Here is a 107,399-nt window from a genome sequence, read left to right on the forward strand (position 1 = left end):
CGAGGAGACGTTCGAGTTCGACTACGGCTTCGAGTTGGACGTCGCGCCGGTGGCCGAGACGATGGCGACCGGCGAAGTGGTCGGCACTCAGGGCCGCGTGCTGGTGCTCGAACGCGCCGGGACGAACTACGCCGTGGACATGCGCGACCTGGTCGGGTACGAACTTCGAGACGGCGAGAGCGGCCGGGAACTGCAGTCCAGTCTCGGTGCTTTCTAGGCTAGAGGATCGAGTGCTGTCGCTTTGCTGTAGTTGGGGTCTTCGAAATCAGTGACCGCCCTGTTCAACTTCACAGCGCCTCGCACCTTCCGATCGAAACTCACCGCGACTGCAACCGCTACTTACACGATGACTATGAGTACCCGCACCGCCACCGCGACCGCAACCCACATGCCTCCCCAGCCGATTCGCTCACTCCCTACGGTCGTTCGCTCATCCCTCGCACGGAGATGGCGCGGCACGAGGCCGCGCCAGCGCGCGCCAGTGCCATAGCGAAGACGCGAAGCGCCTCCAATTGGTCGCACTCGCCGCCAAACCTTCAAATACGAAGACGGGGTCAACTCCCGTCGTGTCGACGCACCCCCGAACGTCGCCGAAAGACCGGCGCTCTCAGGCCAGTTCCAGCCCTCGAATCGCCACTTCGTCGCCCTCCTCGACCTCGCCGATGACGCGACCGTCGGTTTCGGCGGCCAGCGACTCGGCCTCGTCTTCGGGGAGCGCGACCACGAACCCGGTACCCATGTTTAACGTCCGGTGCATCTCCTCGTCGTCGACGTTCCCTTCGGACTGGACGAACTCGAACACCGGTTGGGGGTCGAACGGGTCGGTGACCTTGTACCGGTACGCGCCCATCCGCGAGAGGTTCGTCCATCCGCCGCCGGTGACGTGGGCCGCGGCGCGGACCTCGCGCTCCCGGAGGTGGTCGAGCAGGTAGGTGTAGAGCCGGGTCGGTTCGAGCAGGACCTCGCCGACGGTTCGCGCCTCGGCGTCCCCCGCGTCGAGCGGGAACGGGTCGTCGTAGTCGTGGTTGCGCGTCGCGGCTTCCCGGGCCAGCGTCAGACCGTTCGAGTGGATGCCGCTGGAGGGGAAGCCGACGAGCGCGTCGCCGACCTCGGCCTCGCCGGGGAAGATGGCGTCCTTCGGGGCGAGTCCGGCGCACGCGCCCGCAAGGTCGAGGCCCCTGATGACGTCGGGCATCACGGCCGTCTCGCCGCCGACCAGCGCGACGCCCGCCTCCTCCGCCCCCGCCGCGAGGCCGTCGCCGACCTGCTGGGAGAACTCCTCGGAGGGTTCGTCGACCGCAAGGTAGTCGACGAACGCGACCGGTTCGACCCCGCTGGCCACGAGGTCGTTGGCGTTCATGGCAATGCAGTCGATGCCGACCGTCGAGTAATCGCCCAGCGCCTCGGCCACGAGGAGCTTCGTACCGACGCCGTCGGTCGCCAGCGCCAAGTAGCGGTCGCCGATGTCGAGCAGGCCCGCGTACTCGCTCTCGTCGATGTCGCCGACCGCGCCGACCAGCGCCGCGGTCGCCGCCTCGCTGGCCTTGATGTCCACGCCCGCGTCAGCGTAGGTGAGTTCCTCGTCGTCTCCGTCGCTCATGCGTGAACAGGTGCGAGCGGTCGGTAAAGTCCCACCGCTTTCCCGCGTCGGCGCTCGCGACCGCCCGGCGACGTCGTATCAGCGCACGCCCATAGCACTCTTGGCTCGCGGGGTCGCCGAACGTCGCATGGACCAGCCACTGACCGAGGACGACGAGGGCAAACAGGTAGTCACCCGGGACGGCGAGACGGTCGGCACGGTGCGGAAGGTCGACCAGGGCGTGCTCCACGTCGAACCGAACGCCGACCTCTCCGAGCGGGTCCGCGAGCGCCTCGACTGGGGCGACCGGCAGAGCGACGACTACACGCTCCAGGAGACCGAGGTCGAGGAGACGACCGACAGGGAAGTTCGACTGGCGGAGTAGCGAGATTCGGAGCGAGCGCCAGCGAGCGAGAATCTCGGAGAGGACGAGCGGGGAGGAGCGAAGCGACGACTCGCGAGTAGCGAGATTCAGAACGAGCATCGGCGACCGAGAATCTCGAAGAAAGCGCGAGCCTCGAAAACGAGCAAATTTCCGAAAAGGAGAACCGAGGCGGCTCAGAGAACCGAGAGGCCGCCGCCGAACACCATCCACGCCGCCAGCCCGAAACAGGGGACGCCCGCGGCGACGAACGCCGTCAGGCTCCAGTCCTTGACGGTGTTGCCGTCGAGCGGGCCGAACGGAATCATGTTGAATCCCGCCAGTAGGAAGTTGATGTAGACGCCGAAGTCGCCGGCGGTTCCGAGCAGGCCCCCGAACAGGACCGCGACCGGGAGGAAGAGGATTCCGAGCGCGACGTTCGTGAGCGGGCCGGCCAGCGCGATGAGGCCGTTCTCTCTGGGGGTGGCGCGACCCCGGTGGTAGACCGCGCCGGGCGCCGCGAACAGGAAGCCCGCCATCGCGCCCACGACCGCGAGGAACAGCATCCCGTAGTCGGCGCGGAACTCCGCGACCTGACCGAACTTTATCGCGGTGACCTTGTGGGCGAGTTCGTGGAGCAGGAAGCCGAGTCCGGCGGTGACCATGCTCATCGGGAGGACGGTGACGAGACTCGACGGCCGGTAGAGGAGCCGCTGGCCGCCGCCGAGCAGGATGCCGAAGGCGAGTCCGAGTGCGCCCCACGCGACCGCGAGGTCCCGAATCTCTCGGCCGCTGAATCGGATGTTCGCACTCATGTGAGCGAACTCACGATGAGGTCGACGCTGTTTCGCGCGCCCTCTATCATCAGTCGGGTTATCTCGTCGACGCCGCCGATTTGGGGACCGAGTAGCGGGAGCACCACGAACGGAAAGAGCAGGCTGGCTATCATGCTCCCGACGTTGGTCATCGCCACGATGGCGATGAGCCTGAAGAGGGGGACGTCGAGCATCCGGGAGAGGAGGTCCTGAATCGGGCTCTCCTCGTCGCTGAGTATCTCGTTCAGTTTGGCGATGTCGCCGACGTTGACCGTCGTGTGCTTGAGTTCGACGTAGCCGGCAAACCAGCCGGGCGCCAAGAGCGGATTGACGCTGGTCAGCCACGCGACCAGGCCGCCGACGCTCGCGCTACTCCAGCGCGCGCCGGCGAGTTTCGCCAGGCCGAACGCGAAGATACCGTTGAACAGGAACCACGCGGCGAACACCTGGAAGAGGAACTGCTGGCGAACGCCGGCCATGAACAGTAGGACGAAGAACGCGAGGAAGCCGAGCGTGATGGTGTAGCCGAACAGTTTGAACAGCGAGAACCGACTCCCCGACTCCGTGCCCACGAGGTCCTCCATCGGCGGGAGCGTCTGGGGGTTCCGGAGGTACTCCTCGATACCGGCCCGGTGGCCCGCGCCGACGACCGCGACCACGTCGTGGCCGGCGTCGCGCAGGGCGACCAGGCGGTGGGCGATGAACGCGTCTCGCTCGTCGATGAGCGCCTCCGCGCCGCCGGGCGAGAACTGCCGGAACTCCTCCATCATCGCGGTCACCACGTCGCCGTCGGTGAGTTCCTCGATGTCGAACTCCTCGTCCTCGCCGCCCCCGCCGATGCCCACCATGGCGAGACAGAGCTCCCAGACCATCCGGAGCTTCTCGAAGAAGCTCATCCGGGCCCAGAAGCGCTGGATGGTCGTCTGGATGTCGCGGTCGACCAGCGCCACGTCGCTCCCGACGCGCTGGGCGACGTCGATGGCGGCCTTCATGTCGGCGCCGGGTTGGATGTCGAAGCGGTCGCCCATCCGGGTCTGCACGTACGATAACATCCAGTAGGCGAGAAACTGGAAGACGGTGTTACCGTCGAGCAGGTCCGAGGGTTCGAGGTCCTCGGCCACCTCGCCCTGCATCTGCCGGTAGCGGCCCTCGTCGAGTTCGACGGCGACGACGTCCGGCCGCTCTTCGTCAATCGCTTCCTCGACGCGCTCAACGCTCTCCGCGGAGACGTGCGCAGTGCCGACGACACGGACGCTCCCTCGCCCCCCAGCGTCCAAGTCGGCTGTGTCGGTCATCACTCGGGTTACACGCCGTCCCTTTTTACCGTTGTCGGTACTCGGAGATTTATCGGCCGGCCGGAGCCCTGTACGAAAACTGTCGGGAACCGAGCGATTACGAGGGGTAAGGCCCGCAATAACAAACTGCTCGTGGTCCTTCGTTCCCTTCGACGCGTCGAGTCATCATGAACCGCCGACGATTCCTCCAAGCAGTAGGGGTCGGTGCAGTAACCGCGCTCGCCGGGTGTCCGAACAACGGGATGGACGACCCGCCGGCGTCGGACCGCGCCGACCCGCCGATAGCCAGAGCGGACTTCGACCGCGTGGTGAACGTCGTCCAAGCGGGCGCCGACGCCACCGGGAAGAAGCCCATCGACAGCGTGCTGAACCGGGAACTACGGGACGGTACGCTGTTCGTCTTTCCCGACGGCCGCTACGCGATAGACGGCTTCGACGTCTCGGGGTCGCCGCGCGTCGGGATGGTCGCCGCGGAGGGCGCGACGCCGATGCTGGTCCCGACCACGTCCGCACCCAACACAGAGCACACGCTCCTGGAGGCCACGTCGGTGAAGGCGTTCCTGTTCGACGGGTTCGTGCTCGATTTCCGGCGGAAGGGGTACGGCGGTCGCGTGTTCGCGATGACCGACGGGCCGCTGACGGTCAGGAACGTCCGGACGCTCGGGAAGTACCCGCGCAAGTCCATCGGCTTCCACTTCGCGGTCCGGGACCGGGGGAGCGACGGACTGATCCAGAACGTCGTCGCGCCCCAGGGCGGCCGACCGGGCGGCGAGTCGGTCGGGATGTTCGTCGACCGCCGCCACGCCGGCGACCTGCTGGTCCGGAACTGCCACCTGGAGCGGTTCCCCAACAACGGCCTGTACGCCTCCGCACCCGGCGGCGACGGCGGCCTGCCCATCGGGCGCGGCCGGGTCCGGGTTCACGGCGGCTACTACCGGAACAACAACATCTCGAACGTGAGACTCGGCGGCGAGGGCTCGGAGGCCCGCGGCGTGACGGTCGCCGTCGACGAGGTGCCCCCGCACAACGAACTCAACGCGCGCGGCGTCCTGCTCCAGAACGGTCGGAACCTCCTGGTCGAGGACTGCAAGATCGTCATCGGCAAGAAGGCCGGCTACAGCCTCGGAGCGGTCGTCTTCCACGAAGACGCCGCGACGGCAACGATACGAAACACCCAGATCGTGATGGACCGCGACGACCTGCCGGCCATCAACGCGCGCAAACCCGCCCGGAACCTCTCGGGGGCGACCGGTGCGAACTTCCAGAACGTCTCGATAACCGGAACGGCCAGCGGCGGCCGGACCGTCGTGGTCGAGAACCGCGACGGCACCCGGGTTCGGGACTGCAAGTTCGTCCAGTCGGGGGACGACCGGTCGGGCATCGTCTTCAGTCGCTCGGACGACTGCGTCGTCGCCCGCTCGACCATCGACGTGACCGGCGACGCCATCGCGACGCCGAACTCGACCATCCGCCGCCGGAAGCTCATCATCAGATAACGACGCGAGGAGTCACGAACTATGTCAGACACCGAGATTCGAACGCGAGAGACGGACGCCGAGACGACGGGGAGCGACGGGAGACGGAACGACGAGCGGCGACGCGACGGCGGGCGGAGCGACGAGCGACCCGCCGACCGCGAGCGACCGACGCTCTCGGTCGTCGTCATCACCCGCAACGAGGAGGCGCAGGTCGGCCGGTGCCTGTCGTCGGTCCTCGACGCGACCGCCGACTTCGAGCGCGAGGTCATCCTGGTCGACTCCAACTCCGAGGACCGGACCGTCGACCGCGCGACCGACTTCCCCGTCTCGGTCCTCCGAATCCCGACCGACGACCTCTCGACGCCCTCGGCCGGCCGGTACGTCGGCGGGACGTTCGCGACCGGCGACCAGGTGTTGTTCGTCGACGGCGACGTGGTCGTCGAAGACGACTGGCTCGACGTCGCCTCGCACCTCCTCGTCGGCGAGGACGACGTGGCGGGCGTCGGCGGCTACCTCGGCGAAACCGACGCGACCGAGGTCACCGAGTCGGAGTGGCTGGCCGGCGTCGCGCTCTACGACGCCGCCGCGCTCGCGCAGGTCGGCGGCTTCGACCCCTACCTCCGGGCGCTCGAAGACCTCCATCTGAGCTTCGAGTTGCGCGAATCGGGGTACCGACTCGTGCGACTCCCCACCGTCGTCGGCGAGCAGGTGCGGGAGTCGGCGGGCTACCTCGAACCGTTCCGACGCTGGCGGCGCGGCTACCACCACGGCGTCTACGACGCGCTCTTCCGGTCGGCGACCTCGCCTGGTGTCCTGTACAAGCACGCCCACTCGCTCCGTTACTCGCTCGCGGGCACCGCGTGGCTGGCGCTCGGCGCGGCGACCGTCGTCGCCCCGCCGGTGTTCGCGCTCTGGCTGGGCGCGTCGCTCGCTGGCGTGGCGTGGATCGTGCGGACCCAGGGCCGCGACCGCGCCTACAGTCTGGTCGCGATGTGGACGCTGACGAGCGTCGCGCTCCTCGACCACGAGTGGTGCCGACCGCCCGACCCCGAGGAGTACCCCCTCGACCGAATCGAGCGGGTGCAGGTCGAGGGGCGGTTGACCGACGGCGGAGGCGGTGAGGGAACGGGAAACAATCCGGAGGACCGGGAACCGGACGTGAGTGAGTCTGGGCAGCGCGCTGGCGAAACGGGCCGCGTCGCGGCCGACGCCGGACGGGCCGGCGACGGAGCGGGCGATGGTCCCGGCGAGCGAGAGCGAAGCGCGGCCGACGGCGGTCGAACCACCCACGACCAGACCACCGCCGAGCGGGCGACCGACGACCGACAGACCGACGACCGGACGACCGAATCGGAGGCGGAGTGACGACGTCGTGGGCCGGAGCCTCTCCAAGGCGTTTCTCTCGATATTCAGCGCGCGGATGGTGACGTCGGTCGTCGCCATCGTCACGCTCCCGATAATCGTCCGAATCCTGGGTCCGGGCGGTTACGGCGACTACGCCTTCCTCATCTCGACGTTCGACCTGCTGATGATCTTCGTCAGTTCGGGGGTGACCGAGGGCGCCCAGAAGTTCGTCGGCGAGGACCGCGACGGCCTGTGGCGCGAGCGCGTCGTCGGCTTCTACGGGCGACTCGCGGTTTCCCTGGCGGTCCTCGGTGCCCTGGGCGTCGCGGCGTTCGCGCGCTTCGGCCCGGTCGAGAAGTGGCTCGGCCCGGAGTTCCGCGCCTACTTCTACCTCCTCGCGGCGTTCGTCGTCGCCGCCCAGTTCCGCGCCTACGTGCGGCGCGTCCTGCTTGGCCTGAACCTCGAACGCTACTCCGAACCCCTGCGCGTGGTCAACTCCGTGGGGTGGGTCGCGGTCGGCCTCGCGCTGGCGCAGTTCGGCTGGGGCGTCGAGGGGTTCGTCCTCGGCCACGTGCTCGCCGCCGGGACCGCCGCCGTCGTCGGGGGCTTCTTCGTCGCGCGAGAGCTATCGCTGTCGGACGTGTTCTCGCCGCTCCCCTCGGAGTTCCCGCGCCGGAAACTGCTCTCGTTCAACGTCATGAACATCCTGCTCGTGTTGCTGGTGATGTCGCTATACCACGTCGACGTGGTCATGCTCCGGACCTTGGTCGGCGACGAGGCGACGGGGTACTACAAGTCGGCGCTCGCGGTGGCGGAGTACCTCTGGTTCGTCCCGCTGTCGCTGCAGTCGGTGCTGTTGCACTCGACGTCGGACCTCTGGGCCGACGGTCGACACGAGCGAATCGAGGAGATTTCCGCCCGGACGACGCGCTACTCGCTGCTGTTGACGGTGCTGCTGGCACTTGGCATCGGCACGCTTGCCGCGCGGTTCGTTCCGCTGTACTACGGCCAGGACTTCCGGGGCGCGATAACCCCGCTGCGCGTGCTGTTGCCCGGCGCGGTGGCGTTCGCGGTCGTCAGGCCGGTGTACGCCATCGCGCAAGCCAACGGGAACCTGAAACCGCTCGTGGCGGCGACCGGCATGTCGGCACTGCTGAACCTCGTCCTGAACGCCCTGCTCATCCCGCGCTTCCAGATGGTCGGGGCCGCCGTCGCCACCGGCGTCGGCTACGGGTCGATGCTGGCCTTCCACGTCGCGAGCGCCCGGCGGCTCGGTTTCGACCCGCTGGTCGACCTCCGAATCGGTCGCGTCGCGCTGACCGCGGCGGTGGCCGCCGTCCCCATCTTCGGGGCGAACGCGCTGATAGACCGGCCCCTGGTGGCGCTGGCGGTCGTGCCGCCGCTCGGCTTCCTGGTCTACGTCGCGGCCGCGGTTCGGACCAGCGCAATCGACGCCGCCGAACTGTCGGAACTGGGGACCGCGCTCCCGATTCCGGTCCCCGCCGCGGTGACCTCGTTCGCCGCCGACGTCTCGCCCGGCGAGGAGCGTGGTGGCGAGTGACCCGGACCGAGTTCGACGACGAGCGGGGCCGTAATTCGACGTTGGTGTCGCTCCGGCGAGGACTATCCCGAGGTAACGGGCGGATAACAAAAACCCCTCTCGGCGTATTCGGGCGTGAGAGAGACGTACGCCGTAATTGTACGGCGGACTTTCGCGACGGGGGACTCACAATGACACACGGAGGGATTCATGGGCAGTAGTAGCGAGAGCGGAGCGTTGCGCAACCGACTGACCGACACACGCCTCGACGTGCTGGCGGCTGTCGCCGGACTGCTGGTGGCGGCGCTGCTGTTTCCGATGCGGTTCCTGGCGTCCCAGATATACGTCGAGACGATTCCGCTGGTGGTCGGCGGAGCCTGCGTGCTCTACCTCGCCACCACCCGGACCGTCAACGCGCTGGGCGACGAAACCGAGACGACGGCGAGCGCACCGGGTGAGTTGGGCCTGCCGACGCTCTCGGCGAACTTCGCGCGGGTCGCGCCCGGCATCGTCTTCGCCGGCGTCGGCGTGCTGGCCGCGCTCGCCGCCCAGCAGGGCGGCCGGACGCCGGCGTTCCTGGTCGGGTCGGGCGTCGTCGGCACCGTCCTGTTGCTCGAAATCGCGCTCGCGCCGGAGGAGGACCTCGACGCGCACATCGTGTTCGCCCAGATACTCGCGCTGGCGTTCGTCGTCCGGTTCACGGCGTTGTACCTGACCCCGGGACTCGTCGGCATCGACAGTTGGTCGCACCTCTACCAGTACGTCGACGCCATCCTCGACCAGCGGTCGCTTGCGGCCATCTCCGAGTACAAGTACTACGCCGCACCGCTGTACCACCTCCTGGTCGCGACCACCGTCGCGGTGCTCGACGTGTCGCTCCGTCAGGGGCTGTTCCTCTCGCTCGGCGTGCTGGTCCCGCTGTCGACGCTGTTCGTCTACGCGACCGCCCGGTTCCTCGTGCCGGTCCGGTGGGCGCTGTTCGGTGCGGCGTTCTTCGCCATCTCCGACCAGTTCGTGCGCTGGAGCATCCACATCATCCCGACGAGCATGGGGCTGTTCTTCTTCGCCGCCATCGTCTACTGCGTGACCCGGATGTTCTACACCGACTCGCGCCGGGCCAACCTCGCCCTGCTCCTGGCGTTCAGCGCCGCGTCCATCCTCACCCACCAGGTGTCGTCGTTCATCATGCTGGTGTTCATCGGCGCGGGCGTGCTCGCCCAATTTTTCGTCCGACTGTCGGCCGCCACCGAACGGGACCTGTTCAGGGCGCGGGACGCCGAGCGGGTCGACCTGCTCGGAGTGCTCGCGTTCGACCTGGGCTTCCTCGTGATCATGTGGTCGGTAACGCCCTACGGCAACACCTCGTTCCTCCGGACCATCCTCGCGTGGCTCTGGGAGAACCTGCAGAGTTCGGCGGGCTTCATGAACCTCGCCGGGCCGTCCTCCGGCGGCGGTGGCGGGGGCGGCGCCGCCGCGGCCGGCGCGACGTTCCTCGGCCAGGTCGCGAACTACCTCGACGCGGGGGGTATCCTCCTGCTGATGTTCGTCACGGTCGTCGGGAGCCTCGTCGCGCTCCGTCAGAGCGAGGCCCGCCAGCGCGCCTACACCTTCGTCGGCGCCATCGTGTTCATGCTGTTCTTCTCGTTCGGCCTGCCGCTGTTCGGCATCCGGACGTTCCTGCCCGGTCGGTGGTTCGCGTTCCTCTACGTGCTGATGGCCGTGGTCGGCGCCGTCGGACTCGGCTACCTGGCCCGGAGCCTCCCCCGGGAGGCGGCGGTCGCCGTCGTCGTCATCTTCGCGCTCGTGTTCCCGACCGTGATGATGACCTCCATCAACGGGACCCGCGACAACCCGGTCATCGAGAGCGAGCGGACCCGCTACGCCTACGACCAGTCGGAACTGGCGGCGGTCTACTCCATCGCCCAGATCAGGCCGACGCCCGAGGAACCGCTCCGCACCGACCACCCCTATAGGACGGTGTTCAACCGGACGAACGCCCATCCCTCTCGGATGCTCCAGATGAACGAGCAGGGGGTCCCGACCGGGTCGGCCGACGTGGCCGTCTACCGGCGCTACCAGTCCTACGGCGGCGCGCGCTTCGAGATGCCGAGCGGCTACAGCCCCATCAAGCATCTGAAACCGTCGCAGGTGTGCGGCCCGCAGACGAGTCGGGTCTACACCAACGGCGACGTGCGGATGTGCGTCTCGCCCGACGAGACGGGCAGGTCGGGCTAACGGCGGTCGGTCGGTCCGACCGACGGCCTCCGGTCGGAACTCGATACCCGGAGGGCGCTCGATTCCGACGACTCGACGCCTCGGATTCCGACGCGAGGGACCGTCTTCACTTCCGACGCTGAAACCGCCATCACTCCCGGCGCCGGGGACCGTCTCGCGTGCACCACGGCGCCTGCCCCGAGCGCCCCCACCGCGCTCCCCGCAAGAAACGGAGCCGTCCACCCCGGCATCGTCCGCGGGGCCAGGCCGCCGCCTTCGGACGCGGACGCCGAAGCCCCGGTGGGATGCGGTGGCGGTCCGCCCGTCAGTCCTCGCTTCGGTCGACGGTGACGACCGACCGGAGGCGCTCCGGGCGCCGCTCGAACTGCCAGTCGCGTTCGGCTTCGGCGGCGTCGTCGCCGCCCGCGGCGACGGCGGCCTTCACTCCGTAGTTGGCGGCTCCCTCCGCGTGACCGTCCACGTGGGCGGTCGCGGCGGCGTGCCCCGCGGCGCGGGCGGCCTCCCGGGCCGCGGTTCGGTCGGTTTCGCGGGCCGCCGCGTGGGCGGCGAGAGCCGCCTCGCGCGCTTCGCCCATCGTCACCTCGCCTCGCGCCCAGGCGCGCGCCGCCTCGACGGCCTTCCGAGGCCGGTCGTCGTCCGGGCGCGCCTCCTCGAAGTGCGCCAGGACGTGCTCGGCGCAGTCGGCGGCCCAGCGCGCCAGGGACCGGTGAGTCTCCTCGTCGACGCTGTTGTGTCCGTCCCACCCGGGTCCCATCTCCCAGCGTACTGCCGAAGCCATACTCGGAGGTAGGGCGCCGAAAATATAAGAACCGTGACTGATGGTGTTACGAGCGTACCGCGGTACGTCTCTCGCACGCGAATGGATTACCGAGTGCACACGGCGGCGGTCGGAAACGTCCGGCGAGCGGACTCCGACGGTACCGGACGGTTCAGAACCTCGGCTCCGGAAGGCGCGCCCGTCGACGCTATCCGCTCGAATTCGTCGCGGTCACGTTCGGCGCGGTTCCGTTCGAACTCGAAGCCGTCGTCGTTCCGCTCGTCGTCGCGTTCGCGCCGCCGAACTGGAGTTCCGTCATCCGGTAGGCCGACGCCGCGTTCGGATTTTCGGGGAGCGACCCGCGGTAGAGGAGCACGCGGAGTCGGAGGTTCTCCGTGCTCGCGTTCGTCGGCGGGACCCGAACCCGGACGCGCTCGTTCCCTCCGGGTTCGAGCGTCGCCGAGAACCGCTTCACCCGGCGCTGTTCGACCACCCGGTTCCCGTCGACGCGCTGGAGTTCGACCACGCCGACGTAGTCGGTCGGCCGACTCTCTCGGTTCTCGAAGCCGACGACGAACGGCGTCGGCTCCGACGCCGAGAGCGCCGGGTAGTCGTCGGCGACGTAGGTTCCGTTCTGGTTCTGGCTGAGGACGTACAGTTCCGTGAACTGCGCGCCGGGCTTGGGCACCGTGACGGCGTAACCGACGCCGACCGCCGCGACCAGCACGCCGAGCACGAGCGCGACGGTGGCGAGACGGTGGTCGCCCGACCTGCCCAGCAGCGGCGAGGCGGCGGGTCGGAGCGAGGGGTCGAAGCGCTCGTCGGCCGGCAGTCGCAGGCGCCGGACAGCCGCGACGACCGCCGCGACGACCGTGAACCCGCCGACCGCCGCGACCAGCGGTGCGGCCCGAACGCCGAACGGCGTGAAGTTCAGGACGAGCGCGAGCATCGGCGTGACGATGGCGCTCACACCGAACGCGAGCGTCACCCGTTCGAGCGTGTCCACGCCCTTCCGGTCTCGGAACCGGAACCGCGGCGCGATCGGTTCGCCCTCCTCGTCGACCGACTCGACGGCCGGTTCGTCGTTCGGGAACAGCGCGGAGACGACCGCGTAGCCCGGCAGGAACAGCAGGAAGGCGAGTCCGAGTGCCAGGACCGCGAGCCGACCCGCGACGGCGACCGGCGACGCGCCGGACGGGGTCGTCAGCACCGACCCGGGTTGCGTGCCGAGCACCGCCACGCCCGCCAGCGCGGTCAGCGCGACCACCGCGACGAGGTCTCTCGGGACGCGGCTCATGGTCGCGCCCGTAAGTTCGTCGGCGGCGCAGTCGTCCGGCGTCGGCTTCGACTCCGCGGTCGAGTTCGGCTTCGGGGTCGGCGCCGCTCGCACCGCCTTCGTTCGCGTCCGCTACCGGTCGTGTCGTTCGGGGAGCCCATTGTCGGACGGACGAACGTCGCCGTCGCCCTTTGTTATGAGCGGATTTCCGGCGTGCGGTGCCGAACCGCCGCCGAGTCGCGGTCGTGGCCGCGTTGGAACCGGTCGGTCGGTAAGCACGGGCTAACCCCGCTGCGTTCGGAGGTAGCACGCCCGCTGGCTCGATATCCGAAGAGCGAAGGCCCGGGCGAGCCACGTTCCGGACGATGTCGGAATCCGCGACGCTGATGGACTCCTACACGGAGATGACGGAGCTACTGCTTCCCAACGACACCAACAACCTCGGGCGGGCGCTCGGGGGTGCGGTGCTCCACTGGATGGACATCTGCGGCGCCATCGCCGCGATGCGCTTTTCGAACCAGCAGTGCGTCACGGCGTCGATGGACCACGTCGACTTCATCAGCCCCATCGACCTCGGCGAGGTCGCCGTCGTCGAGGCGTTCGTCTTCGACACCGGCCGGACTAGCATCGAGGTGAAGGTCGACGTGCGCGCCGAGGATCCCCGGGAGGGCGAGGAGCGCAAGACCACCACCTCCTTCTTCACGTTCGTCGCGCTGGACGACGAAGGAAAGCCCACGCCGGTTCCGGACCTGACCTGCCCGACCGACAACCAGCAGGCGCTCCGGGAGGCCGCACGAAACCAGCGCCGCGAACAGTTGTCGGCGGTGGCCGAGAAGATCGAGCGAAACGAGGACTGACCGAACTGGGCGCAGAGCGCGTCTCGACGCCGTCGTCAGGCCGCAGTCGTCGTCTCGTTCGCTTCGGCCTCGGTCGTGGCCTCGACGGCGCGGGCGGTCGTCTCGGCCGTCGTCTCCGGCGCGAGTTCGGGGTTGCTCGTCGCGTCTACCGCGGTGATGACTCTGAACGACTCGTTGGCGGGCGCGTTCTCGGGCGAGACGTACCCCGCGGCGAACGCCGTGTAGGCCGTCCGATTCTCGAACGAGACCTTCACGGTTTCGACGACGGTGCCGTTGTCGCCCTGGGTCGCCCGCCGGACGTCGAGCGTGTAGACGCCCGCGGGGACGGTCACGTAGTCGGTGACGTTCCCGAAGGTGGCGTTGTCGTACAGCACCCGACCGGTCCGGTTGACCGTCACGTCGACCGGGCCGGCGTCGGGCGACAGGTGGACGAGTCGGACAGAGGCGTTACCGCCGCCGGGAATCTGCGGGTCCTCGGTGAGCGCGATGGGCCGGAACCGCTCGGTGGCGTTCTGGGCTATCTCGCCCGCCGCCGCGATGGTGTAGTTGGTTCCCGCTTCGAGGTTGAGTTCCTCTTGGAAGACGACCCGACTCGTATCGTTGGCCACCCGAATCGTGATCCGTCGCTCGCCCGCCGGGAACGCCCGGTACTCGGTCACGTCCCCGAGTTCGAGGTCCCGCTCGACGGTCCGGTTGTCGACCAGCACGTCGACCGCGGGGGCGTCGGGCGACAGGTGCGCGAACCGGACGCGGGCCTGACCGCCCTCCTGGACCTGCGCGGTGGTGGTTTCCTGGGCCGTCGTGGTTCCCTGGACTGCCGTGGTCCCCTGGACCGCCGTGGCGGCCGGGTTCTGCGCGACCGTCGGCGACGACCCGCCGAGGGCGAGGCCGGCGGCGACGACCGCGACGAGGCTCACGGACGCCACGCGTGCGAGTGTCTGACGTTCGACCATGCGCCGCGTGATGCGAGCGACGAATCGATAAAGCGCACGGACTCTTCAGGACGGTAATCGCAGTTTCGGGTCGGCAGTCGAGGGTTACCGCCCGCCGCCGGTCAGCCTCATCTCGGGGGCGCACGCTTCGAACTTGCCATCACACTCTTTCTCGTCCGTGCGCTAGTGGCCCCGATATCTGAGAGTAAGGGTGTCGTCATCGCGGCCCTGTTCGCCAACGGCACTATCGCGGTGCTGAAGTTCGTCGCGTTTCTGCTGACGGGGAGCGCGGCGATGCTCTCGGAAGCCTACCACTCGGTGTCGGACACCGGCAACTAGGTATTCCTGCTCGTCGGCATCTGGTACGGCAACAAGGAGGCCGACCGGAGCCACCCGTTCGGACACGGCAAGGCCCAGTTCTTCTACAGTTTCCTCGTGAGCGTGCTGCTGTTCGGCATCGCGGGGTACGCGAGCGTCAGAGAGGGGTACAACGGCAGTCGCTGACAGAAAGGTGCCGCCGAGTCCGCACGCCGCGAGGTCCTAACTCCTCGCACCTCTCGACGAGCGGCGACGCCTCGCCCGGGTCCGGCGGTCCGGGAACGCTTATCGGGCCTCCGGTCGTAGCGTGGCGACATGGCGCTCGACGTTGCGGTTCCGGACCCGCCGGAGTTGAACCCCGGCATCGACGCACAGGACTACGACGACGTCGAAGTGGCGGGCGACACCGACTACCGCCGCGAGGAGTTGGAGGAGTTCCTCCGGGACGGCGCGTGGGACGAGGCGTTCGGCCAGTGGGCCGAGCACACCGACCTCGACGAGCGGGAGTTCGAAACCGCCGTCGACCTCGGGTTGTTCCGGGAGTACGACTTCTTCTGGGACGACTTCGCGGACCGCGTGGGCTACCACGCTCCGGGCATCCCCGAGGACTGGAAGGAGCGCGACTACCACGAGAATCTGGACTCCTGGAACGCGGTTTCGTCGATAAACGCCTCGATGACCGAACTCGGTCAGGTCGTCTGCGACGTGCTCGAAACCGACTACGTCGACTGGGAGGCCGAGTACGAGGCGCCCGACGACCTGCCGAACTTCGAGGACCGGGTGCCCGAGGACACCGACCCGGACTCGTGAGTCGGCGAATCGGGGCGCCGAGCATCTCCCCCCGCACACGATTTTTGCGGTAGTCCGCCGGACGAGGGTCGGTCCCGCGGGCGGAAGTCAGCTTCCGCGGATGGACGCCGCATTCTATAGTTCGAGGGCCTTCGGATACGCCTCGGGGACGCCGAACCCGGCCTCCCGCAGGGTCGCCCCGGCGTTCGCCAGGTTCTCCACCCAGCGCTCGCCGCGGTCGGTCGGACCGACCGCGGCGTAGCGAATCGGCGCGCCCCTGACGGTGCGCTCGGGGAGTTCGACGCTCGCGGCGGCGTAGCGGTCCTCGAACGCGGGGTTCGAGAAGTCGATTTCGTCCGGGAGTTCGAGGTACGGCAGGTCGTGTTCGACCGCCATGTTCCGGTAGGCGAACGCGGCGTCGATGCCGCCGGCTTCGAGCGTCCGGAGGAGCGCAGTCTCGGGGAACAGCTTCGTCCGCGCGAGCGCCGCCGCGGCGTCGACGCCGTCGGCGAGGCGGAGCGCCATCACCGTCCGGTAGCCCAGCGGGTCGCGGGCCGGGTCGGTCCGGCCCACCGCGAGCGAGTCGTCGCCGACCACCGCCCGCCAGTCGGCCTTCTCCGAGACGGGCGAGTCGCGGCGATGGGCGACCACGAGCGCGTTCGTGGCGAAGCAGGTCGCTCGCTCGGCGAGACCCTCGAACAGCCGAGGGTCCGCGAGCGCGACGGCGTCGGGGTCGCGCAGGCCGTCTTCGAGCAGGCGGCGGCAGGCGACGCTCCCGTGGGCCTCGACGGTCGCGGTTCCGACCTTTTTGGCGACCGACTGGAGGCTCCCGGCGACGAGGACCGACGCCGGTTCGGCGGCGGAGTCGCCCGACTCGCGCCGCTCGGAGCGGCGCGAACCGGCGAGAAGGGACCCGAACCCGCCGACGGCGACGACGCCGGCGGTGCGGCGGAGGAGCGAGCGACGCGTTGGCACGACCGTAACGATAACAGTATTCGTGAAAACGGTATCGTAACTGGTTTCAGTTACATTTCGGGAATCGGCGGTCGGCGGTTCGACTCATCCGACGGCGGCGATTCGACTCCTCGGTCGTCTCTCGCGCGGTCCGGCGGCTCTCCGCGGACCGTCGCCGTCGAGCGAGACGACGCCCGCCCGATTTCGCTTCCTCCGTCTACTCGTCCAGTTCGTCCAACTGGACCGATTCCTCGACGATGAGCGTCGGACCCTCGTCCATGTTCACGAACTTCGCGGCGTCGGCCTGGACCTCCCGGCCGATCTCGGACTCGAAGGCCTCGCCGATGGCCGCGGTGTCGTCGAAGTACAGTTCGAGCATCCCGTCGTAGCCCGCCTTCTCGGGGTCCTTCGGCACCGAGGTGACGTACTTCCGCAGGCCGGGCAACTGCTCGGCGAGTTCGGCGTGGTCGCCCTGCCAGTACTCGACGAACTCCTCGTGGGTCCAGTCGTCCTTCCGGACGAGTAAGTCGACCAGTTTGACCGCCATGCGGAAAGCCGCGACCGGAGCCGACTTCGCTCTGTCGGTCCTGACGTCGGTCGCGGGCTATTCGGTGGTTTCGGTCGTCCCGGTCGTCGTCGCGCCGGTCGTCTCCCCAGTCGTCCCAGTCGTCGTCTCGGCGGGTCGCTCGTACTGGCCGACGTAGCGCGCCCTCGCGATGGCGTTCGAGACGGCGGCGTCGACGACCCGCCGGTACTCCGCGCCGGGTTCGAGGTCCAGCGGCGATTCGAGCGCGTACAGCGTGAAGAGGTACGTGTGGCGGTCGTCGCCCTGCGGCGGACACGGCCCGATGTAGCCGAGTTCGCCCGCCCCGTTCGACCCCTGGACCGCACCGCCGAGGTCGTCTATCGTCTCGGTCTTCGGGACGTTCGCCGGAATCTCGCGGACGTCGGCCGGAACGTTCCACAGGAGCCAGTGGACGAACGGGGGGCCCGGCGCGTCCGGGTCGGCCATCACCAGCGCGTACGCCCGGGTCCCCTCCGGCGGGTTCGAGATGGTAAGCCGCGGCGAGACGTTCCGCCCCTCGCAGGTGAACCGGGTCGGAATCCGTCGCCCGTTCTCCCACGCCGGCGCGGTTATCGAGAACTCCCCGCCCGCGGCCGTCGTCGTTTGCTCGCCGCCCGCGGTGGTCGTCGTCTGTCCTTCGGTCGTGGTTTCTTGCCCGTCGCGGCTCCCACTCGCCGCCGTCGCCGCCGTCCCCCCTATCGTCGCCGTCGCCGCGGCCGAGCGCAGAAGCGTGCGTCTGCGCATCGCACACAGATTCGCCGGGGATTCCCAAAAGGGTAGGCATCCGACACGAACTCGACACGTCCGGACGAGCGCGGCGAGTCCGAGGGCCGACCGCGCGACGACACTCGGCAAACGATGAGTCGGTAGTCCAGTTTAAGTACTCGCGTGCCCTCGGTTCGCACGATGGCCGAACTGACGCCTCCGGAGGAGCGACAGTGTCTGCGATGCGGTCGAACGGACGTCTGGGACGACGACGCGACCAACTGGACGATAGCGGACGACGCCGGCGACCCCCACTGCATCCACGAGTGGGACATCAACGGCACCTACGTCCCGATTCGGGACTGACCGCCGTCCGGACTCCGGGACCGGAGTTCCGGAACTTTCACCGCGCCGAGCGACTGCCGAAAGCCCCGCCTTTACCTGCGGGCAACCCCTCTGTCGACCCATGACCGACCCGACCGCGCGAAATCGGCTCGACGAGGAGGAGAGCCCGTACCTCCGCCAGCACGCGGACAACCCAGTCGACTGGCAGCCGTGGGACGACGAGGCGCTCGCGGCGGCCGAGGAGCGCGACGTCCCCATCTTCCTGTCGGTGGGCTACTCGGCGTGCCACTGGTGTCACGTCATGGAAGAGGAGAGCTTCGAGGCCGAGGACGTCGCCGCGACGCTGAACGAGAACTTCGTCCCCGTCAAGGTCGACCGTGAGGAGCGCCCGGACCTCGACAGCATCTACCAGACTATCTGCCAGGCCGTGACCGGTCGGGGCGGGTGGCCGCTGTCGGTCTGGCTCACGCCCGACGGCCGACCGTTCTACGTCGGGACGTACTTCCCCAGGGAGGCCAGGCGCAACATGCCCGGATTCCTGGACCTGATCGAGAACATCGCCGAGTCGTGGGCGAGCGAGGAGGACCGCCGGGAGATGGAGCGGCGGGCCGACCAGTGGACCGACGCCATCGAGGGCGAACTCGAATCGGTGCCCGACCCCGGCGAGACGCCGGGCGACGACCTCGTCGAGTCGGCCGCCGACGCGGCGCTCCGGAGCGCCGACCGCGAGCACGGCGGCTTCGGCACCGGCCAGAAGTTCCCGCAGGCCGGCCGCGTCCACCTCCTCCTGCGCGCGTACGACCGGTCGGGTCGCGAGGAGTACCGCGATGTCGCCGTCGAAGCCCTCTCGGCGATGGCCGAGGGCGGCCTGTTCGACCACGTCGGCGGCGGATTCCACCGTTACACGGTCGACCGCGAGTGGGTCGTCCCCCACTTCGAGAAGATGCTGTACGACAACGCCGAGATTCCGCGCGCGATGCTCGCGGGCTATCAGGTCGCGGGCGACGAGCGCTTCGCCGAGGCCGCCCGCCGGACATTCGAGTTCGTCGAGCGCGAGATGACCCACCCCGACGGGGGATTCTACAGCACGCTCGACGCCCAGAGCGAGGGCGAGGAGGGCAAGTTCTACGTCTGGACGCCCGCGGAAATCCGCGAGGCGGTCGACGACGAACGCGCGGCCGACCTCTTCTGCGACCGCTTCGGGGTCACCGAGTCGGGCAACTTCGAGGGCAAGACCGTCCTCACCATCGCCGAGTCGGTCGAATCGCTCGCCGAGGAGTACGACCTGAGCGAATCGGACGTGCGCGAACAAATCGAGGCGGCCCGCAAGCAGGTGTTCGAGGCTCACGCCGAGCGCGTGCGCCCACGGCGCGACGAGAAGGTGCTCGCCGGGTGGAACGGCCTGATGATCTCGGCGCTCGCGGAGGGCGCGCTGGTACTCGACGACGACCGCTACGCCGAGGCGGCGACTGACGCGCTCGAATTCGTCCGGGAGAGACTCTGGAACGACTCCGAGGAGCGACTGTTCCGGCGGTTCAAGGACGACGACGTCGCCATCGAGGGCTACCTCGAAGACTACGCCTTCCTCGCGCGCGGCGCGCTGAACTGCTACGAGGCGACCGGCGACGTCTCCCACCTCGCGTTCGCGCTTGACCTCGCCCGGGCCGTCGAAGCGCAGTTCTGGGACGCCGAGGACGCGACCATCTACTTCACGCCCGGGCGCGGCGAGGAACTGGTCGCCCGCCCGCAGGAACCCCACGACCAGTCGACCCCGTCGAGTCTGGGGGTGGCGGTCGACGCGCTGCTCGAACTCGACTACTTCACCGACCACGACCGCTTCGAGGAGATAGCCGAACAGGTGCTCCGGACCCGCGGCCAGCAGATAGAGTCGAACCCACTCCAGCACGCCTCGCTCGCGCTCGCGGCCGACCGCTACGCGGAGGGGTCACTGGAGATCACCGCGGTCGCGGACGAACTCCCCGACTCGTGGCGCGCGGAACTCGCCACGCGCTACCTGCCGACGCGTCTGCTGGCGCGTCGGCCGCCCGCCGAGGACGAACTGGCGGCGTGGCTGGACGAACTCGAACTCGACGAGGCGCCGCCGATATGGGCCGACCGCGACCAGCGAGACGGCGAACCGACCGCCTACGTCTGCCGGAACTTCGCCTGTTCGCCGCCGAACGCCGACCTCGCCGACGCGCTCGATTGGGCCGACGAGTCGGCCTGACTACGCCCTCTCGTCGTCTCTCCGGTCGTCGCCTTTCTCTCCGGATTCGCCGGTCAACTGCCCGACGAGCGACCGGAGTCGCTCCAGCGGGAGTCGGGTGAGGAAGTCCAGCGTGCGCTCGCCCCGGTCGTACATCCGCTTCAGTCGCCGGACGCGGCGCAGGTCGCGCCGCGCCCGGTCGGTGTCCGGAGCGGCTTCCAGCAGGTCCTCGGCCTCCGTCAGCGCCCGACCCATGATCTGGAGTTCGCGCCTGGCCTGCTGGCGCAGGAGTTCCTGGAAGATCCGCCAGAAGTCGCGCTCGGCCTCGAAGAAGACGCGCTTGCCCTCGCCGGGTTTCGTCCGGCGGTGGACCACGTGGAGGCGTTCGAGCGTCCCCATCGCGTTGCTCACGGTCGACTTGGCGTAGCCACTCTCCTCGACCAGTTCGTCGAGCGACAGCGCGCCGTCGGCGAAGTAGAGCACGCCGTACAGTCGGCCGTAGCTCCGATTCAGTCCGTACACTTCCGCCGACCGCTCCATCGCCTCGACGACTCGCTCTCTCGCCTCGTCGGACGTGCTCGTCGTTTCGTCGGCGACTTCCGTCCCGCCGTCGTTCGCACTCTCGGCCGAACCGTCCTCGCTCACGCTCGACCCTCCGTCTTCGTTCGGGGTCGTTCCATACGAATTCTCGGCGGGGAAAGCATTAAATCGTTGTGTTCAGAATATTCGGTAAATGCAGAATTTAGGAAATCGTCGGCGGCAGACCGAGGCGAACACCGCGTCCCCGAACGACGCGACACTGCCGGACGGCGTCGTCCTGCGCGCCGCAGGTGTCGAGAAACGCTACGGCTCCCGACTGCCGTTTCGGCGGTCGGTCGAGGTGCTGACGGGGGCCAACCTCACGCTCGTGGCGGGCGAGATCGTCGGCGTCGTCGGAGAGAACGGGAGCGGAAAGTCCACGCTGATGAAGATTCTCGTCGGCGCACTCGACGCCGATTCGGGGAGCGTGACCCGCCGCGGAACGGTCGGCTGGTGCCCGCAGGACCCGTTGCTGTACGACCGACTCACCGTGGACGAGACGTTCCGACTGTTCGGGTCGGCGTACGGACTTCCGCCCGACGAAATCGAGCGCGCGGCGTCCCGCCTCGCCGACCGACTCGACTTCGAGTCCTACCGGGACTACCGAGTCGAGAACCTGAGCGGCGGCAACCGCCAGAAGGTGAACCTCGGCGTCTCGCTGCTCCACGACCCCGACGTACTCTTCCTGGACGAACCGTACACCGGCTTCGACTGGGAGACGTACCTCTCGTTCTGGGACCTGACCGAGGAACTGGTCGAGCGCGGCACCGGTATCTGCGTCATCTCCCACCTCATCAACGAGCGCGAGCGCTTCGACCGCATCTGCGAACTCCGCGACGGGAAACTGTACGAACAGCGCGCGGACCAAGTGGGAGACGACGGTGGGGATGTCGCGGTGGCGGACCCGGCGGACGGGGAGGGAGTCGATGGAAGCGCGTAAGCTCTCGACCGGCGTGCGGGCGGGAACGCGGTCGTTCTTGCGGGAACCGCTGAACGTCGTCCTGCTCGTCGTGCTCCCGCTGGTCGCCATCGAAGTGTACGGGCAAGCGATGGCGTCGTTTCCGCAGATGCCATTCATGGAGGCGACGGCCGCGACGACCGGGCGAATCAGCGGCGCGCTGTTCGCCACCGCGTTCCTCGCGGGGTTGCTGGGGCTGTTCCAGGTCATCAGCGCCCGCGAGGCCGACCGGCGACTCCTCGTCTGTGGCTTCTCGCGACCGACTCTGCTAGCGAGCAGGCTCGTGACCATCCTCGCGGTGGTCGCGGTGGTCGCCGGCCTCGCCGCCGTCGCGCTGACGGCCAGCGTCCAGACGGCGCGACCGCTCGTCGCCTTCGGCGTCCTCGCGGCCGCCGGCGTGACCTACAGCCTGGTCGGCGTGCTGATGGGTTCGCTCGTCCCGCGCGAACTCGAAGGCTCACTCGTCCTCGTCTTCCTCGCCGACGTGGACGACTTCCTCTCCAGCGGGATGCTCGACGCCGACGTGGCGCTCGCGAAGGCCTTCCCGCTCTACCACCCGCACCATCTGCTCCGGTCGGCGGTGCTCGACGGGTCGGTGTCCGCGGACCACGCGCTCTGGACGGGCGTCTACGTCGCCACGCTACTCGTCCTCGCACTGGTCGCGTACCTGCGGGCGACCGGAGGCGTGGCGGGCGGGGCGACGAGTTCGACGGGAGGGTCGGACCGATGAATCGCGGCGCGAACGCGGCGAGTCGGCGGCCGAGGGCCTCCCGCGTCGCCACCGCACTGACGATGGGCGTCCGCGAATACGTCCGCACGCCCGTACTCGTGGTGTTGCTCGCGGTGCTCCCCGTCTACTTCATCGGCGTCGTCGGTTACGTTACGCCGGACGTCGCGGTCCCGATAGCGGTCGCCGACCGGACGGTCCGAGTCGGCATGGCCGAGATGTACGCGACGCTGGCCGCGCCGCTGACGGGTGCGCTCGTCGGCGGCATCGCGGGCCTGTTCGTGATGCAGGCGACCCGGCAGGCCGACGCCCGTCTCGTGCTCGCGGGCTACCGGCCGACCGAGGTCGTGACCGCCAGGGTCGGCGTCCTCGCCGGGGTCTGTCTGGCGCTCACCGGCGTCTCTCTCGGCGTCCTGTCGTGGACCGCCGCGCCGGACCGACTCGCGTGGTTCGGGGCCGCGACGCTGCTCGCGGCGCTCACCTACGCGTTGGTCGGCGCGCTGGTCGGGACGCTCCTCGGGCGACTCGCGGGCGTCTACGCGATGCTGTTCGCCCCGACGCTCGACGTGTTCCTCTTCCAGAACCCGACCGCGACGGACGCGTCGGCCCGGGCGGCGTGGCTGCCTGCCCACTACGCCGTCGCCGCCGCGATGGACGCCGCCTTCGGTTCGGGGTTCGACGCGACCCCGCTCCTGGAGGGACTAGGATACCTCGGAATCGTCGCCGCGATAGCCGCGGCGGCGTTCTACCGCTCCGTGAAGGCGTAGGACGCGTCTGAACCGGAGCGTCCGTCGAGAACCGACAGAACTACCGGTGTAGCTTCCGTGCGGACGGGGCTTTCGAGGTGGTTCTCCTCACGCTCGTTGCACTGTTCCCCTACGGGTAGGCTACAGAACCTGCGGTTCAGAACAAATGGACGGACACTCCCCGAAACGTCATGCGAACAGAGGAAAATTCTCTCTGCCGTCTCAGGCCATCACGTCGGCTTCGAGCAACTTCGCGGCCACGTATTCGGCGGCCGGTTGGTCCTCGCTCTCCTCGAAGCGGAACATCTCCTCGCCGGATTCCTCGCGTTCGACCACGATGGTCGGGATGAGCGTCACGTCGTACTCGTCGGTGAGTTCGCCCTCCTTGTTCTCGTCGACCTCGTAGACCTTCATCTCCTCGTCGGGGACGCCCGCGGCGTCGAGCGCCGCGAAGAAGTCGGGCAGCACGTCGTGGCAGTCGCCGCACCAGTCGGCGCCCCAGACGCGGTAGGTGACCTCGCCGACGGCCGACTCGATTACCTCGACCGTCTCGCTGTGCGCGCCGGCGTCCCACTCGGGACTCGGTTCGGTCGTTTCCATGCGCGGGGTTTGTCGCCGGACGGATAAAGTCTCGCGGGTCCCGGCGACGTTCGCCCGCCGGGACGACGGGGGCGTCGATTTCCGGACGTCGGTCGGCCGACCCGCCCCGGTAGCGACACCTTTTGCCGCAGGCCGGTATTCGTTTAAACGCGCATTGCATACCGAGAACCAATGGAAGACTCCATCCTCGACGCCGTGGGGTCGCCGCTGGTCCGGGTCTCCTCCCCCGAAGGCGCGACCGTCGCGGCGAAGGTCGAGGCGTTCAACCCCGGCGGGTCGGCCAAGGACCGCCCGGCGATGGAGATGATAGCCGCGGCCGAGCGCGAGGGGACCGTCGAACCCGGCGACCACTTGGTCGAACCGACCAGCGGGAACACCGGCATCGGCCTCGCGGTGGCCGCCGCCGCGCGGGGGTACGACCTCACCATCGTGATGCCCGCCTCGAAGTCGCCCGAGCGCCGCCAACTGCTGAAGGCCTACGGCGCGGACGTCGAACTCGTCGACGGCGACATGACCGACGCCCGCGAGCGCGCCGACGAACTCGCCGCGGAGACGGGCGCGGTCCAGATGGGCCAGTTCGAGAACTCCGCCAACGCCCAGGCTCACTACCGGACGACCGCCGAGGAGATCCTCGAACAGGTCGAGGGTCGGGAGATCGACGCGTTCGTCGCGGGCGTCGGCACCGGCGGCACCATCACCGGCACCGCCGCGCGCCTGCTGGAGGAGTTCCCCGACATGGAGGTCGTGGCGATCGAACCCGAGCGAAACGCGGTGCTCTCGACCGGCGAGGCCGGCGAGGACGACTATCAGGGCATGGGTCCGGGCTTCGTCAGCGACCTGCTCGACACCGACCTCATCACCAGCGTCGAGACGGTGGCGCTGGAGGACGCCGAGGCGGAGGCCCGGCGACTCGCCCGCGAGGAGGGCATCCTCGTCGGCCAGTCCAGCGGCGCGGCGTCGGTCGCCGCCCGACGAGTCGCCGAGCGACTCGCCCGCCCCGACCTCGACTGCCCCGAGGTGCCCGACGAGTTGGGGAAACTCGCGGCCTCGGACGGGGGGAGCCTGGACGGCTACGACGACTGCCCGCTCGTGGTGACGGTGTTCCCCGACAGCGGCGAGCGCTACCTCTCGACCGGGATGTTCGACTGAGCGCGCGCTACCGACCGTTTTTCTCTCGCTACCGAACCTTCTATCCCGTCGTAAAAAGCGAACGTTGAGTCCTTCTCACGGACCTACGACTGCAACCGCTTGCTCTCGGGGTCGAGGTCGCTCCACGAGACGCTTCTGGCGTCGACGATACCCTCGGGGTCGAGCGCCGCGTCCGCCAGCACCGTCGCGGCGGTCTGGAATGGCGGACGCGGTTCGCCGTGTTTCGGCGGGTCGGTCGAAACCGGTTCGGCGCCGGGGCCGGTGGCCTCGCCGACGACGGCGCGGAACGCCATCCCGAACGGCTCGTGGGGCGCACAGTAGAGGTCGTAGACGCCCGGGGCGTCGAAGCGGTAGAGCCAGTAGGTGCCGCCGCCGAGGACCGGCGACGAGACGGCCGGCACCCCGTCGGGGACGCGCTGGGTCCGTCCCAACTGCGGGTGGTAGGCGGTGACGGTGTGGTCGGGCGTCGCCATCGTGAACTGCACCACGTCTTCGGGTTCCACGAAGAGGCCGGCGGGTTCGAAGTAGAACTCCGGCGTCGGCGCTCCTTCCCGGGGACCGATGAGCAGTTGGACCTCGTGGTCGGGTTCGACGGGCGGGGTCGCGTCGGCCGACCGACCCACGAATCCGAACTGCGGGTCGAGCGCCGCCGAGGAGTCGGTCGTCACTCCCTGGGCCTCGGTCGTCTCGGTCCCGGTCGTCCCTGCGCCGGTCGTCGTCGCGTCTTCGTTCTCGGGGGTGTCGGCCCGGCCAGTACACCCGGCGAGCGAGGCGGCCGTCCCCGCGCCGACGGCGGCCAGCATCGCGCGGCGCGAGACGGGGGAGTCGGAAGCGGGGTCGGAGGGTCCGTCGTGTGTCCTCGGAGACATGCGGCCAGTATCGCGGAGGCCGAGATATACGTTAGTATTGCTGACTCCGATTTCCGGCACCGCCGCCGTGATACCACTGCTCACGGCAGATTTCGGCGTCGTCACCCGGCGAGGAACGTCTCGACCGAAGCGAGGAACGCCTCGGGACGCTCCCGGGGCGGCAGGTGACCGCAGTTCTCCAGCACTTCGACCTCCGCGTCGGGCGCCTCCGCGCCGGCACTCACCGCCCACGAGACGGGCACGAGTCTGTCCGCCTCGCCGTGGACGAACAGCGTCGGCACGGCGAGTTCCGCGAGGCGGTCGGCGTAGTTCGTCTCGAGGCCGTCGAAACCGACCTCCGCGCGCTGGAACGCCGTCCACGCGCTCCCGGCGTTCGGTCGTCGGACTTCGGTCCACGCGTCGTCGACGAGTTCGTCCGTCAGGTTCCCGTTCGCGACGAGGTTGCGGAGTGCGAGTTCCGTGAGGTCGCGGCTGTGAGCCATCGAGTCCCAGATTCCGCCCGCGAACACCGGCATTCGGACGAACATCGCGCCCAGCGACCCGCCGGGCGAGGACCCGCCGAGGCCGTAACTGGCGACGAGGACGAGTCGCTCGACGCGCTCCGGGAAATCGAGCGCGAACCCCAGCGCCGCGCCGCCGCCCATCGAGATGCCGACGAGGCGGACCGAATCGAGTTCGAGCGCGTCGAGGAACCGCCGGAGGACCGAGACGTAGTACCGAATCGTGGGCGTCTCCTCCGGCGGGTCGCTGGCGCCGTACCCCGGCCAGTCGAGCGCGTACACCGCGAAGTCGTCCGCGAGCGCCGGAATCGTCTCGCGCCACGAGAGGGTCGCCGCGTCGAGTCCGCCGCCGTGGAGCAGGACGACCGGCGGGTCGGCCGGGTCCCCGGCGAGGCGATAGCGAACTGCCAATCCATCGAGTTCGACTTCGCGTTCCGTTCCGAGCACAACCGTACCACGGGCCCGTCCGACTTGACTACACGGGCGAGCGCCCGACGGCGTCTCACGAGTTTCCGACCACCGGAAGCTTCTTGTACTCGCTCGATTCGTGGTAGTCGGTGTCTCCCCCACGATGATAGTCTGGCAGACCGCCAAGCGGTGGAAGTACAAGGGACGGACCTGCGAGATACAGCGGTCGAGCGTCGGCGACGCCCAGTTCCGCGGCCTCGTCCGGGTCGAGACGGGGATTCCCGACCGGGCGCTGTCGGCCTCGCCGGTCGACGGTGTCCGGTCGAAGCGCCGGCCGAAACGCCACGCGCCGGGCGAGTACCGGACGTGGGTCTACTTCGCGTGGTCGGGCGCCGAGTCGGAGCGGTCCGACGACGGGGTCCCGACGCTCCGGAGTCGGGTGAACAACCTCGCCGAGCACATGGCGAAAGCGGAACTCTGAGCCGACCGGGTGCTGTCGGCGTTCTGCGGCACACGGGGTGGCGCGCGCTCGCCCGGTGGACCGACAGAGAAGCGTAGGAAGGAAATCAGCCGCCGAACTCGGACTCGGTCACGCGCACGACGACGGTGTCCGCGACGTCCCGGAGGTCGTACTCCGGAATCTCGCCGTCGCGGCGGGTCAGGTACATCGGTTCGACAAGGTGGCCGAGGCCCCGGACCTCGTCGGGTTCGGTCAGACCGTACACCTTCAGGTACTCGTCGGTTTCCTCGGGGGCTATCTCGCCGTCGCGCACCTCTCTGGCGAGCTTTCGGGAGAGCCACTCGGTTTCGCTGACGCTGGGTTCCAACACGAGCGCGTCGTCGACGAACCGCACGAGGTACCAGTTCAGGTCGTTCAACAGCGCCACCGCCGAGCCGAGGCTGATGGTGTCGACGGCGAGGCAGTTTTCGAACGGCTCGCCGAGTTCGTAGGTCGAGAGCGCCTCGCGGGCGGTCTCCCGCGAGAGCAGTTCGGTCCGGAGTTCGACCTCTTCGGAGCCGACGAGACAGACCCGGGTCACGTCGAAACGAAGGGACGGTCGCCGTAAAGCGATTTCGCTTCGGAACGCTCTCAGCCGTCGGCTCGGCCCCCGAGCGGGCCAATCTGCCCCCGAATCTCGCCCGTCGGGTGGGCGGTCGTGTGGACGTTGACGTAGACGTTCGCCGCCCGCATCTGCTCGCGGAGGTCCGACACGTCGGTCAGCGGCCAGATCATCTCCTCGTCGGTCAGCGCGCCGGACGCGAGCAGTCCGGTCTTCGTCACCGGCTCTTCCGCGGGACCGAACAGGTAGGCGACGACGTTGCCGTTCAGGTCCGGCGGTCCCTTGTGGACGTGCGACTCCTGGACGTTCTCGATGTCCGCGACGAACAGCCAGTACTCGACTTCGCGCAGGTCCGGCGCGACGCGGAACGCCGCGACGCCGGCGGCGTCGGTTTCGACGGGCGGAAGTTGGTTCTCCCCCGAGAGTCGGGCGACGAACAGTTCACCCGGCGCTTCGAGGTCGATTCCGTCGAACTCCCCTGCCGCTGTAAGGCCAAGTTCGGCTTCTCGCGCCGCGGTCGGGTCGGCCGCCGCCGACCCGACCGCGGCGCTTCCGAGCAGTGCGAGGACGCGCCGCCGCGAGACGTACTTCATCGCCATTCCCCCGAACAGAGGGGCGACAAGCACCGGGATAACCGTTTCGCCGGTCGGGGCGCTCCGGGGCGTCGCGTCGTCAGATTTCGACGAACTCGGCGTTCTCGGCCGCTTCCCGGGCCAACTCGAAGAGGTCGTCGGGTTCGGCGCGTTCGACCAGTTCGAGCGTGGCGTTCGTTTCGGGGTAGTCGGGCGCGATGCGGTTACAGCCGGCGGGAATCGTCGAGTCGTGGAAGGTGTCGATTCGCCGAGCGCGCTCGACGATGTCGTGTTTGTCCATCGTCAACAGCGGGCGGTGGATAGGGAGGTCGGTCGCCCGACTCGTCACCCCGAGGTTCCGTGCGGTCTGGGAGGACTTCTGGCCGATGGCCTCGCCGGTGACGATGCCGTGGGCGTCGTTCGCCTCGGCGACGTGCTCGGCGACGCGGTACATGAATCGGCGGTAGGCGAGCATCCGCGCGGGACCGACCTCGTCGGCGAGGCGTTCCATCGCCTCGCCGGCCGGCACCCGCCAGACGCCCATCTCGTAGTTCGGCGCGTAGTCGGCGAGTCGGCGGACCGTCTCCATCGCGCGCGCCTCGTGGTCGGGGCCGCCGTAGTCGCCCAATTCGAGGTAGACGGGGACGACCGGCGCGCCGCGTTTCATGACCTCCCAGGCCGCGACCGGCGAGTCGATGCCGCCGCTGACCAGCGCGACGACCGCCGTCTGGGTGCCGAGCGGCAGGCCGCCAGGCCCGTCGCGCTTCTCGGTGAAGACGAACGCGTCCGACTCGCGGCACTCGACGGAGAAGGTCGTGTCGGGGTCCGAGAGGTCCACCTCGGGGTCTTCGAGTTCGTCGTAGACGGCCGCGCCGCCCTCGCGTTCGAGGTCCTCGCTCGTGAACGGGTGAACGTCGGCCGTGCCCGCCCGGCGCGCCCGCACCGCGAAGGTGTCGCCGACTTCGGCGTCGGACTCCGGGGACTGGAGGTGGCGGGCGGTCCGCGCCAGCGCGTCCACGATGGGTTCCTTCTCGGCGGGGACGACGACCGCGGGGCTGGCCGACCGGACGCCGAAGGCGTCCGCGGCGGCGTCGGTCGCTTCGTCGACGGTGTCGGCGTCGGCGTGGATCAGGATGCGCGACCAGCGCCGCTCGACCCCGGCGCCGATTCCCCGGTCCTCCAGCAGGGCCTCGACGTTCCGCCGAAGCCGGCGCTCCATCTCGGCCTGCACCTTGCCGCTCTTGACGCCCACGTCGGCGTGCCGGACGAGGACGGTGTCGGCTTCGGGCGGTATCATGGGCGGGAGTAGCGGGTATGCGGATAAACGGGCTTCGGTTGCGAGACGCGCCGAGCGAAAGCGAGGCGCGTCTCGAAGAAGCGAGCGGGGAGGAGCGAAGCGACGACCCGCGAACAGTGAGTAGGGAGACGCGCACGAGGGCGAAGCCCGAGTGCGGGCCTCCAAAAATCGACCGACGAAGCCGAACCGCCGAAAACGGACGGGCGCCGAGAAGACCGCTTAGAACGTCGCGAGTTCGCCGTCGATGACGCGCGAGGTGATGGAGGTCACGTCGGCGAGTTCGCGGTCGACGATGGCGACGATGTCGTCTTCTATCTCCGACAGCAGGACGCCGTCCTCGGTGACGACCGCGACGTCGGCGACGTGGGGTTCGTCGATGGGGCGGCCGATCTGAGAAAGGATTCGGACCCGCAGGTCGCGGATGCCGTCGACCTCGTCGACGACCGTCTCGGCGATGTGGGTGCCCAGCAGGTTGTAGATCTTGCCGATGTGGTTGACGGGGTTCTTGCCGGAACTCGCCTCCATCGACATCGAGCGGTTCGGCGTGATGAGGCCGTTCGAGCGGTTGCCCCGGCCGACAGAGCCGTCGTCGCCCATCTCGGCGCTGGTGCCGGTCGTCGTGAGGTAGATGTCCGCCTCGCTGTCGCCCTCGCCGTCGGCGGTGTTGACGTAGACGGTGACCTCGCGGTCGGTGTACTCCTCGGCGACGCCGCGGACGAACTCCCGGACGGCCTCGACCTCCGAGTCGTAGGCGTCGCGGTCGACGATGAACCGGTCGATCATGGCGGCCGCGACGGTGATGTCTATCCGGTCGCCCTCGCGCTTGCCCATGATCTTCACGTCGGGACCGAGCGCGGGGTGGTCCTCGGCGAACTCGGTGTTCAATCGGCGTTCGGTCTCGTAGACGATGCGCTCGGTTTCGGTCAGCGGGGCGTGGCCCACGCCGAAACTGGTGTCGTTAGCCTTCGGGACGGTCTTGCCCTCCTCGCCGAAGACCTCCTTCAGGTCGCCGCTCCCTTCCCCGAGTTTTGCGTCGACCACCACGTCGGTCCCGAACTCCAGTTCGGGAATCTCCTCGGCGAGGTACTCGCGGGCGGCTTCGAGCGCGATGGTGTCGGTCGGGATGGAGACGCCCTCGTACTCCTTGGTGGCGCGGCCGACGATGAGGATGTAGATGGGTTCGATGACCTCGCCGCCGCCGAACTGCGGGTCGGCGCGGCCGGCGACCAGTTGCGTCTCGTCGGTGTTGAAGTGGAGGACCTTCCCGACGCGGTCGAGGTACGCGCGAGCCAGCGCCCGCGCGACGCTCTCGGCGACGCCGTCGCATATCGAGTCGGGGTGGCCGACCCCCTTTCGCTCGACGATCTCGATCTCCTGGTCCTCGACCGCGTGTCGGTCGATGGGTTCGACTTCGATGTTCCGCTCGGTCATTAGTCATTCGTCTGGGGGCTGTATTTCTATAACTTGCGGAAACGACGGGACCCCTTCGCGATAACCTTCGGTTATCGCGAGAGGTGGCAACGTTTGCCAATGCGGAGTCGATTACGGGCCTTTGGAGTCGCTATCGCCGACATCGCTGGCGTCGGCGTCGATTCCGGAGTCGGCCGCGAGGAGGAGTCCGAGATAGGAGGTCCGGACCTGGTCGTCGGGGTCGAGGTCGAGGTCGCGCAGGACCGCGAACGCCCCCCGGCGCGCGGCGTCGATCTCCCCTTCCTCGGCGTCGACTTCGACCTCCACGAACTCCCCCAGTCCGTCTACTGCGTCGAGCGTGACCACGTAGCCGTCGAGCGCGAACCGCTCGCGCTCCTTGCGGACCGTCGCTGCCGCCTCGAACCCCAGGGCGGCGAGGATGTCGCGGGTCGCCTCGGCGTCGCCGACCGCGGTTTCTATCTCCCGGCGGGTCTTCGACTCGGCTTCGACCAGCGGCCCCTTGTAGGTGAGTTCGGTCGTCGGCTCGCCGCCTTCGGTCGTCTCCCGGCGGACGCGCAGCGCCTCGTCGGAGGCCGCGAAGTCGCGGTGGGGCGCGTCGTAGTAGGTGTCCTCCTGGGTCACGCGGTCGACGGGGTCGGCGCCGCGGTCGGCGAGGCGGTCGCGGACGGCGCCGTGGTCGGCGGGAACCTTCACTTCGACCTCGTACATGTTCGTTTGCGGGGTTGGTCGGCCCGGGTTTTCGCGGTTGCGCTTTCGCGACGAGTTCGGCGACCGTTGTAATCGTAATGAACTCCGCGCCCGCGCGTAAGCGGGGTGCGTCGAACCCCGGCTTTCTCGGGGACGGCGGCCGGGTCGAGCGGTCCTTTCGGTCACCGGGCACATCCGGCAGTTTTTATTACCCGGACGCGTAAACCCTGCATAGACCGATACCTCGCGGGTTCGTGGCCTCGCCATCGCCGGCCCCCGCCGACGGCCGCAAGACGCCGCGGTCGGGGTCCGACGCCGCGAGGAGGTTTGCGTGCATACAGTGCCACGGAAGTGGCTTTGCATACGGTGAAACTATGGAAATCGAAATTGCAACCATCGGCGGTTACGAAGAAGTCGGACGGCAGTGTACTGCCGTTCGCGCGGGCGAGGACGTTGTCATATTCGACATGGGGCTGAACCTCTCGAAGGTACTGCTCCACGACAACGTCGAGACCGAGAAACTGCACAGTCTGGACCTCATCGACATGGGGGCGATTCCGGACGACCGCGTAATGAGCGACCTCGAAGGCGACGTGCAGGCCATCGTCCCGACTCACGGTCACCTCGACCACATCGGCGCCATCTCGAAACTGGCCCACCGGTACAACGCGCCGGTCGTCGCCACGCCCTTCACCATCGAACTGGTCAAACAGCAGATACAGGGCGAGCAGAAGTTCGGCGTCGAGAACGACCTGATAAAGATGGACCCCGGCGAGACGATGTCCATCGGCGACTCCGGCCAGGTCGAACTGGAGTTCGTCAACGTCACCCACTCCATCATCGACGCCATCAACCCGGTGCTCCACACGCCCGAGGGCGCGGTCGTCTACGGCCTCGACAAGCGCATGGACCACACGCCCGTGCTGGGCGACCCCATCGACATGAAGCGGTTCCGCGAGATCGGCCGCGAGGGCGAGGGCGTCCTGGCGTACATCGAAGACTGCACCAACGCGGGCCGGAAGGGCCGCACCCCCAGCGAGGCGGTGGCTCGGCGCCACCTCAAGGACGTGATGACCTCCATCGAGGACTACGACGGCGGCATCGTGGCGACGACGTTCTCCAGCCACATCGCCCGCGTCAAGAGCCTCGTCGAGTTCGCCCACGACATCGGGCGCGAACCGGTGTTGCTCGGCCGGTCGATGGAGAAGTACTCCGGCACCGCCGAGCGACTGAACTTCGTCGACTTCCCCGAGAACATGGGGATGTTCGGCCACCGCAAGTCGGTCGACCGGACCTTCAAGCGCATCATGAAGGAGGGCAAGGAGAACTACCTGCCCATCGTCACCGGCCATCAGGGCGAACCCCGCGCGATGCTCACCCGGATGGGCCGCGGCGAGACGCCGTACGAACTCGACAACGGCGACAAGGTCCTCTTCTCGGCGCGGGTGATTCCGGAGCCGACCAACGAGGGCCAGCGCTACCAGTCCGAGCGCCTCCTCAAGATGCAGGGCGCCCGCATCTACGACGACATCCACGTCTCGGGCCACCTCCGCGAGGAGGGCCACTACCAGATGCTCGACGCGCTCCAGCCCCAGAACGTCATCCCGGCTCACCAGGACATGAAGGGCTTCGCGCCCTACGTCGACCTGTGTGAGAACATGGGCTACCAACTGGGTCGGGATCTGCACGTGACCCGAAACGGCAATCTCATCCAACTCGTCGAGTAACATGACCGACGCGAGCGCCGAGACACTGGAAGAACGGGTGTTAGGGGCGGTCGAACAGCGACGCGAACTCGTCAACGACGCCATCGAAGACGACCTCCCGGTGGTCGAACCCGAACGGCTCTACGAGGCCGCGCGCTACATCCTCGACGCCGGCGGGAAGCGACTCCGCCCGACCGTGCTGTTGCTCGTCGCCGAGGCGCTCGCGGAGGAGGAGTTCGACTCGGCCGACTATCGCGAATTTCCCGACCTCTCGGGAAACGCCGTCGACGTGATGGCCGCCGCGGTCAGCATCGAGGTCATCCAGTCGTTCACGCTCATCCACGACGACATCATGGACGACGACGACCTGCGCCGCGGGGTCCCGGCGGTCCACCGGGCCTACGACACCGAGACGGCCATCCTGGCGGGTGACACCCTCTACTCGAAGGCGTTCGAGATCATGGTCGAAACCGAGGCCCCCGCCGACCGCGTGGTCGAGGCGATGGACGTGCTGGCGACGACCTGCACCAACATCTGCGAGGGTCAGGCGCTCGACGTCGCCTTCGAGGAGCGCGAGGGCGTGCTCCCCGACGAGTACCTCGAGATGATAGAGCACAAGACTGCGGTGCTGTACGGCGCGTCGGCGACCATCCCGGCCATCCTGTTGGGCGCCGACGACGAAACCGTCGAACAGCTCTACCAGTACGGCATCGATGTGGGTCGCGCCTTCCAGATTCAGGACGACGTGCTCGACCTGACGGTGCCCAGCGAGCAACTCGGCAAGCAGCGCGGCAGCGACCTCGTCGAGAACAAACAGACCATCATCACGCTCCACGCCCGCGAACAGGGCGTGGACGTCGATTCGCTGGTCGAAACCGACGACGTCGACGCCGTCACCGAGGCCGAAATCGAGGAGGCCCTGGAGGCGCTCGAAGCGGCCGGGAGCATCGACTACGCCAAGGAGAAGGCCCAGGAACTGGTCACGCGCGGCAAGGACCGCCTGACAGTGCTGCCGGACAACCAGGCCCGGGACCTCCTCGAAGGCATCGCCGACTACCTCGTCGAGCGCGGCCACTGAACGACTGCCGGCCGAATCTTCGCCGCGGCGTTCCTTGATGAAGCGGCGTTTTCTCGCGATCGGCGACGCTTCGCGTCGCGAGGCGTCGTCGGTCGATTTACGAAAAGAAAGAGCGTCAGCGGGGCTATACGTCGGACAGTTCCTTGTAGTGGGTGTGTTCGAGGTACTCCTCTAGCGTCGGCTGTCGCCAGTAGCGGACGGTACCGCTCCGTTCGTCGTAGTCGACGATGTCGGCCGCGGCGATCCGCGGAAGGTGGGTTTCGCGGAGCGAGTCCGCGACGTCGGCGTGGAAGGCCTCGGTCAGTTTCGCATCGTCGGCCTGGGCCTCCATCATCGCCACCTTGTCCGCCAGCGTCTCGACGTCGGCGAGACCGTCTTCGGCGCTCGTGAGCGCGTACAGCGCGTAGCGCCGTCGCTTCTCGGAGAGGAGGTCGAACAGCACGTCGAACGAGGGGGTAGTCACGGCTCTACCGCATTGGAGGGCGTGTCGCCCCTCGCTCGAACCCTTTCGGACCGGATCGTCGCTCATTGTTGCCGGTGACCTCCATCGTCTTTTTTCGCTACCAGGGTCAACAAACCTATACCTTAATAGCTAGGTACCCTCGGTAGAGAGTGTCATGCTACCAATAACAAGCGTCTCAGCGGTCGCGTCGACGGCACTTTCGTTCGTTGTTCCCAGGCGGGCATAAAGGGTCGGCGCCCGGCGCGGCCGGTTCGGACCGCGGTGACAGACTCGTGACCGTCACCGCGCTCGGACGACCCGCGTCGCGGGTCGTCCGAGTGCGGAGCTCACCGGTCGAACAGCGTGCCGAGGAGTTTGCGCTGGGCGGCCCGCAGGTGCTGGTGGAGCGTCGGCGAACTGATGTCGAGCGAGTCGGCGATCTCCTCGGCCGTGCTCCCGCGCGGGTAGCCGTAGTAGCCGGCGTAGTACGCCGCCCGGAGCGCGGTCTGTTGCTTCTCGGTCAACTCCTCGGTCATCGACCGGTCGTAGTCCTGCGCGGTTCGGTCGAGGCTCTCGACCACGCGCTTGCCGACCAGTTCCGCGGTGGGGTACGCCGCCCGGAAGTTCTCCACGATGGCCCGGACGTCGGCGTCGGGCGGCGCTTTCGCGACGATTCGGGTCACGCCCTCGTCGACGACCGCGGTTTCGACGATGGTACCGAGGTCGACCAGCCGGTTGACCCCGGAGTCGGCGAACACCACTTCGATGAGTCCCGAATCGCCGTCGCTCTCGACCACGCGGTGTTCCTCGATGTCGGGGTCGTCGCCGACGAGGCTCACCATCGCCTCCGGCGGAGCCCCTTCGATGGAGATGTAGTGGAGCAGTCGGTCCTCCGAAACCGGGACGGTGCCGTCGAGTTCGAGCCGACACTCCAGTTCCTCACTCACCGTCCTGGTGAGCGTCTCGGCTCCCTCGTCGCGAAACTCCAGCTCTATCGACGTGTCGGAGAACAGCAGTTGGCGGTTCTTCACCGCGTTGATGGCGAACGCGACGATCTCCCCGAGCGTCTCCAGCGCGACGCGCTCGCGGCCGTCGAAGGCGTCGGGGCGCATCCCGCTGACGCCGAGCACGCCGTAGTTCGTCTGGCCGTACGTGAGCGGGACCACCACCGCCGAAACCATCCCCACGTCGACCAGTAGCTCGCGCTCGTGTTCGGAGAGGAACGAACACGTCCGCACGTCGGAGATGACCAGCGACTCGTTCGTGCGGATGACGCGGTCGATGGACTCGTTCGCGCCGTCCTTGTCGGTGGTCACGTCGACGATGTGCTCGAAGCGCTCGCGCTCGACGCCGGCGACGGCGTCGACGCGGAGTCCCTCCTCGTCGGACCACGGCGTGCCGGCCCACGCGAAGTTGTAGAACTCGGAGTTGGCCAGCCCCTCACAGACCGTCCGCTCTATCTCCTCGCGGGTGGCTGACTCGACGAGCGACTGGAGGATGTCGTTGACGAGTCCGTTGACGCGGTTGAGCGTCTCCAGTTGCTCGTGGCTCGCCGCGAGTTCGCGCTCGTTCTCGCGGCGCTCGGTCACGTCGCGGGCGACCCAGACCACGGCACCGCGGCCGTCTATCGGTTCGCTCAGCGGCGCGGTCCGACTCTCGAACCACCGCGAACCGGACTCCGTCTCCAGTTGATACTCCATCGTCTCGACGCGGCCGGTCGCGAGCGTCCGCCGGAGGAGGGCGAGGAACTCGTCGGCCTGGTCGTCGTCGAACGCGTCGTGGAGGGTCCGGCCGACCAACTGCTCCTGTCCGACCGTCTCGAGGTCGTCGGTTCCGGGACCCGACAGCACCTCCAGGTAGCGGCCGGTTTCGTCGATGATGAACGCCGGGTCCGGGAACGCGTTGGTCAGTTCGCGCATCTGCTCGCCGGGCAGTCCCGCCTCGGTTTCGACGCTGGCGGTCGCGGCGACCCGGGAGACTCGCCGGCGGAACTCCTCGTCGTCGGCCCCCTTGGTGAGGTAGTCGTCGACGCCGCGCCTGACGGCCTCGCTCGCGACCTCCTCGTTCCCCTCGCTCGTGTAGACGACGAACGGGAGGTTCGGGTGGTCCTCCCGCACCGATTCCAGCAGCGCGATGCCGTCGGAGTCGGCGAGCGCGTACTCGCTGACGACGCAGTCGACCGACCGGTCGACCGCGTCGAGGTACTCGCGCGCGGCCGCCGCGGTTCGAACCGTCTCGACCGCGAAGCCGTGGTGGTTGGCCAGCGCCGACGGCGGGGAGTCGTCGACGTAGAGGACCCGAACCGAGGTGGTGTCGGCGGTGTGGCTGTGCACGTTCTCGGACGAGTTATTCGCACGAACGCACGTAATTCTCTCGGTCGTCTCGTCGGACGAACCGGGCACCCCGCCGAGCGAATCCGGTTTAGTTTTCCCGAGGAGCGCCGAACGACCCGGTAATGGACGACCAACTGCGCGAGCGAATCGAGACGGAGGCCGAGATTCACGCCCTCGTGAACGCGGTCAAACACGAGAGCGACGCCGACGTGGGCGCGGTGATGGGGCCGCTGATGGGCGAGAACCCCAACTTCCGCCAGCACGGCGACGAGATCCCGGGCATCATCGGGCCGGTCGTCGCGCGGGTCAACGACCTCGACGTCGAGGAGCGCCGCGAGCGACTGATCGAACTCGACCCCGAGTGGGTCGAGGAACTCGAGAGCGAGGACGAGGAGGACGACACGGTGCTGCCCGACCTGCCGAACGCCGAGGAGTACGACGAGATTCGGATGCGCTGTGCGCCCAACCCCAACGGGCCGTGGCACATGGGCCACGCCCGAATGCCCGCGGTCATCGGCACCTACGCCGAGGAGTACGACGGCGAGTTCATCGTCCGGTTCGACGACACCGACCCCGAGACGAAGCGACCCCTGCTGTGGGCCTACGACGAGATTCTGGAGGAGGTCGAGTACCTCGGCTTCGAACCCGCCGAGGTGCTCCGGGCCAGCGACCGCCTCGATGTCTACTACGACCACGCCCGGGACCTCGTCGAGAAGGGAGGAGCCTACACCTGCTCGTGTTCCGGCGAGGCGTTCTCCGAACTGAAGAACTCCGGGGAGGCCTGCCCGCACCGCGACAAGGACCCCGAAACCACGATGGCGGAGTTCGAGGCCATGATCGACGGCGAGTACGAGTCGGGCGAGATGGTGCTCCGGGTCAAGACCGACATCGAGCACAAGAACCCCGCCCTGCGCGACTGGGTGGGCTTTCGCATCATCGACACGCCCCATCCCCGCGAGGAGGCCGAGGACTACCGGTGCTGGCCGATGCTCGACTTCCAGTCGGGCGTCGACGACCACCTCACCGGCGTCACCCACATCATCCGCGGCATCGACCTCCAGGACTCGGCGAAGCGCCAGCAGTTCGTCTACGACTACTTCGGCTGGGAGTACCCCGAGGTCATCCACTGGGGCCACGTCCAGGTCGACGAGTACGACGTGAAGATGTCGACCTCGACCATCCGCGAACTCATCGAGGCGGGCGACCTCGACGGCTGGGACGACCCGCGAGCGCCCACCCTGCCGAGCGTCCAGCGCCGGGGCATCCGCGGGGAGGCCATCGTCGACGCGATGGTCGAACTCGGCACCTCGACCAGCAACGTCGACCTGGCGATGAGTTCGGTCTACTCGAACAACCGCGAACTGATCGACGACGAGGCCAACCGGTACTTCCTCGTGCGCGAACCTCACGAGGACTTCACCGTCACCGGCGACGCCCCCGAGTCCGGTCACCCGCCGCTCCACCCCGAACACGAGGACCGCGGCACCCGCGACATCGACGCGGGCAACCGCGTCCGCCTCGAAGACGACGACGTCCCACCGGAGGGCGAGCGTGTCTGGCTCAAGGGATACGGCTGTTTCCGCAGAGAGGACGACGAACTCGAATACGTCGGCGACGACATCGCCGCGGTCCGCGAGGAGGGCGTCGACGTGGTCCAGTGGGTGCCCGCCGACACCGCCGTCCTCACCCGGATGCGGACGGTCGGCGGCGACGTGATGGGCTACGCCGAACCCGGCTTCGCCGACCTCGACCCGGACACGATGGTCCAGTTCGAGCGCGTCGGCTTCGCGCGGGTGGACCGTCACGAGGACGACGAGAGCGTGGCCTACTTCGCCCACGAGTAATTTCGGTTCCGGGTTCGGAAAGCGAAAAATACTCGTCGCCGACGCGAGGAGTCGGCGACGATGTCCGCGCGAATCGCCCGGCCGGGTCCCCTCGTCCTCGCTCTCCTCGCCGCGCTCGCCGTCCTCGCCGGCTGTTCCGCGTTCGCGCCCCCGGACGACGCCGACGCGTCGGCGTCGTCCGGAAGTCCGGTCCTGCGGGACGTTCGCGTCGACAACTACGATAACGCCTCCCACACCGTCAGCGTCCTGGTCGTGCGAAACGACAGCGTGGTCTTCTGGACCACCCGACGAATCGGGAGCAAGCGCCAGAACGCCTCGGTCGGGACGGTGGTCGACGGGGCGACGGTCGACCCGCCGGAAATCGCCAAGTCCACCGAGCGGTTCACCGTATTCGTCCAACTCGACGACCGAACGAGCGGCGTCAGGTACTCGACGAGGGGGAAATCGCTCTCGTCGTGCTACAGCGTCCGGTTCGCGATTCGGGACGGGCGACTCTCGCCGGGAATCGGCCACTGGAACGACGCCGGCGAGCACTGCGCCGACTCGGCGTGACCACGGTCGGAGCGACCCCGTCCTGACGCCGCTACTCCTGCCCGCTCAGGAACGCCTCTACCTCGGGAACCATCTCGGGACCCCGCTCTTCCTGGACGAAGTGTCCTGCCTCGGGGAACTCGACCGTCTCCGCGTCCGGGAACAGCGCCTGCCACCGTCCGAGCGCCTCCCGCCCGAACAGCGGGCGCTTCATCCCCCAGCAGAGCAGGGCCGGTTTGCCCGCGACCCGACGCCGGCGGTCCCAGAGGTCGGCGAGCCACGACGTCGAACCCACGAGTTCCCTGGGGAACACCCACGCCCCGGTCCTGTCGTCGGGGTCCCGGAGCGGTTCGCGGTAGTGGCGGTGTATCTCGGGCGTCAGCCGCGACCGGTCGCCGAAGCCCAGCGGCATCACCCGGTCGACGATGAGATTGTAGCGCCGGTCGAGGTGCCGCGCGGGCCGACTGCCCGCCAGGCCGCTGAACAACCGGACGTGCATCGCGTCGTCGAGCGGCCACATCGCGGTGTTCATCACGACGAACGACCGGACGTTCTCGGGGTGCTTCGTGGCGTAGTCCATCCCCGTCGGGCCGCCCCAGTCCTGGGCGAACAGCGTCAGGTCCTCGAGGCCGAGTTCCTCGACGAACCGTTCGACCACCCTCGCGTGGTCGGCCGGTCGGTACGACCAGAGCCGAGGTTTGTCCGAGAGGCCGAACCCCAGGAAGTCGGGTGCGATACACCGGTAGTCGTCCGAGAGGCCGCGTATCAGGTGTCGGTAGACGAACGACCACGTCGGATTGCCGTGGAGCATGAGCAGCGGACGACCCTCTCCCTCGTCGACGTAGTGGACGCGCCCGGGTTCGAGGTCGACGTACCTGGACTCGAACGGGTACTTCTCGCGGTCTATCCAGTCGGGCGCGCCACCCGGCCCGTCCCGCGTTTGCGACGCTCTCTCGCTCGTCTGGTTGTCGTTCAACTGTATTCCCCCACTCCCCCCGGGTTCGAGACGGACGCGAATAAAGACTCGCGTGGTCGCCGACCGCCCCGCGCTCGGTCCGTCTCACCGCCGTCAGGGCCACTCGGCGTCGGCGTCCTCCAGCGGATCGGCCACCACGCCGTCCCGCCGGGCGAGCGTCCGGGCGTGGGCGGGGCACACATCGCGATTGTCGGCCCACGGGACGTGGAGTCTGACGGCGGCGACGGCCGAACAGCCCTCCTCGGCGCACTCCATGGCCGACCGTACGGGACGACCCGACAAATACTGTCGGCCGCAGTCCAAGGTCGGTCGAGTTTTGTCGGGTCCGTTCAGGTCCAATCCGAGGCTCCGAAACATGGGTAAGAAGTCGAACGAAGTCCGGAATTCTCGGATTCGTTCGAGTCACTTAAACAGCAGACATAATCAGGCCCGCAACTGACGGCGTCGGAACGTCTACGTCCCGTATGGGCGAGGACGGCGACTTCCTCGACGACGACTCGACGTTCACGTACGATGTCGGCGACGGGGAACCGGTAGACGTCGGAGTCGTCCGGGCCGTCGCCAGTATCCGCGACTGCAAACCCACAGAACTCCCGCCGTTACACGACAGCGTCGACCCCGACGCGCTCGACGCGCTGTTTCCTTCTTGGCGGAGCAACCGGTCCACCGCCGAGAGCTACGTCACCTTCGACTACTGCGGGTACAGGGTCACCGCCACGACCGCGGGTCGAATCTACGTCGAGGAGTGACGCCACGCCGAGCGACTCGGCGCCCTTTCCCCGGGCGATTTCGACCCCCTAACTGAAACCCCTGACCGATAAGCCCGAGCGACGAGGGAGGTGGATGAACAATCGTCCACAAATGAGGGACCCGGAAATCGCGCTCTCCGAGAGGGTAGACCGGAGGTACGACGTTTCGGACGAGGAGCCGTTGAGTTGCGCCATCGCCACCGCCGTGGGAAACGCGAGCGACCAGGACCCGACCGACCTCGAACCGCTCGGCGACTACGTGAACGTGAACGCCCTGAACCAACTCTTCGACGGCGCTGCGGAGTCGAACCGCCGAACCGGCGGTCACGTCGCGTTTCGATACGGCGACCGGGAGGTCCTCGTCACCGACGACGGCGTGGTGCTGGTCGCGGGTTCGGAGTAGTTCGAGAGGACAATCGGAGGAAACTCACTCGTAGCGGCGCTTCTCGGCCGCGGCCGCTTCGTCGCCGTAGCGGTCAACCAGCGGCTTCAGCGCGTCGCCGAGCGCCCGCATGCACTGGCCCGGCGAGTGGAATCCGAGTTCGTCAGCCACCTCCCGCCACTCGCGGGCCTGCAACACCTTCCGGACGAGCAAACGCTCCTCGCGGGCCGAGAGCGCGTCCCTCGGGTCCGTCGCGGCCGCCGAGTCCGACGCCGCGGCGTCGGACTCGGCAACTGGCGTCTCTTCGGATTCGCTGGCCGGCGTTTCCTCGGATTCGGCCGACCCGACCGGGTCCACGAAGTGCTTCAGCACGACCCGCCGGAAGGGCCGGGGCGTGGCGTCGAACAGCCCCGGGCCGTAGGCGCTGGCGGCGACCGCCCGCCAGTCCCACGCCGAGAGGTCGAGGGCGACCGGCGCGTCCACCGTCCGGAGGAGCGCCCGGACCACGTCGGGGTTGGCGTCGTCGAGCGGGTCGGTGAGCATCGAAACGACCCGGGAGGCGAACCACTCGGCGTGGCGCTCGCGCAGGTCCCGGCCCGCCTCGCTCAGGGGGTCGAGCATGAGCGCGGAGTACTCGCCGCTGGCTTCGTTGCGCGTGGTCGATAGCTGGACCGACCGGTAGCCGTTCCGGTGCCAGAACCGCAGGAGGTCGGGCGTCGCTCCGAACCCGGTGCCGAGCCAGTCGAGGTCGTCTTCGAACTCCGCGCGGATCTCGGCGAGCAGTCGCGAGCCGAGTCCCCGCGAGCGCACTGCGTGGTGGACCGCGATGCGCATCACCCGCAGGCCGGCGGGGACGCCGGCCGCCTCGTCGCGGAGCTGGGAGACGAGCACGTCCGGGAGCATGTTGCCCCGGATGCGGCCGCCGTCGTAGGTTTCCCGGCGGAGTTCCTCGGAGAGGTTCCCCTCGTGGGCCAACAGCGCGACGGCGACGACGTGTCCGCCGCTGTCGGGTGAGTCGCCGTCGCCACCGTCGTCGACCAGCGCCCGGACTTCGAGGTTCGGCGCGTCGAGCAGGCGCGCGAGGTCGTCGGGTTCGGTCCGGTAGTGGGCGAGCACGAGCAGGCCGAACGCCTCCCGGAGGCGGGTTTCGTCGGCCAGCAACGCCTCGGGGGAGAGCGCCCGGTACGTCGCGGTTTCGGGGTCGGCGTCGCGAATCGCGGCCTCGACGGGGGGACGGGCGTCGAGGAGCAGGGCCCGGAAGGCCCACACCTCGACGGGGTCGCCCGCGGCGTAGCGTATGGGTTCGTCGAGACGAGTTTCGGTCACCTCGTGGCCGCTCTCGGCGAGGCGGTCGCGGAACCGCACCGAGAACCCGCGGCCCGCGCCTTCGTAGCCGTGGACCGTGGTCGCGAACGCGACGCGGTCGGCCGCGAGGAACCGTTCGAGCAGGCCGACCGAGAGCGCCGCGGCCTCGTCGACCAGGACTACGTCGGGGGCGTCCGGCGAGGAAGCGTCCCCCACGCCCGTGCTCGCATTCGCACTCGCGGCGACCGACCCGTCGACCGCCTCGGCGGCCGCGGTCGGCTTGGCGTAGCGGATTCGGCCGCCGCGGGCGGCCGAATCCGCGTCGTTGCGTCGAGGTCCGGAAACCCGAATCTCGCGCGGCGGGTCGCGGTCGGTTTCGAACTCCCGCCCCAGCGATTCGAGGAGCGCGGCCGCCCGGACGAACACCTCGCGGGCGCTCCGGTACTCGGGCGCGGTCACCAGCACGTCGGCGCCCTCCGCCGTGAGCGCGCCAGCGGCGATGCCGGCGGCCGAGGACTTCCCCCGCCCGCGGTCGGCCTCGGCGACCACGGCGCGTTTTTCGTCTGTCCCGCGCTCGTCGCTCGCCCGGAGCGCTTCGAGCGCCCGCACGACCGACATCTGGTCGGCGGTGAGACAGGCGTCGTAGGCGGCGTCGGGGAACCCGTGGTCGGCGGGCGATTCCGGCGGTTCGGTCGCCAGTCGCGGCGCGGGGTGGGTCAGTCCGTCGCGCTCGATTCGGGCGGTGAACTCGTCGGTATCGCCCGAGGGACGTACCTCGGCGATAGCGACGCCGGGATGTTCGCGAAGCGTCTCGACGAACCGCGCCCGGAAGCGCCCGGTCACGTCGTCGAGGTCGGCGGGCGGCACCGCCAGCGTCCGGTCGAAGGCGGTCCGTCGCTCGGGGAACTCCGCAAGCGACGGGACCAGGAGGACGAACAGGCCGCCGCCGTCGACCGCGCCGACGACCCGGCCGACCGCGTTGGGCCGGAAGTCGGCGTGGGCGTCGAGCACCACGCACTCGCGGGTCGTCCCGAGGAGTTCGGCGGCGTGCTTCGGACCGACCCGCTCGCAGCCGAGCCGTCCCGTCCCGACGAGCGTGGTAGCCTCGCGGTCGATTTCGGCGGCGTCGAGCGCCGCGTCGGCCGCCCCGTAGCAGGCGTCGCGCTCGCCGGCGAGGACCAGCAGGCGCCGCTCGTTCGCGGCCCGGGCCTCCTCGCGGAGGGCCGACGCGACCCGCGCGAGCGAACGTGTCGTCATGGCCGAGGGTTGTTCCGAGGCGGGTATGGGTGTTGCGACTCCTGCGTGACTTCTCCGATGCAACCGGTTCGCATCGTTACCCAAATACGGTCGACACCTGTCAGAACGTCTGCTTGCGAACAGCGACAATCGCTCCAAGACTCGTCGTCCGAATCTACCGCGTATCCACGATAGCCGTGACCGCCACTCGCACGACGCAACTGAGTACCGCACCGCAACCGCGAACCACACGCCTCCCCAGCCGATTCGCTCACTCCCTGCGGTCACTCGCTCATCCCTCGCGGTGGTTGCGGTGTGGTACTCATATGGAGAATGCGAGTAGCGCTCGCGGGCCGTTCGTACGGAAACGGCTTTCTCGCCCGACCCCCACCGGACGGTATGCCCGGACCGGTCTACCTCTCCGGCGAGCGCGTCGAACTCCGAGTCACCGAGCGCGAGGACGTCGAATTCATCCAGCGCGCCCGGAACGACCCCGAGGTTCGAACCGCACTGACCCGCGTGACGCCGGAGACGCGCGAGCAGACCGAAGAGTCCTACGAGACGTACATCGCTCCGGACAACGGAGACGCCAGTTTCATCGTGTGTCTGAAAGACGGCTCGGAGCCGATCGGAGGGACGAGCATCTTCCGAACCGAACACGACCACGGCGAACTCGGCTACTGGCTCCTCCCGGAGGCGCAGGGCAACGGGTACGCCACCGAGGCGGCGACGCTGGTACTCGACTACGCCTTCGAGACGCGCGGACTTCACCGCGTCTACGCGCGCATCGTCGACTTCAACGAGGCGTCGCGGGCGCTGGCGGAGCGACTCGGATTCCGCGAGGAGGGTCGCTTGCGCGAACACGTCTTCCTGAACGGGGCGTACCGTGACACGGTGCTGTACGGACTGCTCCGCGTGGAGTGGGACGGAGCGGGAACGTAGAACGGGCCGAGACGCCTTGCGTTCTATTCGCACGCCGTACGGCCATTTGAAAGCGTTTTTAAGGGGGGAAGAACAACCAGATGGTACGACCTGCGCGCGGTTGATGATGCTCCTAGCCGCACAGGATACGCCCGGCAGGGGAGCCTGAGCCGACGTGCAGGGAGGTGAACAACCTATGCCAGTATACGTAAACTTCGACGTCCCAGCCGACCTCCAGGACCGCGCCGTCGAGGCGCTCGAGGTCGCCCGAGACACAGGTAGCGTAAAGAAAGGAACCAACGAGACGACCAAGGCGGTCGAGCGCGGCAACGCCGACCTCATCTACATCGCCGAGGACGTCCAGCCCGAGGAGATCGTCATGCACCTCCCCGAGCTGGCCGACGAGAAGGGCATCCCCTTCATCTTCGTCGAAACCCAGGACGACGTCGGGCACGCCGCCGGCCTCGAAGTCGGCAGCGCCGCCGCGGCGGTCGTCGACGCCGGCGAGGCCGAAGACGACATCGAAGACATCGCCCAGAAGGTCGAGGACCTTCGGTGAGCTGAACCATGAGCGCAGAAGAGACCGAAGAAGAGGGCTCCACGCCCGCCGAAGTGATCGAGATCGTCGGCAAGACGGGGATGCACGGCGAGGCCATGCAGGTCAAGTGCCGCATCCGCGAGGGCGAGAACCAGGGCCGGATCATCACCCGGAACTGCCTCGGCCCGGTCCGCGAGGGCGACGTACTCCAGCTCCGCGAGACCGCCCGCGAAGCCGACTCCATCGGAGGACAGTAACCAATGCCCCAGACGAGAGAGTGTGACTACTGCGGCGCCGACATCGAGCCCGGCACGGGCACGATGTTCGTCCGCACGGACGGCACCACGATTCACTACTGTTCGGCAAAGTGCGAGAAGAACGCCGACCTCGGCCGCGAACCCCGCGACCTCGAGTGGACCGAGGAAGGCGGTGCGAACGAAGGCGAGGCCCAGCAGTGAGCGACGAAGAGCGCACCTTCGTGATGGTCAAGCCCGACGGCGTCCAGCGCGGCCTCATCGGCGAGATCGTCTCGCGATTCGAGGACCGCGGCCTGAAGCTCGTCGCCGGGAAGTTCATGCAGATCGACCAGGAACTCGCCCACGAACACTACGGCGAGCACGAGGGCAAGCCGTTCTTCGAGGGCCTCGTGGACTTCATCACGTCGGGTCCCGTCTTCGCGATGGTCTGGGAGGGCCAGGACGCGACCCGTCAGGTCCGCACCATGATGGGCGAGACCGACCCCGCCGAGTCGGCGCCCGGTACCATCCGCGGCGACTTCGGACTCGACCTGGGCCGGAACGTCATCCACGGTTCGGACCACGAGGACGAGGGCGCCAACGAGCGCGAGATCGACCTGTTCTTCGACGAGGACGAACTGGTCGACTACGAGCGCGTCGACGAGACGTGGCTCTACGAGTGAACTAGTCGGTTTTCGATTTCGTTTTTCGCGGACTCGGTTCGGACAGCGGTGGCTCCGCTCTCGGTCGCCGTCACGTCTTTTTCCGGCGACGACGAAGCGTCGTGCCTGCACGTCACCGCGCACCGAAGCTTCGGCGAACGGTACCCGGAGAACACCGTCTGCGCCGCCTGGGAGGCGTCCGACCACGCCGACGCCGTGGAGGTCGACGTCCGGCGGTGCGGGTCGGGCGAACTCGTCGCCTCCCACTGGGACCACGTCGGATTCGTCACCGACGGCGAGGGAGACATCGACGAACTGTCGGCGGCGGAACTCGCCGCGCTCGACGTCGGGGATTCGAGCTACGGGATTCCGCCGGTGACGGACGTGCTCGACGCGATTCCGCCCGAAGTCGGTGTCGTCCTCGACCTGAAGGAGCGCGGCGTCGCGGCGGACGTGGTGAACCTCGCCCGGCGCGTCCCGAACGACACTGTCGTCGCCTCGTTCCATCCCGACCCGCTCTGGCGGACCCGAATGTTCGACGAGTCGATTCCGGTGGCGTACAACTTCGACCTCCGTCCGGACTCGAACTTCGAAACCGCGGCCGCGCTCGACTGCGAGTACGCCTTCCCCCACTGGACGCTGTGCCTGGCGACCGACGTGGTCGAGCGCGCCCACGACGCCGGTATGGCGGTACACGCGTGGCCGGTCGGGTCGCGGATGCTCGCGCGGGCGCTGAGTCGGGGCGGCGTCGACGGTGTGGTTGCAACCGAACCGCTGTGAACGCTCCGCGGTGGCGCCGTTCCGAACGGACGGACGGTCCCATCCGTCCGGAGACGAGCGACAAAGCCGAGGGTGGCGAGAGCGACGGTACCGCGAACTCGACGTAATCGCCCGTTGTCGCGCACTCCATCCGCGGAACGCCGGCGTTTCGCACGCGAATCGGTCGATACCGGCGGCGAACGCGGGTCGTACCTCGCGGAACCGGAGTGAACGGACGGCGCACTTTTCCCGCCGTCCGGGGTACGAAGGGCAGATGAGCCGACGATACACCGCGGGCGGGGACCGGACCCCGCGAAATGACCGGGCGCGACGCCAGCGACGCAACTCCGCGACGGGTCGATTCGCTTCCGAGAACGACCAGCGCAGTGAGCGACGACGGCGGCACGGAAGCGACCGCACGCGGTCCCAAGGCGCTCCGAAGACGGAGCGAACTCGCGACGCCTCGCGGTCGGAGCGTCGCCGCGACACGTCCCGGTCGAGGCGGGCGCGACGCCAGCGACGCGACCCCGCGACGGGGCGGTTCGTCGCCGAACAGCCGGAATCGGAGAGCGGTCGACGCTATCAGTCTCAGCACTCTCGCTACCTGCGGCAGCGCGACCCTCGGACCGGCCAATTCGCCGCGAGGAGCCAGCGCCCCACCGGTCGAGCGAGGGCCGACCGGGAACCGACCGACCGAGGAGTCGGGTCGACTCACCACCCGAGTCCGTCGGCCACTGCAGACCAACAGGGTCGACCCGACCAACGGGGGACCGGACAACAGCAACCCGACCAGCAGGGTCGGGACGACCAGCGGCCGACTCAGCGCCGGTACGGTCGGCGGCGCGAACGGCGACACCGCCAGCATCGACCCCCGAGCGAGCCGCGCCACTAACCATTTAGCCGAAAACGTCGAACCCGCGGCCATGGGGGAGAACGAAGACGACGTCTCGTGGCCGTCGCACGCGAGCCGCGTCCTGCTCGCGTACCTCAAGAACGGCGAGGAGGGCCTCTCGAACGTGGCGGAGGACATCCACGGACGCACTCACGACCGGCCGGGGGAGAAGTTCGGCAAGAAGGAGGCGCTGTACCTGCCCCAGTCGCCGGTGCCGCCGAACCTGTGGCGCGAGTCCTGCGGCCGGTGTCGGTTCTGGCGCGAGGGGAGTCCCGGCGAGGGCGGCCGGTGCCACGTCGTCGGGAAGAAGGGCGACCGTTTCGGCGGCGAGCACATCCACCCACGCGGGTGGTGCAAACTCTGGGTCCCGCCGGAGGGCGAACCCGCGTTCGCGTGGCTGTTCGAGCAGTTGAACCCGACCGGCGCCGACCTCGTCCGCGGCGAGTACCACCGCCACCCGAACGAGGAAGCCGACCAGCAGACCATCGACGAGGCCGTCGAGGGGGTGTCGGCCGAGAGCGAGTCGGAGGCCGACTGAGAACCGGCAAACGACCACGGCCGAGCGCCCGAAACCGACCCCAACCGAACGCACGCGAACCGATTCCGACCGAGCGCCCGGCGATGGCGTGCCATCGCCGGGCGCTCCTCGTCGAGTGGCTACCCGTCGAGGGGACGCTCGGTGCCGCGGACGCTGTCGACGATGGCGTCGCCGTCGTCGCGCTCGGCGAGCCAGAACAGCTTGTAGGCGTCGGCGACCCGCCCGAACTCGATTTCGGGCACGTCGGAGAGAATCGAGGTCCGGAACGTCCACTCGAACGCCGCCGTCCGGGCCTTCTCGTCGGCCTGCTCGGGCGACAGCTCCGAGGGGAGCACCAGCGCGTCCTCGACCGTCCGAACCTCGGTTTCGGGGAAAGCGTCGGCCCGCATCGGGAGCCGACGCGAGCAGTCGACGCTGACGATGTAGCGGTCGCGTCGCGGACTCATGAAGGGTCGGGCGACCTCGACCTCGGCCTCGTACGTCCGGTAGGGGTAGGCGACGGCGCCGACCCGGCCGTCGGCCGCGACCGCCTGTCGCGGAACCGACGGCGGGATGACCGGGAGTCCGACCTCGTCGCGGCGCTCGCCGGCGGGCCGCTCGTCGGTTTCGTCGGCTCCGTCGTTCTGGTCGGCCCTCTCGCTCCGGTCGGCCGCCGAGTCGGCCGCGCGGTCAGCGCTCATCGTCGCTCCAGTAGCCCGACGCGGCGACGTGGCCGCGGATGTTGTCGGCCTCGGTGACGACCTTCGGCGAGGTGTCCGAGTCGGTGCCTCCGTCCGTGGCGTAGTCGGACGATTCGCCGCCGTCGGACCGGAGGTCCGACGAGGCTCGCCGACCGTCGGTCGGCTCACCGCCGTCGGCGGCCACTGCCGACAGCGGCTTGTCGAACACCTCGAAGTCCTCGTCGACGCCGGTCGGCGGCCGGGTGACCAGCGAGACGCCGACCAGCGTGAGCGACGACACGATGAACGCCGGGAAGAGGCCGTACACCGTCACGAGGCCGTACCAGAACTCGGCCGACTCGGGCGGCATCAGGCCGACCCAGCCGAGCACGGTCGGCAGTTGGGTCCAGAGGACCATCGTGGACGCCCCGACTATCATGCTGGCGACCGACCCCTCGGCGGTGACCCGCTTCCACCACAGCGTCGCGATGACCGTCGGGCCGATGGCCGCGCCGAGGCCGCCCCACGCGTAGTCGAGCACCAGCGTGTAGATGGGCGTGTTCTTGGCGAGGTAGGCGAACGCGACGCTCGCGGTGCCCAGCGCGAAGGTGACGTACCGCGAGTACCGGACCAGTTCCGCCTCGGTCGCGTCGCGGTCGAGGAACCCGTGGTAGACGTCCTCGACGATGGCGCTGGTGGCGACGAGGAGTTGGGAGTCGGCGCTCGACATCATCGCGGCCAGCGCCGCCGCCAGCACGACGCCGGCGAGGACGCCGGGCAGCAGATCGAGGGTGAGCATCGGCATCACCGCGTCCGGGTTCGTGATGGCGCCTTCGCCGAACATGGCGAGGGCGTACAGGCCGACCAGCGCCGCGCCGATGTACGCCGCGAACATGAACAGTTGGGCGACCAGCGCGGCGAGTCGCACGTTCTTCACCCGGTCGATGCCCATGAACCGCACCATGATGTGGGGGTTGCCCGGCACGCCCAGACCGATGGCGGCGTAGCTGATGATGCCGAAGACCGCGGCCCATCCGGCCGCTCCGGCGGTGATGCTGGTCAGACTCCCCTCGCCGACCCGCGCGAGTTCGTCGAACGGCAGGCCCATGCTGGTGAACGCGATGACCGGCAGCGCGATGAACGACATCAGGATGATGGCCCCCTGGAAGTAGTCGGACCACGCGACGGCGAAGTAGCCGCCGAGGAACGTGTAGCCGATGACGATGACGCCGCCGACCACGATGCCGACCCAGGGTTCGATGCCGGTCAGAATCCGGAGCAGGGTGCCGGCCGCCACGATCTGGGCGCCGACGTAGCCGCCCTCGAACAGCATCAGGACGACCGCCGAGACGCCCTTGACGTAGCCGGTGTCGTCGTCGAGTCGGGTCTCGAAGAACGTCGGGAGCGTGACCGACCGGACGATTTCGGTGTACTTCCGGAGTCGCTTCGCGATACCCGCCCACGCCAGCAGGTCGGCCGGAATCATGCCCAGGCCGTTCAGGAACGCCATGATGCCGGTGCCGTAGGCGTTCGCGGGTACGCCCAGCGTGAGCCAGCCGCTCATCTCGGAGGCGCGCTCGGAGAAGCCGGTGACGACCGGGCCGATCTGGCGGCCGCCGATGACGTAGTCGCCGACCGAGTCCATGAACCGCGCCGAGTAGAGGCCGATGCCCAGCAGGACGAGGAGGTAGAGCGCGAAGGTGCCGAGCACCCAGACGCCGGCCTCGCCCGCGATGCCGCCGCTACCTTGCATACTCGCCCTCCTCGAAGCGCTCGCGGAGTTCGCGTTCGCGGCGTCCCTCCCAGACGTAGTACACTACCAACATCACGAAGAACACCGCGTACGGTCCGAACAGACCCAGCCAATCGAGAGTACTCATTGCCATGTCCACTGCTAGCATACTCGAATCGAGATTATTTACGTTTCGGTGCCCCGTGATTTCGAGCGCCGGCCGACACCGACAACCCGGAACAACTCACGACGCGTGGAACAGTCGTTTTATGTGAGAACCCCTACGGGTCGTCCATGGATATCGATACCACTCGACGGGCGCTCGTCGCCGCTATCGTCGGCGGCGGGGCCGTCGGTGGCTCGCTCTCGCCGGTCCGGGGCTACCTCCAGCGGTTCGCGCCGTTCTCGGGAACCGCGTGGCGCGACGCGACCGACGAGACGAACCGCCGGGTCGAGAGCCCCTACGGCGAGGCGACGGTCCGGTACGACGACTACGGTACGCCCCACGTCGAAGCGGGCGACGAGGCCGCCCTCTACTTCGCGGTCGGTTACGTCCAGGCGGCCGACCGGCTGTTCCAGATGGACCTCCAGCGCCGGGTCATGCGCGGGCGACTCTCGGAGGTTGTGGGCGAGGCCACGCTCGACTCCGACGAGTTCCACGCGAAGATGGACTTCGTCGGCGCGGCCGAGGCCAACCTCGAACTGTTCGACGGCGACGCGACCGCCGACGCCATCGACTGCTTCGTCGACGGGGTCAACGCCTGCATCGACCGGGAGGCGCTTCCGGTCGAGTTCGGCCTGCTGGAGTACGACCCCGACCCGTGGACCGCCGCCGACACGATGCTCATGGAAACCCAGATCTCGTGGGGGCTGACCGGGAACTTCGGGACGCTCCGGCGGGAACTGCTGGCCGAGAAGTTCGACGAGTCGACCGTCTCGGAACTGTACCCCGCCCGACTCGACCACGACGCGCCCATCATCCGCGACGGTGGTGGGGCGAGTCCGAGCGCGGCCGCCGGGACCGTCTCGCCGTCCGGCGAGTTCGGCGGCGCGTCCGGCGACCGAGAGTTCCTCGACTGGCTCTCGCGGTTCGAGTCGCCGCCCGGAATCGGGTCGAATAGCTGGGTCGTCTCGGGCGAGCACACCGACAGCGGCAAGCCCATCGTCGCGAACGACCCGCACCTCACCCTGATGGCCCCGCCGGTCTGGTACGAGATGAACCTCCGGACCGACGACCTGAGCGTCCGCGGCGTGACGTTCCCGGGCGTGCCGTTCGTCGTCATCGGCGAGAACGACCGTGGGGCATGGGGGTTCACCAACGCCGGCGCCGACGTCATCGACTTCTACCGGTACGAAACCCGCGCCGACGGGAGCGAGTACCGCTACCGGGGCGAGTGGCGGGAGTTCGACACCGAGGAGCGAACCGTCGGGGTCTCCGGCGGGGAGGACCGCACGGTCACCGTGAAGAAGACCGTCCACGGTCCGGTAATTGAGCGCCACGGCCGGCAGGTCGGCGTCTCGTGGACCGGCCACACGGCCACAGAGACGTCCAGGGCCATCCACGAGTACAGCAGGGCCGGCGGCGTGGACGACTTCCTGGCGGCCACCCGGAAGATGGACTTGCCGACCCAGAACGTCGTCTACGCCGACCGCGCGGGCAACACGCTCTACTACGTCACCGGCCGGATTCCCCGGCGCACGATAGACGGCGAGGAGGTGTGGGGCGCGCGGGTCTTCGACGGGTCGTCGGGTGAGGCCGAGTGGGAGGGCTTCGAACCGTTCGGCGTCTCCTCCTGGGAGGGGTTCGTCCCCTTCGAGGAGAAGCCCCACGTGAAGAACCCGGACTACCTCGGCACCGCCAACCAGCGCATCGTCGACGACCCGGCCCACTACATCGGCGAGCGCTACAGCCAGCCCTACCGGGGCCAGCGGCTCTACGAACTGCTCGACCGGCGGGCCGCGTCCGGAAAACCGATGACCCCGCAGTTCATGCGCCGCCTCCAGCGCGACGCGTACTCGAAGCGCGCCGAGCAGGTGACGCCGCTGCTCGTCGCCGCGGCCGACGGTCACGAGGGCCTTGCCGATGCTGTAGCTACGCTTCGCGACTGGGACTATCGGATGGTCCGAGACTCGCGGGCCGCGCTGGTGTTCGCGACGTGGTTCGACCGCTACCGCGAGGCGGTGTTCGGCGACGAGTTCGAGAGCAAGGGGCTGGGCGAGGAGTACTACCCGAGCGACTGGGTGCTCGCGCGCCTCGACGCCGACAGCCGATGGTTCGGCGACGAGGGCCGCGACACGGTGATGGTCCGCGCGCTCCGGGAAACCCTCGGCGAACTCGACGACGGTGCGACCTACGGCGACGTCAACACCACCGCGGCGATCACCCACCCGCTCGACCAGTCGTTCCTCAACTACCGCGCGCTCCCGACCGATGGCTCTCCCTACACCCTGAACAACTACCGCGAGGAGTCGGCGGTCGGCAGTAGCTGGCGGATGATCTCGCCGATGGACGCCGACGCGGACTCGGCGTGCGTCCTCCCGGGGGGCAACTCCGGGGAGTACTTCTCCGAACACTACGCCGACCAGCTTCGGATGTGGGCCGACGGCGAGTACAAGCCGATGCGCCGGGAGGTATCGGGCGAAACCGCGACTCGCTTCGAGGAGACGGGCGGTGAGGGCCGATGAGCCGACTGGATGCCCGCCGACCGGCGACCCCCGAGAACGGCGACGGCGGGCGGGACAGGAGCGGTAGCGCCCTCTTGGCCGCTCTCGCGGAGATTCGGTCGGACGCGCGAGCGCGCTGGAGCGCGCTCGCGCTCGGGGCCATCGTCGGCCTCGCGGTCGCGTGGGTCCACTGGTTCGGCTTCCTGCTGGGCGGCGCGCTCGTCGGACTCGTGTCGAAGGACGGAAAGCGCGCGGTCCTCGCGGGCGTCGCCTTCGGACTCCTCGCGTGGCTCTGCTTCGTCGGCCTACTCGCGTCCCACGGCGCACTGGTCGAGTACGCCGCGATGGGGCGGGTGCTATACGTCAGTGCCGCGATTCCAGTCGTCGCGTCGACGCTCGGGTCGCTCGTCCGCGGGGTCGTCTGACCGAAACCACATCTGCCCGTGCCCCACTCGAGGGCGCGTGGACGAGTACCGCGAGGACGCGCCGTTCGACCTCTCGCTGACGTTCTCGCTCCGGGCGACGAAGGACGGGGACGTCAGTCCTCGGCGTCGATCCGAGGGTAGAGCAGTACGAACCCGACGTCCTGAAGGAAGTTCGCGACGACGCCGAGTACCACCGGGAACAGCGACACGCCGAGCATCAGCGGCAGGTCGTGACCGCCGCGCATCGCCGCGAGGGTCAGCGACCCGAACCCGGGGACGTTGGCGACCGCTTCGAGGACGACGACCGCCAGCAGCACCGCGCCCAACAGGTCGACGAAGAACAGCGACAGCACCGAAACCATCGCGTTCCGGAAGATGTGTCGACCCACTCGCCAGACGCCCGACCCCTTCATCCGGGCCGTCTTGACGAACTTCGCCGACGCGTACTCGCCGAGCACCGTCCGGGAGTGGCGCAACTGGATGCCGAACAGGTACAGTCCCATGACGACCGCCGGATAGACCGCGGCCTGGAGGTTCGCCGGTGCCAGCGGACCGGCCGAGGCGACGTAGGCGACCTCGTCGCCCGTCGCGACGTAGTACGATGGGAGGACCCACCACTTCAGCACGTAAGCGAACAGGAACATCGGGATGCTCACGGCGACGTAGGAGACGCCGTCGGTCAGTCGGTGGAGTCGAGTGCCTTCGGCGGCCACCGTGTAGAGTCGCGTCGCGGTGCCCGCGACCACCGCGAAGACCAGCGCCGGGACGAAGTACACCAGCGTGAACGCGAGGCGGTCTGCCACCAGCGCCGACACGGGTGCGTTTTCGCTGAACGACCGGCCGAGGTCGAACGTCGCGACGCCGACCAACCAGTCGGCGTACCGCCGGAGTACGGGCGCGTCCTGGTTCGTCGCGGCGAGGTAGGTGTTCACCGCCTCCGTCGAGTTCCGCCCGCTCATGGCCGCCGCGCGGGCGACCCGGATTTTCATCGGGTCGGTCGTGGTTTCGATCACCGCGAACGCGACCGTGAGAACGACCCAGACCGTCAGGACCATGCCGGCGAGACGGTAGCAGACGAACGTTCGTCGACTCACGTCGTCGACCTCCTGAACTGCGTTCCGCGAAACGGCGCGAGGCAGGCGACCGCGAACCCCGCGTAGCGATGACTCGCTGGGGGGCGAAGTCTCCGACTACGGCCGAACGACCGCTGTGAGGCCGAGTCGACGACCCCTGCCGGAGGTGACCGGGCGACTGGTATCAGCACACGTTCCCCGTCTGTATGGTCAACGAAAATAAATATTTATGTTCGGCGAGCGACCGTTCTCCGATACTCCCAGATGGGTCCCCCTCCCGATACCAGCGCCGAATCGTTCGCGAACGTCGACTGGGACGCCGTCGACGGGGCCGCACACCGGGTCCGGTGGAACGTCCGCCTGTTCGTCGTCGGTTTCGGCCTCCTCGCGGCCGGCTACTGCTACGAGCGACTCGGGTTCGGTCGAATCCCGCTCGGCGTCGACCCGTCCTGGCTCGACTGGCTCACGGCCGCGTCGCTGCTCGCGGTCGTCGCGTTCCTCGCGGTTCCGCTCGTCCGGAATCGACGAACGACGCGGCGGTACTGGTCGCGGCTCCGGACGAGTCGAGTCGGCGTCGCGAGCCTCCTGTACGTCCTGGCGTTCCTGACGGTCGGTCTCGTCGGCCCGCTCGTGGTTTCCCAGCCGAAGCTCCACCTCCTGCACTCCTATCAGCCCCCGGTCGGAGTCTCGGTCGACGCCGAGTCCGTCACGAGTTGCCTTGGTCGCGTGACCGACGGGCGCTGCCACGGCACGTGGCGCTACCCCCTGGGGACGACGTACACGGGCAAGGACGTCGTCCCGTTCGTCGTCTTCGGGACGCGGACGGCGCTACAGGTCGCTCTCGTCTCCGCGACGCTGCTCGTGCCGACCGGGGTCGCGGTCGGCCTCGTCGCCGCGTACGCCGGCGACCGCACCGACGCGGTACTGATGCGTCTCGCGGAGGTCCTCCAGACGGTGCCGACCATCCTCGTCTACTTCGTGATGCGTCCGTGGGTCAGCGACCACCGACTGTTGCTGATGGTCGGGGTGTTCGGACTGGCGAACTGGGGCGGCCTGGCCAGACTGGTCCGGAACGAGGCGCTCGAACTCCGAGAATCGCTGTACGTACGGGCCGCGGAAGGCGTCGGCGCGGGTCGGTACGCCGTCGTTCGGAGACACCTGCTGCCGAACGTCTCGGGAGCGGTGCTCACGAACGCGACGCTTCAGATACCGATGCTGATTCTCACCGAGGCGTCGCTGTCGTTTCTGGAGTTGGGCGATTCGTCCGTCCACTCGTGGGGACAGACCGTCGCGTTCGGAATTCGCGACCTGGGGGTCTACCCGGCGTGGTGGGTCACGGTCTTCCCGGCCGTGCTGTTGATAGCGACGGTGCTGGCGTTCAACGTCCTGGGAGACGCGCTGGAAACCACCCTCGACCCTAAAAACCGGCGCTGACCGCCGCCCTACCGACGTCCGGTTTCGGTGGCCTGGCAGGCGGTCGACGCTCGGGACTCGGTCACCCGCCCGCGGTTCGGACGAGCCGTTCAGTCGTCGGCGGGCGCGGCCGCCCGCTCGACGTCGATTTCGCCGGCGTCGAGTTCCTGCTCGACTTCGCGGGCCGCGGTGACGAGATTGGCCATCTTCTGGTAGGCCACCTCGCGCGGGAGGAGCTTCAGCCCGCAGTCGGGGCTGACGGTCAACTGCTCGGGCGGGACGACTTCCAGGCCCTTCTGGATGTTCTCCTTGATCTCGGCGACCGACTCGACCTCCGCGACGTGGGCGTCGACCACGCCGAGCGCGAGGTCCGCGGTGAACTCGGGCTCTTTGAACACGTCGAGCTGGTCGTAGTCGCCGTTGGCGAGTTCGAGGTCGAACTCGTCGACCGGGAAATCCAGAATCTCGGGGTAGATGCGCGAGTAGTCGCCGTAACAGACGTGGAGGCCGATTCGGACGTCCTCGGGGATGCCCTCGACGATGCGCTCCAGGCAATTGCCGACGATGGCGTGGTCGTCCGGCGTCGTCGCGAGCGCCGGTTCGTCGATCTGGATGTAGCGCGCGCCGGCGTCGACCAGTTTCTCGACCTCCTCGTTGACGAGGTCGGCGAGCGCGTGGGAGAGTTCCTCGTCGTCCTCGTAGGCCTCGTTGAACGACCAGTTGGCCAGCGTGTACGGACCGGTGATAGGCACCTTGACCGGTTTGTCGGTGACGCTCGCGGTGAACTCGTACTCGTCGACGAGCCACGTCTCGTCGTACTCGACCTCGGAGACGACCGACGGCTTGTCGAAGGTGTTGTGACCCCACACCTTCACGGGGCCGTTGAACTCGTAGCCCTCGATGCGGTGGGCGAAGAACTCCACCATCTCGTTGCGGCGCATCTCGCCGTCGACGACCGCGTCGAGGCCGGCGCGCTCGTGTTCGTCGGTGATGAGTCGCGCGGCGTCGTCTTTGGCCTCCTCCCAGGCGTCGTCGTCGAAGTCCGCTTCGGGGTCCTCGTGGAGGTCGCGGGCGCGGTCGACCCACTTGGGCTTGGGGTAGCTGCCGACGACGGTCGTCAGCAGGAAGTGCTCGTTCGGGTGGTTTTCGGGTCGGAACTGGTCTCGGTTGTTGCTCATGCTTTCACCTCCGCGATCTCGGTCGCTTCGCCCAGCGCGGCGAGTTTCTCCTCGAACGTCGAGTACGGCAGGTAGAACAGCTCGGTGTTCGGGGTCAGATACACCGTCTCGAAGTCGGCCGCGGGGGTGTTCTCTTCGAGCCAGTCGGCCCGCTCGGCGATGGCCTCCGGCTCTTCGACCAGCGTGTTCTGGCCGTCGACGACGCCCGCCGCGATGGAGTCCTTCGTGCCGTACTCGTTGATGTTGTAGAGGTTGTCCTCGTGGTTCGTCACGAAGTCGTAACCCACGGCGTCGAAGTCGGCGTCCAGGAGGTGGGCGTGGACCTTCTCCTCCAGCGCGCCCCAGTAGGTCTGGACGACGACGTCGGTGTCCGCGTCGGCCGCGCCGGCGACGGCGTCCACGGCCTCGCTGGCGCGCTCGTCCTCGCCCTCCGCGGGCGAGTTCACGACGAGCGAGGGTTCGAGGAGGGTCAGCGTCTCGACCTCGGGGAACGCCTCGACTTCGCCGGCGAGGAAGTCTGCGACCGCGGCGAGGAAGTCGTCTTCGTCGCCGTAGTACTCGTCGGTGGCGAGGTCGGCCAGCGAGTAGGGACCGGGGACGACCGCCTGGAGTTCGCCGGCGTCGGCGAACTCGCTCGCGGCTTCGAGGTCGGCGGCGACGTCGCCGTCGAAGGTGAGTTCGTCGGTCACGACGGGGTCGCGGTAAAAGTTGTTGTTGTCGTAGTACCGGACGATACCGCGGGTTTCGACGCTGTCGTGGACCGCGAGCGGGTGGGCGAGCATGTCGTCCCAGCGGAGCTGTCCCTCCACGACCCGGTCGAGTCCGGCGTTCTGTTGTCGGTCGATTACCTCCTCGCGGGCGCGGTCGTAGACCGCCAGCACGTCTTCGCCCTCGTCGCCGTCGACGAGGTCGTGTTTCTGGTGGCCCTTGAGGTCCGCGAGGTCGTCTTTCGCCCAGTCCGGGAGCGGATACACCCCGGCCGTGGTCGAGACTCGCTCTGTCATCGTATCCCGTCGTACGGAATGACGGTGCTTAATATTTTCCTCTCCGGAAAATAACCACCGAGCATAGTCAAGGGTTAACACGGACCACCGGACGCGGTCCCGGGGCGAGTAACTTGGAACGAGTCGAACACGGCATCCTTTTCCCGTTAGTATCCGGACGTATCCCTCGATGAAGGAAGTTCCTCCCGCCCTCGTCGTCGCGTTCCTCCTCGGCGCCGCCGTCGGCGGCGCGCTCGGACCCGGTTCCGCCGCGCTCTCGCGCTCGCCGACCGATTCGAACCCCGGTCCGAACCCCGATTCGCCGCCGCTCTCGTTGTGGTCCGCCGGACCGGACTGCGCGTCGGGCAATACCACCCCGAATGCCGGATGGGTCCACGACGTGGCGGTCGGCGAGTCGTTCGCGGTGACGCTGAACGCCACCGTCGTCCACGACCGGAACCGGACCGTCGAACCGGACGTGAGCCGAACGGGGCCGCGGGCCTACCGCATCGACTTCCGGACGGTGCCCGTCGAGAACCGGTCCGCGAAGGAGAAGAGGCTCCTCGACCGCTGTCGGCTCGCCGAGACGGAAATCGGACTGGCGACGAGTCTCCCGACCAACTACTCGCGGTTCGAGGTCGCGGTGAACGGCCGGACGATACGGACCGTGGAGTACGACGGGACGACCGCCGACCTCCACCGACTCCCGAACCCGATAAACGCGACCGCCGCGGCGTGACCCCGCCGCGGTCTCAGCGGACGAGTTTCAGCACCGACAGCGTCTCGAAGGGGAACGACTCGTCGCGCAGCGCCACCGCCGAGAAACCGGCGTCGGCCGCGAGTTCGACGACTTCCTCGACGCCCGCGAGACTGCTCACCAGCAGGTAGACCGCGCCGTCGGGCGCGAGCACGCGCCCGACGGCCGCCAGAAAGGGTTCGACCACCTCGCGGCCGGACTCGCCGCCTGAGAGCGCGACCTCCATCCAGTCGTCCTGCTCGGCTTCGGGGTCGGTCGGCAGGTACGGCGGGTTGAACAGGACGGCGTCGAAGGCGCCGTCGGCGAACGCCGAGAGGAGGTCGGCACGGACGACTTCGACGCCGCGTTCGCGCGCCTGCGCGCAGGCGTGAGGGTTGAGGTCGGAGCCGACGACCCGCGCGCCGGTCTTCTCGGCCACGTACGCTGCGACGTAGCCCGACCCCGTGCCGACTTCGAGGACGAGTGGGCGTCCCGCGCGACCGTCGCCGGCGACGGTCGCGCGGGCGTCGTTCGACGGGCCGTCTTCCGCACCTCCCCGGAGGTCGGCCGCGGCCGCCTCCGCCAGCAGGTGCGAGTCCTCGGCCGGCTGATACACCTCGGTTTCGACGCCCCGGCGCTCGGCGAGGTCGGTCACTGCTCGCCCTCCTCGGCGGTCGCGGTCCGCTCACTTTCGCTGTCGGCGCGTTCGCCGCCGTTCGGCGCGACCGTCTCGGCCGCGACCGGTTCGCCGGAAAGCCGGAGGCCACCGGACTCTTCGCGGCCGGTGAGTTCGCGCTGGGGGTACGGAATCTTGATGCCCGCCTCGTCGAACGCCCGCTTGACCTCCTCGATCATCGCGGTGCGCGCCCGCCACTGGCGGCGCGCGCTCGGCTTGTCTATCCACGCCCGCAGCAACAGGACCACAGAGGAGTCGCCGAACTGCTGGAGGACGACCTGCGGCGTCGGCACCGTCAGCACCTCGTCCATCTCCTTCATCGTGTCGGCGGCGAGGTCGGCGGCCGCCCGGACGTCGGTGTCGTAGTCGACGCCGACCTCGACGCCGATTCGCAGACGGCCCTTCCGACTCTTGTTGACGATCTTCTCGCCGCTCACGATGTCGTTGGGGATCATCACGTACTCGCCGTCGAACGTCTGGATGCGGGTGTTGACGATGGAGATGTCGGTGACGATGCCCTCCGACTCGGCTATCTCGACCCAGTCGCCGATCTCGAACGGCCGGGAGAACATCAGCACGAAGCCGGCGAGCAGGGCGCCGAGCGTCTGGCGGGCCGCCATACCGACGACGATGCCGAGGAACCCGGCGCCGACTATCAGCCCGCTGAGGTCGACGTTCCACATCCCGAGGATGGCCGCCACCGCGGCGACGTAGACGCCGAGTTGGGAGACGCGGTAGACGATCTCGCTCTGGTGTCTCGTGATGGCCTCGTGGCTGTCGGTGAACCGCTCGATGGCCCGTTTGACGAAGCCGCTGACGACGTACGCGGCCGCCAGTAGCGACAGCGCCAGAAGAATCTTGAAGCCGTTGCCGACGGTCGCGCCGATCTGGTCGAGCGCCTGGGTCGCATTGTCGACGAGTCCCCACAGCACGAGAATCGCCACGGTGGCGCCGAGCGCGATGACGCCGACGACGGCGGTCAGCACGACGTCGGCGACGTGGTGGGGCAGTCGGTCGCGGAACTTCGAGCGCAGGTACCGGACCGAGTAGAGGCCGGCCGCGACCGCGAGGAGGATGCCGGCGGTCACCGCCGTCTGGACCTCCGGCTGGTTGGCGAACTGGCGAAGCCGGTCGATGACGGCGAGGATGCCGAGGGCGGAGGTCACGGCGCGTCACCCCTCACGTCGTCTCACCCGCCTCCCGGGGCCGGTCGACGCCGTACTCGGCGGCGACTTCGGCGAGCGCCGCGAACGTCTTCGGCGGAATCTCGCCCGCGCGGCGACCCAGCACGTCGGGGTCGAGGTCGGTTTCGCCCGCCGCGATGGCGTCCACGACGGCGTCGGCGTCGTCCAGCCCCGAGATGTGGGGCGTGTTTCGGATGGCGTTGCGAAGCGTCTTGCGGCGCTGGGTGAACAGCGCCTTCACGAACCGCAGGAAGAACGCCTCGTCGTCGACCTCGTAGTCGGGGTCGCGGGGCGTCGTCCGGACGACGGCGCTCTGGACCCGCGGCGCGGGCGAGAACGCCTCCTTCGGCACCGGTTCGACCACCTCCACGTCGGCGTAGTGCTGGGCGGTCACCGACAGCCGACCGTAGTCGTCCGAGCCGGCCTCGGCGGCCATCCGGTCGGCGAACTCCTTCTGGAACATCAGCACGAGCGGCTTCTTCTTCGGCAGGAGGCGGAACGCGATCTCGCTGGAGACGCCGTAGGGGAGATTCGAGATGCACGCCGAGAAGTCCGGGAGGTCGACCGAGAGGGCGTCGCCCTCCACGACGGTGAGTCGCCCGGCGTCGATCTCCTCGCGGAACTCCTCGCGCAGGTGGGCGGCGAGGTCCGGGTCGCGTTCGACGACGGTCACCTCGTCTGCGACCGCGAGGAGTCGGTCGGTCAGCGCGCCCGGTCCGGCCCCGATTTCCAGGACGTGCGCGAACGGCGAGGACGCGTCCTCGCCGTTCGCGTCGCGGTCGCCGTCGCCCTCGCTCCCGCGCTCGCCGTCGCCGGTTTCGCCGCTCACGTCGGCGTCGAACACCTCGGCGTACCCCGGAATCCGGTCGAGCACGCGGTCGTCGACGAGAAAGTGCTGGTCGCGGTCGGTGTCGGCGCGGACGCCCGCGCGTCGGATGAGCGCGTCGGGGTCGCGCGGCGTCGGCGCTTCGGGCGAATCGGTCATCGACTGCGAGTAGCGACCGGAGGTGCGTAAAGCCACCGAGTCGGGTACTGCCGGCTACTGCTCGGCGCGCCGGGCGAACGTCCGGTACTTCAGGTCGTCGGCCCGGATTTCCTCGACGATGCGCTCGATGAGGACCTCCTTCGGGTTGTGGAGCCCGGACACCCGGTCTTCGAGGTCCTCGAAGCTCTCGTAGGGCTTGCGCTTTCGTTCCTCCAGGATGTTGTTCCGGAGCTTCTTGCCGATGCCGGGGAGAAGATTCAACTGGTGGAGCCGGAGCGTGATGGGCTGGGCGTCGTTGTAGAAGTCGACGAACCGCCGCTCGTCGCTCTCGACGATGTCCCGCACGGCGTGTTCGAGTTCCGAGTGGCTCGCCCGCGAGAGGTCCTCGTAGTCGAGTTCCTGCAACCGCGAGACGATGTCGTTCGAGCGGTCGGCGTCGATGCGGTCGCCGACGCCGACGCTCACGTCCTCCTTGAGCGTGACCTCGAACAGCCGAAAGTCCTCCACTCCGACCGCCTGCGCGAGCGGCGGCTTCTGGTACTGTGGCCTGTCGTCGTCGGGGTGGCCGTGCGGGAGATAGTCGAGCACGACCGCCGGCACCCGCTCGTCACCGTCGTCGTTCCCTTCGCTCATTGGCGAGAAATACGGCGACGAAATACTTAAAGAGTCGCCCAGGTTACTCGTACTTCGCCACGACGTTCAGGATGTCGTCCAGTTCGTCGCCCGAGAGGGTGTAGCGCTCCTGAGCGTACACCGCGCGGAGTTCGTCGCGGTCCTTCGGCAGGAGGTCGGCGATCTTGTAGGCCGTCGCCTCGTCGACCTTCTCCAACTCTTGCAGTTCCGTGACGAGTTCGCGCGACTCCTCGGGGTCGAGCACCGCGAAGCGGTTGACGTGCTCGATGGCGCGAGCGAGTTCGTAGCGCATCTCGCGGTCCTCGTCGAGGGCGCGCTCCTGTTCGACCTCCGCCAGCAGCTCCTTGGCCTCCGCGGTGGTCAGGTACTCCTCGTCGAGCTTCTCCTTGAAGATGGTCATGCTACTGCTGGGCCTTCAGGTGGGCGGGCGTGACGATGAGGGTCTTGCGCTTGCCGCGGTCGCTGATGGAGACCTTGTACGCCGCGCCCTGCTTGCCCTCCACTTCGCCGGTCTGGCCGTTGAAGCGGGGGTGGAAGCGGCCCTTCTCGACGCTCGGGTCGATCTTGAGGTGGACCTTCTGGCCCTCCTCGAACTGCTGGACGGCGCGCTGGGGCGGAGAGGTACCGCTCTCCCGCGGGTCGTTCGAGAGCTTGTTGCGGGTGCTGTGGTAGGGTCCGTTCGAACTCGGCATAGTCGTACGTCCCTCTTGTCCTGTCTCCGTTATAAAAGACACGTTCCGCGCTTCTCGGAAGCCGAGAGCCGCCGGTCTCGGCCGGACGGGGGTCGACGGTCGGGGCGGCGCGCGCCCCAGTCGGACGACCTCGACCCGCATTTAAGCGGCCTGCTCCGTCTGCCATCAGTCCTTTCCGGCCGACTCCCCTGTGTTCGAACATGGTCGACGTACTCGGTCACCTGGGAATGGCACTGATCTGGCTCGCGCCGGCGTGGTACTTCCTCGACCGGCCGAAGACGGCGGCCACGTTCGTCGGACTGAGCTTCTGGTTCGGGATGTTACCGGACGTGGACCTCTACCTCTCGAACTGGTTCGCCGGCATCCACCACCACGGCGTGGTCCACACGATACTGGCGGTCGCGATATTCGCAGTGGTGCTGGGACCGATGCTGGGTTGGGTGTTCAAGAAGATAGGCGAGAGCTCGGACTGGTTCTCCGAGCGGGCGACCGATAGCGCGTACTCCATCGGCGTCATCGCCATCCTCGTCGCGGGGCTCTCGCACCTGTTCGCCGACATGCTGTCGGCCCCCGACGTCGCCCAGCCCATCGAGCCGTTCTGGCCGCTGTACAACGGTCAGATCGTGCTGATGGACGTGGTGTGGTACAAGTCGTTCTGGGCCACGTGGGGGCTGTTCCTCGCCGGCCTGGCGATCAACGCCGGCCTGTGGTACTGGAAGGACGCGAACACGGATTCACGGACCTCGACGCCCTCGGCGTGACGTTGCAGGGCGGGGCGTTGACGTGTCGTAGTGAGGAAGACCGTCGCCGAGACGGTTTTCGACGGACGGTGACGACCGCCGGCGCGCGGCGGTCGTCACCGTCATCGGTTCGTCATCGCCGCCGACGAGACGCCGGCAACGATGACGAACTCACCACCGCTGGTGGACGTGCTCGCGGACGTACTCGTCGTACACTTCTTCGACGCCGGCGTGTCGGTCGTCCGAGAGCGGGTCGAGCGCCGAAGCCGCGACGTTCTGACGGACGTGCTCGGGGCTCGTCGACCCCGGAATCACGGTACTCACCGCGTCGAAGTCCAGAATCCACCGGAGCGCGAACTGCGCCATCGTGGCGTCTTCGGGCGCGTACTCACGCAGGGCGTCGACGGCCTCCAGCCCGGTTTCGAAGGGTACGCCGGCGAACGTCTCGCCCACGTCGAACGCCTCGCCCTCGCGGTTGAAGTTCCGGTGGTCGTCCTCGGGGAACTCGGCGTCGGCGTCGATGTTCCCGGTCAGAAGTCCCGACGCGAGCGGCACGCGCACGATGACGCCGACGTCGCGCTCGGCCGCCCGGTCGAAGAACAGTTCCGCGGGGCGCTGGCGGAACGGGTTGAAGATTATCTGGACCGACTCGACGCCGGGGTACTCGACGGCCTTCAGCCCCTCCTCGACCCGCTCGACGCTGACGCCGTAGTGGTCTATCCTCCCCGCATCTCGGAGGTCGGCCAGCGCCTCGAACGTCTCGGGCCGGTAGTAGACGTCGGTCGGCGGGCAGTGGAGTTGGACGAGGTCGAGCGCGTCCGTCTTGAGGTTCTCGCGGCTCCGGTCGACGAACCGCTCCAGATTCTCGCGGTCGTACCGCTCGGCTTCGTGGGGGTCGAGGCGGCGACCCGCCTTCGTCGCGACCACGGGGTCCTCGTCGCGTTCGGCGAGGACTTCGGCGATGAGCCGCTCGCTCCGGCCGTCGCCGTACACGTCGGCGGTGTCGAGGAAGTTCACACCCGCGTCGAGGGCGGCCTCGATGGCTCGCTTGCCCTCCTCCTCCGAGACGTCGCCCCAGTCGCCGCCGACCTCCCAGGTGCCGAGGCCGACTTCCGTCACGTCGTAGCCCGTCGAGCCGAGTTCGCGCTTCTCCATACCCGTGGCTCGCGGGGCGGCCCTTTCGGCCTTGCTCTCGGAGCGTCGTTTGCCGGAATCGGAACGGGGAGATCGACTGGGAGTCCGTGTTCGCGGACGACGACGTCAGAACAGCGGAGGAAAGGCGAAGGGATGTCGAGTCAGTGGGAGAACAGCGGCGATTCGAGGAGACGCCGAGACGGAGCGTTAGCTATCACCGGCGCAAATGATTCGTGTCGGCGGCGGTCTAACAGCCTGCGTCGAACGTCGACTCCGATGTCGTCGAAGTGTAGCGTCCGAAAGGGCAAGAGTGACCTACGGCCCGTCCGTCTGCTCGGACATGACCGAGAACGACGAGAACTCGGAGTTCCGCTTCGAGACGCGCTCAATCCACGCCGGCCAGGAACCCGACGAGGAAACCGGCGCGCTGATGACGCCGATTCACGCCAACTCCACGTACGTCCAGGACGCTCCCGGCGACCACCGCGGCTACGAGTACTCCCGGACGGGCAACCCCACGCGGACCGACCTGGAGGCCAACGTGGCCAGCCTCGAAGGCGGCGAGTACAGTCGGGCGTTCTCCAGCGGGATGGGCGCGATAAACACCGTGCTGAACCTGCTCGAATCCGGCGACCACGTGGTCGCCAGCGAGGACGTCTACGGCGGCACCCACCGCATCTTCACCCAGGTGTACGACAAGTACGACCTCGAGTTCGACTTCGTGGACATGACCGACCTCGAGGAAACCGCGGCCGCGATGCGACCCGAGACGGAACTGGTGTGGGTCGAGACGCCGACGAACCCCCTGCTCAACATCGTCGACATCGAGGCCACCGCCGACGTCGCCCACGACGGCGACGCGCTCTGCGTGGTCGACAACACCTTCGCGACGCCGTACCTCCAGCGACCCCTTGACCTCGGCGCCGACGCGGTGGCCCACTCGCTGACGAAGTACATGGGCGGCCACTCCGACGTGGTAGGCGGCGCGCTGGTGACGAACGACTCCGACCTCGACGAGGAGTTCGGCTTCTACCAGAACAGCGTCGGCGCGACACCCGGCCCCCACGAGTGTTTCCTCGTGCTCCGCGGGACGAAGACCCTGCCCGTGCGGATGGACCGCCACTGCGAGAACGCCAGCGAACTCGCCGATTGGCTCGACGCCCACGAGGCGGTCGACCGGGTCTACTACCCCGGCCTCGAATCCCACCCGGGCCACGACCTCGCGGCCGAGCAGATGGACGACTTCGGCGGGATGGTCAGCTTCGAACTCGACGCCTCGCTGGAGGAGGCCGCCGACGCGGTGTCCAACACCGAGGTGTTCGCGCTCGCCGAGAGCCTCGGCGGCGTCGAGAGCCTCATCGAACAGCCGGCGACGATGACCCACGCCGCGATTCCCAAAGAAGAGCGGGAGGCCGCTGGGCTGACCGACGGCCTGATTCGCGCGAGCGTCGGCATCGAGAACGTCGAGGACCTGAAGGCGGACCTGGAGCAGGCCATCGAGCGGTCGGGCCGATAGCGGGCGACTCCGTTTCCCGGCGCAGGTGACGCGAGTGTTACCTTAGACCTATTGAGTCCCGGCGACTAGGACCGGCCATGAGTAACGAACGCCGAAGCGCCGAGGACTTCGAAGTCACCGCCGAACACCCCGACAGCGCATTCCACACCACCGGCACCGACCACATCACGCTCATCGGTTCGAACACCGAGGACACCATCGCGTTCTACCGCGACATCCTGGGGATGCCGCTGGTGCTCCGCCAGCCGAACCTCGACGACCCGAGTTCGACCCACCTGTTCTTCGACACGGGCGACGGCCGCATCATCACGTTCTTCGTGAGCGACGACCGCCAGTCCCACCGCGGCCCCCAGCGCGCGGGCGTAGGCGCGGTCCACCATCTCTCGTTCAGCATCGACGCCGAGGACTTCGTCGAAATCCGCGAGGCTCTGGACGAGCAGTGGCGCGGGTACAACGAGTTCGACCGCGGCATCTTCCACTCGCTGTACACCCAGGACCACAACGGCCTGGTCATCGAACTGTCGGTCGACAAGTTCGACATCCCCGACGACCGCCGCGGCGAGGTGCTGGCGACCGCCCAGCGACTCCGCGTGGAGGACGGCGTCGACTTCGCCGAGGAGCGCCACCTCGAACAGGCCCTCGAAGAACTCGGCATCGACGCCGAGAAGCACGAACTGCCCGACGCGCCGACCGGTTCGGGCGTGTAAGGACGACCTCCGGGAATCGCTCTCTCGATTTTCAGAACCGGCGCGCGCTGGCGCGGCCCCAAACCGCGGGGCCGCGCCTTCTTCGCGCGAGGGATGACTGAACGAGTGCCGCAGGCACGAGCGAAGGAATCGGCTGGGGAGGCGTGTGGCCTGCGGGTGCGGTGGCGGTTCGGATTCTCATTTGTACCGTGTGAGTAGCGGTCCGCATTGCGGTCGCAGTTCGATTACCATTTTCGTCGTGCGAGTAGCGGTCGCTGTGCGATTTCCGTCGTCCAGAAGTATCTCCAAAGGTGCTTCCGCTACAACCGTAGAACCGACCCGAAAAACCGCGAACCGCCACGAACCGCGAAAAACGCTTAAATCCGACCGACGTTCTGCACTTCGACGCTCTCGACGCCTTCGACGTTCGAGAAGTTCTCCTCGACCGCTTCGGTGCCGCCCGTGTCGTCGGGGACGATGACGGTCGGCAGGAGCGCGACCAGGCCGAACGCGACGTCGTCGCGCTCGAAACCGTTGATCTTCGCGCCCTCCGGGAGCGACTCTTCGAGTCGGTCCTGGAGTTCGTCGAGGTCGATCTCGGGGCTCTGCGGCATGACCTTGATCTTGGCGGCGACTTTTCCCATGATTACGGTCCCATGAATCCGCAGTCGGGGCACTCGTAGAGGTTGCTCTGCTTGCGGCACTTCGCGCAGCGGTAGATCTGCTGGCCGCAGTCCGGACACTTGAAGGACGCGGCGTTCGTGCCGGAGATGTTGATCCCACAGGAGACGCATCGGCGCGCCTGCCTCTGTTCGGATTGGCTCATACCTCTTCTTTCCCGCGCGCGACTTTAAACCGTTTCGAAAGGTGACTCGGGGGTCGCCGCGCCGACCCCGAGTCGGTTCGAGGCCGCCCGAACGCGTCGGTCCGCCGCCCTCCAGCGGTTCCCGTCGCATTTCGCCGGGGTTTCTTCACCGCGCTCGCTCACGGGTCGGAAACGTGATTCTTAAGGGGCGAACGGGCGACGTTCTGGGTATGAGTGAAGAACAAGAGGCCGAAGTAGCCGACGAAGAGACCGAGGAAGCCGAAGATGAGGCCAATGACGGGCTTCAGAGCGGAGATTTCGTCCGTCTGGACTACACCGCGCGCACGGTGGAGGACGGCAACATCGTCGACACGACCGACCCCGAGGTCGCCGAGGAGGAGGGCCTCGACGAGGAGGGTCGCGAGTTCGAACCGCGCGTCATCGTGCTCGGACAGGGTCACATCTTCCAGAGCGTCGAGGACGACATCATCGGCGGCGAGGTCGGCGACTCCGACACCGTCACCATCCCGGCCGAGGAAGCCTTCGGCGAGTACAACCAGGAGGAGGTCCGCACCGTGAGCGCCGACAAGCTTCCGGAAGATGAGCGCTACCCCGGCGCGCACGTCAACGTCGACGGTGAGCACGGTCACGTCGAAACCATCATCGGCGGCCGCGCCCGCGTCGACTTCAACCACCCGCTGGCCGGCGAGGACATCGAGTACGACTACGAGGTCGAAGGCGTCGTCGAGGACCCCGAGGAGCAGGCGAAGGGCCTCATCTCGATGTACCTCGACGCCGACCTCGAGATGTGGATTCAGACCGACGAGGTCGAAGAGGAGACGGTCGTCGAGTCCGACGAGGACGACGAAGACGGCGAACCGGAGACCGAAACCGAGACGGTCGAGAAGGAGACGCTCTACATCGAGAGCACGCCTCAGCTGGCGATGAACCAGCAGTGGATGTTCCAGAAGCAGCAGATCGCCCAGCAGGTCATGGACCAGCTCGACCTCGACCGCGTCATCGTCCAGGAGACCATCGAGGGCGGCGGCATGCCCGGCATGGGCGGCATGATGGGCGGAATGGGCGGCGGCGACGTCGACCTCGAAGAGGCGCTCGAAGACGCCGACATCGACGAGGACGAGATCGTCGAGGAACTCGAAGCCGAAGGCGAGGGTGAGGACGCCGAGGAAACCGAGGAGTAAGTCTCCGCGAGGCCGTCGCGCCGAACCGACCGCGATCCCGATTCCGATTCGAATTTTTCGCGTCCGCCGCTTTCGAGCGACTTCTCCGCTTTCCGAACTGCTTTCTCTCCCGGCGACGACGAGCGCGCATGCAGAAACCGGAAACCAGGCTCTTTCACCTCCACTACAACGTCCCCGACCCGTCGGCCGCCGGGCGAGCGTTAGCCGACGAGGGAATCCCGCTCCGGCGACGGTTCGGCCGCGTCCGGGACGAGTCGGTCGCGCTCGCCCCGGGCGACCCCGAACCCGAGGGTTTCCGCTTTCGCCTCCGGACCCACCAGCGCGGGTACGTGAACATCACGCTCGCGCCGGGGCGCAGACCGCGGTTCGACCACCTGGGGCTCTGCACGCGAGCGTTCGACGAGGTGCTGGCGCGCGCCGAGCGAGCGGGATGGCCGGTTCGCGACCCGGACGGGCGGCGGCCGTTCGTGACGACGCCGTGGGGGTTCCGGGTCGAACTCCACCGCGACGGGAGCGACGTCGAGTCGTCGCTGGGCGACTGGGACGACGCGCACCTCGACAAGGTGACCGCGGTCGTTCCGAACCCCGAAGCCGTCCGGGACGGGTTTGCGGACGTCTTCGGACGCGTTCCGGGACTCGTCGTTCGGGGCGCGGACCACCTCGGGGAAATCGGCGAAACTCGGCGGCGGGGAACAAGTGCGACGGAGCGTGACGAACGAACCGGGGACGCGCGGCCGTCGGCCGCGGTGCCACGGTTCAGGGTCGCCGGCCGCGCGTTCGACGGCGGCGGCCCGAACGCGGAAACCGACGAGGGGCGAACGATAGACGCCGAGGCGATAGTCGGCGAGCACTGACGGAATCGGTCGGCGGTGAGCTGCGGTCGAACCGCGAACTTTGCGATCCGTGAAAAACCGTCGAGCGACCGGAACGGCGTACGGCGTGGAGGGCCGAAACGGGACCGTCGGACGGAACGTGGGGAGGGCCGAAACGACTTCGGGGGAGGACTCGGCGCGGTGCGCCGACCGCCAGCACAGCGGTCGGCGCGCCGCGGGCCGAAGATCAGCGGGATGTCAGAGGCGGAACCGGGGCAGTGCCATGCGTGACCCGGTTCCGTTTCGGGAGGAGGTTGATTCCAACCTCCACTTGTTCGTACCCCGGGAGGTGTATTCAGTACTATCAAGTTAGCGTCTGAACTATCAGAACAATCGATAGTATCAATACTATCTGTACTATCCGAAGCCGGACCTTTTTGCACGCGCGACTGAGAGAGGGGAGAACGAGGGGACGCGAAACCGAGAACGCTGACGGCAGGCCGCGGGCGACGACGGCTACCGGAGTTTGTGCCGGAACGCGTGCAGGGCGTCCTCGCCGGTGTCGGTCAGCGTCACCTGCTTGCGCCGCCCCACGTCCTCGACGGAGATGTACTGGTCTTCCAACAGCGGTTCGACGACGTTGGCGTTCAGCAGCGCGAACTTCGCCTTGTCGTTCGCCGGGTCGTTGTCGGCGACGAACGAGAGGCCGACCTCCTCGGCGTGGTCGATGATGTCCTTCTTCTTGACCGTGTAGGCGTCGGTGTTCGCTTCGGCGAGGTAGGCCATCACCGCGACCTGGTCGGTCGTGGGCGCTTCGATGGGGTAGGACGGAAGCACCTCGTCGTCGGCGTAGCCGTAGCTCTGGCGCTCCCGGCGGTCGGCGTAGGGGTAACCCTCCGGGTGGACGTAGTAGGCCGTCGCGTCGGTGCACATGCACGCGATGGCCGCGCCGACGGCCGACAGTTTCGTCCCGCTGGAGACGTTGACCCGCACGATGTCGTCTTCGTGTTCGGCGGTCAGGGTCGTCACCACGCCGAGCACGTCGTAGATGTCCATCAGGTCGACGTCCCGCGACCGGACCTCGACGCCGAGGTCGCGCAGTTCCTCGCGCAGGTCGTCGTGGTAGTCGGTCGCGGCGCTCGGACCCTCGTGTTCGAGCAGGTAGATGATGTCCACGCCGTACTTCCGTGCCGGGCCGAGGATGCGGTCGTACTCGTACCCCAACGGCGCGACGTGGACTTCGTCTATGGTGTTCATGGCGGGCGTCGTCCGCGTGGTCCGAGCGCCGGCTATTAAGGCTCACCATCCGCTTCGCGGAGAAAGCGATTTAGGTTCCGGCCGCTTCTCGTAAGTCCAATGTCCTGGGCGAGCGAACTCCTCGCGAACGCGACGGTCAAGGTGACGGGGTTCGGAGCGGCGGTGGTCCTGCTGGTCGTCGGACTGCTCGGTGCGACCTCCGTCACGGCGCTCGAACCGTACGCACCCTACCTCGTCGCCGCGGCGATTCTGATCGCACTGGCCTTCGTCGCCGACGGCCTGCTTGGCGGCGTGAGCGACTGACCGTCCGGAGGACGCTCGCTGTCAGGCGATGTCCCGACTGGTGTCGATGCGCACCGCCTCGGCGAGTTCGAGTTTGATGGTTTCGGGGAGCGCTCGACCGCCGCGGAACTTCGGCACCGCGAGGCGATTCTCCACCGTGTCGCCCGATATCTCGGTGTGCAACTGGAACACCACGTCGGCGACGTGTTCGGTCGCGTCCCGGGCGGCCGGCACGTCGCGGCCGTCGAGACAGTGGAGGAAGGCGAGACTGCCGGTGTTCTGGAGGTGGTTCTGGAGGTCGTTGAGGAAGTTGCGATACCGGCTCTCGGACTGGCGTTCGAGCAGGTCCACGGGGTCGACGATGAGGTTCGAGTCCTCCGGGAGACGCCGGAAGAGCCGCTGAGAGTGGTCTAGCGGCGCGTCGCCGGGGATTCGACGGATGTCGGGCGACCCGGTCCGGCCGGCCGCGCGCTCGAACCCCGCCGCGACCGCCGACTCGTCGCGGTTCGTCGAGAGGTAGAGCGTCTGACGCGCGGCCGTGAACTCGTAGAGCAGCAACTCGGCCTGGCTCGCCGGCGGCGCCGAGAGCGCGACGATGCTGCCCCGGGGAAGCCCGCCGTCGAGTTTCCTGTCTAACACGTCGATGCCGGTCGAGAGCCGTCGAGCCACTATGTTTCACCGACTCAGGCATAGGTCATAAATATTTAGGCCTGAGGGCTGACACGACCGCGTGGGCGCTCGTCCGCACGGAGCGGTGCGGCGGCGTCGGGTCCCGCGCCGGCCGGGCAGTCCAGCAGGACGACGTCGGCCCGTCCGGCGAGGCGGGCGTAGGTCGCCAGTCGGTGACCTACGCCCGCCTCGCGGACCGCCGGAAGCACGGCCACGCCGGACGCGACGCCCGCCGTCTTCGCCGACTGGGCGACCGCCAACGGGTCAGTCCCGGATTCCGCGCCCACCGCGTCGAGGCCCGGGTCGCGCTCGACGCCCGCCATCGCGTGGAGGTCAGGCATCTCCGGGTCGGCGTCGACCGCCAGCACCGACCGGCGCTGGCGCGCGAGCGCGCCCGCCAGCGCGAGCGTGGTCGTGGTCTTGCCGCATCCTCCCTTCCCGCCGGCGACTGCGAGCATTCGCCCCGGTGTTGTCCCGTTCCCGTACTTGAAGGTTCGGTGCGTCGGAATCGGCGGTCGAAATGGACGTCCGGTGCGTGCGGGAGTCGACACGGCGGAGGCGATTCGCCACGACGCGGACGGGCGACCCGGTCGGGTCGCCCGTCCGCGTCGAACGCCCGGGTTTTGGGCACGTTCGCGCATACTTCTGGCGCTCCCAAGAGCAACTTTTACACTCTCTTGCCTACACTCTCGGGATATGAGCGAGACAGTCCTGCTGGTCGGCGGCGGCGGCCGCGAACACGCCATCGCCCGCGCGCTGGGCGAGAGTGACGCGGACCTCTACGCCTGCGCTGGCAACCGAAACCCCGGCATCGCGGCGCTCGCCGAGGGCTTCGAGACGCTGGAGACGACGAACCCGAAGGCGGTCGTCGCCTACGCCGAGGAGGTCGGCGCGACCCTGGCCGTCGTCGGCCCCGAGGGACCGCTGGCGGCGGGCGTGGCCGACGCGCTCGACGACGCCGGCATCTACGCCTTCGGGCCGAACGCCGACGAGGCCCGCATCGAGACCGACAAGGCGTTCCAGCGGCGGTTCATGCGCGAACACGACGTTCCGGGCTGTCCGGACTTCGCGACCTTCGACGATATGGAGGCCGCCTGCGAGTACATCGACGACTACGACGGCGACCTGGCGGTCAAGCCCGCGGGTCTGACGGGCGGCAAGGGCGTCCGGGTGACGGGCGACCAGATTACCAAGGAGGAAGCCAAGGAGTACCTCCGGAACTCCGACTACGACCGCGTGGTCTTGGAGGAGCGCCTCGTCGGCGAGGAGTTCACCGTGCAGGCGCTCGTCGCCAACGGCGACCTCCGGGTGACGCCCGCGGTCCAGGACCACAAGCGGGCCTACGAGGGCGACGAGGGGCCGAACACCGGCGGCATGGGAAGCTACAGCGACGCCGGCCTCGCCCTGCCGTTCATGACCGAGGACGACTACCACGAGGCCGTCGACGTACTCGAAGCCACCGTCGAGGCGCTCTCGGGGTTCAAGGGCGTGCTCTACGGCCAGTTCATGCTCACCGCCGACGGCGTGAAGGTCGTCGAGTTCAACGCCCGGTTCGGCGACCCCGAGGCGATGAACACCCTGCCGGTGCTCAACACCGACTTCCTCGACGTGCTGACGGCCGCCCGCGACGGCGAGTCCCTGCCCGAACTCTCGTTCGCCCCGAAGGCGACCGTCTGCAAGTACGCCGTGCCCGAAGGCTACCCCACCGACCCGAAGGCGGGTGCGAAGGTCGAGATAGACGAGGAGAGCGTGGCGCGGAGCGTCACGGAACGGTCGAGCGCGGAGACGCGAGACAGCGCGGGCGACGCGCTGCTGTTCTACGCCAGCGTCGACGAGCGCGACGACGGCATCTACACCACGACCTCGCGGGCGTTCGCCGTGGTGGGCGTCGCCGACACCATCGCAGCGGCCGAGGAGATCGCCGAGGACGCCCTGTCGGTCGCGGGCGAGGAGGGACTCGACGTGCGCCACGACATCGGCAAGGCCGACCTCGTCCAGCGACGCATCGACCACGTGGACGAACTCCGCGGCGAGTAAGCCCGGGAACGTCGCCGTTCGCCTTCCCGACCGTTCCGCTCGGTCCCGCGGGAGAGTCGAACACGTTACGAGGAAATCGCTGAATAACAAAGGTCCGTCTCCCCGGGGTAGGTGACGTTCGCCACGTCGCGGACTGAGAACCAATGAGTGACGCCTCAGTTTCGGATACCGACGACGCCTACGCGGTTCGTCTCTACGAACCGGACGACCGCGACGCCTACCTCTCGTTGTATCGCCGCGTCTTCGGCGCGGCCGACGCGACGTGGTTCGACTGGAAGTACGCCGACAACCCGTACGTCGACCGCGTCCCGATGACCGTCGCCGAGGCCGACGGCGAACTGGTCGCCGCCAAGCCGAGTCTCGCACTCCGACTCTCGACGCCCGACGGACCGGTCGTCGCCCTCCAGCCCTGCGACGTGATGGTCGACGCGGACCACCGGCGCCGTGGACTGTACTCCCGGACCACCGAACTGCTGGTCGAGGAGTACGCCGACCGCGACCCCGCGCTGTTCTTCAACTTCCCGAACGCCAAGACGCTGGCCGGCAGTCTCAAACACGGCTGGGAAATCGTCGAGGAGGTGACGACGTACTACCGGATACAGCATCCGAATCGATATCTCGGCGCCGACGCCGGGGACGCGCTCGCGGCCCTCGGCGACCGCCTCCTGGACGGACTCCCGGTCGCCGAATCGCGGGCCGTCGACGCGACGGAAGTCGGCCGCGCGCTCGGCGAGCGCGCGGCCGGACCGGTGGTCGGCGGAGCGGAGGCGCTGGCGCGGGGGTATCTGAGCGTGCGCGACGCCCTCGCCGACTCGCCTTCCGACATCGCGGTTCGCCGCCACCGCGAGATTCCTGCCGAGACGTTCGCCGCGCTCTCGAACCCGGTCGCGGGCCGCCTCCACGCGGCCCGCGACGAGACGTTCTTCGACTGGCGGTTCGAGAACCCCCGGTGGGAGTACACGGCCTACAGCGCCGCGGTCGCGTCGCCCCGCACCGACGCCGAACCCGTCGCCGGACTCGTGGTCGGTCGTCGGGAGCAGGGCGGCGCGACCGTCGCCAACGTCGTCGACGTGGTGCCGCTCGCGGGCGGTCGACGCCGCCGAGAAGCACTCTCGGCGCTGCTCTCGGCCGTCGTCGACGACCACGCCGACGCGAGCGCGATCACCTTCTCCGGGCGGGCGATTCCCCCCGACCTGCTGGCGGCCCACGGCTTCCACTCCGACGCCGACCCGCCGCTGTCGTGGGCGTCCGACCCCGCGACGATGGTCGCGAACGCCGTCGCGGGCGACGGCTGGCGGGTCGCCGGCCTTGACGTGCGCGACCCCGGAAACTGGGCGACGACGTCCGCCGAGCTCGACACGAACTGACCGCGTTCAGCCCTCGCTCGGACGAACTCGCCGGCTGAAAAACGTTCGCAACGAGGATTTCGACGGCCGGCGGTCGCCGACCGTCGACGCACGCCGGGATTGTCTACGTCGAAACCGACCCATAACAAAGATTGTACCGTCCGTGCGTTGCGCCATGCCAGCCCTTTCCGACGTACGAGTTCTCGACCTGACGCGGGTTCTCGGCGGTCCCTACTGCACGATGCTGTTGGCCGACATGGGAGCCGACGTGGTGAAGGTCGAACCGCCGGGCGGCGACCTCGTCCGGTCGACCCCGCCCTTCTGCGAGGACGAGGACGACGAGCCGTACGGGGGCTACTTCCAGAGCGTCAACCGAGGCAAGCGGAGCCTCGAACTCGACTTCGAGGACGACGACGACCGCGCGGCGTTCCTCGGCCTCGTGAGCCAGGCGGACGTCCTGGTCGAGAACTTCCGGGCCGGGACGATGGAGAAGTTCGACCTCGCGTACGAGCGCCTGCGCGAGGAGAACCCCGAACTCGTCTACTCGTCCATCCGGGGGTTCGGCGACCCCCGCACGGGCGAGACGGACCGCCAGGACCAACCGGCGTTCGACCTGGTCGCCCAGGCGCTGGGCGGCGTGATGCAACTCAACGGCCAGGCCGACAGCCCGCCGACGAAGGTCGGACTCGGCGTCGGCGACATCTTCACCGGCGTCGCGAACGCCGTGGGCGTTCTCGCCGCGCTCCACCACCGCGACCGGACCAGCGAGGGCCAGTTCGTCGACACCGCGATGTACGACTGCATGCTCAGCCTGGCCGAGCGCTCGGTGTACCAGCACTCCTACACCGGCGAGGTGCCCGAGCGCCGGGGCAACTCCCACCCGACGCTGTTCCCCTACGACGCCTTCGAAACCCGTGATGGCCACGTCGTGATAGCCGCGCTGGGCGACAACCACTGGACGGCGCTCTGTGCGGCGATGGACCGCCCGGACCTCGCCGCCGAGTACCCCGAGGCCAACGACCGACTGCGCGACCGCGAGCGCCTCGCCGAGGCGATAGCCGACTGGACGGAGTCGCGGACGATCGAGGCGGTCTTGGACGCCCTCGAAGGCGACGTCCCCTGCGCTCGGGTCCAGGACGTCGAGGACGTCTTCGAGGACGACCACGTGACCGACCGCGACATGCTGCAGACGGTCGAACAACCAGGGGCCGACCGTGAGGTCGAGATCGCCGGCAATCCCATCAAGATGACCGAGACGCCGCCCGAACCCGGCGGACGCGCGCCCCTGCTGGACGAGCACCGCGAGGAGGTGTGCGGCGGTGAGTGGAGCGCCGACCGCGTCCCGGCGTCGGTTTCCCGGAGCGACTCGTCGCACGCCGAGGAAGCGTTCGACCCATTCGACGATAGCGACCGGCGGCGCACGCTCGTCGCGCTCCGCCGAGTCGACGGCGCGGCGTCGCTGGACGAACTCGCCGAGCACATCGTCGCGCTCGCCGGAGGCGTCGACCCCGGAGCCGTGACGACCGACCGGCGTGACCGGGCCGCGGCGGCGCTCCACTACTCGCACCTGCCCGCGCTGGCGGATGCGGGCGTGGTGGAGTACGATCCGTCGGAGGGTCGAGTCGCACTGGCCGACCGCTATCACGACCCGGCGGCGCCCTTCGACGGGACGGGGGCGGAGTAACGCGTCGTCGCTCGTCCGGGCTTAGCCACCTTCAAGACCGGACCCCTCGAACCCCCGCGCGTGCCAGACGACAGCGACGAGTCGGAACGGGACGCCGAGGCCGCCCGCCGCCACGACCGCATCGCCCGCCACGCCACGCCGGGACCGGGTAACTCGCTCCGGTCGTGGACGCGGGCGAAGAGTCCGCTGCGGGTCGCGCTCAACTACGTCGTCATCGTGCTCGCGCGCATCTCGCCGAGCCTGGTCCTGAAGAACTACCTCCTGCGGTCCATCGGCGTGACCGTCGGCGAGGGCGTCTCCTGGGGCCTCGAATCGACGCCGGACGTGTTCTGGCCCGAACTCGTCACCGTCGAGGACCACGCCATCGTCGGCTACGACGCGACCATCCTCTGCCACGAGTTCCTCCAGGACGAGTACCGCACCGGCGAGGTGGTCGTCGGCGAGCGGGCGATGATCGGCGCGGGCGCGGTGATTCTGCCCGGCGTCGAAATCGGCGCGGGCGCGAGCGTCGCCGCGAACTCGCTGGTGACCCGCGACGTGCCGCCCGGCGAGACGGTTGCGGGCGTGCCCGCCAAGCCGATGACTTCCGAAGAATCGCCGGACTGAGTTCGTCGGTTTCTCAGACGCCGACGAGGTACCGGACGCTCGCCTCGGCGAGTGAGAGGGCGACGACGACGCCGAGTAGAACCGGGCCGAACGCGAACGGGTACAGGCCGAGGGGGTCGCTCTCGCCGCGGACGTGCGCGAACATCGAGAGCGTCACCCAGGCGGCGACGAATGCCCCTGCCATCGGAGCGAGAAATGCCCAACGAGCGTACAGGTAGTACGGAATCGCCACCTCCGCCCAGAGGAACACGGTAGCGACGAGCGAGACCCCGACGAAGCCGAGCGGTCGCTTCACTCGCATGTCGGCGAACGCGCCCGTCAGGACCCGCGCGCCGGTCCAGACGGTAAGACACGCGAGGGCGTACGCGACTCCGCCTGCGACCGCGAACGTCGCCGGATCGAGGGCAGTCGCGGAAAGCGCGTACGGAGCCGCCGCGAAGAACGCCGCCCCCGCGAGCGTCGCGGCGAGCGTGACCGCGTCGCTTCCGAGGGCCGACTCCGGAGTGCCGGGCATCTCGCGGACGTTCCGGCCGAAGTGTGAAAAAAGTAACCTCTCTCGTCAGTCCCGAATCCGGACGATGCCTTCCCTGAACACCCGGCTGTTCGGGATGATGTGCTCCTCGCCGTCGCTCTCGACGTGGGTGACGAACATGTCGACCTCCTGGACGATGCCCGCGTCGTCGCCGACCCGGACCCGGTCGCCGATGCCGTAGGGCTGGTTCAACAGCAGGTAGATGCCCGCCGCCGACGAGCGCAGCAGGTCCCAGAACGCCACCGCGCCGAAGATGATGATGGCGAAGGCGTACACCCGGAGCAGGATGAGCAGGGCGTTCGTGGCGACGCCGACCTGCCCCAGCGCGATGAGCGCGGCGAGGTAGACGATGGTGTACTTGACCACCTTCGGGATGACGCCGACCTCCGGGAGTTTGACCGAGCGCAGGCGCTCGCCGACCACGAGTTCGGCCTTGTCGGCCACCACGAAGCCGATGATGAACACCAGCACCGCGACGAACAGGTCGGGGATGAACCGGAGCACGCCCTCCCAGAACAGTCGCGCGTTCAGCAGGTCGGCGATGTTGAGCGCGATGAGGATGACGACGCCGTAGATGAACCACGAACTCAGGCGGGCGACCAACGAGACGGTGTCGGTGCCGAGGCTCTGGGCGGTGCGCTCGAAGGGCGTGCGCTCGACCGCCTCCGGCACCCCGGCGGCGACCAGCAGGCGCTTGTTGAGTCGGCCGATGACGTAGCCGCCGAGGCCGCCGGCGAGGAGGATGAGCAACGCCAGGAGGAACTGGAACTGTTCGGTGAGCAGGACGTTCCAGTCGGCCTGCAGCACGACGTTCCCCGCCCGGACCGGCGCGTCTCCGAGCGCCGACGGCGCGTCCTCCGCGGACATCAGTACTCCTCCGGGTCGAGTTCGAGGACGAGTTCCCCGCCCTTGAACGCCCGGACGAGGCCGTCGCTCTCCGAGAGCACGATGGCCGTGGCGTTCGTCTCGCGGGTGGTCGCGCCCGCTGCCATGTGGCGTGCGCCGAGGCCCTTCGGGATGTCGACGCCCTCCGCAGAGGGTTCGAGGTAGCGGTACGCCGAGACGATCTTGCCCGAGTCGGAGATGACGAACGCGCCGTCGAGCCTGGAGAACTCCTTCAACATCACGTTCACGATGGGGTCGCCGACGTGGACGTGGGACTTCTCGAACGGATTGTAGCTGAGCGGCCGAGACTTGTTCATCACCTTGCCGGCGTCGCCGACCACGAACAGCGCGCCGACCGGCTTGCCCTTCTGGCCCTTCTTGCCGAGTTCGATGGCGACCTCGAACACGTCGCGGATGACGCCGGGGTCGGCCCGCGAGTTGGCGAACAGGTCGTAGACGCCCGAGTGCATCGAGTCGTTCGCCCGGGCTCGCGTGACGGTGTCGGTGCCCTCCTCGAACATGCTGGTCGTACAGATTACGACGTCGCCGTCCTCTACGTAGCCGTGCTCCATCGCGCCCTCGATACCGAACCGGATGCGGTCGCGGACGTTCTCGAACTCCAGCGGGAGTTCGACGAACTCGTCGGCCCCGACGGTGTTCTCCGGCGCGACGACCACGACTTCCATGTCCCCTCCGAGGTCGGCGAACCGGTCGTAGTAAGAACCGCTCGGGGAGAACAAGAACGCGGCGTCGGCATCGTCAACGAGGTCCCCCAACAGGTCGCTCAAGTCAGCCATTACTCGAAACGACTCATCGACCGGAGAAAAGGTTTGTGGGGGTATATGTCACCCGTCAGTCCGGTGTCTGACGCGCGTCGCCGTCCCTCCGCGTCGAAGCGTGTTCGAAACCCGAGGAGTTACTCCGCGTCGTCGAAAAAGCGCAGGTCGTCGTCCTCGGCGCCGCCGTCGGCGGTCGGCGCCGAGGGGCCGTCGCGGCGGGCGTCGGCGCCGCGACGCCGGTCTGCGTCGGTGACGGTGACCGCTTTGACGACCGACGGCGACTCGCGCCCGGCGTTCCCGAGCGCGAAATCCGCCTGAAGGACGGCGAGGAGGCCGACGGCGTAGACGACGAGGGCCGGCCGCGGAAGCGCCGAGAGGTCGCCGCGCCACCCCGCCGGCAGGCCGACCCAGAACAGCGCGAGTCCCGCGCCGACCAAGACGACGCCCACCGCGACGACCGATCGGCCGCCGCGACCGAACGGCGTCGGAAGCGCGAGGAACGCCGCCGACAGCAACACGCCCGTCAACGTCGCCGAGAACTTCAGCGCGCTCGACAGCGAGACGCCGAACCCCGCCACGAGACTCGTCGCCGCCGCCACGAACCCGACGGCGGCGACGATGCCGAGGAGGAACAGGCCGGCCGTCAGCGCGACGTGCCAGCGGCCGTCTCCCTCGTACACCTCCTCCAGGCTGGACATATCGTATTCCACACGGTTGATACATAAAAAGTATGTCGAATCGCGGAGGCGAAGCGGCCCGCGACCGGCATAGATTTCGGCCGAAGTTGGAAGAGAACGGGAGCGATTCGGAAAAGAGCCGGTAGAAACCTCGAAAAACGCATTTCCGGGAGTTCGGCGTCGGACTGTCTGTGCGCAGACGCGCACGAACGACCATGCAACCGAACCGGACCACTGCAGACGGCACGGGCGAAACGGACGCGACGAACGCGAGCGAAACGACTGCCGACGCCGCCACCACCCGGCGGCGGTTTCTGGCCGGGTCGGCCGGGGCCGCCGCGGCGGTCGGCCTCTCGGGACTCGGCGCGGGGAGCGCCGTCGCGACCGGCGACGGGAGCGACGACGCGACGACGTTCCACATTCGGGTCGAGAACGTCTCCGGGCCGAACACGCTGGAGACGTCGGCGAAGGGCGAGGCGAGAAAACAGCCGGTGCCGCTGTCGCCGGGCGCCTACGCGGTCCACGACGAACACGGACCCCTCTTCACCGTGGGTGAACCGGCCCGCGATAACGGACTGGAGGCGCTCGCGGAGGACGGCATGCCGGGCGACCTGGCCGCCGCGCTGTCCGAACGAGACGGCGTCTCCGACAGCGGGGCGTTCGCCGCGCCGGTCGGCGCCGACGACCCCGCGCCCATCGGTCCCGGCGGCGCCTACGAGTTCACCGTCGAGGCCGAACCCGGCGAGCGACTCTCGCTCGCCACGATGTTCGTCCAGTCGAACGACCTGTTCTACGCGCCCGAAGAGCGCGGTATCGCGCTGTTCGACGGCGACGAACCGCTGAGCGGCGACGTGACCCACGCCGTCGACCTCTGGGACGCCGGCACCGAGTGCAACCAGGAACCCGGCGTCGGCGCGGACCAGGCTCCCCGCCAGTCCGAATCGGGTGCCGGAATGGAGGAGAACGCGCCGGTGCGACCGATTACCGACGTGGGCGACGGGTACAGCTATCCGTACGCTTCGGAGGTGATTCGGGTGACGCGGGAGGTGGAGATGGGATAGCGGAAAGAGCGAACCCTGCTGACTTGCCGAGGCTCTCCACCGAGTAGTTCACAGAATCTACCGTTCGGAATCGGACTCGGACCGTGCGTAGGATTTCCTGCTCACACTCGTTTTTCGCTTCGCTCGAAAACGTTCTCAGTGCGCGGGACCGGATTCGAACCGGACCAAGACGTTCCTGCTCGCGCCCTACGGTCGCTGCGCGGGCATGCGACTTGCAGGATTCAAATCGGTCCTGCTCTTCGCTCACTTCGTTCGCTCATGCGCGGGACCAGATTTGAATCGGCGGACTCCCACGAGACAGCGTCCTAAGCGGCCGCCCCACGAAACGGCCTCAACCGGCGAAATACGCCCGTTTCGCTCCCGATAAACTGGAATAAGTGGGCGAGAATTACAAAAATGGCTACGGCACAACGTCGACCGCTGTGAACGTTCTAGGAGAACCACTTACTCCTACACACTGATAGCTGAGAACTGTGCCAAGATTATCCGTGAAGTCCCATCGCCTCGATCTGTTCCTGGTAGCGGTTTCGGATGGTGACCTCGGTGACTTGGGCGACTTCGGAAACCTCGCGCTGGGTCTTCTTCTCGTTGCAGAGCAGTGACGCGGCGTATATCGCTGCTGCGGCGAAGCCCGTCGGTGATTTACCTGATAGGAGCCCCGCCTCGGCAGACTTGTCGATGATTTCGTTCGTCTTGGCCTGCACCTCCTCAGGGAGGTCCAGCTCCGAACAGAACCGGGGAACGTACTGCTTGGGGTCGACGGGCACCATCTCTAACCCGAGTTCCTTCGAGATGTACCGATACGTGCGCCCGATCTCCTTTTGCTCGACACGCGAAACCGCTGTGACCTCTTCGAGTGACCGCGGAATCCCTTCCTTCCGACAGGCTGCATAGAGCGTGGCAGTGGCTACACCCTCGATCGACCGCCCACGGATGAGATCCTCGTTGAGTGCCCGTCGGTAGATGACGCTGGCGACTTCTCTGACTGATCGGGGGACACCCAACCCGGAGGCCATGCGGTCGGACTCCGAGAGCGCAAACTGGAGATTCCGTTCTCCCGCGTCCTTGGTTCGGATGCGGTTTTGCCACTTTCGGAGCCGGTTCATCTGACTGCGTTTTTCCGAGGAGAGCGAGTTCCCGTAGGCGTCCTTGTCCTTCCAGTCGATGGACGTCGTCAGCCCCTTATCGTGCATCGTGTTCGTGGTTGGGGCACCCACACGAGACTTCTCCTGCCGTTCGGCGTGGTTGAACGCTCGCCACTCCGGTCCCCGGTCGACGTTGGTTTCCTCGATAATGAGTCCACAGTCCTCACACGTGAGTTCAGTCCCGTCAGCGCTCTTGACGAGGTTGGCAGCGTCGCATTCTGGACACGTTTGGCGTTGTTCAGCGTCCTGTTTCTGCTCTCGTTCTGCATGGTTCTCGTGGGGGTGACGCTGCCGGGTTCTCTCCATGCCCTTTTTAGATGAGCCAGCGGGTATAACACTTGGGTGGAGGCAGCCATTCCCGCTCGTTGCTGAACCTGACTTCGGCGACCCATCGCACTGGACAGTCTTCGCGGTCGCAGTTGGTCACGCGCCCCCGCGCGGCGAACCCAGTGTTAACGTGCTCTTCCGGGATTCACCTACCCTCGCAGGGGAGGTGACCTGATTAACGGCAAAATCGACTGAATCGGAGTGCGCGGGACCGGATTTGAACCGGCGGACTCCTACGAGACAGCGTCCTAAGCGCTGCGCCGTTTCCTGGCTTGGCTACCCGCGCTCGCGTCCCAGAATTCAGCCGACGGCGATAAGAAGGTGTCGTCTCGGCTCCGAGCGTTTATGTACGAAGACGCCCGAACAACTCGCGTGTACCGGGCACGCGACCAGATAGAGAACCGCCGCTGGCTCGCCCAGCTCCAGCAGACCGCCGACAGACTCGACCTCACCGCCGACGCCCGCTCGCGGGCGAACGACCTCTTTCTGACCACCGTCTCGCAGTGGGAAGACAGCGCGAGGGAGAACGCCGACTCCAAGCGCGCCGTGGTCGCCGCCAGCCTCTACGCCGGGGCGCTCATCGAGGGCGACCAGCGCTCGCAGGGGCAGGTCGCCGAGGCCGCGGGAGTCGCGCGGCTGACCATCCAGAAGCGCTGGAAGGACCTCCTCGAAGAAGCCGGGTTGGAACCGCCGTCGTGGTAGGAGTCGGTGCGGAGGCCGAGTAGAACCCGAAACGTCCGTCCGACCGTCACTCGCGCACCGGACCGCGGCCCTCGCGGTCGGGCGTGAGGTTGCCGTGCTCGTCTATCTCGCCGTTGACGATGCGCGTGCTGGAGATGATGTCGCCGTCCTCGGCCTCGACGTGGTCGACCACCTCGATTCGGAGGGGGTCGTGGCCGCGCTCCTCGCGAATCTCGTTGATGCGCTCGGCGCCGTCGACCGTCTCGGGCGAAACCACCAGCGCATCGAACTGCGCTTCGGTGGCGATGCCGGTCGGCTCCTCCAGTTCGCGGACTTCGAACTCGCGGTCGAACTCGTCGGCAAACTCCGACAACACGGCTTCGAGGTCGCGCTTTCGCTCCTCGAACGGACGGACGTAGCGGTCCACGTGCCGGGTCTTCGGCGCGAGGTCGTCGCTCGTCAGGCCGACGGTCACGTCGCCGAGTTCGAACGCGCGCTCGAACAGCGCGCGGTGTCCGTCGTGGACCGGGTCGAACGTCCCGCCCAGGGCAACCCTCATACCCTCGCGAAGGGTTCCCCGCGGCTTAGTGCCTTCGAAAATTACTCCTCGTCGGTTTCACCAGATTCGTCGCGCTCCGACGACGACTCCTCGTCCGAACCGTCGCCACCGGTCGCGTCGTCGTCCTCAACCTCGATGCTCACCGGTTCGCTGGTCGTCCCGAGATCCTCGTCGGGACCGCCGCGCTGGAGGTGGTCGTCCAGGTTGAACACCGTGTTGAGTTCGTCCTGGATCTGGCCGACGATGCCCCCGACGAGGTCGCTCGGCGCGATGGCGGTGTACTCGTAGGGGTTGTTGCCCGCGCCCTCGCTCTCGCGCTTACGGCGCTCGACCTTCGCTTCGTCGTGGAGTTCAGCCAGCGACTCCCGAACGGTGCTCGGGTACAGGCCGGTCCCCTCGGCGATCTCCTCGCTCGTGCTGTAGGGCTGTTGGCGAAGGAAGACGTAGATGCGCGCCCGGGTTTCGGTGTCGAGCACCCACGACAGCAGGTCGACGATGCCCTGGTCGAACTGGTCGACCGCCCTGTCGGCCTCCTCTTCGAGGCGTTCGCGCCCCTTGGAGATGCGGTTGGACTCGTCGGTTTCGACGTCCTGTTCGACCGACAGTTTCTCCTCGCCACCCTCCTCGACGGTCAACTCCTCGGTCACGGCTCCGTCGTCGTCGACCGACAGTTCCTCTTCGACGGTTACGTCGTCGTCGGCCTCGATTTCCGACTCCTCGACCGCGTCGTCGTCGACGTTCACGTCTCGGTCGTCTGCATTTTCCCCGGACATGTCCTCTCTGCGGGGACAAAAGCCGCGCTCGGGTAAAAACCTTGCTTACGGTACACGAGACGTGCCTCTGCGCGAAGCGAAGCCGACGAGGTGAATTCGTCCCGAGTTCACCCGCGGAGCACCAGCGACTCGAAGAGGGCCTCGACCCCCTCCTCGTCTCTGATTCGGCGCTGGCGCGCCGCACCGCTCTCGGCCTCGTAGAGGTCGCGGATGCCCGAGACGCCGAGGCGCTCGCACTCGCGGTCGACCACTTCGCCGAGGCTGATTTCGCCCTCCCGGTCCCGACGAACGAACGAGGCGTCCCGACCGTACCGGATGGCACGCCACTTGTTCTCGTCCAGCAGTTCGCGGCGGTGGTTGTAGGCCGGGTCGCCCGCCCGCGGACGCGACCCGCTTCGGTACGCCGACCACGGGTCGGCGCTGTCCTCGTAGCGGGTCGCGAGGTCGGTCACGAGCGCGTGGGTGTACTCGGCGAACGCCAGCACGCGCTCGGGGTCGGCCTGGCCGTCGGGCGTCCGGACCTCGACGGTGCCGTGGCCGCTGTGGGGTCGGACGTCGTACCAGAGTTCCCCGCGGTCGTTGATGGCGTTCGTCTCGATCATCGTCCGTTCGAAGGCGTCGAATTCGTCGTAGGAGTCGAAACTCGTCGGCATCCCGGTGTTGGGCAGCGCCTCGAATATCTTCGCCCTGGCCGACTGGAGGCCGGTGTCGTAGCCGTTCCAGTACGGCGAGTTCGCAGACAGCGCGAGCATCACCGGCAGGTACCACCGAATCTCGTTGGCGACCCAGACCGCCTTGTCGGCGTCGTCCACGCCGACGTGGACGTGCAGGCCCGCGGTCGTGTTCCGTTGCTGGGGGTACTGAATCCGGTCCAACTGGGCGCGGTAGCGCTCCTTCTGGGCGTGTTCGAGTTCTCGCCACTTCGCGCCGGGGTGCAGGCCCGCGGCCGCGATGCGGTAGCCGCCGGCCTCGGCGTGGTCGACCAGCGCCTCCCGGACCGAAAGCAGGTTCTGGCGGGCCTCGTCGAGGCGCTCGATTTTGGGCGTCTGGGTTTCGATGACGCACTTGAACAGTTCGTGGTCGAGTCGCCCTTCGAGTATCTCGGGCGGGTCGCGCTCGTAGACGAGTTCGTCGGTGCCCGACGTCGGGCGGCCCCGCTCGTCGACGACGTAGAACTCCTCTTCGATGCCCAGCGTTCCCATCTCCGCGAAGTTCTCGGCCGAACCCGTGTCCATCGGCCGGGAGTTCGCAATCCGAGATGTAAATAGTTCCGGCACCGGCCAGACGAGAGCCTCGACGACGGGGAGAATGTGGCTGCACCCATGAAGACTTCGAGAGCCCTGAAAGGTTTCCGCGAACGACAGCAGCGATGGAGGACGTAACCGCTTCGAAAGCCCCCGTCCGCTCGCGGTCGCTCTGCAGGATATTCGGTTCACGTCTTGCGACGTTCACCGAATACTCGCCTGCAGAGACGACTGAATTGAACGCGAGCGGACGGCCCCTTTCAGTCCACCGTCGGACCTTCGGTCCGACGAGCTCTCGTTCGCTCCGCTCACGAGAACCACCCTGTCGGTTGTGTCGCCGGGCACTTCCGGTGGTTCGTGTCACCGAGCGCCTTCGTCGGCTGGTCGACCGAGCGTCGTTGTCTCACTTTGGCGTCGCCACCACGCCGAGGTGGTCGTCGTGGTACGGTTCGAGTCGTTCGGTTTCCAGCACTTCGTAGGCCGCCTCTAAATCGGCGAGTGCGTCGGCGAACACGTCCTCGGGGTCGCGGGTCACGTCCTCGCTCCGAGCTTTGACGGCCGCCAGCAGGCGACCGTCGTCGCCGAGGAACTCGCGGTTCTCGACCGCCACGCGGGCCTGGCCACGGGTCGCCACGTCCTGGACCACCACGTCAACGTCGGCCTCTACGACGTGGGCGTAGGTGTCGGGCTTGCGGGCGTCTTTGAGGAGCGGGAAGAGGTTCTCGCGTTCCTCGGCGACGCCCACGAGGTCCCGAACCGGCCGCGGGGCGAACTCCACCGCGTAGGTCGGTCCGGCGAAGTCGGCGACGTGGCTGACCGTCGTGCCGCTGGCCGCCCCGAGGTAGAGGACGGTTTCGCCGCCCGCGAGGCCGGTGTCCATCCCGAGTTCGACCATCGCGCCGAGTTTCGACCGCCCGGCGTCCCAGACGCGCCACTCGCCGTCGGTCGGTTCGCCGTAGACCGGCGCGCCGCGGGTCGCCAAGCGGTCCCGGCCGTCGAACGACCGGCGCTCGACGCCGTCGGGGAGATTCTCGGTCATTCCGAGCCCTCCGTACCGCCACCGCCTCTGATCTGCTCCATTCTCGCTCGAAGCTCCTCGTCGAGCTCGGGCTTTCGCTTGCCCGAGTAGTGGTCGATTCGAGCCGCGATGGCCAGCTTTCCGGAGAGGGTGCGCGCCGCCGACCCGCGCTTCTCGGGGCGAGTCCCGCGGACGTACTCGTGGACGTAGATGACGCCGTGTTTGGGCGAGGGCGCCCGGCCGCGCAGGTGGGCGAACAGCGCGTCCTCGGCGCCGAGGACCTGGACGGTCCCGGCGGGTTTCTTCGCCAGCGGTTCGAGGCCGCCCGCCAGCGAGACGAGTCGCGCCGCGAGCGTCGGGCCGGCGAGCGCCGCCAGGTTCGGCGCGACCTCCGGCGTCTCGCGCTCGATGAACGCCCGCATCGCGTCGCTCTCGTCGGCGAGGTCGGCGGTGCGACGGGCGAGCGAGACGAGTCGGTCGTCGACGGGCGACTCCGGTTCGCGGGCCGCGAGTTCGCGGGCGTACTCGACGCCCGTGCCGGCGTCGGGGTAGCGACTCCCCGCCCACTCGGCGACCCGCTCGGCGAGTTCGTTCGCCTGCGCCGCGAGGTCGTCCATCGCGCGGACCGCGTGGACCAGTTGCTGGTCGTCGGCGCGCTCGCGCTCGGCCGCGGCCTCGCGGGCCGCGGCCACCGCGGCGTCGTGGAGTTTCGCGTAGTAGTCGACCTCGTCGTCGGCGAACCCCGATTCGACGGCGCGTTCCGGCCAGTCGGCCGAGGCGTCGGCCCGGCCCTCGCGGATGCGGGTCGCCCCGCCCGCGGGGTCGTCGGACTCGACGCCTTCGAACCACCCCGCCGACGCCCCCGACGCGCCGGACGCTCCCGACGCCTCGGCGTCGGGAGCGTCGGCGGTCTCGGGGGTCCGGCGGTTCCCTTGGTCGGTCATACCCCTGGCTTGCGCGTCTTGGCGTTTAAACCTACGTTCTGCGGTCGGCCGCGGCGCTCCGGTTCCGGAGCACCGCGGCCGGACCGTCCCGGAGGACCGTCTTCCGGGCGCGTGCCTCGCGTCGGCGGGAGCGCTTATGCTCTCGGGCGTCGCCCGCTACGTGGGTGAAACCATGCCACGAGGAACTAGACCGTCGAAACGACGCGGTCGACGCCCCCGCGAGTCGGAGCGCGCCGCCGCGATTCCGATAGACGTCGCCGAGCGCGGCGACGAGTACGTCCTCACCGCCGACGTCCCGGGCCTCCGCAAGCAGGACATCGACGTTCGGGTCCGGAAGAACCGGGTCCAAATCGTCGTCGACCCGGCGGAGCGCGACGACGGCGAAACCGAAGGCGAGCGCGCCGAGAACCGGGGACCGTTCGCTCGACGGGCGCGAAGACGTGGGCCGGTTTCCCGCACCGTCGAACTGCCCCGGTGGGTCGACGAGGAGCGGACCAACGCCGAATACCAAAACGGGTCGCTCAAGGTGACTCTGCCGAAGCGCAGGCGCGGACGGTCGGTCGAGATACGATAGGACGGCCGAATTGCGGGAGGAAGCCCAAACGACGGCGAGGCGGTCAAGTTCGGGGGTTCCGGTCGCGGGGACCGAAATCGGGAAGTCGGCTCCCTCCCTCCCTCCGTCCATGAACGTCGAGGTCCGCGGCCGAACCGTCGAGATAGACGAACGCCGAATCGACGCCTCCGAGCGCGAAATCCGCGAGCAAGTCGCCGCGTACGACGCGGGTGACCGTCGAACGTTCGACCTGCCCGTCGACATCTCGGACGACTTCGTCGGGTCGGTGATGGACGCGATGGCCGCGATTCCGTACGGCGAGACGAGAACCTACGGCGACCTCGCGGAGACGCTGGACACCGCGCCGGTCGCCGTCGGGAGCGCCTGCGGCCGGAACCCGGTGCCGATAGTCGTACCGTGCCACCGCGTGGTCGGCGCCGACTCGCTGGGCGGCTATTCGGCCGCCGACGGACTCGCGCTGAAAGAAGAACTTCTCGCGTTCGAACGCGACCGAGCGGAGGGGTAAGTCTACTCGTCGGAGGCGACCCGGACGACCCGTCCGGTCACGCCCGACTGGAGTTCGACCTCGATACCCTCGGGGTGGCTGTGCTCGTCGGTGAGTACCTGCCGAATCTCGCCCGTTATCGGTTCGGTTCCGTCGGCGTTGTCGGCCCCCGTCTGCTCTACCTCGACGGTCATTCCGCGCTGGAGACTCTCTTTCGTCGGACGGTCGCCTGACATACCTGCACCTGCGTCCGAATCGGGCAAAAGGGTGCTGGCCGACCCGCCGAGGCGACTATATTTTTCAATTCCCGGCCATAAAAACTATGGCGCTGAGGTATCATGACTCAGATGCGGTTGCGCCGCGATGTCATCCGCGACCTGTACGCCGCCCGTGGTCACTGTCACGCGGCCCGTACCGTGCCATCCGAGTGCGGGCCGACGGCGAAACGTCGAGTTCCATCCCGCCCTCCATTCGGTATCTGTCACTCGAAGCCGGCCGCAGTCGCCGAGCGGGCGACCGTATCCACCTCGTCCGCTTTCGGTCACTCGAACTTCTCGAACGGCTGTTCACAGTCGTTGCAGTAGTGCATCGACCGACAGAGCGACGGCCCTTTCGGGTGTTCGCGCTCGGTCCGGGTCGAACCGCAGTAGGGACACTCGGCGCCGCTGTCCTCGCCGGTCGTGTCCACGCTGGGGTCGAGGCTTCTCCGTCGCATGATCAGACGCTCAGTCCGAATTCGCGCAGGTCGTCCTTTCCTCGCTCGGTCACCATCTCGATGGACCACTCGGGGCTCCAGACGAGTCGCAGGTCGACCGACTCGACGCCCTCGACCGAGGCCACAGTTTCCTCTATCTCCTCGGTCAGCATCTTCCGGGCGGGACAGCCGGTGTACGTCAGGGTCATCTCCACGTCGGCGTGACCTTCCTGGTCCACCGCCACGCCGTAGATCAGCCCCAGATCCACGACCGAAACGGGCATCTCGGGGTCCTCTATCTCGTAGAGGGCGTCCCAGACGCGCTCCTCGACGCCTTCCGCGCCCTCGCCGGTCGCGGGGAGGTCCTCGGGGTCGGTCCCGCTCGGCGAGTAGTCGGTGTACGCGCACGCCGAGGGGCGTTCCATCGGGTCGACGTCCGCGACGTCGGTGCAATCGTCGGTCCCGGACTCCAGGTTCGGGTCGAAGTCGGTGTCGAAACTCATGGTGTACTCGAGGTCATTCCGCGTCGTCCGGGTCGGGCATTATCTTGTGGGCCTCCGTCCGACCGAGTTCGCGGTAGGTGTGGGTCATCTCCTCGTGGAGCGCGGACCAGTCGTCGGTGTGCTCGCCGTTCCGTCCCACCTTCTCGGGCAGGAACTCCTGGGGGTCCTCGCGCAGGCCTTCGGGCGTGTCGAGGCCGAGCGACCGCAGGAACGGGACCACGGTGTCGAACCACTGCTCGCGCATCGAATCGAGCGACTCGGTCCGAATGCCGAGGTCGTCGATACGAGCCTCGACTTCGTCGTCCACCGGCTCCCAGAGAGTCAACGCGGCGGGGAGCAGACGGTCGACCGCGTCCTGTAGCTTCCCGTGGCTCTCGTCTTCGCCGGCCAGTCGCTCCAGCCAGTTCTGGGCGTGCTCGCGGTGGTAGTCCTCCTCGCCGAGCACCTTGCCGACGCGGTCGGCGATGCGGGGGTAGGTGGTACCTTCGAGCGCTTCCAGGCGGATGGCTTCGGCGACGTCGTAGAGGTACGACCGGACGATCGCGTCGGCCCAGTCGCCCTCCTCGAACGCCAGTTCGACCAGCGTCGCGTGGCGGAAGTCGGCCGGGTCGCGCTCGAAGATGAGGTCGGCCTCGTCGGCGCCGAAGTCCTGGAGCAGGTCGTACCACAGGCGGGCGTGGCCGAACTCGTCCTGGGCGATGTTCGCCAGCGCGAGGTCGGATTCGAGGGTGGGCGCCCGGACCTGCCACTCGGTGTAGCGCTCGCCGAGGACGAGTTCGTCGTCCGCGAGTCGGAAGAGTAACGCCTCGACCGCCTCGCGTTCCTCGTCACTCAGTTCGTCGGGCATCCCGAGTTCGGACGGTTCCGGCTGTTCGGTCGCCATCAGTCGTCGCCCTCCTGTGCGGCCTCGCGCCGCCGGGCGTCGGCCTCCTGTTCGTTCTCCGAATCTGCGATTTCCTGGGCGAACGCCGCGTCGAGGTCCTTGTACCCCATCACCCAGCGGTAGGACTTGTCGGTCGTCCCGCCGAACTTCGCGTCCTCGGTGTCGACCTCGCCGATTTCCTCTTTCGGGACGACCCAGATGCTGTTGGTCGGCTTGCGCCGGCCGTGCTGAATCTGGGCGAACAGTTTCGCCATCTCGCGGTCGGGGGCGTGGACGTTTCCGCAGTGGGTGTGGTACTGTCCGGACTCCTCCTGTCGGAACACTTCCCAGATCATGGGCAGTCGGCCGCCTGCGGGGTCGTGCCCGCACCTTTCGATTCCCAGTCGTCCATGCTGTCGCGGACCCACTCGACCGCCGCCTGGGTGCGCTCGCGCTTGCCGATCTGCTCGTAGCTCCCCGGCGCGTCGTTCTTCGCGATGGTGAAGAACTCGTCCCAGTCGAGGTCGTCCTCGACGACCTCGTAGGTGCCGTCGTCGTTCTTCGAGATGCGCGGCTCCTCCGGAATCTCGAGGCCGTACTTCTTCGCCTTCGGCACGTAGGCGTTGAGGAACGCGTTGCGGAGTTCGTCGTTGGTCATCGTCTTCAGGCCGACGTCGGCCGAGAAGTCGTGGTGGGTCGACTTGTCGTTGGTCGGGCCGAAGAACTGGATGATGCGGGGCCACCACTCGTCGAAGGCGTCCTGGAGCATCTCCTGTTCCTTTTTCGACCCGGTGGCGAGTTCGCGCATGATGTCCTCGCCGTGTTTGACGTGGAATCCCTCCTCGAAGCACACCTTGTCCATCGCGTGGGCGTAGGGCTCCCAACTGGTGCGCTTGAGCGTGGCCTGCCGGCGCATCGCCGCCCCGTCGACGAAGAACGCGATCATCGGCACCTCGGCCCACGATTCCATCGGGTAGTGGAAGCAGTTGAGGAACTTCCCCTCCCCGTTGGCCAACTCGTCTAGCATCTGCTCGCGGGTCTTGACGCCGAGCGACTCGGCCGCCCGGTAGAGCAGTTGGCCGTGGCCGATCTCGTCCTGGACCTTCGCGGAGAACGCCAGTTTCCGGTCGAGGCTGGGCGCCTGCCGGATGAACGGGCGTTCGAGGTACGCCCCCATTATCTCGCTGTTCGCGTGGAACTGTATCATCCGGGTCGCGGCCTTCCGGTACTCCTCCGGTAGGTCGTCCTTCGGACTGAACTCGCGCGGCCCCGCGCGCGCTTTGACCTCTTCTACGTCCATGCGGCAAAATTGGCCCCGGTTCACCATACCGGTTAACCCGTCCATAGACTGCATTTATAAGCTTCAGTTGCGAAAGACCGTTATGAACCCGAACCGACCGCCGACCCCCCGACCGCGGCGCTCGGCCGGCCGAGCCACCGGAAACGCCCGGCGAGACGAACCATCCGAAAGCGCTTGGGTATACAGTCCGCCGGAAACGCTCGGTGATACTTTCTCCACGGGCGGGACTGAAAGCCCCCGCCCGCTCGCGGCCGAAGGCCGTGGTCGCCTCCGACGGGCCACTATTCGGTGCTCGCCGACGGCGAGCACCGAATATCCCGCGGAGCGACCGCGAGCGGGCGGGGGCTTTCGAGGCAGTCCCAACGTTCTCGGCGATGCGGATCTCCACGAGAACAGCTCCACGGTCGAACATCCAGAGCGATGATAGACGAGTGTCTGGTCGTCGAGTTCTCCGTCACTGGCGACGACTGCCCGCTCGCGGAGGCGACCCGCGAAACCGGAACCACCGTCGACGCCCGACCCCCGCAACTCCGCCACGACGACAACGCCTTGCTCCGATTCAGCGCCGGCGACGACGCCGACGAACTCGCGGCCGCGCTCGACGCCGACGACCGCATCCGCTACCTCCACGTCTCTCGGACCGACAGCCGAGCCAACTTCCGGTGTCTCTCGAAACACCCCTGCGTGGTCCACCGACTCACCGACGCGGGGTTCATGGCCGAGTCGCTCCAGTACCGCCACGGCACCGAGCGCCACGCCGGCGCGGTGGTCGGCCACGACGTGCTCCAGGGCGTCCTCGAAGCCGCCGCCGAGACGGTCGGCGTCTCGCTCGAACGCGTCTTCCCGCTCGGCGGCGAGGACGACGAGGCGGTCGCCCAGCGCTGGGACGTGACGCCGGCCCAGGAGTCGGCGCTCCGGACCGCGCTGGCGATGGGCTACTTCGAGGTGCCGAAGGGCGCCACCGCCAAGGAAGTGGCCGAGGAGTTGGGAATCAGCAAGTCGGCGTTCTTGGAGCGTCTGCGGCGCGGCGAGTCGAAGCTGTTCGGGCAGGTGTTCGGGTAGACTAGTTCGGCGCCTCTTCGGACGAGTCCGAGTCGTCCTCCCGTTCGAGGTGGGCGTTCCACGCCTCCAAACCGAGGAGACTCGCGAGAAACCCCACGACGACCAGCGTCGCGAGGTACTGCAGGCCACCGACCGCGGCGACGACTCCGACGAGAAGCAACGCGATGGCCGCGAGCAGGGCGACGATGGCGTCGAGTCGCTTCCGGAGGGCGTCGTCCATGGTCGGGGCGACTCGCGGTACCTCGAAGTAAGTTGTGGAAGAACTATCACCTTCGCCTTCGACGTATCCGGTGTGTCTCGTCCGTTGGACTCACGTCGAAACAGGTCGGACAGGTCGGGTAGGCCGGGAACCGACGTCCAGTAGTTAGACTCTTGTAACGTTGGCCGAACGCAGGAGGTATGTCTCCGTCCGACCCCGAATCTGCGCCCGCGGGCGTCCACCGGACCCTCCGGAACCTCCACCGAACGCTCAAACTCGTCGCCTTCCTGCTCGCCGCGCTCGTCCTCCAGAACGGCGGAACGATAGGAATTCTCGTTGGCGGGGGTGCGGCGCTCCTCCTCGCGTACGACGCCTTCTCGGACCTGTTCGACGGAAACCGATAGTCCGTAACCACCCGCAAGTCGTTCGACACGCACGAAAACGGAACGACGAGACGCTACTCCGCGACCTCGATTCGCCCGTCGAGTTCGGCCCGTACGCCGACCGCCCTGGCATACTCGACCAACGCGTCGTACTGGACGCCCCAGGCCTCCTCGGCGTCCGCCAGCGAGACGGCCGGAAACTCGTCGGACCAGAGGACGTACCCGGTGGTCGCCAGCGAGTACTCGGCCTCGGGGTCCAGCGGTTCGCCATCGACGCGAATCTCCCGGACCGCCTCCGCGTCGCGGTCCCAGACGACTGCCATTCCGGCGAAGTGGCCCCACCATAACTCCTCGCCGGCAACCCGGTCGGCGCGTTCGTCGGTGAGCACGGCCTCTTCGACGAGCGTCCCGAGCGTCTCGCCCGACACCGACGCGACGCGGAGGTCCGCCGCGAACGGCGCGAGGCCGCGGAGGTCGGCGACGGTCACCTCGCCCGAGAGCGGCGGCCCCTCCCTCAGCATCGCGGCGTCGAAGAAACTCGCGTCGGCGCCGGTCGCCCAGCGGTACGCGTCGGCCACGAAGTTGGTGACGCGGCGCTCCCCGGCGAACCACTCCCGACGTTCGCGTTCGATAGGCACCGTCGCACGTCCGACGACCTCGGCGAGTCCGGTCGCCGCCATCCGGTCGCGGAGTCGCTCGGCGACCGTCTCGTCCACCGGGGCGTCGGCGGTTTCGAGTCGCGCGGCTTCGACCGTCTCGCCGAGTTCGACCTCCCAGACGACCCGGCCGTTCGCGCCCGGCCGGACGACGAGCGTCCCCTCGATTCGGTCGCGGCGCTCGCCGTGGACGTGGCCCGCCAGTACGGCGTCGACGCCGGGGACGGCCGCGACGTCGCGCAGGCGTCGGTCGGGGACGTGGGCGAGCGCGACGACCCGGTCGACGCCCCGGTCCCGCAAGTCGTCGGTCGCCTCCCGGACCGCCTCGACGGGGTCGGTCACGGTCAGCGAGTCGGGGACCGACGACTCGGGGTCGGTCACGCCCGCGAACCCGACCGACTCGCCGCCGCGCTCGACGACCGTCGTCGGAGCGGCGTCGGCGAACCGTTCGCCGACGCGAACCTCGTCCGCCGTCTCCCTCGCGGTTTCGGCACTCTCTCTGACATTCGCGCTGGTCCACACCTGCGGGGACTCCCGGACGATTTTCCGAGTCGCGTCAAGGCCGTAGTCGAAGTCGTGGTTGCCGAACGTCTCGACGTCGGGGGCGACGGCGCGGAAGAAGTCCAGCGACTGGCGGCCGTCGGTCTCCATCGACAGCACGCTCGGACCGAGGTCGTCGCCGGTGCCGACGACGATGGTTTCGTCGTCCCGGTAAGCCTCCAGGAGACCGGCGAGCCGTCCCGCGCGCTCCGGACGGTCGTAGACGTTCTCGATGTCGGAGTAGTGGAGGAGTCGCATGCGTCGTCTGTCGGGGACCGGGGCGCTACCCCGTCTTGTACACGCCGCGAGCGTCGGCGACTTCGGTGCCGTCCTCGGCCGACACCGTCACGTCGACGACGCCCACGTCGCTCCCACACCGGACCACGTCGGCTTCCGCCCGCAGGTCGCCGGTGCCGGCTTCGAGGTAGTCGATGCGCATGTCGATGGTCGGTACGGGCTGGTCGACCAGCGAAACCAGCGCCGCGCCGCCCACCGTGTCGGCGAGCGTGAACGTGACTCCGCCGTGGGCCATCATCCGGTCGGCGTTCCACGAGAGCTCCTCGCGCATCTCGATTCGGCCCTCGGCGTGGCCGTCGGCGACGTCGGTGACCTCGACGCCGAGCAGGTCGGCGAACGGCATCTCCTCGAAGAACTCCTCTACGTCCATACCGGTGACTTGCATTCGGTAGCAGTATAAGGGTACTTCTTCGGAGGGTGAAGTCCGAGAAACGGACCGCACTGTAGAACAGAATCACTTTCATTCACGTCGTCGCAGTCTCTCGGCGATACATCGACAACGCAGACCGCGACTTGCACGAATCAAATGAGTAACCCCACCGCGACAGCCACGCCCTCCCCAGCCGATTCCGTCGCGCCCTGCGGGCGCTCAGTCATCCCTCGCACGAGATTGTCGCCGCATAAAGCGGCGACCGCGCGCGCCGAGGGGACTATGGAGATAAGCGATACCGAATTGGGGTCACGGCGCGCACTGGCGCGACCTCGTGTCGCGCCCTCGTTGCGCGAGGGATGACCGAACGAGCGCCGGCAGGCGCGAGTGAGCGAATCGGCTGGGGAGGCGTGTGGTTTGCGGTGGCGTTGCTGGTCGGGTGGATGAAAGGGGCCGCCCGCTCGCGCTTGCGTGGTCGTCTGGGCGGGCACTATTCTCGCCGAGCGTCAGCGAGGCGCGAATATCCCGGCCAGCGACCGCGAGCGGGCGGGGGCTTTCGAGACGTTCACGTCACCTGTTTCCACTGAAACTCATCACGAACAGGTAGAAACGTTCGAGAAACCCACCGTCTCGAAATCATCGATTCCATCGGTCAGATATCCTTATCCCGATAGCCCGAAACCCTGAAGGCATGCACGTCACCGACGAGGACGGCGTCCGCACCGTCACCTTCGACCGCCCGGAAGTGATGAACGCCTTCGACCTCGACGTCGCCGAGGAACTGGCAGACACCATCGCCGACTGCGACCCCGGTGAGCACGACGCCGTGGTCCTGACCGGCGAGGGCGACGCCTTCTCCGCGGGCGGGGACATCCAGGCGATGGCCGAGCGCGAGGAGACGGCCGACGACGCCTACCAACGAGTCACCGAGACGTTCGGTCGTGTCGTCGAAGAAACCCTCTCGGCGCGCGTCCCCGTCGTCGCGAAGGTCAACGGCGACGCGGTGGGCGCGGGCCTCGCGGTCGCGGCCGTCAGCGACTTCGCCTACGCCGCCGAGTCGGCGACGTTCAGTTGCGCGTTCGTCCGCGTCGGCCTCATCCCCGACACGGGCGGGACGTTCATCCTGCCGCGCCTCGTGGGGCTTCGAACCGCCAAGCGACTCGCGTTCACCGGGGAGTTCTTCGGCGCGGCCGAGGCCGCCGAGATGGGACTCATCGACGAGGCCGTCCCGGACGACGAACTCGACGCAGCGGTCGCGGACCTGCTCGACACCCTGCGAAAGCGGCCGACGCGGACCATCTGCCTCGCAAAGCGCGCCATCCACGAGAACCTGGGCCGGGGCTGGCGCGAGGCACTCGACTACGAGAACGTGGTCCAGTCGCAGGCCTACGACACCCCCGAGCACGAGGAGGGCGTCGCGGCCTTCCTGGAGGGCCGAGAGCCCGAGTTCGAGTGACGGTGACGACCCGCTGCACTCCGCGACGTTCCACCGAGCCCCCACCACGCCCAAGGGGTTCACGCCACTACGTCCGACGATGACTCCGCGTCAGGTGATCGGCCACCAGCTCGGCGACGCGATCCGCGAAGCGATTCCGCCGGCGTTGCTTCCAGTGTTCGTCGCCATCACCCGGCTCGGCAATCCGCTGTTCTTCCTGGTGGTGTTCGTCCTCGACTACTGGTTCCGCGACCACGAGCGAGGCGCCCACGCACTCGGACTCGCCGTCGGCGGGATGGCGGTCGTCACCGCCCTCAAGACCCTCTTCGACGCGCCGCGTCCGCCGCCGGCCGTCAACGCCATCCCGATATCGGGATTCAGCTTCCCGAGCGGGCACGCGACTGGCGCGACCGTCGGCTACGGCATTCTGGCGTACGACCTGAAGCTGGGGTCGAAGCGCTCGCGGTTCGCGGTCGCCGGCGCGCTCGTCACCCTCGTCTCGCTGTCGCGGGTCGTCCTCGGGGTCCACTACGTCCGGGACGTGGTCGCGGGGATGGCCGTCGGCGTGCTCTTCCTCGCGGCCGCGTTCTGGCTGACCGAACACGACCCGAAGCCAGCCTTCGTGCTGGCGGTGGCGACGGGCGCGGCCGCGTTCGTCATCAGCGGCGCGAGCCACGACGGCGCGGCCGTCTTCGGGGGAGCGTTCGGCGCCGCCCTGACCTGGGACCGGCTCGGTCCGGTCCCGCCGGTCGAGTCGCTCCGCAGTCGAATCGTACTGCTCGGCGGTTTCCTGCCGATCCTCGGCGGGTTGGCGTACGCTGCCACCGTGATGGAACTGCCCCCTCGGGTGGTGTTCCCGCTCAACGCCCTGCTGTTGGCGGCCGTCCTGGCGTCGCCCCACGCCGTCGACCGCCTCGTCGGAGCGCGACGCGACTCGCGCCGCACCGCGAACGTCGACGGATAGGTGGTTCACGGAGCCTCGAGCCGTCAAGCGAACAGCCGCCGGAAGAACGCGTCGGGCATCGCGTCCAGGAACAGCGCGACCGCGCGCCACCGCCGCGGGACGTAAGCACGGGCCTTCTCCTTCCGGATGGCCGCCGCAATCTGTGCGGCCGCGACCTCGGCCGACACCTCCCAGAACCGACCCTCGTTGGTCGCCATCTCGGTGTCGACGTAGCCCGGAATCATGTCGGCGACGACGACCTCGGCGTCCCGGCCGGCCGCGCGGTACCGCAGGCCGTCGAGGTAGTTCGAGACGAACGCCTTCGAGGCGCTGTAGGCCGGCACCGCGCCGTTGCCGAACCGCCCGGCGACCGACGAGACGCCGACGAGGTGGCCCGCCCCGCGTTCCTCGAAGTGGCGCATCGCCACGTTGGCCATCGCGGCGAACCCCCGAACGTTCACGTCGATGGTTTGGCGCTCGGGTTCCCAGTCGAGCGCCTCGTTCTCGATGCCGACGCCCGCGTTCAGCACTATCAGGTCCGCCCCGTGCATCGCGTCGAGGAGTCGTCGGAGACGGTCCATGGCCTCCTCGGTCTCGGCGACGTCGATTCTGGCGACGTAGCTCTTCGTCGGTAGCTCCTCGCCGAGGGCTTTCAGTCGGTCGAGTCGCCGCGCGACGAGGCCGACCTCGTACCCCTCCGCCGCGAGTTCGCGGGCCAGCGCCGCCCCGATGCCCGAGGAGGCACCGACCACGATGGCGCGTTTCGTCACGTCCGGACCGTCGGTCGGCGGCGTGCTAAACGTTGGGTGACCGGGGCGAAACGCGTCGAAAGGAATCACCGACGACTCAGAGCCCGAGGAACTCCTCGGCGTTCTCCCACAGAATCTTGCGCTGGACCTCCTCGGGGAAGTCGAGTTCCTCGAACTGGTCGAGCCACTTCCCGGGCGAAATCATCGGGTAGTCGGTGCCGAACATCACCTTGTCCTGGAGCAGACTCTTCGCGTAGTGGAGAACCTGGTCGTCGATGTACCGGGGCATCCACCCCGAGAGGTCCATCGAGACGTTGCCCTTCTGCTGGCAGATGGCGAGTTGCTCCTTCTCCCACGGGAAGGCGGGGTGGGCGAGCAGAATTTGCAGGTCGGGGTGTTCGGCCGCCACGTCGTCTATCAGCATCGGATTTCCGTACTTGATCTTCAGGCCGCGGCCGCCCGGCGCGCCTGCCCCGAGCGTGGAGTTACCGCCGTGGAAGACGCACGGGACGCCGAGGCTCTCGATGGTGTCCCAGAGGTCCTCGTGCTCGGGGTCGCTCGGGTCGAAGCCCTGGGCGATCTGCTGGAACTTGAACCCCGAGAGGTCGAGGTCCTTCACCGCGCGTTCGGCCTCCTCGACGCAGTCGTCCTTCAGCGGGTCGACGCTGGCGAACCCGACGAAGAAGTCATCGTACTCGTCGCGAACTTCCGCCACGTAGTCGTTGGGCACGGGCGGGTTGCCGGTGTTCGTCTCGGCGTCCCACCCCAGCAGCACTGCCCTGCCGATGCCGCAGTCGTGGTACTCCTCGATGAGGTTGTCGTAGGTGTCGGTCTCCATCGTCGCGCCGAACTTGTTCGCGGCGTCCCGCATCATCTGCCCGCCGGCGTCGTGGAGGAACTCCTCTGTCGGCTGGTGGCAGTGGGTGTCGATGATCGGGTAGTCGTCCTCGTGGTCGGCGACGACGTCGAGTGCCATGACCCGGTGTACGCGGCCCCGAGGAAAAATACCGCCGATTCGTACCATCCCGCGGACGAAACCTCGGACCTATCTATCCGTATTCGTACGTGTCACCATCACGGATATTCAAGTAGTGTCGGTCTACAGAGAACGGTAGTCATGGTCGGATTCACGACAGTGCTGGTGCTGTTCGCCGCACTGCTGGCGGTCTACAGCGTCGTCAAGTATCTCGGGTCCGCGCACAACAACCTCGTTGAGGCCCGCGAGCGATGCGAGAAGGCCTGGAGCGACGTCGACGTGTTGCTCGAACGACGTGCCGAGGAGGTCGGCAACCTCGTCGACGTGACGCGCGAACACGTCTCCCACGAGCGCGAACTACTGCAGGACGTGATGGACGCCCGCGAGCGGGTCGTCGAGGCACAGCGCCCCGAGCAGGCGACCGAGGCGGTCGTCGCGATGCAGGACTCCCTCGACGAGGTGTACGCGCTCTCCGGGGAGTACCCCGAACTCGCCTCCAACGAGCGGTTCGACGAACTCACCGACAGCATCCGGACGCTCGAGAGTCGCATCGAGACGCGGCGCGAGCAGTACAACGACGCCGTGGGCACGTACAACGCCCGACTCCAGCGACTGCCCGAGCGGTACGTCGCCGACTACCGCGGGTTCGACCGCCGGATTCCGTTCGTCGCGTCGGCGGACGCCCGCGACGGCATCGACGTGAGCGAGCGACTGTCGCCGTCCGCCGACGACTGATGGTGTTCGGATACGTCGTCTACCTCGGTTTCCTCGTCGTCTCCGGCGGCGCCGTCCTGGTCGGCGTCGGCCTCGTCAGGGACGGCTTCCGCGAGTGGCGGGAGTTCAACGCGCTCGTGGACGTGCCGGTCGCGTCGCTCGACGCCGTCGCCGTCGGCGAAGCGGCGGTGGCCGGGACGATACGTCCGCGAGGTTCGCCGACGACCGTGCCGGTGGGCGAGGGGTACTGCGTCTGTTACGAGGTCAGCGTCTCCGATAGCACCGACGCCACGGCCGTCCACGAGGAGCGCGACCACGTTCCGTGCGAGGTAGACGACGGCGACGGAAGCATCCGACTCGACCCGAGCGACTTCGCGTTCGACCTGACCGACGACCGAACCGAGTCGTTCGCGTTCAAGAGCTACGACGAGATTCCGGCGCGGGCGCGCGACTTCCACGAGACGCGCGACCTCCCCGACAGGGGGATGCGCCGCGACCGGACCGTCGAGTACGCGTACCTCCGACCCGGCGACGAGGTGTACGCCTACGGCCGTGTCCGCCCGGACGAAAAACCAACCGACGGCGACGAGAAAGCGGTCGTGCTGACCGGGGGCGAGTCGGGGTTCCTCTCGAACAAGTCGCGGGAGGACCTCCGGAGCGAGCGCCGGTACGCGCTCGGGAAGGCCGCCACGACCGGCGTGGTCGTGTCGACGCTCGGTCTGGGCGGGTTCCTCTGGCTCTCGGGGTTCGCCCAGTTGTTCCTCGGCGCGTGATTCGGGTCGTCGCGGTCGCTCTCACTCCTCTGCGCGCAGTCCCTCGCGCGTTCCCTCCGCGGCGCCGACGAAGAGTCCGGCCGCAATACCGCGTACGACGAGGTGGACCACCAGCGCGACCGGCAGTCCGAGAATCGCGACGCCCCACGTCACGACGTCGGACGGGGCGCTCCCGGTGACGGCCTCGTACCCGCGAAAGCCGCCGGCGACGACGAGGACGAACGTCGCGAAGTACGTCAGGACGAGGACCCAGAACCGTATCGTCCGGTAAGACTCGTGGACGAACGCCCGCACCGACCGCGGGACCGACAGGTCCGTCACGCTCGTCAACGCCGACCCAACGCGTTCGAGCGTGACGACGAGCCACCCGAGCGCGATGATGGGGTACTCGGCGAGACGAACGTCGCCCTCGGCCCACCGCCGGGCCGTCCGGAACTCCTCGAGTTCTGTCGTCACGACGCGCCACTTCGGCGGTTCGGGGGCGGTGTCGGGGTCGGCGAGTCGCCGGGTGCAGTCGTCGCAGAACGTCGCCGGGCGGTCGTCGAGTTCCGCGAGCATGTTCGCCGACTGCATCACGCAGCCGTCGTGGGTTTCGAAGCCGAACAGGCCGCCGACCGCGTAGAGGCAGAGTTTCGCCAGCCGACGGCGGGCCTCGTCGTCGAACGACTCCCCGTCGAGAACGCGGTCCGTCGAGACGACGGCGAGCCGTCCGCCCCTGTTCGTCACGCCGAAGAGTCCGAACTGGTCGGCGGTCCGGACTGGGACGTCGGTGACGCCGATAGCGAGGTCGAAGTCCTCTCCCACCGGGTCGGCGGTTCGCGCGAACAGGTTGTCCGCCTCGACTGGACCGCCGTCGTGCTCCGGGTCCGGAGTGGACTGCGATTCGAAGACCGTCGACGCGACGCCCAGTTCCCGTTCGAGCGTGTCGCCCGCACACCGGACCGCCGTCTCCGACGGGCCGCCGACCGGGACGACGGCGACGCGCGGCGCGCCGTGAGGTAAGAGTGACATGTCTGTCGAGGACGACACGGCTCCGGGACTACTTTGTTTCGGACGCTATCATGTCTGAGAACGAGAAGTCGGGACCGTCGGTCGGCGGAACTACGCTTCCTTCTTCTTGATGAGGAACTTCATGTCGCCCTCGAAGACGACGGTGTCCTCCTGGTTGGTCATCACGGTGTCGATGACGACCAGGCCGGAGTCGTCCCGACTGCTGATGTCCTTCTTCTCGACGACTTCCATGTCGAGGCTGATAGTGTCGTCCATGTAGACGGGGTTCGGGATGTCCATGTAGTTCATCCCGAGGAAGGCGAGGACGGTCCGCTCCAGGAAGCCACAGCGATAGACGAACCCAGTGGCGAGGACGAACGTCATCGGGCCGTGGGCGACGCGCTCGCCGAAGTACTCGTCTTCGGCGTACTCCTTGTTGGTGTGGAGTTCGGTCCAGTCGCCCGCGAACGCCGAGTGCTGGACGAAGTCGTACTCGGTGACGGTGCGACCCACGCTCTCGAAGGTCTGGCCCTCCTCGAAGTCCTCGAAGTGGTGCGGCGTGTAGCTGTAGGGCATACTCCTTCCTTCTGTCGGTCGGGGTAAAATTCTATGGTATTCGAGGTTCGGGCAGCGCGTGCGTTCCGCGTGGGGTGAATTCGGTGTTCCGGGCGTGCTTTCACAAACGGGAACGCACCTTCGAGGGGACACCATTCCGGAAAATCCTCCTCTGGTTCTCATACGATACAGACGAAACCGCAACTACAACAGTAACCGCGACCGCTACTCGCACGACACAACTGAGTGACCGCACCGCAACCACAACCGCCACACGCCTCCCCAGCCGATTCGCTCACTCGCTTCGCTCGTTCGCTCATCCCTCGCACGACGAAGGCGCGGCACAGGGCCGCGCCAGCGCGTGCCGGCTTCCTTCCGGAGATTCCCCGCTACCACCAAACCCCGACCGAGCGCGGATTTATAAGTGAAGGCGCGACCAAGTCACCCCATGGCAGACGTCTCCGACGACCAGCGCAAGAAGATCGCCGCCGACCCGTTCTGCGAGACGCTCGGCATCGAACTCGCGGACCTGGGTCCGGGCACCGCGACGACCGAACTCGTCGTCACCGAGGACCTGCTGAACTTCCACGGAACGCCCCACGGCGGCGCCGTCTACTCGCTCGCCGACGCCGCGTTCGCGGCCGCCTCGAACGCCGAGGGTGACGCGGCGCTGGCGATGGAGACGAACGTCTCGTACTTCGAGGCGGTCGAGGTCGGCGACACGTTGACCGCCGAAGCCGAACGAATCCACGAGCGCGGGCGGACCGCGTCCTACCGGGTCGACGTCACCGCGGAAGGCGGCGACAGCGTCGCCGCCTTCCGCGGTCGGGTGTACCTCCCCTGAGCTACCGCTGCCTACCTCCAGGTGACCCCGGACTACCCTCCGGGCCGAGACGCACCACGGCGTCCCGCTCGAACTCGTAGACGCCGGTTCCGTCGTTGGCGGTCACGTAGACGTTTCCCTCGACCTTGTCGGTCACGGTGCCGACCAGCGTCTCGCCGGTCGGGAACGAACAGCGGACGGTGTCGCCGTCCTCGATTGTGGCCATCTTGTGGTCCGGTCCCACACCCGGGTTATCAAGGTTTCTCTCACGTCGCCCGCGAGTTCGATTCGCCCGCGCCGCGGCCGAACAGTTCGGGGAGTGTCCCCCGGCGGCCCCGTCAACCCGAATCCGCCGGTGAGGTGAAGGGACTGGGACCCCTCTTCTCCGTATGACGTATCGAACGACCCTCGGCTGGTCGCTGGTGTCCTCGGGCATCGTCACACTGCTCATCGACTTCTTCCCCGGCGACTCGGTGTGGTGGGGAATCGGCTTCCTCGTCCTGGGTGCCATCCTCCTCTACGTCCGGCAGTGACGGAGCGGACAGGCGATACCGCGAGCGCCGCGGATGATTGAAACGCCGCTTTCGGTTATCCACACGCTTTTGGTACCGGCGACTCGTTAGCCGGTATGAAGCGCCGCCCGTTCCTCCACTCGCTGGCCGCCGCCGGCGTCCTCGGCGCCGGCTGTCTCGGTGCGACCGACGCCCCGCCCGATTCGGCGCTGGCGAGCGACGCCCGGACGACCGACGGTTCGACCGCCGGAACGTCCGACCCAGCCGGCAGCGACGCCGCCATGACTGTCGAATCCGTCGAGACGTTCGAGTACGTGATCCGACTCAACGACCTGGGGAGCGACCCGGGCGGCGGCGTCACCGCCTACTCGGACCTCAAGTCCCGAGAGCGAGCGGTCGTGGACGCCGCCCTCGACGGCGGCTACGAAACCGACAACCCGCCCGAGTGGCTGACGAGGTTCGCCGGCGGGACTCCGATGGTGCGCCGGGACGGCGCGTACTACCGACTGAACCACACGCTCCCGACCACGACCATCGAGGCGAAGGCGGTCGGCGAAAGCGCGGTGTCCGGGGCGGTCGCCACCTACGAGGAGTACGAAGCGGCCGTGACCCACGACGGCGTCGTGAGCAGCGGACTGCTCCGAATCGCCCAGAAGGGAGGGGTCGACCTCACTTACGTCTGGCCCGCGCTCCGGAAGTTCCTCGACGCCTACGACGCCGTGAAGTACCACGGAGAAGTCGTCGACTTCTCCGTAACCGTCGAGGACGCCGGGGCGCCGTACACCGTCTCCGCCGCGGAGATATCGACATCCGAGGCCGTCGGCGGGTCGGTCTGGAACGCGTCGAACGCCTCCGCGGAAACCCGACGGCTGGTCCGCGCGGCCGGGAACGCCTCGGGGACCTACGGGTTCGGCGACGCGCCCGCCGGTTTCATCGAGAACCTCGACGCCCACGAGTACGTCTACCTCGACGGGACCTTCTACACGGCCTACGTCGAGAAACGCGAGTCACTACCCGTCTCGGTTTCGGCGGCGTTCGCGGACGCGACGACGGCGAGCGGTGGCGAACTCCGACTCGCGCTCCGCAACGACGGCGACAGCGAAGTTCGAATCACCTGCGGCGCGCCGAAACCGTTCGGCGTGCTCCACTTCCGCCCGAAGGGAGACACCGACGGGAAGCAGCGACGCCTCCTCTGGACCGACGCCTACGAGGAGAGCCAGTACGTCAACACCGACGGCCGCGAGGTGACGTCGATTCTCGACATCGGCCTCGCCACGAAACTCGGCCCCGGCGAGGAGGCGACTCGAACCTTCGAACTCCCCGCCGACCTGCCGAGCGGCGAGTACGTCGTCGAGGATTCGCTCGGCGTCGACGCCGAAAACGGCGGGACGCTCAGGTATCGCGTGACGTTCCGCGTCTCGTAGGCCCGTGCGACCGACTCGCTCGCCGGCGCGGCCCGTCGGGCCGCGCCGGCGAATAGTTCTCGTGACAGGCTATCGTTCGTTGCG

The 107,399-nt window shown here is 68.1% G+C and carries 120 protein-coding genes, 1 tRNA gene and 2 pseudogenes (1 of these 123 running past the window's edge); 57 read left to right on the forward strand and 66 right to left on the reverse strand.

Features of this window, described 5'->3' with window-relative positions:
• Positions 1-217: the 3' end of a DUF2797 domain-containing protein gene (locus NGM07_RS02955; RefSeq protein ID WP_253516751.1), read on the forward strand. The gene continues 542 nt to the left of window position 1, outside the view; 217 of the gene's 759 nt are visible here — the last part of the coding sequence; its start codon lies off the left edge, out of view; its stop codon occupies positions 215-217.
• Between the two features lie 390 nt (positions 218-607).
• On the opposite strand, the gene purM is transcribed toward NGM07_RS02955, so the two are convergent.
• On the reverse strand, positions 608-1,600 hold the full coding sequence (gene purM, locus NGM07_RS02960) for a phosphoribosylformylglycinamidine cyclo-ligase (RefSeq protein ID WP_253516753.1): 993 nt from the start codon (positions 1,598-1,600) through the stop codon (positions 608-610).
• Positions 1,601-1,727: 127 nt separating this feature from the next.
• Here purM and NGM07_RS02965 point away from each other — a divergent pair, with 127 nt between their 5' ends.
• The gene (locus NGM07_RS02965; protein WP_253516756.1) at positions 1,728-1,964 is read left to right on the forward strand and encodes a DUF8593 domain-containing protein; all 237 of its coding nucleotides are present in this window, start codon (positions 1,728-1,730) and stop codon (positions 1,962-1,964) included.
• 173 nt (positions 1,965-2,137) lie between these two features.
• Here NGM07_RS02965 and NGM07_RS02970 read toward each other — a convergent pair whose 3' ends face one another.
• Both NGM07_RS02970 and NGM07_RS02975 read right to left on the reverse strand, forming a co-directional pair.
• Complete coding sequence (locus NGM07_RS02970; protein WP_253516758.1) at positions 2,138-2,755, reverse strand: zinc metalloprotease; 618 nt, start codon at positions 2,753-2,755, stop codon at positions 2,138-2,140.
• Complete coding sequence (locus NGM07_RS02975) at positions 2,752-4,050, reverse strand: TraB/GumN family protein (RefSeq protein WP_253516761.1); 1,299 nt, start codon at positions 4,048-4,050, stop codon at positions 2,752-2,754. The genes NGM07_RS02970 and NGM07_RS02975 overlap by 4 nt, the downstream gene beginning before the upstream one ends.
• 167 nt (positions 4,051-4,217) lie before the next feature.
• On the opposite strand from NGM07_RS02975, the gene NGM07_RS02980 reads away from it, so the two are divergent.
• The 4 genes from NGM07_RS02980 to NGM07_RS02995 all read left to right on the forward strand — a co-directional run bounded on the left by NGM07_RS02980 (position 4,218) and on the right by NGM07_RS02995 (position 10,647).
• Positions 4,218-5,546 (forward strand): twin-arginine translocation signal domain-containing protein, encoded by a 1,329-nt coding sequence (locus tag NGM07_RS02980; protein WP_253516770.1) that lies wholly within the window; start codon positions 4,218-4,220, stop codon positions 5,544-5,546.
• A 21-nt stretch (positions 5,547-5,567) separates the two neighbouring features.
• Complete coding sequence (locus NGM07_RS02985) at positions 5,568-6,893, forward strand: glycosyltransferase family 2 protein (RefSeq protein WP_253516773.1); 1,326 nt, start codon at positions 5,568-5,570, stop codon at positions 6,891-6,893.
• 7 nt (positions 6,894-6,900) lie between these two features.
• Entirely contained in the window at positions 6,901-8,433 is a 1,533-nt protein-coding gene (locus tag NGM07_RS02990) for an oligosaccharide flippase family protein (protein ID WP_253516801.1), read from the forward strand.
• Positions 8,434-8,622: 189 nt separating this feature from the next.
• Complete coding sequence (locus NGM07_RS02995) at positions 8,623-10,647, forward strand: hypothetical protein (protein ID WP_253516803.1); 2,025 nt, start codon at positions 8,623-8,625, stop codon at positions 10,645-10,647.
• 304 nt (positions 10,648-10,951) lie between these two features.
• Here the strand turns inward: NGM07_RS02995 and NGM07_RS03000 are convergent, their stop codons facing one another.
• Positions 10,952-11,425 carry a putative immunity protein gene (locus NGM07_RS03000; RefSeq protein WP_253516805.1) on the reverse strand — a complete coding sequence of 158 codons (474 nt, stop codon included), beginning with the start codon at positions 11,423-11,425 and terminating at the stop codon, positions 10,952-10,954.
• Between the two features lie 187 nt (positions 11,426-11,612).
• Positions 11,613-12,701: a DUF1616 domain-containing protein gene (locus tag NGM07_RS03005; RefSeq protein WP_253516807.1), complete on the reverse strand. Its 1,089-nt coding sequence runs from the start codon at positions 12,699-12,701 to the stop codon at positions 11,613-11,615.
• A 344-nt stretch (positions 12,702-13,045) separates the two neighbouring features.
• On the opposite strand from NGM07_RS03005, the gene NGM07_RS03010 reads away from it, so the two are divergent.
• Positions 13,046-13,537 (forward strand): acyl-CoA thioesterase, encoded by a 492-nt coding sequence (locus NGM07_RS03010; protein WP_253516808.1) that lies wholly within the window; start codon positions 13,046-13,048, stop codon positions 13,535-13,537.
• A gap of 35 nt (positions 13,538-13,572) precedes the next feature.
• Here the strand turns inward: NGM07_RS03010 and NGM07_RS03015 are convergent, their stop codons facing one another.
• Positions 13,573-14,490: a DUF4397 domain-containing protein gene (locus tag NGM07_RS03015; RefSeq protein ID WP_253516811.1), complete on the reverse strand. Its 918-nt coding sequence runs from the start codon at positions 14,488-14,490 to the stop codon at positions 13,573-13,575.
• Positions 14,491-14,664: 174 nt separating this feature from the next.
• On the opposite strand from NGM07_RS03015, the pseudogene NGM07_RS03020 reads away from it, so the two are divergent.
• Positions 14,665-14,961, forward strand: a pseudogene (locus NGM07_RS03020) (cation diffusion facilitator family transporter); the annotation flags it as partial.
• A 141-nt stretch (positions 14,962-15,102) separates the two neighbouring features.
• A complete protein-coding gene (locus NGM07_RS03025) occupies positions 15,103-15,597 on the forward strand; it encodes a DUF7992 family protein (protein WP_253516814.1) in 495 nt (164 codons plus the stop codon).
• Positions 15,598-15,711: 114 nt separating this feature from the next.
• On the opposite strand, the gene NGM07_RS03030 is transcribed toward NGM07_RS03025, so the two are convergent.
• From NGM07_RS03030 to NGM07_RS03040, 3 genes are all read right to left on the reverse strand, one after another.
• Positions 15,712-16,551, reverse strand: a complete 840-nt coding sequence (locus NGM07_RS03030) for a substrate-binding domain-containing protein (RefSeq protein WP_253516817.1) — start codon at positions 16,549-16,551, stop codon at positions 15,712-15,714.
• 196 nt (positions 16,552-16,747) lie between these two features.
• Positions 16,748-17,077: an EthD family reductase gene (locus tag NGM07_RS03035; protein ID WP_253516827.1), complete on the reverse strand. Its 330-nt coding sequence runs from the start codon at positions 17,075-17,077 to the stop codon at positions 16,748-16,750.
• Positions 17,078-17,134: 57 nt separating this feature from the next.
• Positions 17,135-17,839 (reverse strand): YbhB/YbcL family Raf kinase inhibitor-like protein, encoded by a 705-nt coding sequence (locus NGM07_RS03040; RefSeq protein ID WP_253516830.1) that lies wholly within the window; start codon positions 17,837-17,839, stop codon positions 17,135-17,137.
• A 162-nt stretch (positions 17,840-18,001) separates the two neighbouring features.
• Here NGM07_RS03040 and NGM07_RS03045 point away from each other — a divergent pair, with 162 nt between their 5' ends.
• Both NGM07_RS03045 and NGM07_RS03050 read left to right on the forward strand, forming a co-directional pair.
• Positions 18,002-18,166, forward strand: coding sequence for an HEWD family protein (locus tag NGM07_RS03045; RefSeq protein ID WP_253516833.1), 165 nt, complete (start codon positions 18,002-18,004; stop codon positions 18,164-18,166).
• A gap of 100 nt (positions 18,167-18,266) precedes the next feature.
• Entirely contained in the window at positions 18,267-20,372 is a 2,106-nt protein-coding gene (locus tag NGM07_RS03050) for a thioredoxin domain-containing protein (protein ID WP_253516835.1), read from the forward strand.
• Here the strand turns inward: NGM07_RS03050 and NGM07_RS03055 are convergent, their stop codons facing one another.
• A complete protein-coding gene (locus NGM07_RS03055; RefSeq protein WP_253516837.1) occupies positions 20,373-20,996 on the reverse strand; it encodes a GbsR/MarR family transcriptional regulator in 624 nt (207 codons plus the stop codon).
• A gap of 88 nt (positions 20,997-21,084) precedes the next feature.
• On the opposite strand from NGM07_RS03055, the gene NGM07_RS03060 reads away from it, so the two are divergent.
• The 3 genes from NGM07_RS03060 to NGM07_RS03070 are packed head-to-tail and all read left to right on the forward strand — an operon-like array spanning position 21,085 to position 23,382.
• The gene (locus NGM07_RS03060) at positions 21,085-21,870 is read left to right on the forward strand and encodes an ABC transporter ATP-binding protein (protein ID WP_253516838.1); all 786 of its coding nucleotides are present in this window, start codon (positions 21,085-21,087) and stop codon (positions 21,868-21,870) included.
• Positions 21,857-22,618 carry a hypothetical protein gene (locus NGM07_RS03065; RefSeq protein ID WP_253516840.1) on the forward strand — a complete coding sequence of 254 codons (762 nt, stop codon included), beginning with the start codon at positions 21,857-21,859 and terminating at the stop codon, positions 22,616-22,618. The genes NGM07_RS03060 and NGM07_RS03065 overlap by 14 nt, the downstream gene beginning before the upstream one ends.
• A complete protein-coding gene (locus NGM07_RS03070; protein ID WP_253516843.1) occupies positions 22,615-23,382 on the forward strand; it encodes an ABC transporter permease in 768 nt (255 codons plus the stop codon). The genes NGM07_RS03065 and NGM07_RS03070 overlap by 4 nt, the downstream gene beginning before the upstream one ends.
• A 201-nt stretch (positions 23,383-23,583) precedes the next feature.
• Here NGM07_RS03070 and NGM07_RS03075 read toward each other — a convergent pair whose 3' ends face one another.
• Positions 23,584-23,961 (reverse strand): thioredoxin domain-containing protein, encoded by a 378-nt coding sequence (locus tag NGM07_RS03075; RefSeq protein WP_253516846.1) that lies wholly within the window; start codon positions 23,959-23,961, stop codon positions 23,584-23,586.
• A 171-nt stretch (positions 23,962-24,132) separates the two neighbouring features.
• On the opposite strand from NGM07_RS03075, the gene NGM07_RS03080 reads away from it, so the two are divergent.
• Positions 24,133-25,110: a PLP-dependent cysteine synthase family protein gene (locus NGM07_RS03080; protein ID WP_253516848.1), complete on the forward strand. Its 978-nt coding sequence runs from the start codon at positions 24,133-24,135 to the stop codon at positions 25,108-25,110.
• An 83-nt stretch (positions 25,111-25,193) separates the two neighbouring features.
• On the opposite strand, the gene NGM07_RS03085 is transcribed toward NGM07_RS03080, so the two are convergent.
• The gene (locus NGM07_RS03085) at positions 25,194-25,979 is read right to left on the reverse strand and encodes a cupredoxin domain-containing protein (RefSeq protein WP_253516851.1); all 786 of its coding nucleotides are present in this window, start codon (positions 25,977-25,979) and stop codon (positions 25,194-25,196) included.
• 101 nt (positions 25,980-26,080) lie between these two features.
• A complete protein-coding gene (locus NGM07_RS03090) occupies positions 26,081-26,926 on the reverse strand; it encodes an alpha/beta fold hydrolase (protein WP_253516853.1) in 846 nt (281 codons plus the stop codon).
• A 124-nt stretch (positions 26,927-27,050) separates the two neighbouring features.
• Between NGM07_RS03090 and NGM07_RS03095 the strand changes: the two genes are divergently transcribed.
• A complete protein-coding gene (locus NGM07_RS03095; protein ID WP_253516856.1) occupies positions 27,051-27,368 on the forward strand; it encodes a hypothetical protein in 318 nt (105 codons plus the stop codon).
• 85 nt (positions 27,369-27,453) lie between these two features.
• Here NGM07_RS03095 and NGM07_RS03100 read toward each other — a convergent pair whose 3' ends face one another.
• The 5 genes from NGM07_RS03100 to cyaB all read right to left on the reverse strand — a co-directional run bounded on the left by NGM07_RS03100 (position 27,454) and on the right by cyaB (position 31,956).
• On the reverse strand, positions 27,454-27,927 hold the full coding sequence (locus NGM07_RS03100) for a DUF5804 family protein (RefSeq protein ID WP_253516859.1): 474 nt from the start codon (positions 27,925-27,927) through the stop codon (positions 27,454-27,456).
• Between the two features lie 50 nt (positions 27,928-27,977).
• Complete coding sequence (locus tag NGM07_RS03105; RefSeq protein WP_253516862.1) at positions 27,978-28,547, reverse strand: CHRD domain-containing protein; 570 nt, start codon at positions 28,545-28,547, stop codon at positions 27,978-27,980.
• Between the two features lie 73 nt (positions 28,548-28,620).
• Positions 28,621-29,817, reverse strand: coding sequence for a tRNA sulfurtransferase (locus NGM07_RS03110; protein WP_253516864.1), 1,197 nt, complete (start codon positions 29,815-29,817; stop codon positions 28,621-28,623).
• A gap of 219 nt (positions 29,818-30,036) precedes the next feature.
• Positions 30,037-31,248 (reverse strand): methionine adenosyltransferase, encoded by a 1,212-nt coding sequence (locus tag NGM07_RS03115; RefSeq protein ID WP_253516867.1) that lies wholly within the window; start codon positions 31,246-31,248, stop codon positions 30,037-30,039.
• Between the two features lie 111 nt (positions 31,249-31,359).
• On the reverse strand, positions 31,360-31,956 hold the full coding sequence (cyaB, locus tag NGM07_RS03120) for a class IV adenylate cyclase (RefSeq protein WP_253516874.1): 597 nt from the start codon (positions 31,954-31,956) through the stop codon (positions 31,360-31,362).
• A 353-nt stretch (positions 31,957-32,309) separates the two neighbouring features.
• Here cyaB and NGM07_RS03125 point away from each other — a divergent pair, with 353 nt between their 5' ends.
• Positions 32,310-33,662 carry a ribonuclease J gene (locus NGM07_RS03125; protein WP_253516878.1) on the forward strand — a complete coding sequence of 451 codons (1,353 nt, stop codon included), beginning with the start codon at positions 32,310-32,312 and terminating at the stop codon, positions 33,660-33,662.
• 1 nt (position 33,663) lies between these two features.
• The gene (gene idsA3 / locus NGM07_RS03130) at positions 33,664-34,719 is read left to right on the forward strand and encodes a geranylfarnesyl diphosphate synthase (RefSeq protein WP_253516880.1); all 1,056 of its coding nucleotides are present in this window, start codon (positions 33,664-33,666) and stop codon (positions 34,717-34,719) included.
• 124 nt (positions 34,720-34,843) lie between these two features.
• Here idsA3 and NGM07_RS03135 read toward each other — a convergent pair whose 3' ends face one another.
• Together NGM07_RS03135 and NGM07_RS03140 are read right to left on the reverse strand one after the other, a co-directional pair.
• Complete coding sequence (locus NGM07_RS03135; RefSeq protein ID WP_253516883.1) at positions 34,844-35,248, reverse strand: DUF7344 domain-containing protein; 405 nt, start codon at positions 35,246-35,248, stop codon at positions 34,844-34,846.
• A 260-nt stretch (positions 35,249-35,508) separates the two neighbouring features.
• Complete coding sequence (locus tag NGM07_RS03140) at positions 35,509-37,494, reverse strand: bacterio-opsin activator domain-containing protein (protein WP_253516886.1); 1,986 nt, start codon at positions 37,492-37,494, stop codon at positions 35,509-35,511.
• 122 nt (positions 37,495-37,616) lie between these two features.
• On the opposite strand from NGM07_RS03140, the gene NGM07_RS03145 reads away from it, so the two are divergent.
• Positions 37,617-39,338 (forward strand): glutamate--tRNA ligase, encoded by a 1,722-nt coding sequence (locus NGM07_RS03145; RefSeq protein ID WP_253516889.1) that lies wholly within the window; start codon positions 37,617-37,619, stop codon positions 39,336-39,338.
• 60 nt (positions 39,339-39,398) lie between these two features.
• Entirely contained in the window at positions 39,399-39,890 is a 492-nt protein-coding gene (locus NGM07_RS03150; RefSeq protein ID WP_253516892.1) for a hypothetical protein, read from the forward strand.
• Between the two features lie 31 nt (positions 39,891-39,921).
• Here the strand turns inward: NGM07_RS03150 and NGM07_RS03155 are convergent, their stop codons facing one another.
• Positions 39,922-40,845 (reverse strand): alpha/beta fold hydrolase, encoded by a 924-nt coding sequence (locus NGM07_RS03155; RefSeq protein WP_253516895.1) that lies wholly within the window; start codon positions 40,843-40,845, stop codon positions 39,922-39,924.
• Between the two features lie 93 nt (positions 40,846-40,938).
• On the reverse strand, positions 40,939-41,100 hold the full coding sequence (locus NGM07_RS03160; protein ID WP_253516898.1) for a DUF8014 family protein: 162 nt from the start codon (positions 41,098-41,100) through the stop codon (positions 40,939-40,941).
• A 209-nt stretch (positions 41,101-41,309) separates the two neighbouring features.
• On the opposite strand from NGM07_RS03160, the gene ddfA reads away from it, so the two are divergent.
• Together ddfA and NGM07_RS03170 are read left to right on the forward strand one after the other, a co-directional pair.
• Positions 41,310-41,594, forward strand: coding sequence for a DdfA family disk-determining factor (ddfA, locus tag NGM07_RS03165; RefSeq protein WP_253516900.1), 285 nt, complete (start codon positions 41,310-41,312; stop codon positions 41,592-41,594).
• A 112-nt stretch (positions 41,595-41,706) separates the two neighbouring features.
• Positions 41,707-41,997 carry a HalOD1 output domain-containing protein gene (locus NGM07_RS03170; RefSeq protein WP_253516903.1) on the forward strand — a complete coding sequence of 97 codons (291 nt, stop codon included), beginning with the start codon at positions 41,707-41,709 and terminating at the stop codon, positions 41,995-41,997.
• A gap of 24 nt (positions 41,998-42,021) precedes the next feature.
• On the opposite strand, the gene tmcA is transcribed toward NGM07_RS03170, so the two are convergent.
• Positions 42,022-44,538, reverse strand: a complete 2,517-nt coding sequence (gene tmcA, locus NGM07_RS03175; RefSeq protein WP_253516934.1) for a tRNA(Met) cytidine acetyltransferase TmcA — start codon at positions 44,536-44,538, stop codon at positions 42,022-42,024.
• A 378-nt stretch (positions 44,539-44,916) separates the two neighbouring features.
• On the opposite strand from tmcA, the gene NGM07_RS03180 reads away from it, so the two are divergent.
• From NGM07_RS03180 to NGM07_RS03210, 7 genes are all read left to right on the forward strand, one after another.
• The gene (locus NGM07_RS03180) at positions 44,917-45,459 is read left to right on the forward strand and encodes a GNAT family N-acetyltransferase (protein ID WP_253516944.1); all 543 of its coding nucleotides are present in this window, start codon (positions 44,917-44,919) and stop codon (positions 45,457-45,459) included.
• 175 nt (positions 45,460-45,634) lie between these two features.
• A complete protein-coding gene (gene rpl7ae / locus NGM07_RS03185; protein ID WP_253516955.1) occupies positions 45,635-45,997 on the forward strand; it encodes a 50S ribosomal protein L7Ae in 363 nt (120 codons plus the stop codon).
• 8 nt (positions 45,998-46,005) lie between these two features.
• Positions 46,006-46,233, forward strand: coding sequence for a 30S ribosomal protein S28e (locus NGM07_RS03190; protein WP_115796086.1), 228 nt, complete (start codon positions 46,006-46,008; stop codon positions 46,231-46,233).
• 3 nt (positions 46,234-46,236) lie between these two features.
• The gene (locus NGM07_RS03195) at positions 46,237-46,434 is read left to right on the forward strand and encodes a 50S ribosomal protein L24e (RefSeq protein ID WP_253516957.1); all 198 of its coding nucleotides are present in this window, start codon (positions 46,237-46,239) and stop codon (positions 46,432-46,434) included.
• Positions 46,431-46,895, forward strand: coding sequence for a nucleoside-diphosphate kinase (ndk, locus tag NGM07_RS03200; RefSeq protein WP_253516960.1), 465 nt, complete (start codon positions 46,431-46,433; stop codon positions 46,893-46,895). The genes NGM07_RS03195 and ndk overlap by 4 nt, the downstream gene beginning before the upstream one ends.
• A gap of 48 nt (positions 46,896-46,943) precedes the next feature.
• On the forward strand, positions 46,944-47,654 hold the full coding sequence (locus NGM07_RS03205) for a glycerophosphodiester phosphodiesterase (RefSeq protein ID WP_253516962.1): 711 nt from the start codon (positions 46,944-46,946) through the stop codon (positions 47,652-47,654).
• Between the two features lie 902 nt (positions 47,655-48,556).
• Positions 48,557-49,063 carry a high-potential iron-sulfur protein gene (locus NGM07_RS03210; protein ID WP_253516965.1) on the forward strand — a complete coding sequence of 169 codons (507 nt, stop codon included), beginning with the start codon at positions 48,557-48,559 and terminating at the stop codon, positions 49,061-49,063.
• A gap of 119 nt (positions 49,064-49,182) precedes the next feature.
• Here NGM07_RS03210 and NGM07_RS03215 read toward each other — a convergent pair whose 3' ends face one another.
• The 3 genes from NGM07_RS03215 to NGM07_RS03225 are packed head-to-tail and all read right to left on the reverse strand — an operon-like array spanning position 49,183 to position 51,608.
• The gene (locus NGM07_RS03215) at positions 49,183-49,743 is read right to left on the reverse strand and encodes a hypothetical protein (RefSeq protein ID WP_253516968.1); all 561 of its coding nucleotides are present in this window, start codon (positions 49,741-49,743) and stop codon (positions 49,183-49,185) included.
• On the reverse strand, positions 49,733-51,475 hold the full coding sequence (locus NGM07_RS03220) for a sodium/proline symporter (RefSeq protein ID WP_253516970.1): 1,743 nt from the start codon (positions 51,473-51,475) through the stop codon (positions 49,733-49,735). Before NGM07_RS03220 ends, NGM07_RS03215 begins: the two co-directional genes overlap by 11 nt.
• Positions 51,465-51,608 carry a hypothetical protein gene (locus tag NGM07_RS03225; protein ID WP_253516971.1) on the reverse strand — a complete coding sequence of 48 codons (144 nt, stop codon included), beginning with the start codon at positions 51,606-51,608 and terminating at the stop codon, positions 51,465-51,467. The genes NGM07_RS03220 and NGM07_RS03225 overlap by 11 nt, the downstream gene beginning before the upstream one ends.
• Positions 51,609-51,748: 140 nt before the next feature.
• On the opposite strand from NGM07_RS03225, the gene NGM07_RS03230 reads away from it, so the two are divergent.
• Together NGM07_RS03230 and NGM07_RS03235 are read left to right on the forward strand one after the other, a co-directional pair.
• Positions 51,749-54,139: a penicillin acylase family protein gene (locus tag NGM07_RS03230; protein ID WP_253516973.1), complete on the forward strand. Its 2,391-nt coding sequence runs from the start codon at positions 51,749-51,751 to the stop codon at positions 54,137-54,139.
• Positions 54,136-54,543: a hypothetical protein gene (locus tag NGM07_RS03235; protein ID WP_253516975.1), complete on the forward strand. Its 408-nt coding sequence runs from the start codon at positions 54,136-54,138 to the stop codon at positions 54,541-54,543. The genes NGM07_RS03230 and NGM07_RS03235 overlap by 4 nt, the downstream gene beginning before the upstream one ends.
• Before the next feature lie 113 nt (positions 54,544-54,656).
• Here the strand turns inward: NGM07_RS03235 and NGM07_RS03240 are convergent, their stop codons facing one another.
• A complete protein-coding gene (locus tag NGM07_RS03240) occupies positions 54,657-55,637 on the reverse strand; it encodes an ABC transporter permease (protein WP_253516978.1) in 981 nt (326 codons plus the stop codon).
• Positions 55,638-55,880: 243 nt separating this feature from the next.
• On the opposite strand from NGM07_RS03240, the gene NGM07_RS03245 reads away from it, so the two are divergent.
• Positions 55,881-57,050 carry an ABC transporter permease gene (locus NGM07_RS03245; RefSeq protein ID WP_253516980.1) on the forward strand — a complete coding sequence of 390 codons (1,170 nt, stop codon included), beginning with the start codon at positions 55,881-55,883 and terminating at the stop codon, positions 57,048-57,050.
• An 89-nt stretch (positions 57,051-57,139) separates the two neighbouring features.
• Here the strand turns inward: NGM07_RS03245 and NGM07_RS03250 are convergent, their stop codons facing one another.
• Together NGM07_RS03250 and NGM07_RS03255 are read right to left on the reverse strand one after the other, a co-directional pair.
• Positions 57,140-58,207, reverse strand: coding sequence for a methionine synthase (locus tag NGM07_RS03250; protein ID WP_253516983.1), 1,068 nt, complete (start codon positions 58,205-58,207; stop codon positions 57,140-57,142).
• A complete protein-coding gene (locus tag NGM07_RS03255; protein WP_253516986.1) occupies positions 58,204-59,211 on the reverse strand; it encodes a 5-methyltetrahydropteroyltriglutamate--homocysteine methyltransferase in 1,008 nt (335 codons plus the stop codon). The genes NGM07_RS03250 and NGM07_RS03255 overlap by 4 nt, the downstream gene beginning before the upstream one ends.
• Before the next feature lie 169 nt (positions 59,212-59,380).
• Between NGM07_RS03255 and NGM07_RS03260 the strand changes: the two genes are divergently transcribed.
• A complete protein-coding gene (locus tag NGM07_RS03260; RefSeq protein WP_253516989.1) occupies positions 59,381-59,929 on the forward strand; it encodes a hypothetical protein in 549 nt (182 codons plus the stop codon).
• A 13-nt stretch (positions 59,930-59,942) separates the two neighbouring features.
• Here the strand turns inward: NGM07_RS03260 and NGM07_RS03265 are convergent, their stop codons facing one another.
• The 6 genes from NGM07_RS03265 to NGM07_RS03290 are packed head-to-tail and all read right to left on the reverse strand — an operon-like array spanning position 59,943 to position 64,096.
• Positions 59,943-60,581, reverse strand: coding sequence for a HemK2/MTQ2 family protein methyltransferase (locus NGM07_RS03265; RefSeq protein ID WP_253516990.1), 639 nt, complete (start codon positions 60,579-60,581; stop codon positions 59,943-59,945).
• Positions 60,578-61,768, reverse strand: a complete 1,191-nt coding sequence (locus NGM07_RS03270) for a mechanosensitive ion channel family protein (protein ID WP_253517003.1) — start codon at positions 61,766-61,768, stop codon at positions 60,578-60,580. Before NGM07_RS03270 ends, NGM07_RS03265 begins: the two co-directional genes overlap by 4 nt.
• A gap of 13 nt (positions 61,769-61,781) precedes the next feature.
• The gene (gene rsmA, locus NGM07_RS03275) at positions 61,782-62,771 is read right to left on the reverse strand and encodes a 16S rRNA (adenine(1518)-N(6)/adenine(1519)-N(6))-dimethyltransferase RsmA (protein WP_253517005.1); all 990 of its coding nucleotides are present in this window, start codon (positions 62,769-62,771) and stop codon (positions 61,782-61,784) included.
• A gap of 54 nt (positions 62,772-62,825) precedes the next feature.
• Entirely contained in the window at positions 62,826-63,404 is a 579-nt protein-coding gene (locus NGM07_RS03280; protein WP_253517007.1) for a DUF655 domain-containing protein, read from the reverse strand.
• Positions 63,405-63,447: 43 nt separating this feature from the next.
• Positions 63,448-63,804, reverse strand: coding sequence for an RNA polymerase Rpb4 family protein (locus tag NGM07_RS03285; protein WP_253517009.1), 357 nt, complete (start codon positions 63,802-63,804; stop codon positions 63,448-63,450).
• Between the two features lies 1 nt (position 63,805).
• Entirely contained in the window at positions 63,806-64,096 is a 291-nt protein-coding gene (locus NGM07_RS03290; protein ID WP_253517011.1) for a 50S ribosomal protein L21e, read from the reverse strand.
• Positions 64,097-64,296: 200 nt separating this feature from the next.
• Here NGM07_RS03290 and NGM07_RS03295 point away from each other — a divergent pair, with 200 nt between their 5' ends.
• Entirely contained in the window at positions 64,297-64,857 is a 561-nt protein-coding gene (locus NGM07_RS03295) for a metal-dependent hydrolase (protein WP_253517014.1), read from the forward strand.
• Between the two features lie 150 nt (positions 64,858-65,007).
• Here NGM07_RS03295 and NGM07_RS03300 read toward each other — a convergent pair whose 3' ends face one another.
• Positions 65,008-65,991: an aldo/keto reductase gene (locus NGM07_RS03300; RefSeq protein WP_253517016.1), complete on the reverse strand. Its 984-nt coding sequence runs from the start codon at positions 65,989-65,991 to the stop codon at positions 65,008-65,010.
• A 319-nt stretch (positions 65,992-66,310) separates the two neighbouring features.
• Here NGM07_RS03300 and NGM07_RS03305 point away from each other — a divergent pair, with 319 nt between their 5' ends.
• Positions 66,311-67,486: a cystathionine gamma-synthase gene (locus tag NGM07_RS03305; RefSeq protein ID WP_253517024.1), complete on the forward strand. Its 1,176-nt coding sequence runs from the start codon at positions 66,311-66,313 to the stop codon at positions 67,484-67,486.
• 77 nt (positions 67,487-67,563) lie between these two features.
• Positions 67,564-68,193, forward strand: a complete 630-nt coding sequence (locus tag NGM07_RS03310) for a VOC family protein (protein ID WP_253517026.1) — start codon at positions 67,564-67,566, stop codon at positions 68,191-68,193.
• Between the two features lie 356 nt (positions 68,194-68,549).
• Here the strand turns inward: NGM07_RS03310 and NGM07_RS03315 are convergent, their stop codons facing one another.
• Together NGM07_RS03315 and NGM07_RS03320 are read right to left on the reverse strand one after the other, a co-directional pair.
• Complete coding sequence (locus NGM07_RS03315; protein ID WP_253517035.1) at positions 68,550-68,816, reverse strand: elongation factor 1-beta; 267 nt, start codon at positions 68,814-68,816, stop codon at positions 68,550-68,552.
• Between the two features lie 2 nt (positions 68,817-68,818).
• Positions 68,819-68,998: an HVO_2753 family zinc finger protein gene (locus NGM07_RS03320; RefSeq protein WP_253517044.1), complete on the reverse strand. Its 180-nt coding sequence runs from the start codon at positions 68,996-68,998 to the stop codon at positions 68,819-68,821.
• A gap of 209 nt (positions 68,999-69,207) precedes the next feature.
• Here NGM07_RS03320 and NGM07_RS03325 point away from each other — a divergent pair, with 209 nt between their 5' ends.
• Positions 69,208-70,179 (forward strand): FKBP-type peptidyl-prolyl cis-trans isomerase, encoded by a 972-nt coding sequence (locus NGM07_RS03325; RefSeq protein WP_253517046.1) that lies wholly within the window; start codon positions 69,208-69,210, stop codon positions 70,177-70,179.
• Positions 70,180-70,307: 128 nt separating this feature from the next.
• Positions 70,308-71,033 (forward strand): VOC family protein, encoded by a 726-nt coding sequence (locus NGM07_RS03330; protein WP_253517048.1) that lies wholly within the window; start codon positions 70,308-70,310, stop codon positions 71,031-71,033.
• Positions 71,034-71,507: 474 nt separating this feature from the next.
• On the opposite strand, the gene NGM07_RS03335 is transcribed toward NGM07_RS03330, so the two are convergent.
• Entirely contained in the window at positions 71,508-72,248 is a 741-nt protein-coding gene (locus NGM07_RS03335) for an HFX_2341 family transcriptional regulator domain-containing protein (protein ID WP_253517051.1), read from the reverse strand.
• Positions 72,249-72,347: 99 nt separating this feature from the next.
• Here NGM07_RS03335 and NGM07_RS03340 point away from each other — a divergent pair, with 99 nt between their 5' ends.
• Positions 72,348-72,551, forward strand: coding sequence for a hypothetical protein (locus tag NGM07_RS03340; RefSeq protein ID WP_253517053.1), 204 nt, complete (start codon positions 72,348-72,350; stop codon positions 72,549-72,551).
• 21 nt (positions 72,552-72,572) lie between these two features.
• Here NGM07_RS03340 and NGM07_RS03345 read toward each other — a convergent pair whose 3' ends face one another.
• A complete protein-coding gene (locus NGM07_RS03345) occupies positions 72,573-73,199 on the reverse strand; it encodes an RAD55 family ATPase (protein WP_253517056.1) in 627 nt (208 codons plus the stop codon).
• A 35-nt stretch (positions 73,200-73,234) separates the two neighbouring features.
• The gene (locus tag NGM07_RS03350; protein WP_253517059.1) at positions 73,235-73,657 is read right to left on the reverse strand and encodes a MinD/ParA family ATP-binding protein; all 423 of its coding nucleotides are present in this window, start codon (positions 73,655-73,657) and stop codon (positions 73,235-73,237) included.
• Between the two features lie 238 nt (positions 73,658-73,895).
• Between NGM07_RS03350 and purD the strand changes: the two genes are divergently transcribed.
• From purD to NGM07_RS03370, 5 genes and pseudogenes are all read left to right on the forward strand, one after another.
• Complete coding sequence (gene purD, locus NGM07_RS03355; protein WP_253517062.1) at positions 73,896-75,236, forward strand: phosphoribosylamine--glycine ligase; 1,341 nt, start codon at positions 73,896-73,898, stop codon at positions 75,234-75,236.
• A 143-nt stretch (positions 75,237-75,379) separates the two neighbouring features.
• Entirely contained in the window at positions 75,380-76,603 is a 1,224-nt protein-coding gene (locus NGM07_RS03360; protein ID WP_253517065.1) for a GNAT family N-acetyltransferase, read from the forward strand.
• 154 nt (positions 76,604-76,757) lie between these two features.
• Positions 76,758-77,894 (forward strand): annotated as a pseudogene (gene mct / locus NGM07_RS03365) (succinyl-CoA:mesaconate CoA-transferase); the annotation flags it as partial.
• Positions 77,892-78,266, forward strand: a complete 375-nt coding sequence (locus NGM07_RS25515) for a DUF7344 domain-containing protein (protein WP_438267717.1) — start codon at positions 77,892-77,894, stop codon at positions 78,264-78,266. The pseudogene mct and the gene NGM07_RS25515, both read left to right, overlap by 3 nt.
• Positions 78,267-78,326: 60 nt before the next feature.
• The gene (locus NGM07_RS03370) at positions 78,327-78,872 is read left to right on the forward strand and encodes an acyltransferase (RefSeq protein WP_253517067.1); all 546 of its coding nucleotides are present in this window, start codon (positions 78,327-78,329) and stop codon (positions 78,870-78,872) included.
• Positions 78,873-78,885: 13 nt separating this feature from the next.
• Here NGM07_RS03370 and NGM07_RS03375 read toward each other — a convergent pair whose 3' ends face one another.
• The 4 genes from NGM07_RS03375 to NGM07_RS03390 form a co-directional block, all read right to left on the reverse strand.
• On the reverse strand, positions 78,886-79,386 hold the full coding sequence (locus NGM07_RS03375; RefSeq protein WP_253517068.1) for a hypothetical protein: 501 nt from the start codon (positions 79,384-79,386) through the stop codon (positions 78,886-78,888).
• A gap of 45 nt (positions 79,387-79,431) precedes the next feature.
• Positions 79,432-80,208, reverse strand: a complete 777-nt coding sequence (locus NGM07_RS03380; protein WP_253520138.1) for a mechanosensitive ion channel family protein — start codon at positions 80,206-80,208, stop codon at positions 79,432-79,434.
• A 62-nt stretch (positions 80,209-80,270) separates the two neighbouring features.
• Positions 80,271-81,086, reverse strand: a complete 816-nt coding sequence (gene dacZ, locus NGM07_RS03385) for a diadenylate cyclase DacZ (protein ID WP_253517070.1) — start codon at positions 81,084-81,086, stop codon at positions 80,271-80,273.
• Positions 81,087-81,205: 119 nt separating this feature from the next.
• Positions 81,206-81,766, reverse strand: coding sequence for a cell division protein CdpA domain-containing protein (locus tag NGM07_RS03390; RefSeq protein ID WP_253517071.1), 561 nt, complete (start codon positions 81,764-81,766; stop codon positions 81,206-81,208).
• Between the two features lie 170 nt (positions 81,767-81,936).
• On the opposite strand from NGM07_RS03390, the gene NGM07_RS03395 reads away from it, so the two are divergent.
• Positions 81,937-82,806 (forward strand): spondin domain-containing protein, encoded by an 870-nt coding sequence (locus tag NGM07_RS03395; protein ID WP_253517073.1) that lies wholly within the window; start codon positions 81,937-81,939, stop codon positions 82,804-82,806.
• A 482-nt stretch (positions 82,807-83,288) separates the two neighbouring features.
• Here the strand turns inward: NGM07_RS03395 and NGM07_RS03400 are convergent, their stop codons facing one another.
• Positions 83,289-84,257 carry a transcription initiation factor IIB gene (locus tag NGM07_RS03400; RefSeq protein WP_253517087.1) on the reverse strand — a complete coding sequence of 323 codons (969 nt, stop codon included), beginning with the start codon at positions 84,255-84,257 and terminating at the stop codon, positions 83,289-83,291.
• A gap of 223 nt (positions 84,258-84,480) precedes the next feature.
• A tRNA-Leu gene (locus NGM07_RS03405) sits at positions 84,481-84,564 on the reverse strand.
• A gap of 86 nt (positions 84,565-84,650) precedes the next feature.
• On the opposite strand from NGM07_RS03405, the gene NGM07_RS03410 reads away from it, so the two are divergent.
• Positions 84,651-84,980: a transcription initiation factor IIB family protein gene (locus NGM07_RS03410; protein WP_253517090.1), complete on the forward strand. Its 330-nt coding sequence runs from the start codon at positions 84,651-84,653 to the stop codon at positions 84,978-84,980.
• A 46-nt stretch (positions 84,981-85,026) separates the two neighbouring features.
• Here the strand turns inward: NGM07_RS03410 and NGM07_RS03415 are convergent, their stop codons facing one another.
• The 5 genes from NGM07_RS03415 to NGM07_RS03435 all read right to left on the reverse strand — a co-directional run bounded on the left by NGM07_RS03415 (position 85,027) and on the right by NGM07_RS03435 (position 89,497).
• A complete protein-coding gene (locus NGM07_RS03415; RefSeq protein ID WP_253517093.1) occupies positions 85,027-85,518 on the reverse strand; it encodes a phosphopantetheine adenylyltransferase in 492 nt (163 codons plus the stop codon).
• Positions 85,519-85,559: 41 nt separating this feature from the next.
• The gene (locus NGM07_RS03420; RefSeq protein WP_382193944.1) at positions 85,560-86,165 is read right to left on the reverse strand and encodes an ArsR family transcriptional regulator; all 606 of its coding nucleotides are present in this window, start codon (positions 86,163-86,165) and stop codon (positions 85,560-85,562) included.
• Between the two features lie 233 nt (positions 86,166-86,398).
• Positions 86,399-87,526 carry a glutamate--cysteine ligase gene (locus NGM07_RS03425; RefSeq protein WP_253517096.1) on the reverse strand — a complete coding sequence of 376 codons (1,128 nt, stop codon included), beginning with the start codon at positions 87,524-87,526 and terminating at the stop codon, positions 86,399-86,401.
• A gap of 412 nt (positions 87,527-87,938) precedes the next feature.
• Positions 87,939-88,574 (reverse strand): fibrillarin-like rRNA/tRNA 2'-O-methyltransferase, encoded by a 636-nt coding sequence (locus NGM07_RS03430; RefSeq protein WP_253517098.1) that lies wholly within the window; start codon positions 88,572-88,574, stop codon positions 87,939-87,941.
• A complete protein-coding gene (locus NGM07_RS03435) occupies positions 88,571-89,497 on the reverse strand; it encodes an NOP5/NOP56 family protein (protein WP_253517110.1) in 927 nt (308 codons plus the stop codon). Before NGM07_RS03435 ends, NGM07_RS03430 begins: the two co-directional genes overlap by 4 nt.
• Positions 89,498-89,669: 172 nt before the next feature.
• On the opposite strand from NGM07_RS03435, the gene NGM07_RS03440 reads away from it, so the two are divergent.
• Positions 89,670-90,071, forward strand: coding sequence for an Hsp20/alpha crystallin family protein (locus tag NGM07_RS03440; protein WP_253517112.1), 402 nt, complete (start codon positions 89,670-89,672; stop codon positions 90,069-90,071).
• 109 nt (positions 90,072-90,180) lie between these two features.
• Positions 90,181-90,576 (forward strand): methylated-DNA--[protein]-cysteine S-methyltransferase, encoded by a 396-nt coding sequence (locus tag NGM07_RS03445; protein WP_253517114.1) that lies wholly within the window; start codon positions 90,181-90,183, stop codon positions 90,574-90,576.
• A gap of 2 nt (positions 90,577-90,578) precedes the next feature.
• On the opposite strand, the gene NGM07_RS03450 is transcribed toward NGM07_RS03445, so the two are convergent.
• The 6 genes from NGM07_RS03450 to paaA all read right to left on the reverse strand — a co-directional run bounded on the left by NGM07_RS03450 (position 90,579) and on the right by paaA (position 93,914).
• Complete coding sequence (locus NGM07_RS03450; protein ID WP_253517117.1) at positions 90,579-90,791, reverse strand: DUF2196 domain-containing protein; 213 nt, start codon at positions 90,789-90,791, stop codon at positions 90,579-90,581.
• Positions 90,792-91,096: 305 nt separating this feature from the next.
• Positions 91,097-91,270 (reverse strand): 1,2-phenylacetyl-CoA epoxidase subunit PaaE, encoded by a 174-nt coding sequence (gene paaE, locus NGM07_RS03455; RefSeq protein WP_253517120.1) that lies wholly within the window; start codon positions 91,268-91,270, stop codon positions 91,097-91,099.
• Between the two features lie 2 nt (positions 91,271-91,272).
• Positions 91,273-91,674: a 1,2-phenylacetyl-CoA epoxidase subunit PaaD gene (gene paaD, locus NGM07_RS03460; RefSeq protein ID WP_368410268.1), complete on the reverse strand. Its 402-nt coding sequence runs from the start codon at positions 91,672-91,674 to the stop codon at positions 91,273-91,275.
• 91 nt (positions 91,675-91,765) lie between these two features.
• A complete protein-coding gene (paaC, locus tag NGM07_RS03465) occupies positions 91,766-92,635 on the reverse strand; it encodes a 1,2-phenylacetyl-CoA epoxidase subunit PaaC (RefSeq protein ID WP_253517136.1) in 870 nt (289 codons plus the stop codon).
• Positions 92,635-92,970, reverse strand: a complete 336-nt coding sequence (paaB, locus tag NGM07_RS03470) for a 1,2-phenylacetyl-CoA epoxidase subunit PaaB (protein WP_253517139.1) — start codon at positions 92,968-92,970, stop codon at positions 92,635-92,637. The genes paaC and paaB overlap by 1 nt, the downstream gene beginning before the upstream one ends.
• Positions 92,967-93,914, reverse strand: a complete 948-nt coding sequence (paaA, locus tag NGM07_RS03475) for a 1,2-phenylacetyl-CoA epoxidase subunit PaaA (protein ID WP_253517142.1) — start codon at positions 93,912-93,914, stop codon at positions 92,967-92,969. The genes paaB and paaA overlap by 4 nt, the downstream gene beginning before the upstream one ends.
• 420 nt (positions 93,915-94,334) lie before the next feature.
• On the opposite strand from paaA, the gene NGM07_RS03480 reads away from it, so the two are divergent.
• Positions 94,335-94,976, forward strand: coding sequence for a helix-turn-helix domain-containing protein (locus NGM07_RS03480; protein WP_253517145.1), 642 nt, complete (start codon positions 94,335-94,337; stop codon positions 94,974-94,976).
• Position 94,977: 1 nt separating this feature from the next.
• Here NGM07_RS03480 and NGM07_RS03485 read toward each other — a convergent pair whose 3' ends face one another.
• A complete protein-coding gene (locus NGM07_RS03485) occupies positions 94,978-95,196 on the reverse strand; it encodes a hypothetical protein (RefSeq protein WP_253517148.1) in 219 nt (72 codons plus the stop codon).
• A 179-nt stretch (positions 95,197-95,375) separates the two neighbouring features.
• On the opposite strand from NGM07_RS03485, the gene NGM07_RS03490 reads away from it, so the two are divergent.
• Entirely contained in the window at positions 95,376-95,579 is a 204-nt protein-coding gene (locus NGM07_RS03490) for a hypothetical protein (RefSeq protein ID WP_253517151.1), read from the forward strand.
• A 53-nt stretch (positions 95,580-95,632) separates the two neighbouring features.
• Here the strand turns inward: NGM07_RS03490 and NGM07_RS03495 are convergent, their stop codons facing one another.
• A complete protein-coding gene (locus tag NGM07_RS03495; RefSeq protein WP_253517154.1) occupies positions 95,633-97,012 on the reverse strand; it encodes a bifunctional metallophosphatase/5'-nucleotidase in 1,380 nt (459 codons plus the stop codon).
• A 25-nt stretch (positions 97,013-97,037) separates the two neighbouring features.
• Positions 97,038-97,421, reverse strand: a complete 384-nt coding sequence (locus tag NGM07_RS03500; RefSeq protein ID WP_253517156.1) for a PaaI family thioesterase — start codon at positions 97,419-97,421, stop codon at positions 97,038-97,040.
• A 691-nt stretch (positions 97,422-98,112) separates the two neighbouring features.
• Here NGM07_RS03500 and NGM07_RS03505 point away from each other — a divergent pair.
• Complete coding sequence (locus tag NGM07_RS03505; protein ID WP_253517159.1) at positions 98,113-98,877, forward strand: enoyl-CoA hydratase/isomerase family protein; 765 nt, start codon at positions 98,113-98,115, stop codon at positions 98,875-98,877.
• Between the two features lie 79 nt (positions 98,878-98,956).
• On the forward strand, positions 98,957-99,820 hold the full coding sequence (locus tag NGM07_RS03510) for a phosphatase PAP2 family protein (RefSeq protein ID WP_253517160.1): 864 nt from the start codon (positions 98,957-98,959) through the stop codon (positions 99,818-99,820).
• Between the two features lie 23 nt (positions 99,821-99,843).
• On the opposite strand, the gene NGM07_RS03515 is transcribed toward NGM07_RS03510, so the two are convergent.
• Positions 99,844-100,569: an SDR family NAD(P)-dependent oxidoreductase gene (locus tag NGM07_RS03515; protein ID WP_253517162.1), complete on the reverse strand. Its 726-nt coding sequence runs from the start codon at positions 100,567-100,569 to the stop codon at positions 99,844-99,846.
• Between the two features lie 76 nt (positions 100,570-100,645).
• Positions 100,646-101,524 carry an amidohydrolase family protein gene (locus tag NGM07_RS03520; protein ID WP_253517172.1) on the reverse strand — a complete coding sequence of 293 codons (879 nt, stop codon included), beginning with the start codon at positions 101,522-101,524 and terminating at the stop codon, positions 100,646-100,648.
• 141 nt (positions 101,525-101,665) lie between these two features.
• Between NGM07_RS03520 and NGM07_RS03525 the strand changes: the two genes are divergently transcribed.
• Both NGM07_RS03525 and NGM07_RS03530 read left to right on the forward strand, forming a co-directional pair.
• On the forward strand, positions 101,666-102,259 hold the full coding sequence (locus NGM07_RS03525) for a LemA family protein (protein WP_253517173.1): 594 nt from the start codon (positions 101,666-101,668) through the stop codon (positions 102,257-102,259).
• Positions 102,259-103,011 (forward strand): hypothetical protein, encoded by a 753-nt coding sequence (locus NGM07_RS03530; RefSeq protein WP_253517175.1) that lies wholly within the window; start codon positions 102,259-102,261, stop codon positions 103,009-103,011. Before NGM07_RS03525 ends, NGM07_RS03530 begins: the two co-directional genes overlap by 1 nt.
• A 21-nt stretch (positions 103,012-103,032) precedes the next feature.
• Here the strand turns inward: NGM07_RS03530 and NGM07_RS03535 are convergent, their stop codons facing one another.
• Positions 103,033-104,022, reverse strand: a complete 990-nt coding sequence (locus tag NGM07_RS03535) for a zinc metalloprotease (protein WP_253517177.1) — start codon at positions 104,020-104,022, stop codon at positions 103,033-103,035.
• A gap of 90 nt (positions 104,023-104,112) precedes the next feature.
• The gene (locus tag NGM07_RS03540) at positions 104,113-104,577 is read right to left on the reverse strand and encodes a MaoC/PaaZ C-terminal domain-containing protein (protein WP_253517180.1); all 465 of its coding nucleotides are present in this window, start codon (positions 104,575-104,577) and stop codon (positions 104,113-104,115) included.
• Between the two features lie 427 nt (positions 104,578-105,004).
• Here NGM07_RS03540 and paaI point away from each other — a divergent pair, with 427 nt between their 5' ends.
• Positions 105,005-105,400, forward strand: coding sequence for a hydroxyphenylacetyl-CoA thioesterase PaaI (gene paaI / locus NGM07_RS03545; RefSeq protein ID WP_253517183.1), 396 nt, complete (start codon positions 105,005-105,007; stop codon positions 105,398-105,400).
• Position 105,401: 1 nt separating this feature from the next.
• On the opposite strand, the gene NGM07_RS03550 is transcribed toward paaI, so the two are convergent.
• Positions 105,402-105,605 (reverse strand): hypothetical protein, encoded by a 204-nt coding sequence (locus NGM07_RS03550; protein WP_253517186.1) that lies wholly within the window; start codon positions 105,603-105,605, stop codon positions 105,402-105,404.
• Between the two features lie 163 nt (positions 105,606-105,768).
• On the opposite strand from NGM07_RS03550, the gene NGM07_RS03555 reads away from it, so the two are divergent.
• Together NGM07_RS03555 and NGM07_RS03560 are read left to right on the forward strand one after the other, a co-directional pair.
• Positions 105,769-105,912: a hypothetical protein gene (locus tag NGM07_RS03555; protein ID WP_253517189.1), complete on the forward strand. Its 144-nt coding sequence runs from the start codon at positions 105,769-105,771 to the stop codon at positions 105,910-105,912.
• Between the two features lie 95 nt (positions 105,913-106,007).
• Complete coding sequence (locus NGM07_RS03560) at positions 106,008-107,315, forward strand: DUF8130 domain-containing protein (protein ID WP_253517192.1); 1,308 nt, start codon at positions 106,008-106,010, stop codon at positions 107,313-107,315.
• The last annotated feature ends 84 nt before the right edge of the window (positions 107,316-107,399 follow it).

The sequence above is a fragment of the Halorussus vallis genome (assembly GCF_024138165.1).
GTDB lineage: Archaea > Halobacteriota > Halobacteria > Halobacteriales > Haladaptataceae > Halorussus > Halorussus vallis.

What these genes read in the sequence shown, in the direction of transcription:
- purM (WP_253516753.1), bottom strand. Translation starts at nt 1,600, where the DNA reads ATGAGCGACGGAGACGACGAGGAACTCACCTACGCTGACGCGGGCGTG.
- NGM07_RS02965 (WP_253516756.1), top strand. Translation starts at nt 1,728, where the DNA reads ATGGACCAGCCACTGACCGAGGACGACGAGGGCAAACAGGTAGTCACC.
- NGM07_RS02970 (WP_253516758.1), bottom strand. Translation starts at nt 2,755, where the DNA reads ATGAGTGCGAACATCCGATTCAGCGGCCGAGAGATTCGGGACCTCGCG.
- NGM07_RS02975 (WP_253516761.1), bottom strand. Translation starts at nt 4,050, where the DNA reads ATGACCGACACAGCCGACTTGGACGCTGGGGGGCGAGGGAGCGTCCGT.
- NGM07_RS02980 (WP_253516770.1), top strand. Translation starts at nt 4,218, where the DNA reads ATGAACCGCCGACGATTCCTCCAAGCAGTAGGGGTCGGTGCAGTAACC.
- NGM07_RS02985 (WP_253516773.1), top strand. Translation starts at nt 5,568, where the DNA reads ATGTCAGACACCGAGATTCGAACGCGAGAGACGGACGCCGAGACGACG.
- NGM07_RS02995 (WP_253516803.1), top strand. Translation starts at nt 8,623, where the DNA reads ATGGGCAGTAGTAGCGAGAGCGGAGCGTTGCGCAACCGACTGACCGAC.
- NGM07_RS03000 (WP_253516805.1), bottom strand. Translation starts at nt 11,425, where the DNA reads ATGGCTTCGGCAGTACGCTGGGAGATGGGACCCGGGTGGGACGGACAC.
- NGM07_RS03005 (WP_253516807.1), bottom strand. Translation starts at nt 12,701, where the DNA reads ATGAGCCGCGTCCCGAGAGACCTCGTCGCGGTGGTCGCGCTGACCGCG.
- NGM07_RS03010 (WP_253516808.1), top strand. Translation starts at nt 13,046, where the DNA reads ATGTCGGAATCCGCGACGCTGATGGACTCCTACACGGAGATGACGGAG.
- NGM07_RS03015 (WP_253516811.1), bottom strand. Translation starts at nt 14,490, where the DNA reads ATGGTCGAACGTCAGACACTCGCACGCGTGGCGTCCGTGAGCCTCGTC.
- NGM07_RS03025 (WP_253516814.1), top strand. Translation starts at nt 15,103, where the DNA reads ATGGCGCTCGACGTTGCGGTTCCGGACCCGCCGGAGTTGAACCCCGGC.
- NGM07_RS03035 (WP_253516827.1), bottom strand. Translation starts at nt 17,077, where the DNA reads ATGGCGGTCAAACTGGTCGACTTACTCGTCCGGAAGGACGACTGGACC.
- NGM07_RS03040 (WP_253516830.1), bottom strand. Translation starts at nt 17,839, where the DNA reads ATGCGCAGACGCACGCTTCTGCGCTCGGCCGCGGCGACGGCGACGATA.
- NGM07_RS03045 (WP_253516833.1), top strand. Translation starts at nt 18,002, where the DNA reads ATGGCCGAACTGACGCCTCCGGAGGAGCGACAGTGTCTGCGATGCGGT.
- NGM07_RS03050 (WP_253516835.1), top strand. Translation starts at nt 18,267, where the DNA reads ATGACCGACCCGACCGCGCGAAATCGGCTCGACGAGGAGGAGAGCCCG.
- NGM07_RS03060 (WP_253516838.1), top strand. Translation starts at nt 21,085, where the DNA reads ATGCAGAATTTAGGAAATCGTCGGCGGCAGACCGAGGCGAACACCGCG.
- NGM07_RS03065 (WP_253516840.1), top strand. Translation starts at nt 21,857, where the DNA reads ATGGAAGCGCGTAAGCTCTCGACCGGCGTGCGGGCGGGAACGCGGTCG.
- NGM07_RS03070 (WP_253516843.1), top strand. Translation starts at nt 22,615, where the DNA reads ATGAATCGCGGCGCGAACGCGGCGAGTCGGCGGCCGAGGGCCTCCCGC.
- NGM07_RS03075 (WP_253516846.1), bottom strand. Translation starts at nt 23,961, where the DNA reads ATGGAAACGACCGAACCGAGTCCCGAGTGGGACGCCGGCGCGCACAGC.
- NGM07_RS03080 (WP_253516848.1), top strand. Translation starts at nt 24,133, where the DNA reads ATGGAAGACTCCATCCTCGACGCCGTGGGGTCGCCGCTGGTCCGGGTC.
- NGM07_RS03085 (WP_253516851.1), bottom strand. Translation starts at nt 25,979, where the DNA reads ATGTCTCCGAGGACACACGACGGACCCTCCGACCCCGCTTCCGACTCC.
- NGM07_RS03095 (WP_253516856.1), top strand. Translation starts at nt 27,051, where the DNA reads ATGATAGTCTGGCAGACCGCCAAGCGGTGGAAGTACAAGGGACGGACC.
- NGM07_RS03105 (WP_253516862.1), bottom strand. Translation starts at nt 28,547, where the DNA reads ATGGCGATGAAGTACGTCTCGCGGCGGCGCGTCCTCGCACTGCTCGGA.
- NGM07_RS03110 (WP_253516864.1), bottom strand. Translation starts at nt 29,817, where the DNA reads ATGATACCGCCCGAAGCCGACACCGTCCTCGTCCGGCACGCCGACGTG.
- NGM07_RS03115 (WP_253516867.1), bottom strand. Translation starts at nt 31,248, where the DNA reads ATGACCGAGCGGAACATCGAAGTCGAACCCATCGACCGACACGCGGTC.
- cyaB (WP_253516874.1), bottom strand. Translation starts at nt 31,956, where the DNA reads ATGTACGAGGTCGAAGTGAAGGTTCCCGCCGACCACGGCGCCGTCCGC.
- NGM07_RS03125 (WP_253516878.1), top strand. Translation starts at nt 32,310, where the DNA reads ATGGAAATCGAAATTGCAACCATCGGCGGTTACGAAGAAGTCGGACGG.
- idsA3 (WP_253516880.1), top strand. Translation starts at nt 33,664, where the DNA reads ATGACCGACGCGAGCGCCGAGACACTGGAAGAACGGGTGTTAGGGGCG.
- NGM07_RS03135 (WP_253516883.1), bottom strand. Translation starts at nt 35,248, where the DNA reads ATGAGCGACGATCCGGTCCGAAAGGGTTCGAGCGAGGGGCGACACGCC.
- NGM07_RS03145 (WP_253516889.1), top strand. Translation starts at nt 37,617, where the DNA reads ATGGACGACCAACTGCGCGAGCGAATCGAGACGGAGGCCGAGATTCAC.
- NGM07_RS03150 (WP_253516892.1), top strand. Translation starts at nt 39,399, where the DNA reads ATGTCCGCGCGAATCGCCCGGCCGGGTCCCCTCGTCCTCGCTCTCCTC.
- NGM07_RS03160 (WP_253516898.1), bottom strand. Translation starts at nt 41,100, where the DNA reads ATGGAGTGCGCCGAGGAGGGCTGTTCGGCCGTCGCCGCCGTCAGACTC.
- ddfA (WP_253516900.1), top strand. Translation starts at nt 41,310, where the DNA reads ATGGGCGAGGACGGCGACTTCCTCGACGACGACTCGACGTTCACGTAC.
- NGM07_RS03170 (WP_253516903.1), top strand. Translation starts at nt 41,707, where the DNA reads ATGAGGGACCCGGAAATCGCGCTCTCCGAGAGGGTAGACCGGAGGTAC.
- tmcA (WP_253516934.1), bottom strand. Translation starts at nt 44,538, where the DNA reads ATGACGACACGTTCGCTCGCGCGGGTCGCGTCGGCCCTCCGCGAGGAG.
- NGM07_RS03180 (WP_253516944.1), top strand. Translation starts at nt 44,917, where the DNA reads ATGCCCGGACCGGTCTACCTCTCCGGCGAGCGCGTCGAACTCCGAGTC.
- rpl7ae (WP_253516955.1), top strand. Translation starts at nt 45,635, where the DNA reads ATGCCAGTATACGTAAACTTCGACGTCCCAGCCGACCTCCAGGACCGC.
- NGM07_RS03190 (WP_115796086.1), top strand. Translation starts at nt 46,006, where the DNA reads ATGAGCGCAGAAGAGACCGAAGAAGAGGGCTCCACGCCCGCCGAAGTG.
- NGM07_RS03195 (WP_253516957.1), top strand. Translation starts at nt 46,237, where the DNA reads ATGCCCCAGACGAGAGAGTGTGACTACTGCGGCGCCGACATCGAGCCC.
- NGM07_RS03210 (WP_253516965.1), top strand. Translation starts at nt 48,557, where the DNA reads ATGGGGGAGAACGAAGACGACGTCTCGTGGCCGTCGCACGCGAGCCGC.
- NGM07_RS03215 (WP_253516968.1), bottom strand. Translation starts at nt 49,743, where the DNA reads ATGAGCGCTGACCGCGCGGCCGACTCGGCGGCCGACCGGAGCGAGAGG.
- NGM07_RS03220 (WP_253516970.1), bottom strand. Translation starts at nt 51,475, where the DNA reads ATGCAAGGTAGCGGCGGCATCGCGGGCGAGGCCGGCGTCTGGGTGCTC.
- NGM07_RS03225 (WP_253516971.1), bottom strand. Translation starts at nt 51,608, where the DNA reads ATGGCAATGAGTACTCTCGATTGGCTGGGTCTGTTCGGACCGTACGCG.
- NGM07_RS03230 (WP_253516973.1), top strand. Translation starts at nt 51,749, where the DNA reads ATGGATATCGATACCACTCGACGGGCGCTCGTCGCCGCTATCGTCGGC.
- NGM07_RS03235 (WP_253516975.1), top strand. Translation starts at nt 54,136, where the DNA reads ATGAGCCGACTGGATGCCCGCCGACCGGCGACCCCCGAGAACGGCGAC.
- NGM07_RS03245 (WP_253516980.1), top strand. Translation starts at nt 55,881, where the DNA reads ATGGGTCCCCCTCCCGATACCAGCGCCGAATCGTTCGCGAACGTCGAC.
- NGM07_RS03250 (WP_253516983.1), bottom strand. Translation starts at nt 58,207, where the DNA reads ATGAGCAACAACCGAGACCAGTTCCGACCCGAAAACCACCCGAACGAG.
- NGM07_RS03255 (WP_253516986.1), bottom strand. Translation starts at nt 59,211, where the DNA reads ATGACAGAGCGAGTCTCGACCACGGCCGGGGTGTATCCGCTCCCGGAC.
- NGM07_RS03260 (WP_253516989.1), top strand. Translation starts at nt 59,381, where the DNA reads ATGAAGGAAGTTCCTCCCGCCCTCGTCGTCGCGTTCCTCCTCGGCGCC.
- rsmA (WP_253517005.1), bottom strand. Translation starts at nt 62,771, where the DNA reads ATGACCGATTCGCCCGAAGCGCCGACGCCGCGCGACCCCGACGCGCTC.
- NGM07_RS03280 (WP_253517007.1), bottom strand. Translation starts at nt 63,404, where the DNA reads ATGAGCGAAGGGAACGACGACGGTGACGAGCGGGTGCCGGCGGTCGTG.
- NGM07_RS03285 (WP_253517009.1), bottom strand. Translation starts at nt 63,804, where the DNA reads ATGACCATCTTCAAGGAGAAGCTCGACGAGGAGTACCTGACCACCGCG.
- NGM07_RS03290 (WP_253517011.1), bottom strand. Translation starts at nt 64,096, where the DNA reads ATGCCGAGTTCGAACGGACCCTACCACAGCACCCGCAACAAGCTCTCG.
- NGM07_RS03295 (WP_253517014.1), top strand. Translation starts at nt 64,297, where the DNA reads ATGGTCGACGTACTCGGTCACCTGGGAATGGCACTGATCTGGCTCGCG.
- NGM07_RS03300 (WP_253517016.1), bottom strand. Translation starts at nt 65,991, where the DNA reads ATGGAGAAGCGCGAACTCGGCTCGACGGGCTACGACGTGACGGAAGTC.
- NGM07_RS03305 (WP_253517024.1), top strand. Translation starts at nt 66,311, where the DNA reads ATGACCGAGAACGACGAGAACTCGGAGTTCCGCTTCGAGACGCGCTCA.
- NGM07_RS03310 (WP_253517026.1), top strand. Translation starts at nt 67,564, where the DNA reads ATGAGTAACGAACGCCGAAGCGCCGAGGACTTCGAAGTCACCGCCGAA.
- NGM07_RS03315 (WP_253517035.1), bottom strand. Translation starts at nt 68,816, where the DNA reads ATGGGAAAAGTCGCCGCCAAGATCAAGGTCATGCCGCAGAGCCCCGAG.
- NGM07_RS03320 (WP_253517044.1), bottom strand. Translation starts at nt 68,998, where the DNA reads ATGAGCCAATCCGAACAGAGGCAGGCGCGCCGATGCGTCTCCTGTGGG.
- NGM07_RS03325 (WP_253517046.1), top strand. Translation starts at nt 69,208, where the DNA reads ATGAGTGAAGAACAAGAGGCCGAAGTAGCCGACGAAGAGACCGAGGAA.
- NGM07_RS03330 (WP_253517048.1), top strand. Translation starts at nt 70,308, where the DNA reads ATGCAGAAACCGGAAACCAGGCTCTTTCACCTCCACTACAACGTCCCC.
- NGM07_RS03335 (WP_253517051.1), bottom strand. Translation starts at nt 72,248, where the DNA reads ATGAACACCATAGACGAAGTCCACGTCGCGCCGTTGGGGTACGAGTAC.
- NGM07_RS03340 (WP_253517053.1), top strand. Translation starts at nt 72,348, where the DNA reads ATGTCCTGGGCGAGCGAACTCCTCGCGAACGCGACGGTCAAGGTGACG.
- NGM07_RS03350 (WP_253517059.1), bottom strand. Translation starts at nt 73,657, where the DNA reads ATGCTCGCAGTCGCCGGCGGGAAGGGAGGATGCGGCAAGACCACGACC.
- purD (WP_253517062.1), top strand. Translation starts at nt 73,896, where the DNA reads ATGAGCGAGACAGTCCTGCTGGTCGGCGGCGGCGGCCGCGAACACGCC.
- NGM07_RS03360 (WP_253517065.1), top strand. Translation starts at nt 75,380, where the DNA reads ATGAGTGACGCCTCAGTTTCGGATACCGACGACGCCTACGCGGTTCGT.
- NGM07_RS03375 (WP_253517068.1), bottom strand. Translation starts at nt 79,386, where the DNA reads ATGCCCGGCACTCCGGAGTCGGCCCTCGGAAGCGACGCGGTCACGCTC.
- dacZ (WP_253517070.1), bottom strand. Translation starts at nt 81,086, where the DNA reads ATGGCTGACTTGAGCGACCTGTTGGGGGACCTCGTTGACGATGCCGAC.
- NGM07_RS03390 (WP_253517071.1), bottom strand. Translation starts at nt 81,766, where the DNA reads ATGTCCAGCCTGGAGGAGGTGTACGAGGGAGACGGCCGCTGGCACGTC.
- NGM07_RS03400 (WP_253517087.1), bottom strand. Translation starts at nt 84,257, where the DNA reads ATGGAGAGAACCCGGCAGCGTCACCCCCACGAGAACCATGCAGAACGA.
- NGM07_RS03415 (WP_253517093.1), bottom strand. Translation starts at nt 85,518, where the DNA reads ATGAGGGTTGCCCTGGGCGGGACGTTCGACCCGGTCCACGACGGACAC.
- NGM07_RS03425 (WP_253517096.1), bottom strand. Translation starts at nt 87,526, where the DNA reads ATGGACACGGGTTCGGCCGAGAACTTCGCGGAGATGGGAACGCTGGGC.
- NGM07_RS03430 (WP_253517098.1), bottom strand. Translation starts at nt 88,574, where the DNA reads ATGACCGAGAATCTCCCCGACGGCGTCGAGCGCCGGTCGTTCGACGGC.
- NGM07_RS03435 (WP_253517110.1), bottom strand. Translation starts at nt 89,497, where the DNA reads ATGACCGACCAAGGGAACCGCCGGACCCCCGAGACCGCCGACGCTCCC.
- NGM07_RS03440 (WP_253517112.1), top strand. Translation starts at nt 89,670, where the DNA reads ATGCCACGAGGAACTAGACCGTCGAAACGACGCGGTCGACGCCCCCGC.
- NGM07_RS03445 (WP_253517114.1), top strand. Translation starts at nt 90,181, where the DNA reads ATGAACGTCGAGGTCCGCGGCCGAACCGTCGAGATAGACGAACGCCGA.
- NGM07_RS03450 (WP_253517117.1), bottom strand. Translation starts at nt 90,791, where the DNA reads ATGTCAGGCGACCGTCCGACGAAAGAGAGTCTCCAGCGCGGAATGACC.
- paaE (WP_253517120.1), bottom strand. Translation starts at nt 91,270, where the DNA reads ATGCGACGGAGAAGCCTCGACCCCAGCGTGGACACGACCGGCGAGGAC.
- paaD (WP_368410268.1), bottom strand. Translation starts at nt 91,674, where the DNA reads ATGGAACGCCCCTCGGCGTGCGCGTACACCGACTACTCGCCGAGCGGG.
- paaC (WP_253517136.1), bottom strand. Translation starts at nt 92,635, where the DNA reads ATGGCGACCGAACAGCCGGAACCGTCCGAACTCGGGATGCCCGACGAA.
- paaB (WP_253517139.1), bottom strand. Translation starts at nt 92,970, where the DNA reads ATGATCTGGGAAGTGTTCCGACAGGAGGAGTCCGGACAGTACCACACC.
- paaA (WP_253517142.1), bottom strand. Translation starts at nt 93,914, where the DNA reads ATGGACGTAGAAGAGGTCAAAGCGCGCGCGGGGCCGCGCGAGTTCAGT.
- NGM07_RS03480 (WP_253517145.1), top strand. Translation starts at nt 94,335, where the DNA reads ATGATAGACGAGTGTCTGGTCGTCGAGTTCTCCGTCACTGGCGACGAC.
- NGM07_RS03485 (WP_253517148.1), bottom strand. Translation starts at nt 95,196, where the DNA reads ATGGACGACGCCCTCCGGAAGCGACTCGACGCCATCGTCGCCCTGCTC.
- NGM07_RS03490 (WP_253517151.1), top strand. Translation starts at nt 95,376, where the DNA reads ATGTCTCCGTCCGACCCCGAATCTGCGCCCGCGGGCGTCCACCGGACC.
- NGM07_RS03495 (WP_253517154.1), bottom strand. Translation starts at nt 97,012, where the DNA reads ATGCGACTCCTCCACTACTCCGACATCGAGAACGTCTACGACCGTCCG.
- NGM07_RS03500 (WP_253517156.1), bottom strand. Translation starts at nt 97,421, where the DNA reads ATGGACGTAGAGGAGTTCTTCGAGGAGATGCCGTTCGCCGACCTGCTC.
- NGM07_RS03505 (WP_253517159.1), top strand. Translation starts at nt 98,113, where the DNA reads ATGCACGTCACCGACGAGGACGGCGTCCGCACCGTCACCTTCGACCGC.
- NGM07_RS03510 (WP_253517160.1), top strand. Translation starts at nt 98,957, where the DNA reads ATGACTCCGCGTCAGGTGATCGGCCACCAGCTCGGCGACGCGATCCGC.
- NGM07_RS03520 (WP_253517172.1), bottom strand. Translation starts at nt 101,524, where the DNA reads ATGGCACTCGACGTCGTCGCCGACCACGAGGACGACTACCCGATCATC.
- NGM07_RS03525 (WP_253517173.1), top strand. Translation starts at nt 101,666, where the DNA reads ATGGTCGGATTCACGACAGTGCTGGTGCTGTTCGCCGCACTGCTGGCG.
- NGM07_RS03530 (WP_253517175.1), top strand. Translation starts at nt 102,259, where the DNA reads ATGGTGTTCGGATACGTCGTCTACCTCGGTTTCCTCGTCGTCTCCGGC.
- NGM07_RS03535 (WP_253517177.1), bottom strand. Translation starts at nt 104,022, where the DNA reads ATGTCACTCTTACCTCACGGCGCGCCGCGCGTCGCCGTCGTCCCGGTC.
- NGM07_RS03540 (WP_253517180.1), bottom strand. Translation starts at nt 104,577, where the DNA reads ATGCCCTACAGCTACACGCCGCACCACTTCGAGGACTTCGAGGAGGGC.
- paaI (WP_253517183.1), top strand. Translation starts at nt 105,005, where the DNA reads ATGGCAGACGTCTCCGACGACCAGCGCAAGAAGATCGCCGCCGACCCG.
- NGM07_RS03550 (WP_253517186.1), bottom strand. Translation starts at nt 105,605, where the DNA reads ATGGCCACAATCGAGGACGGCGACACCGTCCGCTGTTCGTTCCCGACC.
- NGM07_RS03555 (WP_253517189.1), top strand. Translation starts at nt 105,769, where the DNA reads ATGACGTATCGAACGACCCTCGGCTGGTCGCTGGTGTCCTCGGGCATC.
- NGM07_RS03560 (WP_253517192.1), top strand. Translation starts at nt 106,008, where the DNA reads ATGAAGCGCCGCCCGTTCCTCCACTCGCTGGCCGCCGCCGGCGTCCTC.